Raw genomic sequence first — 115343 nt, 5'->3', positions numbered from 1 at the left:
GAACTTCGAGACGCGTAAGAACGTCCTGAAGTACGACGAGGTGCTCAACCGGCAGCGCGAGGTCATCTACGGCGAGCGCCGCCGCGTTCTGGAGGGCGAGGACCTCCAGGACCAGATCCGGCACTTCATGGACGACACGATCGACGACTACATCCGGCAGGAGACCGCCGAGGGCTTCGCCGAGGAGTGGGACCTGGACCGGCTGTGGGGCGCCTTCAAGCAGCTCTACCCGGTGAAGGTCACCGTCGAGGAGCTGGAGGAGGCGGCCGGGGACCTGGCGGGCGTCACCGCCGAGTTCATCGCCGAGTCGGTCAAGAACGACATCCACGAGCAGTACGAGGAGCGCGAGAACACGCTCGGCTCCGACATCATGCGTGAGCTGGAGCGGCGCGTCGTCCTCTCGGTGCTCGACCGCAAGTGGCGCGAGCACCTCTACGAGATGGACTACCTCCAGGAGGGCATCGGCCTGCGGGCGATGGCGCAGAAGGACCCGCTGGTCGAGTACCAGCGCGAGGGCTTCGACATGTTCAACGCCATGATGGAGGGCATCAAGGAGGAGTCCGTCGGCTACCTGTTCAACCTGGAGGTCCAGGTCGAGCAGCAGGTCGAGGAGGTTCCGGTGCAGGACGGCGCCGAGCGCACCTCGCTGGAGAAGGAGAGCGCCGCCGCTGCCCCGCAGATCCGCGCCAAGGGCCTGGAGGCCCCGCAGCGGCCGGACCGGCTCCACTTCTCCGCTCCCACGGTGGACGGCGAGGGCGGTGTCGTCGAGGGCGACTTCGCCAGCGACGAGGACGGCGCGCGGTCCGGTTCCTCGGACGGCATGACGCGTGCCGAGCGCCGCAAGGCCCAGAAGAGCGGCGGTGGCGGTCGCCGTCGCAAGAAGTAGCGGCACGGGCAGTACCCCGGCAGGGGCCGGACACCACGCGGTGTCCGGCCCCTGCCGCGTCCTACGGGTCACCGGGGGCCCGGGGCCCCGGCGGTGAGTCGTTCGCCGCCCAGCTCCACCGCGGCGCAGCGCCAGCGCTGGTCGGCGCCCTGTTCCAGGCGGAAGGCCATCGCCCGGACCCGGTCGCCCGCGGTGATGCTGGCGAACGCCTCGACCACGCCCGTGGCGGGCTGGGCCCCTCGGCAGTGCCGAAGGACGGGGCGGCTGCCCCGGACGGCCCCCAGCGGGGTGCTCGGGGCCAGCTCGGCGAGCTGGTCGTAGGCCTCGCCGATGGTGTGGCCGAGCATCCAGTGCACCGGGCGCTGGCCGCTGAGGACCGCGAGCAGGCGTTCGGCGAACCACTGGTGGGGCCGTTGCGGCCGGTGGGGCTGCAGCCTGCGGGACCGCTGCGGAGGTACCGACCGGGGACCGCTCCGGTCGCGTCGTCCTGCGGGCCTCGTCCTGTCCGTGCTCATGATCGTCGCCCCCGTTGACCGGGCCCGGTGTATACCGGGCGGTAACTTGTGTCGGGAATCTTCTACGGGTGCGGTCGTCAGCGACGCAAGGGGCCTCTCGGCGGTGAACGGGTGCGGCACGGTTCACCTATCAGTGGCTCGACCCTTGTGCGACAAGGGCTGCGGCGAGGGTGACGGGCCTTCGGCGGTGGACGGACGCCCCCGGTTGCCGAAACCCGAAAGGGGACGCTCCCACGTATCCTGAGGACGTTTCCCTCTACGAAAGCGACCTGCCATGCGCGTGTACGTCCCCCTGACCCTCTCCGGTCTCGCAGCGGCGCACGGTGCGGGCGAGGTCGGCCCCGGGCCGCTGACGGCCTACGCGGTGACGCCCGGGCTGCGCGAGTGGTACGTCTCCGACGACATCGAGGAGCTGGAGTACGCGGCGCTCAACCGGGCCGCCGCCGCCTCGCTCCGGATGATCGCCGGGAACCCGGACGAGGTGCGCCGCCGGGTCGTCCTCGCCGTCGACGTGCCGGACGGGTCCGCTGCCGCCGACCCCGATCACGGGCTGAGCGCGGCCTCGCTCGGCGAGGTGCGGATCGCCGCCGCGCTGCCGCTGGCCAAGGCGGCGGCGGTGCACGTGGACGCCGAGGACGCGGAGAAGGACGTGGCCGCCGCGGCGGCCGCCCTGGGGGCGGCGGACCTCGGCGACGACGACGCGCAGTTCACCGTGGACGGCGCCGAGGACCATGAGCTGCTCTGGTTCGGTGTCCAGGAGATTCCGCAGCTCATCGGCTGAGTCGGCGCTGATCCGGTGCTGAGGCGGCGGCCTTGTCGGACCCGGCGGGTATTTTTTTCTGTATGACTTCCGGGACGACACGCACACATCTGGTCTGGGACTGGAACGGCACGCTGCTCGACGACACCCATGCCGTCATCCAGGCGACGAACGCCGCGTTCGCGGAGGTCGAGCTGGAGCCGATCACGCTGGAGCAGTACCGGGAGATGTACACGATCCCCATACCCCGGTTCTACGAGCGATTCCTGGGCCGGCTGCCCACCGAGGCCGAGTGGGAGCGGATGGACGGCGTCTTCCACCGGTACTACGCGGAGCAGCGGGCCGCCTGCGGTCTCACCGACGGGGTGGAGGAACTGCTGCACCAGTGGCAGCGGGCCGGGCGCAGTCAGTCGTTGCTGAGCATGTACGGGCACGAGCAGCTGGTGCCGGTGGTGCGGGGGTACGGGATCGAGCCGCGGTTCGTCCGCGTCGAGGGGCGTACGGGGCCGTCCGGCGGGAGCAAGGCGCTCCACATGGAGCGGCACTTCGCCGCGCTGGCCGGGGCGGGTGGTGTCGACGGGTTCGCGCCGGAGAACGCGGTGGTCATCGGGGATGCGCTCGATGACGCGGTGGCGGCGGCGCATGTGGGGGCTCGGGCTGTGCTGTACACGGGTGGGTCGCACAGTCGGAGCAGTCTGGAGGGGGCGGGGGTGCCGGTGGTGGACAGCCTGGGGGAGGCGGTGGCGTTGGCGGAGACGTTCGTCGCGTAGCGGGAGCGGTGGGGGGTGCGGTGGTGCGGTGGTGCGGGTTTTCGGGGCGCTGCCCCGGGCCCCGGTCCTCAAACGCCGGACGGGCTGGAAAAGATGCCCTCAGTCGCCGGCGGGCCGGAGGGGTGCTCGGGCAGGCTTGAGGGTGCGGCGCTTCGCGGGGGAAAGATGTCCTCAATCGCCGGACGGGCTTGATCGGAGTACCTTCAGGAACTCTCGCATCCATGCCGCGTGGTCCGGCCAGGCTCTTGATGAGACCAAGGGGCCGTCCACCACCGCCTCCGTGTCCTGGAACGTCGCGCCCGCGCTCTGCATGTCCGGTTCCAGCGCCGGGTACGCCGTCACGCTGCGGCCGCTCAGGTTGCCGGTGGCCGCGGTGATCAGGGGGCCGTGGCAGATCTGGGCCACCGGGCGGTCCGCGGAGAAGAAGGCGCCGACGATCTTCCGCAGCTCGGCGTTGTTGCGGAGGTACTCGGGGGCCCGGCCGCCGGGGATCACCAGGGCGATGTAGGCGCCGGGGTCGACCTCGGAGAAGGACAGGTCGGCGGGCCAGGTGTAGCCGGGCTTCTCCGTGTACGTGTCGAAGCCGGGCTCGAAGTCGTGGACCACGAAGCGCAGCGTCTTGCGTTCGGGGGCCGCGATGTCGACCTCGTACCCCTCCTCCAGCAGCCGCTGGTACGGGTAGAGGACTTCGAGCGACTCGGCGGCGTCGCCGGTGACGATGAGGATCTTCTGCGGCATGGCGGGCTCCTCGGGGCCGGTGGCCCCGATGGCGTGCCCAGGGCCTGAATCCGTGCGGTGAGGACAGAATGCCCCGGTTCCGGGAGTTCGCCAAGGCGGCGCGGCGCACTGTCCAGAGTGTCAAAGTTCGGGGGGTTCTTTTGTACACAAGCAGCTCATGACGCGGTGGGGTGCGAGGGCGATAGCCTGGTGCCGTGATCAGCGCGATACGCCTCGGGGGCAGCGAAGCCCCCGGCCGCCGCCCGGAGTGCCACAGCACCCGGGCGATCCGCGATCTTCCGACTCCGGACCGGCTGCCGAAAATGGCCAATATGGTCCCGGGTATCTCTCGAAGCGGCATAGCGTCGACCCAGACCGGAAACCCCGCGTCGTGGCGGTACGCCGCTTTTCTCACCTACGTCACGCAACGGCGCGCGACAGGAGCCAGAGGACATGCAGACCAAGCTGGACGAAGCCAAGGCCGAGCTGCTCGCAGGGGCCGCCAAGGTAGCTGAAGACGGTCCGGGCGGTGGTGTCGGTGGCCCGGGAGGTGCCCCCCGGGCGCGGGTCGCCGCTGCCGGGGCCGACGCGAGCGACCGTCCCGGCCAGGACACGGTGCTCGCCTACCTCCAGCGCTACTACCTGCATACGGCTCCGGAGGACCTCAGCGGCCGTGACCCGGTGGACGTCTTCGGCGCCGCCGCCTCGCACTACCGGCTGGCCGAGAATCGTCCCCAGGGCACCGCGAACGTCCGGGTGCACACCCCGACCGTCGAGGAGAACGGCTGGACCTGCAGCCACTCCGTCGTCGAGGTCGTCACCGACGACATGCCCTTCCTGGTGGACTCCGTCACCAACGAGCTGTCCCGGCAGGGGCGCGGCATCCATCCCGACGAGGAGGTCGAGGAGGCCCGCGAGCTGCTGCGCTGGCTGGCCGCCGACCACTTCACCTTCCTCGGCTACCGCGAGTACGAGCTCAAGGACAGCGACGCGCTGGCCGCCGTACCCGGCACCGGGCTCGGCATCCTGCGCTCCGACCCGCAGCACAGCGAGGACGAGGCCCACCCGGTCAGCCCGTCCTTCGACCGGCTGCCCGCCGACGCCCGCGCCAAGGCCCGCGAGCACAAGCTCCTCGTCCTGACGAAGGCCAACAGCCGGGCCACCGTGCACCGCCCCAGCTACCTCGACTACGTCGGCGTCAAGAAGTTCGACGCCAAGGGCAACGTCGTCGGCGAGCGGCGCTTCCTCGGGCTCTTCTCCTCCGCCGCCTACACCGAGTCCGTGCGCCGGGTGCCCGTCATCCGCCGCAAGGTCGCCGAGGTCGTCGAGGGCGCGGGCTTCTCGTACAACAGCCACGACGGCCGCGACCTGCTGCAGATCCTGGAGACCTACCCGCGCGACGAGCTCTTCCAGACGCCCGTCGACCAGCTCCGCTCCGTCGCGACCTCCGTCCTCTACCTCCAGGAGCGCCGCCGGCTGCGGCTCTACCTGCGTCAGGACGAGTACGGGCGCTACTACTCCGCGATCGTCTACCTCCCGCGCGACCGCTACACCACCGGCGTGCGCCTGCGGCTGATCGACATCCTCAAGGAGGAGCTCGGCGGCAACAGCGTCGACTTCACCGCCTGGAACACCGAGTCGATCCTCTCCCGGCTGCACTTCGTCATCCGCGTCCCGGCCGGCACCGAGCTGCCGCATCTGACGGACGCCGACGCCGACCGGATCGAGGCCCGTCTCGTCGAGGCGGCCCGCTCCTGGGCCGACGGCTTCCAGGAGGCGCTCAACGCCGAACTGGGCGAGGAGCGCGGCGCGGAACTGCAGCGCCAGTACGGCCACTCGTTCCCCGAGGGCTACAAGGCCGACCACTCGCCGCGCGCCGCCGTGGCCGACCTGGTCCACCTGGAGACCCTCAAGCAGGGCGAGAAGGACTTCGCCCTCAGCCTGTACGAGCCGGTCGGCGCGGGCCCCGGCGAGCGCCGCTTCAAGATCTACCGGACCGGCGAGCAGGTCTCCCTCTCCGCCGTCCTCCCGGCGCTCCAGCAGCTCGGCGTCGAGGTCGTCGACGAGCGGCCGTACGAGCTGCGCTGCGCGGACCGCACGCACGCCTGGATCTACGACTTCGGGCTGCGGATGCCGCTGGCCAACGGCAACGGCGGCTACCTCGCCGACGACGCCCGCCTCCGCTTCCAGGAAGCCTTCGCCGCCGTCTGGAAGGATGAGGCGGAGAACGACGGCTTCAACGCGCTGGTCCTCGGCGCCGGGCTGAACTGGCGGCAGGCCATGGTGCTGCGCGCCTACGCGAAGTACCTGCGGCAGGCCGGATCCACCTTCAGCCAGGACTACATGGAGTCCACGCTCCGCAACAACGTCCACACCACCCGGCTGCTCGTCTCGCTCTTCGAGGCCCGGATGTCCCCGGGGCGCCAGAGCGCCGGCACCGAGCTGACCGACGGGCTCCTGGAGGAGCTGGACGGGGCCCTGGACCAGGTCGCCTCGCTCGACGAGGACCGGATCCTGAGGTCCTTCCTCACCGTCATCAAGGCCACCCTGCGCACCAACTTCTTCCAGAAGACGGACGACGGCACGCCGCACTCGTACGTCTCGATGAAGTTCGACCCGCAGGCCATCCCGGACCTGCCCGCGCCCCGGCCGGCGTTCGAGATCTGGGTCTACTCGCCGCGCGTGGAGGGCGTCCACCTGCGCTTCGGCAAGGTCGCCCGCGGCGGTCTTCGCTGGTCGGACCGGCGCGAGGACTTCCGTACGGAGGTGCTCGGCCTGGTCAAGGCGCAGATGGTGAAGAACACCGTCATCGTGCCCGTCGGCGCCAAGGGCGGTTTCGTGGCCAAGCAGCTCCCGGACCCGTCCGTGGACCGCGACGCCTGGTTCGCCGAGGGCATCGCCGCCTACCGCACGTTCATCTCGGCGCTGCTCGACATCACCGACAACATGGTGGCCGGCGAGGTCGTGCCGCCCGTCGACGTCGTCCGGCACGACGAGGACGACACCTACCTCGTCGTCGCCGCAGACAAGGGCACCGCGAGCTTCTCCGACATCGCCAACGAGGTCGCCGTCGCGTACGGCTTCTGGCTCGGTGACGCGTTCGCCTCCGGCGGCTCGGCCGGTTACGACCACAAGGGCATGGGCATCACCGCCCGCGGCGCCTGGGAGTCCGTCAAGCGGCACTTCCGGGAGCTGGGCCACGACACCCAGACCGAGGACTTCACCGTCGTCGGCGTCGGCGACATGTCCGGCGACGTGTTCGGCAACGGCATGCTGCTCTCCGAGCACATCCGCCTGGTCGCGGCCTTCGACCACCGGCACATCTTCATCGACCCGAACCCGGACGCCGCCACCTCGTACGCCGAGCGGCGCCGGCTCTTCGACCTGCCGCGCAGCTCCTGGGCGGACTACGACACCGGCCTGCTCTCGGCGGGCGGCGGCGTCCACCCGCGCAGCGCCAAGTCGATCCCGCTCAACGCGCACATCCGCGAGGCGCTCGGCATCGACGCGTCGGTGAGCAAGATGACGCCCGCCGACCTGATGCAGACCATCCTCAAGGCCCCGGTCGACCTGGTGTGGAACGGCGGCATCGGCACGTACATCAAGGCCGTCTCCGAGTCCAACGCCGACGTCGGCGACAAGGCCAACGACGCGATCCGCGTCAACGGCGAGGACCTGCGGGCCAAGGTCGTCGGCGAGGGCGGCAACCTCGGCGCCACCCAGCTCGGCCGGATCGAGTTCGCCCGCAACGGCGGCCGGATCAACACCGACGCGATCGACAACAGCGCCGGTGTGGACACCTCCGACCACGAGGTGAACATCAAGATCCTGCTCAACGGTCTGGTCCGGGACGGCGACATGACCGTCAAGCAGCGCAACAAGCTGCTCGCCGACATGACCGACGAGGTCGGCGCGCTCGTCCTGCGCAACAACTACGCGCAGAACGTGGCCCTCTCCAACGCCTCCGCGCAGGCGCCCTCGCTGCTCCACGCCCAGCAGCGCTTCATGCGCCGGCTGGAGCGGGACGGCGCGCTCGACCGGGCGCTGGAGTTCCTGCCCGCCGACCGGCACATCCGGGAGCTGCTGAGCAACGAGAAGGGGCTCAGCCAGCCCGAACTGGCCGTGCTGATCGCCTACACGAAGATCACGACGGCGGACGAGCTGATCTCCACCGTCCTGCCGGACGACCCGCATCTGCAGAAGCTGGTGCACGCCTACTTCCCGAGCGAGCTGCGCGAGCGGTTCCCCGAGGCGGTCGACGGGCATGCGCTGCGGCGCGAGATCATCACGACGGTGCTGGTCAACGACACGGTCAACACCGCTGGTTCGACCTTCCTGCACCGGCTGCGGGAGGAGACCGGGGCGTCGATCGAGGAGATCGTGCGGGCCCAGTACACGGCCCGCGAGATCTTCGGCCTGTCCTCGGTGTGGGACGCCGTCGAGGCGCTCGACAACCAGGTCGCCGCCGATGTCCAGACCCGGATCCGGCTGCACTCGCGGCGGCTGGTCGAGCGCGGTTCGCGCTGGCTGCTGGGCAACCGGCCGCAGCCCGTCGCCATCGCGGAGACCATCGACCTGTTCCGGGACGGCGTCGAGCAGGTCTGGAGCGAGCTGCCCAAGCTGGTCAAGGGCGCGGACCTGGACTGGTACCACTCGATCCTGGACGAGCTGACGGCCGCGGGTGTGCCGGACGAGCTGGCGGTGCGGGTGGCCGGGTTCTCCTCCGCCTTCCCGGCGCTGGACATCGTGGCCATCGCCGACCGTACGGGCAAGGAGCCGCTGGAGGTGGCCGAGGTCTACTACGACCTCGCGGACCGGCTGCGGATCACCCAGCTGATGGACCGGATCATCGAGCTGCCGCGGGCCGACCGCTGGCAGTCCATGGCCCGCGCGTCCATCCGCGAGGACCTGTACGCGGCGCATGCGGCGCTCACGTCGGACGTGCTGAGCGTGGGGAACGGGGCTTCGACGCCGGAGCAGCGGTTTGTGGCGTGGGAGTCGAAGAACGCGGCGATTCTTGCCCGGTCGCGGTCGACGCTGGAGGAGATCCAGGGGTCGGACGCGTTTGATCTGGCGAATCTGTCGGTGGCCATGCGGACGATGCGGACGTTGTTGCGTACGCACGCGTAGCTGCTGGCGTACGTCTGTGGGGGCCGGTGCCGTTGGTGGCGCCGGCCCCCTCGGCGTGGGTTTGTCCTCAAGCGCCGGACGGGCTGAAAGATGCCCTCAAACGCCGGGCGGGCTGGGGGTGGCTGGACGGGCTGGGAAAGGTGCCCTCAATCGCCGGGCGGGCTGGGGGTGGCTGGACGGGCTGGGAAAGGTGCCCTCAATCGCCGGGCGGGCTGGGGGTGGCTGGGCGGGCTGGGGTTGTGCGGGCGGGGAGGCTACTTGCGGTTGGTGAACGCCTCGTACGCTGCCACTACGTCCTTTGCCGGGCCGTCCATTCTCAGGGTGCCCGCCTCCAGCCACAGCGCGCGGTCGCAGGTGTCGGTGATGGACTTGTTGCTGTGGCTCACCAGGAACACCGTGCCCGCTTCGGCGCGCAGTTCCTTGATGCGGTCCTTGCTACGGCGCTGGAACTTGGCGTCGCCCGTGGACAGGGCCTCGTCGATCAGGAGTACGTCGTGGCTCTTGGCCGCCGCGATGGAGAAGCGGAGCCGTGCGCCCATGCCCGAGGAGTACGTGCGCATCGGCAGCGTGATGAAGTCGCCCTTCTCGTTGATGCCGGAGAAGTCGACGATCGCGTCGTAGCGTTCGCGGATCTGCTCGCGCGTCATGCCCATCGCGAGTCCGCCCAGCACCACGTTGCGCTCGCCGGTCAGGTCGCCCATCAGCGCCGCGTTCACGCCGAGCAGCGAGGGCTGGCCCTGGGTGTGGACCCGGCCCCGGGTCGGCGGGAGCAGGCCCGCGACGGCCTTGAGCAGCGTGGACTTGCCCGAGCCGTTGGAGCCGATCAGGCCGATCGCCTCGCCCTTGTACGCGGCGAAGCTGACGCCCTTCACGGCGTGCACCTTGCGGGCGCCGGGAGTCGCGCGGCGGGTGGTGAGCCGGCTGAGTGCCGAGGTGGCGCTGCCCCTGCCCGTCCGGGCGCCGTTGACGGTGTACGTGATGTGGACGTCGTCGACGACGACGGTCGGGACGCGCCGGTCCCCAGATACGTTTTCGGTGTCAGCCACGTCCGTACGTCTCCTCGGCCTTCCAGAAGTACACGAAGCCGGCGACTCCGCAGAGCAGGGCCCAGCCCAGTGCCGCCGCCCACACGTGCGCCGGCAGCCCGCTGTAGCTGTCGATGAGCGCGTACCGCATGAGGTTGATGTAGATCGCCGCCGGGTTGTACTCCAGCAGCACCAGCACCGCGTGCGGCACCCGGTCGCCGGCCAGCAGATGGTCCAGGCTCCACATCACGCCGGAGGAGTACATCCAGGTCCGCAGCACGAACGGCGTCAGCTGCGCGATGTCGGGGGTCCTGGCCGTCAGCCGGGCCATCACCATCGACAGGCCCGTGTTGAACAGTGCCTGGAGCGCCAGCGCCGGGATCGCCAGCAGCCAGGACGGCCGCGGGTACTGGCCGAACACCAGCAGGATGAGGGTCAGCGCGCCCAGCGAGAACAGCAGCTGCTGCAACTGCTGGAGCGCCAGCGCCACCGGCAGCGAGGCGCGCGGGAAGTGCAGGGCCCGCACCAGGCCGATGTTGCCGCTGATCGCCCGGGTGCCCGCGGTGATCGAACTGCTGGTGAAGGTCCAGATGAAGACCCCGGTGACCAGGAACGGAACGAAGTCCTCCACCCCGCGCCTGGTGTCCATCAGGACGCCGAAGATGAAGTAGTAGACGGTCGCGTTCAGCAGCGGCGTCATGATCTGCCAGATCTGGCCGAGCTTCGCCTGGCTGTACTGGGCCGTCAGCTTGGCCGTCGCGAACGCGGCGATGAAGTGCCGCCGGCCCCAGAGCTGCCGGATGTACGCGGGCAGCGAGGGCCGGGCACCGCTGACCGTCAGGCCGTGCCGGGCGGCCAGGGCCGCCAGCTCACCGGGTGCGTAGGTGGGAACGGCCTGGTCGGGAGTGCTCACCGGGGACGGCGGAGCTGCTGTCTGGCTCACCACGGACGATCGCTTTCGACGGAAGCGGAGGGGGGATGGGACGGTACGGTCCCGTGGGGACGCTTTCGTTGGGACGGGACCGTATCGTCGTAACGCTGAGAGTAGGACGCTTGTACGTCGCAACGCAACCGTTTCGTCGCGGCCGACTATGCTGCGGGCCATGACCACCGAACGGGGAACCCGCCGCCGCGCCCCCGCAGGCGCCGCCGTCCTGCGGGAGGACGTGACCGACGCCATCCGCGCCGCCGTCTTCGAGGAACTCGCCGCGGTGGGGTTCGCCCGGATGTCCATCGAGGGCATCGCCCGGCGCGCGGGCGTCGGCAAGACCGCCGTCTACCGCCGCTGGAAGTCCAAGCTGGCGCTCGTCCTCGACCTGGTCGCGGCCGTCGCCGCCCAGGGGATGCCCGCCCCGGCCACCGGCTCGCTGTACGGGGATGTGCGCGCCGTCCTCGAACTGGCCGCCTACGCCCTGCGCCACCCGGTCGCCTCACAGGTCATCCCGGACCTGCTCGTCGAGGCGGCCCGCAATCCGGAGATCTCCGAGGCGATCAAGGCCGCGCTCCTGGACCAGCAGCAGGGCGTCGCCGCCGTGGTGGTGCGGGAGGCGGTGGCCCGGGGGGAACTGCCGGAAGGGAGCGATCCGGACCGGGCGCTCGACCTCATCGTCGGGCCGCTGTACTGGCGGCTCGTCGTCGTCCGCGGCGAACTGCCCAAGGGCTACCTGGACGATCTGGCGGCCTCGGCGGTCGCCGCCCTCAAGCACGCCTGAGAGTCCTCGAACGCGCCTGTCCGCCTGAGGGCCCTTACCGCTCAGCACGCCCGAGGATCCTCACCCCGTCGCCGCCACCCGCGCCAGCACCTCGCCCGTGCGCGGGCTGAACGCCAGCACCGTCGCGTTCTCGGGCAGCCGCTGGAAGCGGGTCAGCAGCAGCCACCGCACCCCGTACCGGGCGGTGATCCCGTCCCGCCGGGCCTGCGGGGTCGACGTGTCGAGATAGGCGGCCACCGCCCGGCTCCGCTCCCGCCGCTCCGTGGTCGCGAGCCCCGCGTCCGGCAGCGCGTCGGCCAGGACGTACGCCCCGTGCCCGGCCAGCGCGTACATCGCCGGGCGGCTGTCCGTCAGGACCACCTCGCCCGGAGGCACGTACGCGGTCGCCCAGGCGTACGGCTCCCCGGCCGCCCGCACCCCTTCGGCCGCCGGAGGCCCGGTGGTCCGGCCTTCGGCGGGGGTGCGCTCGGCGGTGAGCCCGTTGTAGTACGGCCACAGCGCCGCCACGGTCACCGCGCAGACGACGGCGAACGCCCACCGCCACACGGTCGGCCGGATCCGGGTCCGCGTCCGGATCGCGATCAGGGCCAGGCACCCGATCGCCGCGCCGATCGCCGTCGGCGGGTGGACCAGCAGGACCAGCCCGAGCAGCACGCCGATCCCGGCCGCCTCCGCCCACCGGGGCGTCCGGCCGGGCCTCGGATCGCCGGGGCGGGCCATCCGGGCGGCCGCGCGACCGGTCCACGCCCACAGGTGCAGCGTGACCGCGACCGCGAACGTGCTCGGCGCGCTCCACCGGGCCGGGTCAGCCCAGTGGATCAGGGCCAGCGGTACGAGCAGGAGCACCGGAACCCAGCGGTTCGGGGTCAGCAGCCGGGTCAGCCGGCCGATCCCGGTGAGCAGGAGCAGCAGGTTCACCGACGCGGCCAGCGCGACGACGGACGGACCCGAGAACCCGGCGGCGCGGGCGGCCAGCCCCTGGACCAGCGCGTACGGGGAGTAGTGCGCGCTCGCCACGGCGGGCAGGTCGGTCATCGGGAACGCCGGGTGCAGCAGGTTCACCCGCAGCCGTTCGACGACCGCCGCCTGGAGCCCGGCCTCGCAGCACAGCGGAGCCTGCCAGGCCGCCGCCGACAGCACCGCCCACAGCAGCCCGCCCAGCACGAGGTACGGCGACGGCAGCCACAGGGGCGGCCGGACCGCCCGGTCGGCCCCGCCGCCTCCGGTCGCGGCGGGCGGGAGGCCGGTGGGCGGCAGGTCGGAGGACGGGGCGGAGGAGGCAGCGGAGAAGAGGGGCACGTCTCATGGGTTCCGTGCGGCGGCGTCCTTCTCCCCGCCGCCACTCGTCCGAGGGATGAGGGATGAGGGATGGAGCGCCCGACGCGGAGTACGTCCGGCCTACGGCGCGTCCGCCCTGCGGCCCGCCCGCCCTACGGCCCGTCCGCCAGCAGGCGGTCCGCGACCCGGGCCGCCGCGCCGCCGTCGTCCAGGTCGCAGTAGTCGCGGCGGAAGCTCTCGTACGCGTCGGCGTGCCGGGCCGCCAGCGACCCGGTGTCGCGCAGCGCCTGCGCCACCTCGTCCGTCGTGACCAGCAGCGGCCCCGGCGCCCGGGTCTCGAAGTCCAGGCAGAAGCCGCGCACGGTGTCGCGGTAGTGCTCCAGGTCGTACGTGTGGAACAGCATCGGCCGGCCCGTCAGCGCGAAGTCGAACATCAGCCCCGCGTAGTCCGTCACCAGGACGTCGGCCACCAGCAGCAGCCCGGCCGCCCCCGGGTGCCCGGACACGTCGAGCACACCGGGCCCGGCCGGCACGTCGCCGGTGACCCGGGGGTGGCGGCGCACCAGGACCGTGTGGCCGGGGCCGAGCGCCCGCGCCAGGGCGTACGGGTCGAGCGCCGGGTCCCAGCGGTACGGACCGGGGGCCGTGCGGTCGGCGGAGGCGGCCGGGGGATGGGCCAGGTGGTCGCGGTAGGTCGGCGCGTACAGCACGACGCGGTGGTCCTCCGGGATGCCGAGTCCGCGCCGCACCTCCTCGGCGGCCTTGTCCCGCACGGGCGGGAACAGCACGTCGTTGGCGGGCGATCCGGCCTCCAGCACCTCGCCCTCGTACGCCAGCGACCTGCGCAGCAGCGGGGTGGCGAAGCGGCTCGGGGAGACCAGTACCGACCACTGGGCCGATCGCTGCGGCAGGGTGGCGAGGTACTGGTGGTCGGCGTAGAGGGTGTCCGCCAGGCCGCCGCCGAACCGGCCGAGCGGGGTGCCGTGCCAGGTCTGGACGACGGTCTGCCCCGGCCGTCGCTCGAACCACCCGGGCAGCTGCTCGTCCGTGACGATCCGGCGGGAGCGGGCCAGCGCCTCGTACCAGGCGGGGCTGTGCACGGGGACGGCCCGCGCTCCGGGCGGGACGTGGGTGATGCGGCCGGGGGTGGTACCGGTGACCCACAGGTGTTCGGCCTCCGTGCCCCGGCGCACGAGCTCGGCGTGCACGGCGCGCGGGGAGTCGCCGCCCGCGTAGAGGACGGTGTCGCGGAGCGGGAGGGGCGTGCGCCGGTCGCCGTGGTGCGCGGCGCGCAGGAGCCGCCTTCCGTACGCGCTCCGCCCGATGCCCACCGCCGGCGACTCCGGCCCCGCGACCACGGACAGCCGGTCGCCGTGCCGCCGCTCCAGGCGCAGCGCGCCCTCGACGCCCCCGGCGCGGGGCAACCGCGCGGCGACGGAACCGAGGACGCGCACGGGGCGCCCGTCCAGGCGAAGCTCCCAGCGGCCTTCCGGAAGCGGCGGGACGACCAGCGCGGAGAACCGGCCCGGGGCGGTGGCGGCGAGCGGCCGGGGCGCGGAGCCGTCAGCGGCAGCAACCGCCGCGTCGGCCCCGGTGCCGGACGCCGCCTCCGTCTCTGTTCCCACAGGACGCTCGGCCTCAGCCCCGCTCGCGTCCACGACCGCCCCCGTGACCGGAACCGTCTCGTGCAGCGTCTCGTGGCGCAGGACGAGGCGGCCGCCGTACGCGGACGGGGGCGCGGTCGCCGTACCCGCGTACGCCCCCCGGATGCGTACGCCCCCCTCGGGCGTGCACTCCACCTCGTCCGCGTACGGCAGCCCCGCCAGGTCCAGCACCAGGTCGCCCGCCGGGTCCGCGTACGCGGGCGGCGGCAGGTCCGGGGCCGCGGGCAGCGGGGCGCGGCTGCCGTCGGCGAGCAGCAGGCGGACCCGCCACCGGGCCCCGCTCTCCGGCCCGTTCGCCGCCTCGACCTCGCGGGGGGCGCGATGTGGGGCGGGCGGGGCGGCGGCGAGTTCGGCGAGCGGCACCCGCACCCTGAACGCGCCCCCGCGCGCCCCGTCCTCCCCGCGCGCCCCGCCCTCCGCGTACTCCACCTCGTAGGACCGCTCCTCGCCCCCGTCGCGCGTCAGCACCAGCGCCGTGGGCCTGCTTCCGCCGATGTGCCGGCTCGTGATGTCCAGCGGGGAGCCCGCCGCCTCGACCGTCCGGTGGCCCTCGGCCAGGGCCCGCAGCCGTGACACCGTCAGCCGGAGTCGGCCGGCCCGGAAGTCCAGCACCGCCCGCCGCCCGTCGCCCAGGTCGTGCGTCAGCGGCTGGTCCGCGCCCGCGTCCGGGGCGCGCACCGCCACCCGGCGGACCGTCCCGGGCCCGGCTAGGACCAGGCCGACCAGCCAGCCGCCGCCCGCCGTCGCGGGCAGCCGGTCCGGGTCGAGGGTCATCTCGAAGCCCGCGTGGTCGTAATCGTGCAGCTCCTGACCGGAGTTCACCGTCGCCTCGGGAGCGGGCACGGAACGCACCGGCACCGGCCGCACCTGCCGGCCCCGCTCCGCCCGGACCATCCCCACCGTGAGCCGCTGCCGGGCGGAGGCAGCGGGAAGGTTGCGCAGATACGCGTACCCGCGCAACCGCAGCTTCCCGTCCGCGCCCCAGCGCGCCTCCGAAAGCCGCGCCACCGCCGGGATGTCCGGGCCCGCGAGCCGGGCGCTCGCGCCGTGCACGCCGGGGTACGCCGCCCGGCGTCGCCCCGGAAGACCCTCGACGGCGAACGTGCCCGCCCCGTTGGCCCGTTCGAAGGCGAGGACCTCCAGCAGCTCCGCGAGGCGCCGCTCCCGTACCAGCTGCCACTTGATGCGCAGCTCCACCGGCAGCCCCTCCAGCGCCCCGGGGCCCGCCCGGTCGACGAAGGCCCCGGCCCCCTCGAGGAACGCCGCCCGGTACGCCTCGCCGCCCATCGGCAGGCCGTCCAGGAAGTACCCGAAGTCGTCGCGCAGGCAGGACGCGTCGTATGCCCGCCGCTGTTCCGCGTCCCGGCCGCCCAGGAACGCGCTGACCTGCTCGCACGCCGCGATCCGGTCCCGTACACCCGTGACGTCCGTCCGTCGCCGGGTGATCGAACCCTCCCGCACCCGCCAGTAGTAGACGTGCTCGGCGAGGACGTCGACCGCGCCCGCGAGGTAGTGCGCGGGGATCATCACCGGGGTGTCCTCGTACAGCCGGCCCTCGGGGAACGCGAAGCCGTGCGCGTCCCAGAAGGAGCGCCGGAACACCTTGTTCCACGCCACCCGGTCGGCCAGCAGGCGCGGGTCACGGGTGATGTGCGTGCGCGACCGGGGGCCCGTCAGCCAGCGGTACTGCCAGGCCTGCTGCCGCCCCTGCCCGGTCAGCCGCCACACATTGCCGGTCGCCAGATCGGAACCGGTCGACTCCAGCGAGGCCGTCATCCGCTCGTACGCGTCGTGCACGACGATGTCGTCGCTGTCGGCGAACGCCAGGTAGGGGACGGTGGGGGTGGTGTGGCGGACACCGGTGTTGCGGGCGGCGCTCAGGCCGGCGTTCTGCTGCCGGACCAGCCGGAAGCGGCTGTCCCGCGCGGCGAACTCCGCCGCGATCCGGGCGCTGCCGTCCGTCGAACCGTCGTCGACCATGACCACCTCGATCGCCGCGAGGGTCTGTTCCGCCACCGACCGCAGGCAGTCCGCAAGGTAGGCCTCGACGTTGTGGACGGGGACGACGACGCTGAGGAGGGGTGACTTCATGTCCTGGTCAACAGAGGGCGGCTCCGGGGGTCACCGGCGCTGACCCGAACGGGTGAACAGCGACCGACCGTCGGCCGGGCCCGCCACTACGCTCGGCTGCCATGCCCCCCAGAGCCTCCGCCGCTTCCGTGAAGCGGTTCGTCCGCCGTCAGGCCATGCGGGCCGTCTACCGCGCCGACCTGCACCGCCCGCTCGACCCCGGCCTCGCCGTCTACGGGGCGTACTGGAACCGGGGCGTCGCCTGCAATCCGGCCGCGATCCACGCCAAGGCCCGCGAACTGGCCCCGCACATCCGGGGCGTGTGGGCCGTCTCCTCCCGGCACCGCGACCGGATGCCCGCCGGTGTGCCGTACGTCATCGAGGGCTCGCGCCCCTACTGGCGGGCCATCGCCACCGCCACCTATCTGGTCAACAACTCCAGCTTCCCCGGCGGGTTCACCAAACGGCCCGGTCAGCGCTATCTCCAGACCCACCACGGCACCCCGCTCAAGACCATGGGGCTCGACCAGCGCGGCTACCCCGCCCTCGCCCGGAAGACCGACTTCGACAAGATCCTCGCCCATGTCCGGCAGTGGGACTTCAGCCTCTCCGCCAACCCGCACTCCACCGAGGTGTGGGACCGCGTCTACCCGGGCGCGTACGAACGGATCGACCTCGGATACCCCCGTAACGACGTCTACTTCACCGCCACCGCCGACGACATCGCGAAGATCCGGGCCGAACTGGGCATCGCCGAGGGGCAGACCGCCCTGCTCTACGCCCCGACCCACCGCGACTACCGCACCGGCTTCGCACCCGACCTCGACCCGGAGCGGCTGGCACGCCAACTCGGTCCCGACTATGTCGTGTTGGTGCGCGCCCACTACTTCTACGGGCGGTCCGCCGGACTCGGCGACAGCGTGCCGACCGGGCGCGTCATCGACGTCACCGCGCACCCCCGGGTCGAGGAACTCTGCCTGGCCGCCGACGCGTTGATCGCCGACTACTCCTCCCTGACCTTCGACTACGCCTGCCTGGACCGTCCGATCGTCGTCCACGCCCCCGACTGGTCCGCCTACCGTGCCGCGCGCGGCACCTACTTCGACCTGCTCTCCGGGCGTCCCGGCGACACCCCGGGGCCCGTCACCACCACCCCCGGACAGCTGGCGGAGGTGTTCCGGACGGGGGAGTGGCGCTCGCCCGCTTCGGCCGCGCTGCGCACCGCGTTCCGGGAGCGGTTCTGTCCGTACGACGACGGGCACGCGGCGGAACGCGTCGTCCGGCGGCTCTTCGCCCCGGCCCTGTGACCCCCGGCCCGGTGACCCCGGTCCACCCGCCCGTCACCCGGATGGCCCACCGCGGCCGAGCCGTTCCGATTCCTCCGCCCCGCCCGGTCGTTGTGCCCAACAGCTCGCTCACCCCGCCATGTTGGGAGACGTCCATGCACCGGTCCGCCTACGAGCAGATGGAACTCTGCGTCAAGGAGTATCTGCCCGTCGAAGGGCCTGCCTCCGGCAACGGCACGTACCGGGTCGTGGACCTCGGGTCGCGCATCTCCGGCAAGCAGACCCGTACCCACCGGGCGCTCCTCGCCGGGCACCCCGTCGACTACTTCGGCGTCGACGTGCAGGACGGGCCCAACGTGGACGCCGTGATGAAGAAGCCGTACCGCATCCCCGCCCGCTCCAACAGCGCCGATGTCGTGCTGTCCGGGCAGGCGTTCGAGCACATTCCGTTCTTCTGGGCCTCCATGCTGGAGATCGCCCGGATCCTGAAGCCGGGCGGGCACGCCTTCGTCACCGCCCCCTCGCGCGGCCATGTCCACGACGCGCAGGACTGCTGGCGCTACTACCCCGACGGCTTCCGGGCGCTCGCCGCGCACTCCCGGCTCGAACTGCGCGAGGCCTACACCGACTTCCCGCCGCACAAGGGCATCTGGCACGACTACCGGGCCATCGACAGGAAGGCCGCCTACTGGGGCGACTCCGTCGGCGTCTTCCGCAAGCCGCGGCGTTATCCGCGCCTCACCATGTTCGTCGTGCGGGAGGTGGCCGTCCGGTGGGCGAACCGGGTCGGCGGCGTCGACTCCGTCCCGCTGCCCGCGCCGCTCGACGGCCGCGCGGAGTGCGGACGCCCGAAGACCGTGCCCGCGCCGGCGGCCTCGCTCGAACAGGAACCGCCCCGATCAATGGCAGGTTGACGAAAGGTGACATGAGCCACAAATCGCGCGTACTGTCCCGGGGCATGGCTTGGCGCAACGCCGTCAACGGCGTCCTTCAGCAGCTCACCGGGTATCAGCTCAGGCGCGTCACGGTGCCCGCCGCCCGCACCGCCCCCGCCGGTCCCGCGACGGCGGCGGCCGCCGCTCCGGCCGACGCTCCCGCCCCCGCCCATGTGCCCCCGGCGGCCGCGAAGCCCAAGGCGAGGAAGCCCGCCCCGGCGTTCCCGGAGGACTACGACGACGAGGCGAAGGAGATCATCCGCGCGGTCAAGCCGTACTCGATGACCTCGCCGGAGCGGCTCAACGCCTTCATCCTCGCCACCCGGCACATCGCCCGGCACAACATCCCCGGTGACATCGTCGAGTGCGGCGTCTGGCGCGGCGGTTCCATGCAGGCCTGCGCCCGGACCCTGCTCTCCGTCGGGGAGACCGAGCGCGATCTGTACCTCTTCGACACGTACGAGGGCATGACCCCGCCCACCGCCGAGGACCTGCGGCGCGACGGCCGGCCGGCCCAGGAGCTGCTGGACGCCCAGGGCAAGGACCGGCCGATCTGGGCGGTCGCCTCGCTGGAGGACGTCAAGGCGGGCTTCGAGAACATTCCGTACCCGAAGGAGCGTGTCCACTACGTACAGGGCCGGGTCGAGGACACCGTGCCCGCGCAGGCTCCCGAGCAGATCTCCATCCTGCGTCTGGACACCGACTGGTACGCCTCCACCAAGCACGAACTGGAGCACCTGTACGGGCGGTTGGTCAGTGGCGGTGTCCTCCTGATCGACGACTACGGCTACTGGCAGGGCTCGCGGCAGGCGGTCGACGAGTTCCTCGACAAGACCGGCGAACGGCTCCTCCTGCTGCGGATGGACGAGGGCCGCATCGCCGTCAAGCCCTGACCCGAGCCGTTCGTGGCCGCGCCGAGCCCCGTGCCCTTCCCGGTACGGGGCTCGAACGTGCTCCCGGCACGCCCCCGGGCGCCCCGACTCCGCCCTCCGCGTCACCCGAACGGACCCCCTCGGGTGACCCGTCCACCCGGCGCGGGTTGTACCCCATGGCCCCCGGCGGGCCCCTCCACGCCCCCGAAGCCCCCGTCCCCGGAAGGATCGTGCGCCGCGATGGCACCCCGTCTCACCGTCGTCGTCCCCCTCTACAACGTCGAGGAGTACCTCGGTGCCTGCCTTTCCTCGCTCGCCGAACAGACCATGCCGGACCTGGAGATCGTCCTCGTCGACGACGGCTCCACGGACAACGGCCCGGTCATCGCGCAGGAGTTCGTGGACCGCGACCCGCGCTTCCGGCTGCTCCGGCAGGAGAACGCCGGGCTCGGCGCGGCCCGCAACGCCGGGATCCGCGAGGCCCACCCCGAGGCGGAGTTCCTGACGTTCGTCGACAGCGACGACGTCGTGCCGCCCGGCGCGTACGCCCGGATGCTCGCCGAACTCGACCGCACCGGCTCCGACTTCGCCACCGGCAACGTGCTCCGGCTGCGGGCGGGCGGCGAGCTCGAACAGTCCCCGATGTTCCGCAAGCCGATGGAGAAGGCCCGCCCGGCCACCCATGTCACCCGGGACTGGATCCTGCTCGGCGACCGCATCGCCTGCAACAAGGTCTTCCGCCGCACCTTCTGGGACGAGCACGCCTTCGCCTTCCCGACGGGCGTGCTGTACGAGGACATCGCCGTCGTCCTGCCCGCCCACTTCCTGGCCCGCTCGGTCGACGTCGTCGAGGAGCCCGTCTACCACTGGCGCGACCGCGACGGCTCGATCACCACCCGGCGGGCCGTGCCCCGGGGCATCCGCGACCGGGTCGCCGCCGTCACCACCGTCAGCCGCTTCCTCGCCGGCCGGGCGCCGGCGGAGGGGGCCGCCGAGGCCAAGCGCCGCTACGACGCCCACGCGCTCTCCGGCGACCTGTGGCTGTTCATCGAGGCCCTGCCCGACGGCGACGCGGAGTTCCACGAAGCCTTCCTGGAGCACGCCGGGGCGTTCGCCGCCACCGTCGAACCCGGCGTCCTCGCCGAACTGCCCCTGCACCTCCGGGTCAAGTGGCAGCTCATCCGCGAGCGCCGGCTGCCCGAACTCCTCGCCCTCCTCGCCGACGAGAAGAAGGACCGCGACACCTTCCACGTACGCGGACCGCTTCGCCCGCGCGCCCACCACCCCGCCGTCCGCGACCCGCTGCCGCCCGCCGCCACCGCCCTGACCGCCGCCGATCTGCCCGTCCACGCCCACCTCACCGAGGCCGTCTGGCGGGACGGGCTGCTGCGGCTGACCGGGTACGCCTATGTGCGCAACGCCCCGGGCGGCACCCCGCGGCTCGGCTGGCTGCGGTCCGGGAAGCGGCTGATCCCGTTGCGGCTGCGGCCCGTCGGCGGCGATGAGGCGACCGCCCGGTCCGGCCGCTCCCTGCACCGCTACGACCGCGCCGGGTTCGAGGCCGTCGTCGACCCGCGCAGGCTCACCGCCAAGGGCGACCGTACGACCTGGAAGCCGGAAGCCGTCGTCGTCGGCGCGGGCCGGCCGCGCCGGGGCCCGATGCGGCTCGTCTCCACCCCGGCCCCGCCCGCCGTGACGTACACCGACGAGCGCACCCGGATCGTCCCCGTCCTGTCCGGCAACAAGCTGGAGCTGCGCATCGAACGCGTCGCCGCCGTCCTGACCGGGCAGTCGGCGGTCGAGGACGCCGTACGCCTGGAGGTTAAGGTCCTCGGCGACGCCGGGCCGGTCGCCCTCCGGCTCACCGAGTGGCGCACCAAGGAGACCCGGGAGTTCGCCCTGCGCGGCTCGCTCGGCTCCCGGGCGGCGGACATCCCGCTCAGCGCGTTCCGGGGACAGGACGACATCTGGGGCGTGCAACTCATCGGCGAGGGCAAGCCGTTGACCGTCGCCGCACGCCCCGACGGCCAGGACGGGCGCTACGCACTGCCCGGCGGCCGTGAGCTGTACGCGGCCCCCAACCCCTCCGGCGACCTCGTGCTCACCGACCGGGCGGTCCAGCCCGTCGTCACCTCCCTCGGCTGGGAGGAATCGGGCGAGCTGGTGCTCGAAGGAACCTTCCCCGAACTCACCGGCACCGCACGGGAACTCGTCCTGCGCCACAGCGGCCACCGGGAGGAAGCCGTCGTCGCGATGGAACGGGTCGGGGGCGACGACTTCCGGGCCGTCATCGCACCCGCCGCCGTCGAAGGGCCCGGCGGAGCGCTGCCGCTCGCCGAGGGGCGCTGGTACCTCTTTATGCGCGCACCGGGCGAGCGGGACCCGGAGGCGTACCGGCCGCTCCGGTCGGCCACCCCCCTGCACCGCACCCTGCCCCGGAAACACCACGCGGGCGGGCGGGACTTCACCCTCCAGCGGCGCCACCACGACCGGCTCGTCCTGGAGTCCGGCAGCGCCCTCCCGGCCGTCGACCGGGGTCCGTACGGGCAGCGCGTCCGGCGCGAGCGGTATGCCGTGCTGCGCTCCGTCGCCCCGGCCGCGACCCGCCCCGCCGTCCTCTACTCCAGCTTCGACGGCCGCCAGTTCTCCGACTCGCCCCGGGCCATCCACCGCGAACTCGCCGCCAGGGAACCGGACATCGAACACCTGTGGGTCGTCCGCGACCAGCAGGCGGCCGTGCCCGAAGGCGTCCGGCCCGTCGCCCTGCACAGCGCCGAGTGGTACCAGGCGCTGGCCCGCAGCCGGTGGATCGTCACCAACACCCATCTGCCGCAGTGGTTCGAGCGGGCCGACGGCCAGTGCGTCGTCCAGACCTGGCACGGCACCCCGCTCAAGCGCATCGGCCGCGACCTCGCGGGCACCCCGCACGCCGACGCCGCGTACATGGCGTCCATGGAACACCGGTCCGCCCAGTGGAGCGTGCTCGTCTCGCCGAACAGCTTCTCCACCCCCGTCCTGCGCCGCGCCTTCGGCTACTCCGGCGAGGTCCTGGAGTGCGGCTACCCGCGCAACGACCTGCTGTACGCCCCCGACCGCGACAAGGTCGCCGCCGCCGTACGCGAACAGCTCGCGATCCCCGAAGGGCGGCGCGTGGTCCTGTACGCCCCCACCTGGCGCGACGACCAGCCCCGGCAGGGCGGACGCTACGGGCTCGATCTCCGACTCGACCTGGAACAGGCGAGGCAGGCCCTCGGCGAGAACCAGGTGCTGCTGGTCCGCCGCCACTACCTCGTCGGCGGCAGCGTCCCGGACACCGACTTCGTGCGGGATGTCTCGCGCCACCCGGACGTCGCCGAACTACTTCTGATCAGCGACGCGTTGGTCACCGACTACTCCTCGATCATGTTCGACTTCGCGCAGACCGGCCGCCCGATGCTCTTCCACACCCACGACCTCGCTCACTACCGCGACACCCTGCGCGGCTTCTGCTTCGACTTCGAGCACCGCGCCCCCGGCCCCCTGATCCCCGACTCCGCCGGGATCGTGGCCGCCCTGCGCGACCCGGAGGCCGCCACCGCCGGGCACCGCGATGCGTACGCGCGGTTCCGGGAGGCGTTCTGCGACCTCGACGACGGGAGCGCCGCCGCCGGGGTCGTCGACCGGATGCTCAAGGGAGAGCAGGCATGAGCGACTTCAGCTGTGTGATCACCGGCGGCGGGGACCACGACGGACCGGGCGGGGCCGACGCCCTGCGCGCCTCCGTGGAGTCCGTGCTCGGCCAGTCGCTGCGCGGGGCCGAGGCCGTCGTGGTCCTCGCCTCCGCCGCCGACCCGGCCGTCCGCACCGCCGCCCGCACCCTCGCCGACCGCGCCCCCGGGCGGATCCGCCTCGTCCACGCCGACCCGGCCGTCCGCACCACCGGCGCCCTGCGCAACGCGGGCCTGGACGCGGCGAACGGCCGGTACGTCCTGGTCCTCGCCACCGGCGAACGCCTCCAACTGCACGCCTGCCGCAACCTCTGGCAGGCGGGCGAGACCAGCCGCGCCGACCTGATCGCCGGCCGCTGGAGCCGGACCGCCGACGAGAGCGGCAAGGAGCGTGAACCGTCCTGGCAGGGCGGGCTGTTCGCCCGCTCCCGCACCCTCGCCCGCTTCACCGAGGCCCCCGAACTCGTCGTCAGGGACGCCCTGGTGACCGGATTCTGTCTGCGTCGCGAGGCCGTCCGGCGGCACGGGCTGCGGTACGAGGAGGACCTGGCGCACGGCGAGATCCTGTTCGGCCCGCTCGCCGCCGCGTCGGTCGGCCGGATCGCCCTGGTCCGCCGGCTGATCGTGACCGGCCGGGCCGTCCCCGACCGGGCCCGCGACCTCACCGCCCTGGTCGAGGCGCACCGCCGGGTCGCCAACACCCTCCTTACGCGCGGGCTGCCCGGACTGCGCGAGGAGCGGGAGCGGGCGTTCGCCCGCGACCACCTGGTGCCGCTGGTCCGCTCCTTCCCCGGGCTGCCCGCCGCCCGCCGCGCCCGGGTCGCCGCGGCGGCCGCCCGCGCGCTGACCGGGCCCGTCCCGCCGGAGCTGCCGCCGCTGGAGCGGGTCGCCGTGACCCTGCTGGCCCGGGGCGACACGGAAGGGGTCCTCGCGGCGGCGTACGCGCTGAGCCGGCCCGCCACGGTGTGCGCGCCGCTGACGACGGACGCGGACGGCCGGGTTACCTGGGGCGGCGACGGCAGCGGCGACGGCAAGGGCGGTGACGGCGAGGGCGACACCCAGGACCCGGCCCTCGACGTCACCGAACTCGGCTACCAGCACCGCTCGTTCGGCGAGCTCCGGCTGATGAACCGGCTCACCCGCTGCGCCACCGCCGAGGACGGCCGGCTGCTGCTCGAAGGGCGCCTCGTGCTGCCCGGCCACAGCGGTCCCGCCCCCGGCGCCCCCCTCACCGCCACCCTGGAGTTCCGGGCCCGGGGCGGGGCGCGCGCCGTCGCGTTCCCGGTCGAGGAGGTCCGGCACGACGGCAACGGGATCATCTGGCGCGCGCGGGCCGACGTCTCGCGCCGGCTGCGCCCCGTCGGCGTCCGCGACACGGCGTGGGACGCGCGGCTGACCGTACAGGCGGAGGGCCCCGACGGGCCCCGGTCCGTCAGCGATCTGTTCGCCCCGCAGGACCAGGTGGCCGGAGCGGTACGGTTCGCCGCCCGGCCCCGGCTCGGGCGGCTCGCCGGGGACACCTGGGAGCCCTACATCACGCTCAAGGACCACTTCGCGCTCCGGCTGACCGCCCGCCGCCGCCCGGCCCGCACCGCCCACCGCCTCGTCCGCTACGCCACGCACTTCCGGCCCGCCCGCAAGGCCAAGCTCCTCGTCCGCGCCCTGCGCAAGCGCCTGGACCGCTACCGCTCCCGCGGCTTCAAGGCCCCCGCCTACAACAGCTGGCTCACCCGGCTCCCCGTGCGCCGGGGCTCCGTCGTCTTCGAGAGCCACATGGGCACCTGCTACGGCGACAGCCCGCGCGCCCTGTACGAGGAGATCCGCCGCCAGGGCCTGAAACTGCACGCCACCTGGTCCTACGACCCCGCCCCGGCCGGCTTCCCGGACGACGCCCGCCTCGTACGCCGCTGGTCCTGGCGCTATCTGTGGGCGCTGGCCCGCGCGGAGTACTGGGTCGACAACCAGGGCTTCCCGCAGCATCTGCGCAAGCCCCGGCACACCACGTACCTCCAGACCTGGCACGGCTCCGCGTACAAACGGATGGGCTTCGACGAGACCCGCGTACGGCTCCAGAACGCCCCGCAGCGCGAACGGCTCCAGCGGGCCGTGGACCGCTTCGACCACTTCCTCGTCCGTTCCGAGCACGACGTGAACACCCTCGCCCGCGCCTACCGGCTGCCCGACGAACGGCTCCTGCGCACCGGCTACCCGCGCAACGACGCCCTGATCGCCGAGCGGAACCGGTCCGAGACCGAAGGGCGGCTGCCGCGACCGCCGCTCGCCGAGGCGCTCGCTCTGGCCGACCACAAGAAGACCGTGCTGTACGCGCCGACGTTCCGGGGCGGCCCCGGCAAACAGCGCAGGAGCCGACTCCTGCTGGACGTACGGGAGTTCGCGGCGCGGTTCGGCGACACCCACACCCTGCTGGTGCGGTCCCACTACCTGGAGTCCGCCCGGCTGCCGGTCTGCCCGCCCGGCACCGTCGTCGACGTCTCACGCCACCACGACGTGAGTGAACTCCTGGCCCTCACCGATGTGCTGATCACCGACTACTCCTCCATCATGTTCGACTTCGTCCTGCTCGACCGGCCCGTCGTGCTGTTCGCCCCGGACCTCGACGCCTACGCGGACGAGCGGGGCAGCTACTTCGACCTGCGGGAGAACGCCCCCGGGCCGGTGACCGCCACCCAGGACGAGCTGTTCACCGCCCTCGCGGAACTCAAGAAGTCCGACAGCCGGTTCGCCGATCAACGCCGGGCGTTCGCGGAGCGGTTCGGCTCCTACGACCGGGGCGACGCGGCCCGCAGGACCGTCGAGGCCGTCTTCGGCCCCGCGGCCCGCCGGTCCTCCCGCCACACCACCGACCACGACCGGGGGGCTGGCCGATGAGCCGCGACATCTTCATCGTCTCCAACAGCACCGACGAACTCGGCGGCGTCACCGGCTGGATGCACCAGACCGCGCGCCTGCTGGCCGGTCAGGGCCACCGGGTGCACGCCATCGGCATCCACGCCTCCGACCTCACGATGGTGCTGCCCGAACAGCCCGCCCACCCCGTCACCGCCCTCTACCCCGCCCACCCGCCGACCCCCTGGACGCCCCACGGCATCCGCGACCGCTTCCGGATCCCCGCGCGGCGCAAGGAGGCGGCCCGCGTCGCCGCCAAGAAGCGGGCGGTCGGCCGGCTCTCGGAGATCTTCGCTACCGCCCGCCCCGGCGCGGTCGTCATCGTCACCCAGGTCTGGGCGATGGAGTGGGTCGGGGAGGCCGACACCACCGGGCTGCGGGTCATCGGCATGAGCCACGAGTCCTACGGCTACTCCCGCGCGAGCCACCGCTACCGCTGGATCAAGAACCACTACAAGGACCTCGACCACTGGCTGGTCCTCACCGAGGAGGACGCCGACCGGTGGGCCGGGGACGGCATGAACAACGTCGGCTTCCTGCCCAACGCCCTCTCCCGCCTCCCCGCCGTGCCCTCCCCGCGCACCGAGCGGACCGTCGCCAGCATCGGCCGGCTCAGCGACCAGAAGGGCATCGACCTGCTCCTGGACACCTGGGCCCTGGTCGCGCCGTTCCGCCCGGACTGGCGGCTGCGGGTGTACGGGGCGGGCGAGGACGAGGCCGCGCTGAAGGCCCAGTGCACCGGACTCGGCCTCGACGGGTCCGTGGAGTGGATGGGCCGCACCGACGACGTCGAGCGGGCCCTCGCGGAGGCCTCCGTCTTCGTCCAGTCCTCCCGGGGCGAGGGCTTCCCGCTCGCGCTCCTGGAGGCGATGGCCAGCGGTGTACCCTGCGCCGCCTTCGACTGCGCGCCCGGGGTGCGGGAGATCGTCCGGGACGGCGAGGACGGGCTCCTGGCCCCCGCCGGGGACGTCGCCGCCCTCGCCGACCGGCTGCTGCGGCTCACCGGCAACCCCCGGCTGCGCGACTCCATGGGCGCTCGGGCCCGGTCCGGCGTCCAGCGGTTCTCCGAGCCGGAGACCCTGCGCCGCTGGGAGGAGCTGTTCGCGTTCCTGGAACGCTGACCGGACCCGGGTACGGGCCCGGGGGCCTGGGGTACGGGCCCGGGTCAGCCCCCGACGGTCGCCCCGGCCCCGTCCTGCGTGGGCAGGGCGGCAGGCGTCCGGCGGGCGGCGGGCGGCACCGGCAGCGGCAGCCCGTCCGTCTCCCCGAGGAACACCCGCCGCACCACCCGCTCGGCGGCGTACCCGTCGTCGTACGGGCAGAACCGGTCCCGGAACGCGGCCCGCAGCTGCGCCGAGCGGGAGCCCCGCCAGTGGTCCGTGGCGAAGATGTCGAACAGCTCGTCCTGGCTCCGGGCCACGATGCCGGGCGGGAACGCCGTGATGTCGAAGTACGTGCCCCGGGCCGCCTCGTACGCCTCGATGTCGTCCAGGTGCAGCACCACCGGGCGGTCCAGGTTCACGTAGTCGAACATCAGTGACGCGTAGTCCGTGATCAGGGCGTCCGAGGCGAGCGCCAGCGTCTCCACCGACCGGTGCGCGCTGACATCGATGATCCGCGGATGCGGCGCACGGCGGACGCCGCCGGGCCCCGGCGGGCGGGGCGCACGGGCCAGGATCACGAACTGCGGGCCCAGGATCCGGACCAGCCGCTCCAGGTCCAGGGCGGGCCGCTGGACCCGCCGGTAGTCGCGGTGCGTCGGGGCGTACAACAGGGCCGTACTGCCCGCCGGAATGCCCAGCGTCTCGCGCAGTCGCGCCACCTCGGCCGGGCCGGTGCGGTGGTACACGTCGTTGCGCGGCGAGCCGTATTCCAGCGTCGTGTACGCGGACGGATAGGCCCGCTCCCGTACGAGGGTGGAGTGCGGGTTGGCCGAGAGCGAGAAGTCCCAGGTGTCGACCGAGCGCAGCAGCTGTTCGAAGTCCGTGCCCCGGGCGGCGGCGGGCCGGTCCAGCAGATCGGTGCCCACCGACCGCAGCGGCGTGCCCTCGTGCGTCTGCACCAGCACCTGGCCGCGCCGCTTCACCAGCCCCCGGTCGAAGGAGGAGTCGTTCACCAGATACGCGGAACGGGCCAGCGCCGTTCCGTGGGCGAAGGTGCCGGGCGCTAGGTGCCGGCTGCCGGTCGGCACGGTGTGGGCGTCGACGGCCCGGCAGATCCAGGACGTCCGCGCCCCCGGGACCAGCTCGCGGACCTTCGCCTCGATCGCCGCCGGGCTGCCCCCGTACCCCCGGCCGCCCCGGGCGGTGAACACCGCGTCCCGGGGGCGCAGCGGCAGCAGCAGCTGGATCCGGTAGTGCGCCCGCAGCGCCGCGCCCCGCACCGCCCGGCGCACGGCCTCCGCCGCCCTGCGCAGCCGGCCGCCGAGGCGCTGGGCCACCGAGAGGGCCCGGTAGGTGCGGCGCGCCCCGAGATGCATCAGGCCGTGCCGCAGCAGCGCCCGGCGCGGGACCGGGGCGCCGGGGGTGTGATAGCGGCGGCAGGACGCGGTCGCCCGGCGGAAGAACGCGGTGCGGCTGTGCGGTGGCAGCCGGTCCCGGGAGGCGAACAGCGCCGAGAAGTGGTCCAGCATCCGGCGGAACATCACCGGCCGCCACAGGGCGAGTTCGGGGCGGGAGTCGATGAACGCGAAGACCCGGTCGTACTGGTCGAAGACGTCGAAGTGCTTCTCGCTGGTGGTGGAGAGGATGTTGCCGCGCCGCCGCTGCCGGTAGGAGACGCAGACCGCGTCCAGCACCGCGATCGAATCGGCCGCCATCAGCACCGGGTAGGTCCAGGGAGTGTCCTCGTAGTAGCCCGGCGGGAACGCGAACCCCTCGGCCTCGACGAACGCCCGGCGGTACGCCTTGTTCCAGACGACCATGAGGAGTTGCAGCAGCTCGGGGCGGTCGGTGAGCCGGAAACGGGCCGGGCCGCCCTCGTCGAGATGGGCGGCCAGGACATTGCGGACGCTGCGGCCCGTCCAGTACGTACGGGCGTAGTCGTACATCAGGACATCGGGCTCGCCGGTCGCGTCGATCCGGTCGGCGATGGTCCGGAGCGCGTCCGGCAGCAGGGTGTCGTCGCCGTCGAGGAAGACCAGGTAGTCGCCGCCCGCCCGGGCCATCCCGGCGTTACGGGCCGGGCCCAGGCCGATGTTGCGGGGCAGGTGCAGCGCGGTGACGCGGGGGTCCCGGCGGGCGTACTCGTCGGCGATCGGACCGCAGGCGTCGGGGGAGCAGTCGTCGACCACGATGATCTCGTAGTCCTTGAAGGACTGACTCAGCACGGAATCCAGACACGCGTGCAGATACGCCTGGACCCGGAATGCGGGCACGATGACAGTGAACCGGGGCACTACACATCCATGGGTCGTTCGCGGGAACCAGGTGGCCCGCAAACGTCGGATGGAATGACAGGGTTACGCCGGACGTGGCATTCGGGGGACGCGCACGGCGAAGCGGCCCGGTTCCGGGGAGCCGGGCCGCTCCGTGTTGACGTACGTGTGTGCAGGTGTACAGCCGTACGGCCTTGCGGCAGGGGCTACTTGACCGCGCCCGCCATCACGCCGGAGACGAACTGCCGCTGGAAGGCGAAGAACACCGCCAGCGGGATCACCATCGACACGAACGCGCCGGGCGCGAGCACATCGATGTTGTTGCCGAACTGGCGTACCTGCTGCTGGAGCGCCACGGTGATCGGCGGCGACTCGGAGTCCGCGAAGATCAGCGCGACCAGCATGTCGTTCCACACCCACAGGAACTGGAAGATGCCGAGCGAGGCGATCGCCGGACCGCCCAGCGGCATCACGACCCGGGTGAACAGCCGGATCTCGCCCGCCCCGTCGAGCCGGGCGGCCTCCAGCAGCTCACGGGGGATCTCCGCGAAGAAGTTCCGCAGCAGGAAGATCGCGAACGGCAGGCCGAACGCCGTGTGGAACAGCACCACCCCGAGCGTCGTCTCGAAGATCCCGATGGTGCCGAAGAGTTCGGAGACCGGGATCAGCGCGACCTGCACCGGAACCACCAGCAACCCGACGACCAGCAGGAACCACCAGTCCCGGCCCGGGAAGTCCATCCACGCGAAGGCGTATCCGGCGAGCGAGCCGATCACCACCACCAGCACCGTGGAGGGCACGGTGATCATGATCGTGCTGACGAGCGAGCCGGTGATCGTCGAATTGTCCAGCAGCCGCTGGTAGTTCTCGAAGGTCAGCTCGGACGGGGCGGTGAAGATCTTCCACCAGCCGGTCGCCGCGATGTCCTGCGGACCGCGCAGCGAGGACAGCAGCAGGCCGATCGTGGGCATCAGCCAGAACAGGGCGACCAGGATCAGGAAGACCCGCATCGCGCCGCCGCCGGCCCGGGCGGCGATCCGCGCGCCGAGCGACGGTCTGGCCCTGGGCGCCTCGGGAGCGCCCGGCTGCCGGGTGACCGCCTTCTGGCGGCCGATGCGCGCGGTGTTCACGTCCGGTGCGCTGCTCATCGGCGTCCCTCCTTCCGGATCCGGCGGATGTTGATCAGCATCACCGGGATCACCAGCAGCAGCAGAAGCACCGCGATGGCGCTGCCGATGCCGAGGTCCGCGTCCGTGCCGAACGAGGACCGGTACAGCTGGAGCGCCAGCACGTTCGCGTCGTCCTGCGAGGAGCCCGGCGCGATGATGAACACCAGGTCGAACACCTTCAGTACGTTGATCATCAGCGTCACCAGGACCACCGCCAGCACCGGTGCCAGCATCGGCACCGTGATCCGGCGGAACACCTGCCACTCGTTGGCCCCGTCCACCCGGGCCGCCTCCAGCAGCTCGCGCGGCAGGCCGGCCAGGCCCGCCGCGATCAGCACCATCGCGAACCCGGCCCACATCCACACGTAACTGCCGATGATCCCGGGCGTCACCAGGGACGGACCGAGCCAGTCGACGCCGTTGTACGGCTCGCGGAAGTTGTCGGCGGGCAGGCGCAGTTGGGCCCCGTCCGCCGATGCGGGCAGGGTGAACACGCCGTCCGCCCCCGCTGTGGCGGTGGCGACGACCTTGCCGTCCTTCACCGCCTCGACCTTCAGACCCTTCAGCCCCAGCTCCTTCGGGTCGACGACATTCGGCTTGCCGCCGCCGCCCCGGGTGAAGTCCAGCCAGGCGGTTCCGGAGATCGTGTCCCCGGAGGCCGTCGGAGCGCCCTCCGCGGGTTTCGCGTCGCCCGGCATCTTCGCCGGAGCCACCCCGACCAGCGGCACCCGCAGCGGCTGCCCCGCCCGGATCGGCTCCTTGGACACGAACGTCCCGCCGTCACCCTTCTCCAGCGGGTGCACGGGCAGCGGGCGGGCCTTCGGGAAGCCGGCGGACTCGTTGAACGTGTCGTGCACGCTCACCGCCACCGCGTTGGCGACCCCGCGCTCCGGAGCCTGGTCGTACACCAGCCGGAAGATGATGCCCGCCGCCAGCATCGAGATCGCCATCGGCATGAAGACGATCAGCTTGAACGCGGTGCCCCAGCGGATCCGTTCGGTCAGCACCGCGAAGATCAGCCCGAGCGCGGTGGCGACCGTCGGGGCGAAGACCACCCAGATCGCGTTGTTCTTCACCGCCGTGAGGATGGTGGCGTCGGTGAACAGCGCCTTGTAGTTGTCGAACCCGGCGAAGCCCGTACCGGCCTGGTCGAAGAACGACCGGTAGACCGAGTACCCGATCGGATACAGCACCAGCGCACCCAGCAGCACCAGCGCGGGCAGCAGGAACGCCGCCGCGATGACCTTGCGGGTGCCGGTCACGCTCCGGCCGGACTTCTTCGGATCCGGCGGCGGGGCCGGGCGCGGACTCGTCTCGTCGGCGGGGGGCGCCGCACCGGCGCCCCCCGCGGTCGCTGTCGTCACGGCGTCAGCTCTTGTACGCCTTGACCGCTTCGGACTCCAGCTGTTTCTGGGTCCCCGCGATGTCCTTCGGGTTCTTCAGGAAGTCCTGGAGGATCTTCCACTCGCCCTTCCCGGGCGTCCCGCCGAACGACTGCGGGGCCTGGTCGGACATGTCGAACCGGACGTCGTCACCGGCGTCGATCAGCGCCTGGGCCATCGTGCGCTGCACGTCGTTCGGGTACGCCTTCAGGTCCAGGCCCTTGTTCGGGGAGATGAACCCGCCCGCCTCGGCCCAGATCTTCGCCGCGTCCGACGATGCCAGCCAGGTCAGCAGCGCCTGCGCGCCCTTGGTGTCCTTCAGCGCCACCGCCGCGTCGCCGCCGGTCACCACGGGGGAGTCCGCGCCGACCGCCGGGAACGGGAAGACCTTGGCGTCCGTACCGATCTTCGCCTCGGTCTGCGCGATGTTGACCGAGACGAAGTCGCCCTCGAAGACCATCGCGCCCTTGGGCTGGTCGCCCCCGGTGAAGGTCTGTGTCACCGAGGCCGGGAACTCCGTCTGGAGCGCCCCGTCCGCGCCGCCCGCGATCAGCTCCGGCTTCCCGAACAGCTCGGCCAGCGTGGTCAGCGCGTCCTTCACGGACGGGTCGGTCCACGGGATCTCGTGCTTCGCCAGCTGGTCGTACTTCTCCGGACCCGCCTGGGAGAGGTAGACGTTCTCGAACCAGTCGGTCAGGGTCCAGCCGTCCGCGCCGCCCACCGAGACCGGCGTGACGCCGGAGGCGGAGATGGTCTCCGCGGTCGTCAGGAAGTCCTTCCAGGTCTTCGGCTCACTGGCCCCCGCGTTGTCGAACGCGGCGGCGTTGTACCAGATCAGCGACTTGTTGGCGGCCTTGAAGTACACGCCGTACTGGGTGCCGTCCACCGCGCCGAGGTCCTGCCAGACCTTCGCGTAGTTCTTGTCGAGCTGGGCCTTCGCCTCGGGGCCGACCGGCTTGGCCCACTTCTTCGCGGCCGCCTGCTGGATCGCGCCGACCTGCGGGATCATCGCCACGTCCGGCGGCTGCTTGCCCGCGATCTTCGTGCCCAGGAAGTTGATGATCGGGTCCTGCGCCGGGACGAACGTGACGCTCGCGCCCGTACGCTTCTCGAACTCGTCCAGCACCTTGGTGAAGTTGGCCTGCTCGGGTCCGGTCCAGACCGCGGCGACGGAGACGTTCTCCCCGTCCAGCTTCGGCAGGTCGACCGTGGACGCGCTGTCCGTGCCCTTGCCGGAGTCGTCGCCCGACTTCTTCTTGCCGTCGCCGTCGCCCCCGCAGCCGGTCAGCGCGAGAGCGCCGACCGCCGCGAACACGAGTGCGGCCCTGCGTATCGAGAAGGTTGTGCGCATTCCTGCCCCGTCTCTTCTTTACGCGCCCGGCCACGTCGCATGCCCGGACCACGTCGTCCGTGCGCACAGTCCTACGCCCGGCGCTCGGGCCCCGCAATACCGCCGTAGGGCCCAACATGGCGATCGTGATCGCCTCGTGACGTCGTGTCAGGGCATGACGGACACGGCCCCGGGCAGGGGCAGGGAGGGGCGGCAGGCGTACGCCGGGGCGGTGGCCGGGTGCGAGCGCCGGAGGCGGGTCGTGCCGGTGTCGGTGTCCTGCGCCGGTGGTCGCCTCAGGCCGTGAACGGGACCAGGGCGGGCAGCCGTTCGGCGTTCACCGAACGGGCCGCGCGCTCCAGAGCGCTGGCGAGCAGCGCCAGGTCGGTCGGCCCGTTGCCCAGCTCCCGGACCGGGCGGCGGGTCGGCGGATCGCCCATCCGCTCCCACTCCAGCGGGACCACGGTGGGGCGCAGTGTCGCCGTCCGCGGGATGCGGCCGGTGACCCGGCCCCCCTGGAAGGGCGTCACCCGGCCGTCCGGATGCCCCAACCGGCCCCGGCCGGGGGCCGGTTCGTCCGGGGACGGCGGCAGCACCGGGGCGTCCAGCACGATGCGCAGCCGGGCGCCGCGGGCCAGTTCGGTGTCCTCGGTACGGTCGGGGCGCGCGGAGGTGGCGACCAGATGCACGCCGAGCCGTCCGCCGTCCCGGGCCACGGCCTCCAGCGCCCGCACCACCGAACCGGCGGCGGGCCGGCCCGGGCTGCCGAGGGCCGGGGCGACCAGGGCGTCGAAGTCGTCGGCGAGGACGACGAGCCGGGGCAGCGGGGACGGGCCCGGGTCCGCGGACCGGGCGGCGGCGGGGCGCAGCCGCAGGGTGCCGCTGGCCGGGGAGTCCAGATCGCCCCGCCGCTCGGCACCGCTCGGCGGCCGCTGGCCCACGACGCGGGGCGAGGCCTCCTGCTGAGCCTCCTGCTGGGCGTACCGCTCGTGCCAGGCGGCGAAGTCCAGGTCGCCGAGCAGCTCGGCGCGCCGCTTCAGCTCGCCGCCCAGGGCCTGCGCGAACTCCCGCATCCGGACCGGGTCGCACGCCACGAGGTGCGTGAAGACATGCGGCAGCTCCGTACAGGGCAGCAGGCCCTCGCCGCGCTCGCCCTGCTCGCCGCCGGCGCCGTCGACCAGCAGGATGCCGAGCCGGTCGGGCCGGGCCGCGGAGGCGAGCGAGGCGGCGACGGCCCGGAGCAGTTCCGTACGGCCGCTGCCCGACGGCCCCTCGATCAGCAGATGCGGTCCCTCGTCGGCGAGATCGACGCTGAGGGGGCCGCGGGGGCCCGCCCCGAGCACGAGGACCGGCCGGCCGGAGTGCACGGTGGGCCGGTCCGCGACCGCGTCGCCCTGTTCACCGGCCCCGGAACCCTGGCCCGGCCCGGAGCGCTGGGCACCGAGGTAGGGCGTGCGCTCGGAGTCACGGGTGTCGCGGGCGTCGAGGGGTGGGTAGGGGGTGCGGCCGGAGTCGCGGGCGTCGAGCGGTGGGTAAGGGGTGCGGCCGGAGTCGCGGGCGTCCAGGGGTGGGTACGGGGTGCGGTCCGGGTCGGGGGTGCCCGCCGCCGGGTACGGGGTGCGGCCGGAGTCGCGCTCCGATGAGGCCGCCGTGCGCTGCGGGCCGACGCGCGGGCCCGCGCTGAGGGTGCGGCCGGAGTTGGGGCTGTCCAGCTCCTGGCGGGGCGCGGAGACAGCCGAGGCCCTGGGCGCCGAGGCGCCGGGCTGGGACTCCGCCGTGGACGCCCAGCGGGCCATCAGCGAGGCCGGAGTGGCGCGGGCCAGGCCCAGCTCGTCCAGCAGCCGGGCGGACGGCGGCAGGGCCGCGGTGGTCGGGCGGCCCGCCAGCGCGGCCGAGCCCTCCTCGCGCAGCGGCGCGAGCGCCCGCCCGAACCGCTCGGCCCAGGCCGACGACACCGCGTCCACGGCGGCCACCGTGCCGTGCCCCGCCGCCTGCCCGCCCGCCGTGCGCAGCAGCCGCAACGCCGTGGCGACATCGCCGCTCAGCATCGCGACCGCCCCGCACTCGCGGAAGGCGATGGAGGCCCGGCAGGCGGCCTCGTACGTCGCGGCCACCGGGGAGGTGGGGGAGGCGGCCGGGGTCTCGGCCAGGCAGATCAGATGGATCCCGGCCGCCGCGCCCGCACCGGCCAGCCGTGCCGTGGTCTCGCGCAGCATCGCCGTACCGGGGTCGCCGTCCAGGACGACCACCGTGTGCGGCCCCTTGTGGGCACGGGCGGCCTCGGCCACCGCCGCCCGGTCCAGATGCGGCCAGCCGGGACCGAGCGGGCCCTCGTCGAGGCGGCGCACCAGCTCGGCCGTACGGGCGGCCGCCTGCTCACGGTCGTACGCGAGGAGCAGCCGGCAGTCCTGCCCGTGCGTCGGGCGCAGATGCGGCAGCCACCCCAGCCAGGACCACTCGCGCCGCCGTTCCTCCAGCGGGCGGGCGCGGTCCGTGCTGATGAGGACGATCTCCAGGTCGAACGGGGAGTGCAGCGCGGCGAGCTGCGCGACCGTCGCGCGGGCCAGCCCCGCCAGCCGGGCGCGCGGACCGGCGAGCCCCAGCGAACCGGCCTCCCGCAGCCCCACGGTCACCGGCACGGCGGGCACCTCGGCCCGGTCGGTCGTGCCGAGCCGCACCACCAGCGCCTCCGGGTGCTCCGGGTGGCGCTCCCACAGCCGGGGCCCGGGTCCGAGCGCGGTCAGCAGCACGGCGGCCGGGTCGGGCCAGGTGCCCTCGGGGGCGGAGGCCAGCGCGGAGAAGGGCGAACCGGGGGAGACGGGCGAGGCGAGGTGCCCGGCCCCGGACGCCGGATCGCCGGAGGGGTCGGCGGACCCGTCCGGGAAACGCCGGGAGCCGTACGTTCCGGAGGTGTCGGAGGCGTACGCGGCCGACGACCCGCGCGCCCCGGAGCCGTACGCCGACGATCCGTACGCCGACGCGGCGCCCGGGCCGTCCGGGGTGCGGGCGGCGCCGTACGCGTCCGGGCCGCCGGAGGGCCGGGGCCGGCCGCCCCCGGTCTCCGGGCCCGCCGTCTGCTCACCCTTCGCACCGCCCTTGAGCCGCCTCGCCCAGGCCCCTATGCCGCGCCGGGGCGCCGGGGCGTCGGTGAACTCCTCGTCGCGGCCGCGGTCGCCGTGTCCGGCCTCGGCGCGATCCGGCCAGGAGCCCTCGTCGGGGACGGAGGGAGCGGAGGGAGCGGCGGAAACGGAGGGGGCGGCGGTGGAGAACGGGGAGGCCGGTGCGGACGCGCCGGGGCCGGTGGTCCGGGGCGGGGCGCCGTACGCCTGGCCGGGGCCCGGGCCGCCGTGGTCGGGGGTGTGCGCGGCGAACGGCGCACCGGTGCCCTGGCCCGGGGCGGCGGACCCCGTCTCGGCGCGGGTCACCCGCAGGTGCCCCTCGCCGTCCGGGGCGGTCGGCAGCGTCGCCGGACGGGAGCCCGCGGTGAGGCGGAGGGCGGACTCGCCGAGCCGCAGCAGGGCGCCGGGGACGAGACGGACCGGCCGTTCGCGCACCTCGACGCCGTCCAGCGAGGTGCCGTTCGTCGAGCCGAGGTCCGCGACCGAGACCCGGCCGTCGTCGGAGACCGTCACCGTGCAGTGCAGCCGGGAGACGTCCGGGTCGTCGAGCGGGACGTCCGCGTCGGCGGAGCGGCCGATCCGGATCTGCCCGCCGTGCAGCAGGTGGACCCCGCCCGCGTCCGGCCCCGCCACCACGTGCAGCTGGGCCGGAACGGCGTCGTCCGTCGCCTCGTCGTCGCCGGGCACCTGGAGCGAGAGGACCGCGCCGTCCACCAGGGGCGGCTCACCCAGCGCGACGCGGTGCCCGTCCAGCCGCTCCCGGCCGGCGAAGAGCACGACCGCCCCGCCGCCCTGGGAGCTCTCGGGCCCCGAAACGGCGGCGGCCAGCTGGGAGGCGACGGCGGCCAGCGCCGTCCCGGCGGGGGCGGTGACGAGCACGTCGCAGGTGCGCGCCGGGGTCTGGCCGCTGCGCGGCGCGAGGACGGTCAGCCGGATCTGCATCGCCGTCAGCGGTCCCTTCTGCGCGGGGGTGCCCGGCAGGGGAAACGCCCTGTGATTCCCCCCACCCGGCACGGACACGTCGTCCGTACAGGTCGTCACGCACCGCGAGACTCCGAGCCCGCAGATCCGTGCTGGAGGCATCCTCGCACCTGCCACTGACAACACGCCCGGCGGTCACCTTTAAATGATCTTGAATGGTCGGCTGTGGGCGCAAAAGTGCCTGCTTGCGTCCGGAACCTGCCGCTCGGACGGCTTCCCTGGCAGCTACCTGCCCACCGCCGGACCGGAACCCGTACGTGCGTCCGAACGTTCGTGCGTCCCTGGGGCGGCCGTACGGCAACCTTCCGCCCGGTCCGCGCGTCTTCCCCCGAAACGCGAGCCCCCACATGCCCCGTTCGGCGGCACTACAGTGGGCCGGAACATTCGGGCACCCTCTCGGGGGACCGCAAGCACCACGATCAGCAGGGAGCGCATGACGTGCGGCCGGTAGGCAGCAAGTACCTGCTCGAGGAGCCGCTCGGGCGCGGCGCCACGGGCACCGTCTGGCGAGCCCGCCAGCGGGAGACCGCGGGCGCCGAGGCGGCCGTCGCGGGTCAGCCCGGCGAGACCGTGGCCATCAAGGTCCTCAAGGAGGAGCTGGCCAACGACGCCGATGTCGTGATGCGGTTCCTGCGGGAGCGCTCCGTCCTGCTGCGGCTCACGCACCCGAACATCGTGCGCACCCGCGACCTCGTCGTCGAGGGCGATCTCCTCGCCCTGGTGATGGACCTGATCGACGGCCCCGACCTGCACCGCTACCTCCGCGAGAACGGCCCGCTCACCCCGGTCGCCGCAGCGCTGCTCACCGCGCAGATCGCGGACGCGCTCGCCGCCAGCCACGCCGACGGCGTCGTCCACCGCGACCTCAAGCCCGCCAACGTGCTGCTCGACGAGCGCGACGGCGGCATGACCCCGATGCTCACCGACTTCGGCATCGCCCGCCTCGCCGACTCCCCGGGCCTGACCCGGACCCACGAGTTCGTCGGCACGCCCGCCTACGTGGCGCCGGAGTCCGCCGAGGGCCGCCCGCAGACCTCCGCCGTCGACATCTACGGCGCGGGCATCCTGCTGTACGAACTGGTCACCGGCCGCCCGCCGTTCGCCGGGGGCACCGCCCTCGAAGTCCTGCACCGGCACCTCAGCGAGGAGCCCCGCCGGCCCTCCACCGTGCCCGCCCCGCTGTGGACGGTCATAGAGCGCTGCCTGAGCAAGGACCCGGAGCGCCGGCCCAGCGCCGAGAACCTGGCCCGTGGTCTGCGTACGGTCGCCGCGGGCATCGGCGTCCACGCGAACTCCGCCCAGATCGCCGCCGCCGACGGAGTGGGCGCCCTGCTCGCCCCCGACCCGGCGCCCACGGCCGTCCCGGAGACCCCGGGCGCGGCCGACCCCACGCAGGTGCTGCCGAGCAACGCGGGCTCCTACGACCCGGCCGCCGCCACCAGCGTGCTCCCGCAGACCGGACCCGGCGGCCAGGGCGGACCCGGCGGCCACGCCGACCCGACCGCCGTCCTGCCGCCCGTGCCGCAGCGCCCCGACGGGCCGCCGCAGCCGGACGGCCCGCACCCCTGGCAGTCGCAGCTCCAGGCGGCCCGCGACCGCAACGAGCAGACCCAGGTCCAGTACCTCGACCCGAGCCAGGACCCGCTGCGCCGACGCCCCCAGCGCCAGCAGCCGCCGCAGCAGCAGTACCAGCAGCCGCAGCAGCCCCAGCGCCGCCAGCCGCCTCCGCAGCACCAGCAGTACCCGCCGCAGCGCCAGCAGCCGCAACAGCACCAGCCACAGCGCTACCAGCAGCCGCAGCAGCCCCAGCGGCAGCAGTACGCCCCTCCGCAGCCGCAGCAGCCCCAGCAGCCGGCCGCGCGCCCGCCGCGCGAGCCGCGTCCGCCGAGGCAGCGCGGCGCCAACCCGATGCGCATCCCCGGACTCGGCTGCCTCAAGGGCTGCCTGTTCACCGTGGTGCTCCTGATCATCGCCGGCTGGCTCATCTGGGAGCTGACCCCGCTCCAGGACTGGGTCGCCCAGGGCAAGGGCTACTGGGAAGCGATCGGCGACGCCATCGGCAAGGTCACCGACTGGTTCTCCCAGCTCGGCGACAGCGCCGGAGGATCGGGCGGGGCCTGACCCGTCGGGGCCGGCCTGTTCATGGCCCGGCCCGTCACCCTGTCCCTTTGTCGACTTCTCCGGGCCTATTTCGCCCGGAGAAGTGAAGGTCGGCGCCATCCAGGGCACGTGACACCCCGAACGCCGCGTAACTTTGTCGACCGGGGGTCCACCGCCAGCCGCTGAGGGAGCAGTCTTGGCACGGAATATCGGCAGCCGGTACACGGCCCACCAGATCCTGGGGCGCGGCAGCGCCGGCACGGTATGGCTCGGCGAAGGGCCCGAAGGCCCGGTCGCCATCAAGCTGCTCCGTGAGGACCTCGCGTCCGACCAGGAGCTCGTGGGCCGCTTCGTACAGGAGCGCACCGCCCTGCTCGGACTCGACCACCCGCACGTGGTCGCCGTCCGGGACCTCGTCGTGGACGGCAACGACCTCGCCCTGGTCATGACGCTCGTACGCGGCACCGACCTGCGCACCCGACTGGACCGCGAGCGCCGCCTCGCCCCCGAGGCCGCCGTCGCGATCATCGCGGACGTCGCCGACGGGCTGGCCGCCGCGCACAAGGCCCAGATCGTCCACCGGGACGTCAAGCCGGAGAACATCCTGCTCGACATGGAGGGCCCGCTCGGCCCCGGCGGCTCGCACCCGGCCCTGCTCACCGACTTCGGCGTCGCCAAGCTGATCGACACCCCGCGCCGCACCAAGGCCACGAAGATCATCGGTACGCCGGACTACCTGGCCCCCGAGATCGTCGAGGGCCTGCCGCCGCGCGCCGCCGTCGACATCTACGCGCTCGCGACCGTGCTGTACGAGCTGCTCGCCGGGTTCACGCCCTTCGGCGGAGGCCACCCCGGCGCGGTCCTGCGCCGCCATGTCACCGAGACCGTCGTCCCGCTCCCCGGCATCCCCGAGGAGCTCTGGCAGCTCCTCGTCCAGTGCCTGGCCAAGGCCCCCGCCTCCCGGCTGCGCGCCTCGGAGCTCGCCGTACGGCTGCGCGACCTGCTGCCCCTGCTGGCGGGGATACCCCCGCTGGAGGTGGACGAGCCGGGCCCCGAGGAGAGCGACCAGCAGCCCGCCGGCTACGACGAGCAGCAGTACACCCCGGCCGCCGAGGAGCCCCGCCGCCGCGGCGCGGTCCCGCTGGTGCCCGGCTCCGCGCCCGACTCCAACCGGGACACCCACACGAGCATGCGCGTCCCGGCCCCGGACGAGCTGGCGGGCGGCCCGCTCGGGACGGCCCGCGCCCCCCGCGCCCCGGGCAGGCCCCGGCCCGGATCCGCCCGCAACAAGGCGGCCGCCGTCCGCAAGCGCCGCCTCACTCTCGCTCTCGCCGCCCTCGCCCTCTGCGCCGCCGTCGCGGTCGGCGGCTGGCTGGCCACCGGCGGCGGAGACGGGGACGGGGCGCCCCGGGACAGCGAGAACTCGGCCCCGGCGACCCCCTGAGCGCACCCCTTCCCCGGGTGGTATTCCGGGCCGGTTCCCGGGGGAGGGCAAGCTTCATCCGGTCAGCCGTTACGCTGGACCCGTGGCAGTCGTCGATATTTCCGAAGAGCTGAAGTCCCTCTCCTCGACCATGGGGTCGATCGAGGCCGTCCTGGACCTGGATGCGCTGAGGGCGGACATCGCCGCGCTCGAGGAGCAGGCTGCGGCGCCGTCCCTGTGGGACGACCCGGAGGCGGCCCAGAAGATCACCAGCAAGCTTTCGCACCTCCAGGCCGAGGTCCGCAAGGCCGAGACCCTGCGCGGCCGCATCGACGACCTCGAAGTCCTCTTCGAGCTCGCGGCGGACGAGGGCGACGCCGACGCCCAGGCGGAGGCCGAGTCCGAGCTGGAGTCGGTGAAGAAGGCGCTGGACGAGATGGAGGTCCGCACGCTCCTCTCCGGCGAGTACGACGCGCGCGAGGCCCTGGTGACCATCCGGGCCGAGGCCGGCGGCGTCGACGCCGCGGACTTCGCGGAGAAGCTCCAGCGCATGTATCTCCGCTGGGCCGAGCAGCACAGCTACAAGACCGAGGTCTACGAGACCGCCTACGCCGAAGAGGCCGGCATCAAGTCGACCACCTTCGCCGTGCAGGTCCCGTACGCCTACGGCACGCTCTCCGTCGAGCAGGGCACCCACCGCCTGGTCCGCATCTCGCCCTTCGACAACCAGGGCCGCCGTCAGACGTCCTTCGCGGGCGTCGAGGTGCTCCCGGTCGTCGAGCAGACCGACCACATCGAGATCGACGAGTCCGAGCTGCGCGTCGACGTGTACCGCTCCTCGGGCCCCGGCGGACAGGGCGTCAACACCACGGACTCCGCGGTCCGTCTGACCCACCTGCCCACCGGCATCGTCGTCTCCTGCCAGAACGAGCGCTCGCAGATCCAGAACAAGGCGTCCGCGATGAACGTCCTCCAGGCCAAGCTCCTCGAGCGCCGCCGCCAGGAGGAGCAGGCCAAGATGAACGCGCTCAAGGGCGACGGCGGCAACTCCTGGGGCAACCAGATGCGTTCGTACGTCCTCCACCCGTACCAGATGGTCAAGGACCTGCGTACGGAGTTCGAGATGGGCAACCCCGAAGCGGTCTTCAACGGCGAGATCGACGGTTTCGTCGAAGCGGGCATCCGCTGGCGCAAGCAGCGCGAGAAGTAGCCTCGGCGGTACGGAGGTTGGGCCCGGACAGGCGACTGTCCGGGCCCTCTCGCGTTGGGGAGAAGCTGTGCCCGATGCGTCACAGTCGTGCTTCCGAATAGCCGTCAAGAACCCCCATACCGGTGTGTAGTGCACGGAACGGCCTTGACGTAATCCTTAACTCTGGCCAGGGTGCTAGAGCAGCATGCGTATGTCTGGGACGGGTGTGAACCGGGGGGCGGGCGGGGTGACCACGACACGACGTGGCCTTGCCGAGAGCGATTCCCCGCAGGGCCACGGCCCGCATATGGCTGCTCCAATGACGAGATCGGCTACTGGGGGTAGCAACACATGACGAAGAAGACGCGTGTTCGCGTCGCGCGGATAGCCGCTGGTGCGGTGATCGCCGCGGGTGCCTCGCTGACCGCTGCCGGTGCGGCGCAGGCGCTGGACTTCAACGACTCCACGATCACCACCCAGGACGAGACCGAGGACGGTCTCATCGGTGGCCTCATCCAGGGCACCACCGAGGGTGGCGACCCGGGCGGCGTCGACGCGGGCGCTGACGGCGGTACCGCTGACGGCGGTGCCGATGGTGGCGTTGACGGCGGTGCTGACGGTGGCGTTGACGGCGGTGTCGATGGCGGTGCTGACGGCGGTGTCGATGGCGGTGCCGATGGTGGCGTCGATGGCGGTGCTGACGGTGGCGTCGATGGCGGTGCCGATGGTGGCGTTGACGGCGGTGCTGACGGTGGCGTCGATGGCGGTGCCGATGGTGGCGTTGACGGCGGTGCTGACGGTGGCGTCGATGGCGGTGCTGACGGTGGCGTTGACGGCGGTGCCGATGGTGGCGTCGATGGCGGTGCCGATGGCGGCGTTGACGGCGGCTCCGGCAACAACGGCGGCTCGGGCAACAACGGCGGCTCGGGCAACAACGGCGGTTCCGGTAACAACGGTGGCTCCGGCAACAACGGCGGCGGCGACCAGGGCGGCTCCACCGGCACCACCGGCTCCACCGGCGGCGACCAGGGTGGCACCACCGGCGGCTCCGCGACCGGCGGCTCCACCACCGGTGGCGACGACGCCGGCACCTGCACCGTCGACCTCGACGGCGCTGAGTGCACCGACGGCACCGACACCGACAGTGTCGGCAACAAGCCGGTCGAGCAGAGCAAGGGCAAGGAAGAGCTCGCCGAGACCGGCGCGGCCGAGACGACCTTCCTGGTCATCGGCGCCGCGACGATGATCGCGGGCGGCATCGGCTTCCGCATCCTGCCGCGCCTCGTCGGCGGCGGTCGCACGGTCGCCTAGTCCGCGGCGGACCGTAAAGGGCCCGGGAGGGCGTACGACGCCTCCCGGGCCCTTCTGCGCGCCCGAACCGCTCAGGCGGCCGTACGCATACGTCTGTCAGCCCCCGACGGGGCGATGAGGGGCGGCCCCGGAGGGCCGTGCGCGTGCGCGGGCCGGATCAGGCCGCTTGGTGCGCCAGCAGCGCGAGGGCGGTCAGCAGCACCACCATCAGGGCGATCAGCATCGCCGGGCTCATCCCGGCCAGCGGGCCCTGGCCCTGCTCCTCCAGCATCTGCTGCCGTACCGCACGGCAGACACGGCAGCGGCCCTCGCTCACGGGCGCCGCGCAGTTCGCGCACACCAGTCGGTCATAGGTCATGCGCATTCCTCCTCCCGCGCGGCGGAGCCGCTTGCCTGCTTTCTCTCCGCACAACGCTCACGGAAACGCAACCGTTCCCCCCACCACTGTGCCAGCTCGCGGCGATTTCGGCGCGGCCCGCCGGACAAGGTCCGGCACGACCCGTTTCGTTCCGGCGGTCGATCCGCCATAAATCACCCATTGCCGGACGCCGCCTGCACGCGTGAGCCCGGTTCGCGTATGGTCACGCTCACCTACTCCCGGCCGACCGTGGTGCATCCGTGATCCGATTCGACAACGTCTCCAAGACCTACCCGAAGCAGACCCGACCGGCTCTGCGCGATGTCTCGCTGGACATCGAGAAGGGTGAGTTCGTCTTCCTGGTGGGGTCCTCCGGCTCCGGCAAGTCGACCTTCATGCGACTGATCCTGCGCGAGGAGCGCGCCAGCACGGGCATGGTCCATGTGCTCGGCAAGGACCTCGCGCGGCTGTCCAACTGGAAGGTGCCGCAGATGCGCCGCCAGCTGGGGACGGTCTTCCAGGACTTCCGCCTGCTGCCCAACAAGACGGTCGCGGAGAACGTGGCCTTCGCGCAGGAGGTCATCGGCAAGCCCCGCGGCGAGATCCGCAAGGCGGTGCCCCAGGTGCTCGACCTCGTCGGCCTCGGCGGCAAGGAGGAGCGGATGCCCGGTGAGCTCTCCGGTGGTGAGCAGCAGCGCGTGGCCATCGCCCGCGCCTTCGTCAACCGCCCGATGCTGCTGATCGCGGACGAGCCGACCGGCAACCTCGACCCGCAGACCTCGGTCGGCATCATGAAGCTGCTGGACCGGATCAACCGGACCGGCACCACCGTGATCATGGCGACCCACGACCAGAACATCGTCGACCAGATGCGCAAGCGCGTCATCGAGCTCGAGCAGGGCCGTCTCGTACGCGACCAGGCACGCGGCGTCTACGGCTACCAGCACTGACCGAGGGGCTCCGGCCCCTCGTGCATTTCGAGCATCGAGTACTGAAAGGACGCCATGCGCGCCCAGTTCGTCCTGTCGGAGATCGGCGTCGGTCTCCGCCGCAACCTCACGATGACCTTCGCGGTCGTGGTCTCCGTCGCCCTCTCGCTCGCCCTGTTCGGCGGTGCGCTGCTGATGCGCGAGCAGGTCAGCACGATGAAGGACTACTGGTACGACAAGGTCAACGTCTCGATCTTCCTCTGCAACAAGAACGACGCCAAGGACATGCCCAAGTGCGCCAAGGGGGCTGTCACCAAGGAGCAGAAGGCGGAGATCAAGGCCGATCTGGAGAAGATGGACGCCGTCCAGACGGTCCACTTCGAGACGGTCGACGAGGCGTACAAGCACTACCAGGAGCAGTTCGGCGACTCCCCGATGGCGGGCAACATCACGCCCGACCAGATGCAGGAGTCCTTCCGGGTCAAGCTGGACGACCCGCAGAAGTACAAGGTCGTCGCGACGGCCTTCGCCGGACGCGACGGGGTGCAGTCCGTCCAGGACCAACGGTCCATCCTGGACAACCTCTTCGAGCTGATGAACGGCATGAACGTCGTAGCGATCTACGTGATGATCCTCATGCTCGTCATCGCGCTGATCCTGATCGTCAACACCGTGCGCGTCTCCGCGTTCAGCCGGAGACGTGAAACGGGCATCATGCGCCTCGTGGGAGCCTCCGGCTTCTACATCCAGGCCCCCTTCATCATGGAGGCGGCCGTCGCCGGCCTGATCGGCGGCGTCCTGGCCTGCGGCATGCTGCTCGGCGGCCGGTACTTCCTGATCGACGGCGGTCTCGCGCTCCAGGAGAAGCTGAACCTGATCAACTTCATCGGCTGGGACGCGGTCCTCACCAAGCTCCCGCTGGTGCTCGCGATCGGCCTGCTGATGCCCGCCGTCGCCGCTCTCTTCGCGCTGCGCAAGTACCTGAAGGTGTGACATGTGCCCCCTGGGGCGCACGGGCGATCGCCCGTGCGCCCCAGGGGGTTTGTCCTAGACTCGTCGCCATGTCGGGCTCCGCTCAACGCTTCGGGCCCCGCGGTCTCCGCCGCGGGGCGGCCCTGACATGGGTCTTCGGGTGCGCTCTCGCCACCGCCGCTGCGACCGGTTCGCTGCCGCAGGACCCCGAGCCCGGGGCCGCGCCGCAGACCCGTGCCGTCTCCTCCACCGTCGCCCCGGTCGACCGCGAGGAGATCGAGGACGCCGCCGCCGAGGCCGAGGCCGACGGGAAGTCCGTGAAGGACGCCGCCGAGGAGGTCGTCAGCCGCAGCGGGGACCGCTGGGGGGCGGTCTACGACGAGCGGGAGTACGAGGAGTTCGAGCAGGCGCTGGACGGTACGTACACCGGCGTCGGGCTCTCCGCCCGGCGCACCGCCCACGGCGGCGTCACCGTGTCCCGGGTCCAGCCCGGCGGTCCCGCCGACCGGGCCGGCATCCGCGCCGGCGACCTGCTGCGCACCCTGGACGGCCGCGCGATCGGCAAGCGCCCCGTCGCGGAGATCGTCGCGTTACTGCGCGGAGACGGTACGGGAGCGGCCGAGGGCAGCCGGGTGGAGCTCGGTCTGGTCCGGGAGGGCCGGAGCTGGACCGAGACCCTGGAGCGGGCCCGGCTGACCACCGAGGCGGTCACCGTGCGGCGGCTGGGCGACGAGCCCTCGTCGGCGGTCCTGGTCAAGGTCGCCGCGTTCACCAAGGGCGCGGGGACCGACGTCCGGGACGCGGTCCGGGACGCCCCCGCCGGGGCGGGGATACTCCTCGATCTGCGCGCCAACTCCGGCGGACTCGTCGCCGAGGCCGTCGTCGCCGCCTCCGCCTTCCTGGACGGCGGCCTGGTCGCCACGTACGACGTGCGCGGGGATCAGCACGCGCTGTACGCCGATCCGGGCGGTGACACGGACCGGCCGGTCGTCGTCCTGGTCGACGGCGGCACGATGAGCGCCGCCGAGCTGCTGACCGGCGCGCTCCAGGACCGGGGCCGCGCGGTCACCGTTGGTTCGCCCACCTTCGGCAAGGGCTCCGTACAGATGCCCAGCGAGCTTCCGGGCGGTTCGGTGGCCGAGCTGACCGTCGGCCACTACCGCACTCCGGGCGGCCGCACGGTCGACGGCAAGGGCATCACCCCCGACCTCGTGGTGGGGGAGCGGGCCCAGCAGCGGGCCGAGACGGTATTGAGTGGCCTCGGGGGTGGGTCGTAGTGCGAAAATGACCGCACTATGGCGAAGGAAAAAGACACCGGGCGCAAGATGATCGCGCAGAACAAGAAGGCGCGGCACGACTACACGATCCTCGACACCTACGAGTGCGGCCTCGTCCTCATGGGTACGGAGGTCAAGTCCCTGCGCATGGGGCGGGCCTCCCTGGTCGACGGCTTCGTGCAGATCGACGACCACGAGGCGTGGCTCCACAACATCCACGTACCCGAGTACGTCCAGGGCACCTGGACCAACCACGCGGCCAAGCGGAAGCGCAAGCTGCTGCTGCACCGGGCCGAGATCGACAAGCTGGAGTCGAAGTCGCAGGAGACGGGCCACACCATCGTGCCGCTCGCGCTGTACTTCAAGGACGGCCGGGTCAAGGTCGAGATCGCGCTGGCGAAGGGCAAGAAGGAGTACGACAAGCGACAGACGCTCCGCGAGAAGCAGGACACGCGGGAGACGAACCGCGCCATCGCGGCGGCCCGCCGGCGGCAGCGCAGCGCCTGAGCGCGCCCCCGCGGGGAATACGCTGGCATCGTCCGGCGTTGGTCACGTACGATGGGCCGTGCACCTCAGCGAAGGTGCGCGTTTTGAAAAATCAACATGGGGATGATCGGTTTCGACAGCGGATGTCGAAGCAGGGGAAGCGAGTCGAGGAAGCGGCAATGATCTCGTAAACCATATGTCGCAAACAATAATCGCCAATTCCAAGCGCGATTCCTCCGCCTTCGCCCTCGCTGCCTAATTAGCAGCTAGCGAAGACTCTGCGGAGTGTCAGCCCGGGGGTGATCCCGACCCGGATCCTGGCATCAACTAGGGATCTAAACTTCTAAGCCCGGCCACGGGGCCTAGAAGGAAATCAAACAGTGGCTGGGCCTGTCGGAGGCTTGTTCGCGTGACCTCCGGGGCCGAGAAAAGCGTAGCGAACTGCACTCGGAGAAGCCCTGGTTCCGCACCGTTGGACGCGGGTTCGATTCCCGCCATCTCCACAGTTCCCATGTAGGCCGCTGCCCCGCGAGTTCGCTCGCGGGGCAGCGGCTTTTTCACGTCCGCCGCCAGGCGCCCTTTTTACGCCCGCCGCCACCGGCCGTACCCGCCGCCCGCGGCCGCGACGGCCAGCGCGAGGGCCGCCGCCGACATCGGGGCCGTATAACCGGGGACCGTGCCCGCGTGTTCGACCAGCCAGCCGCCCGCCGCCGCCCCGGCCGCGACCCCGCCCAGCAGTGCGGTCACCGAGAGCGTCATGCCCTCGTTCAGCTGCTCCGGGCGCGTGGCCCGCTGGACCAGCGTCATGCCCGTGACCATGGTCGGCGCGGTCGCCGCCCCCGCCAGCAGCAGGCAGAGCGCCAGGACCGGCAGGGCGGCCGACGCGGCGACGGCCAGCAGGGGCAGGGACATCAGGGCCGTCATCGCGGCCAGGCACAGCAGCAGCCGGAGGCGGATGTTCCGGGCGGGCCGCAGCGAACCGTAGAGCAGGCCCGCCGCGCACGAGCCGGCCGCCTGGAGCGCCAGGATCGCACCCCCGGCATGCGCGATGGAGACCACCTCCAGCGCCCCGAACACCGCCCCCGTGGCCAGGAACACCGCCAGCAGCGCGGGCATCCCGGACGTCCGCAGCGGCGAGGCCACCGTCTTCGTGCGCGGGGTGACGGGCGGCTCCGTGGAGCGCTGGGCGCTGAAGATCAGGACGCCGGTCAACAGGAGCACCGCGCCCACCAAGGTGCCCGCCTCGGGGAACAGCGCCCCGCAGAGCGTCGCGGCCAGCACCGGGCCCAGCATGAAGCACAGCTCGTCGGCGGCCTGCTCGAAGGAGTTCGCGGTGTGCAGGGCCGCCGGATCGCCCCGGTGCAGATACGCCCAGCGGGCCCGCGACATCCCGCCGGTGTTCGGGGTCGTCGCGGTCGCGGCGTACGCGGCGAACAGCGTCCAGGCCGGGGCGTCGTGGTGGACGCACAGCACCAGGGCCAGCGACCCCAGCACGGCGAGCGCGGTGGCGGGCACGGCGACGCGCGCCTGTCCGAAGCGGTCCACCAGCCGGGCGGTGAAGGGCGCGACGACCGCTGTCGCCGCCAGGCCGGTCGCGGTGACGGCCCCGGCGAGGGCGTACGAGCCCCGGGACCCGGCGATCATGATGACCGCGCTGACGCTGAGCATGCCCATCGGCAGCCGGGCGATCAGATTGCCCGCCGTGAAGGCGCGGGCCCCGGGCGTCGCCAGCAGCCGGAGGTACGGATTCGACGACGGCCGTGCCCGCCGAGGCGCGGCGATCGCCGGCGCGGAGCGCGGGGCCGCGACCAACTGGCCGCCGGAGACGGTGAGAAGGGGAGCGGAGGCCCGTTCGGGCCGGGACGCGGTCTCCGGGCGGGCGGCAGGGGATATCGGCATACGGACCAGGCTCGCCGCGCCCCGCCACCCGGGTCCAACACCTTCTGCGGAGCGATTCACGCGTATGTGTTGTGAATGCGCCCCGCGCGGTAGATTCGCCGCGTGCCTCCCGCCGACACCGACCCCCGACTCCTGCGCGCCTTTCTCGCCGTCGCCGACGAACTGCACTTCACCCGGGCCGCGGCCCGGCTCTTCGTCGCGCAGCAGGCGCTGAGCCGGGACATCCGGCGGCTGGAGCGCGAACTGGGCGCCGAACTGTTCGTCCGGACCACCCGGCAGGTCGCGCTCACCCCGGACGGCGAACGTCTGCTGCCGTACGCCCGCCGGGTGCTCGACGCGCACGCCGAGCTCGCCGGGGCCTTCAGCGGCGCGCCCGCCCGGGCGCTGCTCGTGGACCTGAACAGCGACGGGGCCACCGCCGCCCGAGTGCTGGGACGCGCTCGCGAGCTGGTGCCCGAGTGCGAGCTGATGGCCCGCTTCGAGTCCGGGCTCACCTGGGCCGCCGCCGAGATCCTGGCCGGCCGGCTCGACGCCTCCTTCGGCCGGGCCGCGGGACTGGCCCCTGCGGTGCGCGCGGGTCTGGCCGTGCATCCCGTGCGGTACGAGCCGATGGCCCTGATGCTGCCCGTCTCTCATCCTCTCGCCGCGCAGGAGGTCGTCGCCCTGGCCGAGCTGTCCGGAGAGACCGTCTACGCGGGGGCCGGCAATGAGCGGACACGGGAGTGGACCGACCTCGCCGCGTTGCTGTTCGCCGAGTGGGGGATCGTCATGGCCCCACCCGTCCCCCTGGCCGTGGGGATGGCTGAATTTCAGCGGGTCATGTCGAAGGGAGGCCACCCCGTGCTCGCCGTCGTCGACTTCCCGCCGCTGCCGGGAACGGTGCTGCGTCCGCTCGTCGATCCCATTCCGCTTTCGCCGCTCGCGCTGGTCTGGCGCACAGGCCTGAACCATCCGGGCGTAGACGCGCTGCGCAACGCTACTGACCAGTTGGCCCTTGCCGAGGGGTGGCTGGTCCGGCCGTCCGGATCCTGGCTGCCCGCGTCCGATCTATCACTGATGCGCAACCGTTCCTGATCAACTCCGTTCAGGGGCACTTGGGCGTCAATGTCGTGCGCTACATTCATCGTCCGGGTGCATGTACGCCAGGTTCTCGGACGGGGTGGGGACCCAGTCCGACAGTAAAGAACCGGTCAAATTCGGTGTGCCCGATTCTTTGAGTGGGGGATGGGCTGCACCTGTGGACAATTGGCGCGAAGGCAAGAGAACCGGGCACACGCATGAGCCCAACGACGCGACGATCCAGCTCGACGGACTGGGCCGCCAACTCGCCGAACTGCCCGGCGAGCCCGCCCCGCCGGACGGCTCCGACGGCCCCGTCTTCGTCGACGAGAGCGGCCGCCGCGGCAAGACCTTCCGGCGCCTCGGCTGGGTCCTGGCCGCCGTCTGTGCCGCCTACGCCGTGACGCTGGTCTTCGCCGTCCTCGGCGGCAACTCCAGCGCCCCCTGGCTGCCCCTGTCCGGACCCGAGGAGAAGGCGAAGGCGGAGCAGGTCGAGGAGCTCCCCGAGCCCAGCGCCGACACCGTGGACGACGGCCTCGCCGACGACGCCCCGGAGCCCGGGCCCAGCGCGTCGGGCGCCCCGGCGGACGGCGCGTCCGGCGCCCCCGCGGGCGCCACCCCGTCGGCCACCTCCGTGGTCGTGCCCGCCGGTTCGGCGGACCGCCCCTCCGCGTCCGCCTCCGCGGACCCGTCCCGGCCCGCCACGGGCGGTGGCGGCGGTGGCGGCGCCACGAAACCGGCCCCCACGACCTCGACCGCCAAGCCGCCGGTCGACCCCACGCCGCCGACCACCGAGCCGGAGCCGAGCGAACCGACGGCCCCGCCCGTCGATGACCCCGAACAGCCGGTGCAAGAAGAGAGCGCCCCGTAAATGAACTCCCCCGCCACGCGGGGCAGGAACGGCAAGGACGGCAGGAGGAGGAAGGCGTCACGTGGCCGGAGCCGACTCCGGCTCCCCATGCGCTACCTCCTGCCGACGACACTTCTCGTCGCCCTGCTCGCGATGCTGATGCTGCGCGGATACGTGCACAGCGAGATCCTCGCCGACCACCGGGTCCGCGACGCCGCCCCCACCCACCGGGTGCCGAAGGACGTCCTGACCGGCGGGCCCGTCATCGACGCCCGCTCCGGTGACGCGAAGACCCTGCGCATACCCGACCGCCGGATCGTCCTGACCTTCGACGACGGGCCCGACCCGGTGTGGACGCCGAAGGTGCTCGACAAGCTGAAGGAGTACGACGCCCACGGCGTGTTCTTCGTCACCGGCAACATGGCCGCCCGCCACCCGGACCTGGTCCGGCGGATGGTGGAGGAGGGCCACGAGCTCGGACTGCACACCTTCAACCACCCCGACCTCTCCTACCAGTCCTCCGCGCGCATCGACTGGGAGCTGTCGCAGAACCAGCTGGCGCTGGCGGGCGCGGCGGGCATCCGCACCTCGATCTTCCGGCCGCCGTACTCCTCCTTCTCGGACGCCATGGACAACAAGTCCTGGCCGGTCACGGAGTACATCGGCAGCCGCGGCTACCTCACCGTCGTCAACGACACCGACAGCGAGGACTGGAAGCGCCCCGGCGTCCGCGCCATCGTCGAACGGGCCACGCCGAAGAACGGCAAGGGCGCGATCATCCTGATGCACGACTCCGGCGGTGACCGCTCGCAGACCGTGGCCGCGCTGGACACCCTGCTGCCCGACCTCAAGGAGAAGGGCTACACCTTCACCCGGCTCACCACCGCCCTGGACGCCCCCAGCGCCCACACCCCGGTCACCGGGTTCGCGCTGTGGAAGGGCAAGGCGTTCGTCTCCGCCGTCGCCGTCTCCGAGCGGATCACCGGCGTCCTCGTCGTCGGGCTCGCGGCCATCGGCGTGCTGGTGCTGGCCCGCTTCGGGCTGATGCTGCTGCTCTCCTTCCTGCACGCCCGCAAGGTCCGCCGCAGGAACTTCAGCTGGGGCACGCCCGTCACCCGCCCGGTCTCCGTCCTGGTCCCCGCGTACAACGAACGCGAGTGCATCGAGGCGACCGTGCGCTCCCTCGTCGCGAGCGAGCACCCGATCGAGATCATCGTCATCGACGACGGCTCCACCGACGGCACCGCCGACCTCGTCGAGGCCATGCGGCTGCCCCGCGTACGGGTCGTGCGCCAGCAGAACGCGGGCAAACCCGCCGCCCTCAACAACGGCATCCGGCACGCCCGCTACGACATCGTCGTGATGATGGACGGCGACACCGTCTTCGAGCCGGCCACGGTCCGCGAGCTGGTCCAGCCCTTCGGCGACCCCCGGGTCGGAGCCGTCGCGGGCAACGCCAAGGTCGGCAACCGCGACTCCCTCATCGGCGCCTGGCAGCACATCGAGTACGTGATGGGCTTCAACCTGGACCGCCGGATGTACGACGTGCTCGGCTGCATGCCCACCATCCCCGGCGCGGTCGGGGCGTTCCGCCGCGAGGCCCTGGAGCGGGTCGGAGGGATGAGCGAGGACACCCTCGCCGAGGACACCGACGTCACCATGGCCCTGCACCGGGACGGCTGGCGCGTGGTCTACGCCGAGAACGCCCGCGCCTGGACCGAGGCCCCGGAGTCCGTGCAGCAGCTCTGGTCGCAGCGCTACCGGTGGTCGTACGGCACCATGCAGGCGATCTGGAAGCACCGCCGGGCCGTCATCGAACGCGGGCCGTCGGGCCGCTTCGGACGGGTCGGACTGCCCTTCGTCTCCCTCTTCATGGTCGTCGCCCCGCTGCTCGCCCCGCTGATCGACGTGTTCCTGCTGTACGGGCTGATCTTCGGCCCGACCGGCAAGACGGTGGCCGCATGGTTCGGCGTCCTGGTGGTCCAGGCGGTCTGCGCCGCGTACGCGTTCCGGCTGGACCGGGAACGCATGACGCACCTGGTCTCGCTGCCGCTCCAGCAGATCCTCTACCGCCAGCTCATGTACGTCGTGCTGCTCCAGTCCTGGATCACCGCACTCACCGGCGGCCGGCTGCGCTGGCAGAAGCTGCGCCGCACCGGCGCGGTGGAGGCCCCCGGAGGCGTGTCCGCCCAGCGGCGCGGCACCGGGTCCGTCCCCGAGAGGAAGCCTGTCGGATGACCGCCCCCACCGTGCCCGTCGGGTCCTCCGTGGCGCCCCCCGCCGCGGCGAAGAAGCCCGGCCGGGACCGCTATCTCGACCTGCTCCGGACGATCGCCCTGGTCCGCGTGGTGATCTACCACATCTTCGGCTGGGCCTGGCTGACCGTCCTGTTCCCCTCCATGGGCGTGATGTTCGCGCTGGCCGGTTCGCTGATGGCCCGCTCGCTGTCCCGCCCGGCCCTCGGCGTCATCCGGGGCCGTGTCCGCCGCCTGCTGCCGCCCATGTGGGTGTTCTCGCTCGTCGTCGTACCGATGATGTTCGCGCTGAGCTGGCAGCCGGTGAAGTCCGAGGGCCTGTGGTGGTTCGTCAAACTGGCCTGGTACGTCTTCCCGGTCGGCGCACCCCCCTTCCCCTGGGCCAGCGGTGACCGGGCCGGACTGCTGGAGGACACCTGGGCGGTCCAGGCGGCGGGTCCGCTCTGGTACATCCGCGCCTACCTCTGGTTCGTCCTCGCCTCGCCCCTGCTGCTCCGGGCGTTCCGGAAACTGCCCTGGGCGACGCTGCTCGCCCCGCTCGGCCTGACCGCCGTGATCGGCACCGGACTGGTGACGATCCCCGGCGAGACCGGCAACGCGCTGAGCGACTTCGCGGTGTTCGGCTCCTGCTGGGTCCTGGGCTTCGCCCACCACGACGGCCTGTTCAAGGACGTGCCGCGCTACCTCACGATCTCGCTGGCGTCGATCGTCATGGGCTTCGGGCTGTGGTGGGCCTCCGGGCACCTGACCGCGGACGGCTGGGACCTCAACGACATCCCGCTCGCCCAGGCGGCCTGGTCGCTCGGCTTCTGCGTGATCCTGCTCCAGTACGCCCCGTCCTGGCAGGAGCTGCCCGGCCGGCTGGCCCGCTTCGACCGTCTGGTCACGCTCGCCAACAACCGGGCCGTGACGATCTACCTCTGGCACAACCTGCTGATCCTGGCGACGGTCCCGCTGATAGACCTCCTCTGGAAGATCCCGTACGTGGACGCGCACCTGGGATCGACGGTCGAGGCCGGGTACACCCTGCTGATGACCCTGCTGATCTGGCCGCTGCTCGCGCTCATGATCGTCGCCGTGGGCTGGGTGGAGGACGTCGCCGCCCGACGCCGGCCCCGGCTCTGGCCGGACGGCAGACGGTAGAGCTCCGTCTCACCGGGCCGTCCCACCGGGCCGTCCCACCGGGCCATCTCACCGGGCCGGAAACGGCCCGGTGAGAGCAAGGTTGCGCACCGGTCACCTCGCGGCACCACGCCGAAACGCGGGCTCCCTAGCGTCGGGAACAACACCCCGACCCCCTGTGGAGGCGCGTGATGGCAGGCCGTTGGATCGAGACCTGGGAGCCGGAGGACGAGACGTTCTGGCGGGAGAAGGGAGAACGCGTCGCCCGCCGCAACCTGTGGTTCTCCGTGCTCTCCGAGCACATCGGATTCTCCATCTGGACCCTGTGGTCGGTGATGGTCCTGTTCATGGGACCGGAGTACGGCATCGACCCGGCCGGAAAGTTCTTCCTCATCTCGACCGCCACCCTGGTCGGCGCGCTGGTGCGGGTGCCGTACACCTTCGCCGTCGCCCGCTTCGGCGGCCGCAACTGGACGGTCTTCAGCGCGGTGAGCCTGCTCGTCCCGACGCTGGCCGCGTTCTGGGTGATGGAACCGGGCACCTCGTACGCCACCTTCGTCGCGGTCGCGGCGCTCACCGGGATCGGCGGCGGCAACTTCGCCTCCTCGATGACCAACATCAACGCCTTCTTCCCGCTCCGCAAGAAGGGCTGGGCGCTCGGCCTCAACGCGGGCGGCGGCAACGTCGGCGTCCCCGTGGTCCAGCTCATCGGCCTGCTCGTCATCGGCACCCTGGGCGCCTCGCACCCCCGGATCGTCCTCGGCGTGTACATCCCGCTGATCGTCCTGTCCGCCGTCTGCGCCGCCCTGTACATGGACAACCTGCGGCCCGTGAAGAACGACACCGGGGCCGCGCTGGAGGCCGTCCGCGATCCGCACACCTGGCTGATGTCGGTCCTCTACATCGGCACCTTCGGCTCGTTCATCGGCTACAGCTTCGCCTTCGGCCTGGTGCTCCAGACGCAGTTCGGCCGCACCCCGCTCCAGGCCGCGTCGCTCACCTTCATCGGCCCGCTGCTGGGCTCGCTGATCCGGCCGGTCGGAGGCCGGCTCGCCGACCGGTACGGCGGCGCGCGGATCACCCTGGCCACCTTCGCCGCGATGGCCGCCGCCACCGGCGTCGTCATCCAGGCCTCGGGAACCGCCTCGCTGCCCGTCTTCCTCACCGGCTTCACCGCCCTGTTCGTCCTGACGGGCCTCGGCAACGGATCGACGTACAAGATGATCCCCGGCATCTTCCACGCCAAGGCGCTGGCCCGGGGGCTCGACGGCGAGGCGGCCGCCGCCCACGGCCGGCGGCTCTCCGGCGCGGCCATGGGCCTCATCGGGGCCGTCGGCGCGCTCGGCGGGCTGGCCATCAACCTCGCCTTCCGCCAGTCCTTCCAGGCCTCCGGCACCGGAACCGCGGCCTTCTGGTCCTTCCTCGCCTTCTACGGGGTGTGTTTCACCCTCACCTGGGCGGTATACCTTCGCCGCCCCGCACCCGTGACCGCACGGGCCCAGCTCGGTTACGCGGAGGTGTGAGGGGGCCCGGAGGACGACATCCCGGAGTCGTACGACGTAACGGCCGGGAAATACGGAGGAACCGAGCCTGTCACGCACCGTTGGCAGTCTCGGGCCTCCGCACATCGCCCGACCGCGGGAACATCGCGTACCAGCGGGAACACCCCGTACCAGCGGGACCACAGGAGCCGGGGAACACGCCATGCAGGACGACGACACAACGCACGGCCCCCTCGCGGGCTTCACCGTCGGGGTGACCGCCGCCCGCCGGGCCGAGGAGCTGGGCACGCTCCTCAAGCGCCGCGGGGCCGCCGTCCTGCACGCCCCCGCCCTGCGGATCGTGCAGCTCGCCGACGACAGCGAACTCCTCGCCGCCACCAAGGAACTCATCGGCCACGCGCCGGACATCGCGGTCGCCACCACCGCGATCGGCTTCCGCGGCTGGATCGAGGCGGCCGACGGCTGGGGCATCGGCGACGCGCTCCTCCAGACCCTGCGCGGGGTCGAACTCCTCGCCCGCGGCCCCAAGGTCAAGGGCGCCATCCGGGCCGCCGGGCTGACCGAGGCCTGGTCGCCCGGGTCCGAATCGATGGCCGAGGTCCTCGACCGGCTGCTGGCCGAAGGCGTCGCCGGACGCCGGGTCGCGCTCCAGCTGCACGGCGAACCGCTGCCCGGCTTCGTCGAGTCGCTGACGGCCGCGGGCGCCGAGGTCGTCGTCGTACCCGTCTACCGCTGGATGCCGCCGCAGGACCTCGCCCCGCTCGACCGGATGCTCGACGTCACGGCCGCCCGGGGCCTGGACGCGATCACCTTCACCAGCGCCCCCGCCGCCGCCTCCTTCCTCGGCCGCGCCGAGACCCGCGGACTGCTGCCCGAGGTCCTCGGCGCGCTGCGCGACGACGTCCTGGTCGCCTGCGTCGGACCGGTCACCGCCCTGCCGCTCCAGGCCCGGGGCGTCGACACCCTCCAGCCGGAACGCTTCCGGCTCGGCCCCCTCGTCCAGCTGATGTGCGCCCACCTCCCGGCGGCCGCCCGGATCCTGCCCGTCGCCGGCCACCGCGTCGAGATCCGCGGCCACGCGGTCCTCGTCGACGACGAACTGCGCGCGGTGCCGCCCGCGGGCATGGCCCTCCTGCACGCGCTGGCCCGCCGCCCCGGCTGGGTGGTGGCCCGCGCCGACCTGCTGCGGGCGCTGCCCGGCAGTGGCACCGACGAGCACGCGGTGGAGACCGCGATGGCCCGGCTGCGCACGGCGCTGGGCGTGCCCCGGCTGATCCAGACGGTCGTCAAACGCGGCTACCGGCTGGCGCTGGACCCGTCGGCGGACACGAAGTACGGGCGCTGAGAGCCCGGGGGCCCTGGCGCAGGGGGCACACATCCAGGTCGGCGAGGCCCACGGTCCGGCGCCCGGCCGCCCCGGCTGGCGTGACAGGTGCCCGGCGTCCCGGCCTGTGTGACCGGTGCCCGGCGTCCCGGCTAGCGTGACCGGATGACCGACCGCACCCACCTCCTCGCCCCCGACGTGGCCTTCCGGCCCGTCGAGCTCACCGACGCGCCCTCCTTCGCCACGGCCCTCACCCGCAACCGCGCGTACATGCGGCGCTGGGAACCCGTACGCCCCGAGACCTTCTACACCGTCGAGGGCCAGGCCGCCCGGCTGACCGCGCTGCTGGCCGACCGGGACGCCGGGCGCTCCATGCCCTGGGTGCTCGCGGACGCCGACGACCGGGTGGTCGGCGGCTTCACGCTCTCCGGCATCGAGCGCGGCCCCTTCCGCAACGGCCGCCTCGGCTACTGGGTCGACGAGGGCCACACCGGACGGGGACTGGCCACCGCCGCCGTCCACGCGGTCTGCGAGGCGGCCCGCGACCGGCTGGGCCTGCACCGCGTCGAGGCGGCCACCGTCACCGACAACGCCCCGTCCCAACAGGTGCTCGCCAAAGCCGGGTTCGAGCGGATCGGCACCGCGCCCGGCTATCTGCACATCAACGCCCGCTGGCGCGACCACCATCTGTTCCAGCGGCTTCTCCACGACGACCCGCCGGCCGGCTGAGCGCCGCCGCCGGAGCCTCCCGCGCGTGCACATGGCCGTCCAGCGGATAGTCGGGCGGCAGCGCCGGGATCACCCGCGCCAACGGGTATCCGCCCTTCTCCGCCACCCGGCAGGAGGCTTCGTTGTCCACCTGGTGCAGCAACTCCAGCCGGGTCAGGCCCTGTTCGGCGAAGGTCGTGAACGCCCAGTCGGTGAGTGCCGCCAGCGCCCGCGGGGCCACGCCCCGGCCGCGCGCGGAGGCTGTCGTCCAATAGCCCACCTCCGCCCGGCCGCTCACCGGATCCGGCCGCTTCAGCACGGCGTTGCCGAGCGGTTCGTCATCCTGCCCGCCCTCCGTCACGGCGAAGGCGAAGCGGGTGCCCGAGGCCCACCCCGTACGCTGCGCCTCCAGCCAGTCGGCCGCCCCGTCCGGCCCGGAGACCTGGGTGGCCAGCCAGCGGTGCATCGCCGGATCCTCGTACGCCCGCAGCAGCGCGGGCAGATCCTCCTCGCGCCACCGGCGCAGCCGCAGCCCCCCGGAGCCGATCACATCGCTCCCGTCGTACCGGTCCGTGCGGTCCATGCGCGGCTCCCCCTCGTACTCCATGACCGTCACGGTACGGGGGCGGCGGCGGCGGGGGTTCCGGCCGGGCCCCGACAGGAGCACTCTGGGAAGGGTCGTTCCACCGGGTGATCCAGGGCGGTGAGCGTGAGCAGGACAGCGGGCAGGAGTGCGCGGACATGGCGGTTCGACGCGGGCCGGATCTGCCTCGATCTGGTGGCCACGGAACGCGCGGACGGAGTGCCCGGCACCTGTGAACAGCTCGACGGGCCCGCCCACTTGGCCCAGTGGCTGACCGCTGCCGGGCTCGTGCCGCCGGGCACCGTGCTGACCGGGCTGGACGACACCTGGGTGGTCCGTTTCCACGAACTGCGTTCCGCAGTCAGCCGCCTGATGGCCGCTCAGCTCGGCGGGCCGGAGACCGGCGGCGCACTGGAACTGCTCAACTCCCTTGCCTCCGGGGCGCCTCCGGGGCCGCGCGCGGTGCGCGGCGCTGACGGCGGCCTGGTGCGGGTCCTGAGCGCCGCGCCCGACTGCGCGGGGCTCCTCGCCGTCGTGGCCCGGGACGCGGTCGACCTGCTCACCGACCCGGTCGCGCGGGCGGCCCTGCGCCGCTGCCAGGGCGAGTCCTGCCACCGGCTCTACCTGGACACCTCGCGCGGCGGGCGGCGGCGCTGGTGCTCCGGCGAGGTCTGCGGCAACCGCGAACGGGTCGCCCGGCACCGGCGCAGGACCTCGGGAACGACCGACGCGTACGGCCGGGGGACACCGGGTGCGTACGGCCCGGAGAAAGAAATTCCGCCCGGCGTTGAATGAACCGGCCCCCGCCCCCGTATCGATGGTCCAAGAGCTCGTTTCAGAGGTCTCGACCGGGAGGTTCGGGTGCGCAAGGATGCGGCCGTGGCCGATGACCGTCCGCACAGGGCTCGACATCGCAGTGAGCCGCCCCCGTCCTCCTCCGGGATACCGGACGAGGAGCTGATGCGGGCGCTCTACCGCGAACATGCCGGGCCGCTGCTCGCGTACGTCCTCCGGCTCGTGGCGGGCGACCGCCAGCGGGCCGAGGACGTGGTGCAGGAGACGCTCATCCGTGCCTGGAAGAACGCCGGCCGGCTCAACCGGGCCACCGGCTCCGTCCGACCCTGGCTGGTGACGGTCGCCCGGCGCATCGTCATCGACAACCACCGCAGCCGGCAGGCCCGGCCGCGCGAGGTCGATCCGTCGCCGCTGGAGGTCATTCCCGCGGAGGACGAGATCGACAAGGCGCTGTGGCTGATGACGCTCTCCGACGCGCTCGAAGATTTGACCCCCGCGCACCGGGAAGCATTGGTCGAGACCTACTTCAAGGGACGTACGGTCAACGAGGCCGCCGAAGTGCTCGGCGTTCCCAGCGGGACCGTGCGGTCCCGGGTGTTCTACGCACTGCGTTCGATGAAGCTCGCACTCGAAGAGAGGGGGATCACGGCATGAGCGACCAGCAGTGGCAGCCGTTCGGGCCCCGGCCTCCCGGCCCCCGTACGCCGTCCGGTCCCTCACGTCCCCCGTATACCGCGGGTCCTGCACACCCCTCAGGGCCCGCGCACCTCCCCGGCCCCGGCGGCACGAATGGCCCCGGCGGCCCCACCGGCCCCGGCGGCCCGTTCGGCGTGGAGCCCGAAGGGTCCGAGCACGACGCGGCCGCCGCGTACGTCCTCGGCATCCTCGACGACGCGCAGGCGAGCGCCTTCGAGGCGCACCTCGCGGGCTGTGCCCGGTGCGCCGCGCATCTCGACGAGTTCGCCTCGATGGAGCCCATGCTCGCGATGCTCTCCGAGGCGCCCTCCGCCGTGCCCGGCGCCCGCCCCGTTCCGCACGTACCCGAGAAGCCCGCGCCCCGGGTGCTCGGCGGGCTGATGGACGAGGTCGCGCGCAAGCGGCACCGCCGTACCCGGCGCAGCCGCTATCTGGTCGCCGCGGCCGCCGCCCTGATCATCGGCGGCCCGGTCGCCGCGTTCGCGGTCACGGCGGGCGACGACCGCGGCGGCGGATCGGTGGCCGTGGGCGAGCCGCACCCCACCAGCCCGGCCGAGGACGCCTTCTTCGAGCACATGACGGAGAAGGTCTCCGCGACCGACCCCACCACCCGGGTCGGCGCGACCGTCGGCATGGAGGAGAAGGCCTGGGGCACCCACACGGTCCTGGAGCTGAAGAACGTCAAGGGACCGCAGAAGTGCAACCTGATCGCCGTCTCCAGGACCGGTGAGGAGGAGGTCGTCACCTCTTGGTCCGTCCCGCAGTGGGGGTACGGCATCGAGGGCGCCACGAACCCGACGGCCAAGGCCCCGCTGTATGTGCACGGCGGAGCGGCGATGGACCGGAAGGACATCGCCCGTTTCGAGGTGCGGACCTTCGACGGGGAGCGGCTGGTGGAGATCGGGGCCTGAACCGCGCCCGCCGCGCTTCCGCGCGCCCCCACCCGGTACGACGCGCGATCGGGATGCGGTCGGCAGATGCGCTCGGGCCCCCCTTCGCATAGGGTTGACGGCTGCCCAGTGCCGTTAAGAAGGGGGCCTCGGTGGCCGCGCAGGATGCCGCTGTCGAATCGCTGCGGGACCGGGAAATCGGTGTCGAGCAGGAGCATCTCGACCGTGTTTATCACCGCCTCGAAGAGAAGATCCACGAGGCGGAATTTCTTATGGACGACGCCGTGAAGCGGGGCCAGGTCGGTACGCCCGGCGCGCTCGCGGAGCGGGACGCCCAGGTGTTCCGGGCGGGGATCCACCTCAACCGGCTGAACAGCGAGTTCGAGGACTTCCTGTTCGGCAGGATCGACCTGCTGCTCGGCAAGGACGGGGAGCGCGGCCCGGACGGCGCGTACACCTCCGTCGAGCCGGCCGAGGACTCCGTACGGGACGACGCCACCGCCGACATCGCGGAGACGCTCCACATCGGCCGCATCGGGGTGCTGGACTCCGACTACGCCCCGCTGGTGATCGACTGGCGGGCTCCGGCCGCCGCCCCGTTCTACCGCTCCACCCCGAAGGAGCCCGGCCGCGTCGTACGCCGCCGGGTCATCCGCTCCAAGGGCCGCAAGGTCCTCGGGGTCGAGGACGACCTGATGCGCCCGGAGCTGACGGCGTATCTGGACGGCGAGCGGCTGCCGGTGATCGGGGACGGCGCGCTGATGGCGGCGCTCGGCCAGGCCCGCAGCCACACCATGCGGGACATCGTCTCCTCCATCCAGGCCGAACAGGACCTGGTCATCCGGGCCCCCGCCGCCTCCGTCACCGAGGTCACCGGCGGCCCCGGCACCGGCAAGACCGCCGTGGCCCTGCACCGGGCGGCGTATCTGCTCTACCAGGACCGGCGGCGGTACGCGGGCGGCATCCTGATCGTCTCGCCCACCCCGCTCCTGGTCGCGTACACCGAAGGCGTGCTGCCCTCGCTCGGTGAGGAGGGCCAGGTCGCGATCCGCGCGATCGGCTCGCTCTCCGACGACGCGGCGGGCCTCGAAGGCGCCACCGCCTACGACGAACCGGCCGTGGCCCGGATCAAGGGCTCCTCCCGGATGCTCCCTGTGCTGCGCAAGGCCGCCCGGGGCGCCCTGGAACAGGGCCGGCCAGCCGCGCCCCGCGAGGAGGCGGGCCAGCTCGCCTTCGGCGACGAGCCCGAACAGCGGGGGGCGACGACGCCTCCGAACCGGCTGCGCGTGGTCGCCTTCGGGGCCCGGGTCGAGCTGGAGGCCGACGAGCTCCAGCGCATCCGGCACAACGCCCTGGGCGGCACCGCCCCGGTCAACCTGCTGCGCCCGCGCGCCCGCAAGCTGCTGCTGGACGCCCTGTGGAGCAAGTCCTCCGGGCGCGGCCGGTACACCGACCCCCAGCTGGTCGCGGAGCTGCGCTCCTCGTTCGACGAGGACGTCTCCACCGAGACCCCGTTCCTGGAGTTCCTCGACGCCTGGTGGCCCGAGTTGACGCCGCGCCGGGTGCTGGCCGCGATGGCCGACGAACGGCGGCTCGCCTGCTGGTCCCGGCGCATCCTCAACCAGGGCGAGACGCGCCGCCTGGCCCGCTCCCTCAAGCGCCTGGACGCGGACGGCAACGGTCCGCTCTCCGTCCACGACGTGGCGCTGCTGGACGAGCTCCAGGCGCTGCTGGGCACCCCGAACCGGCCCCGGCGCAAGCGCGAGGCCGATCCGCTGGACCAGCTCACCGGTCTGGAGGAGCTGATGCCGCAGCGCGAGGAGACCCAGTGGGAGCGGGCCGAGCGGCTCGCGGCGGAGCGCACCGAGTACGCCCACGTCATCGTCGACGAGGCGCAGGACCTCACCCCGATGCAGTGGCGCATGGTCGGCCGCCGGGGCCGGCACGCCACCTGGACGGTCGTCGGCGACCCGGCCCAGTCCTCCTGGTCCGACCCGGACGAGGCGGCCGCCGCCCGCGACGAGGCGCTCGGCTCCCGGCCGCGCCGCCGCTTCACCCTCACCGTCAACTACCGCAACCCGGCGGAGATCGCGGAGCTGGCCGCGAAGGTGCTGGCGCTGGCGATGCCCGGCATGGAGTCCCCGGCGGCGGTCCGCTCGACCGGGGTGGTGCCCCGCTTCGAGCCGGTACGCGACGGGGAGCTGGCCGCCACGGTCCGCGAGGAGGCCGCCCGGCTGCTCGCGGAGGTGGACGGCACGGTCGGCGTGGTCGTCGCGATGAACCGCCGCGCCCAGGCCCGCGCATGGCTGGCGGAGCTGGGGGAGCGGGTGGTGGCGCTGGGCAGCCTGGAGGCCAAGGGCCTGGAGTACGACGCCACGGTGGTCGTCTCGCCCGCGGAGATCGCGGACGAGTCCCCGGCCGGTCTGCGGGTGCTGTACGTGGCGCTGACCCGGGCGACGCAGCAGCTCACGGTGGTCTCGGGGGAGCGGGACCTGCCGGACGAGGACGGGGTGCCGGACCTGCTGAGGGACTGACACGACAGGGTTCCGCGAGTCAACCCGGCGCACGGGAATCACTTTTCCGGGGTCTTTGTTACCGTGGTACTGGCACCGGCTCGATCCAAGCCCCCGGGCCCAACCTTCGTCGCTTCGAGCGACCACTTGCCGCGAGGCGAGCATGGCGGGTCGGTGCCACTTAGACGTAGAAGACAGACCCGCGTCACCTTCTGGTGGCGCGGGTCTGTTCTCGTTGTGGCGGTCCCGCCGACCGCTTTCCGCCGGTTGGGGGTTCCGCCGAACGGGTGATCTCTCGTATGGTGGAAACTACTTTCCGAAAGACGGCAGTCATTACCGGCTACCAGTCGGTAGGTGCGACGATCGGGAAGCGTGTCCGGAACGAGGGTTCCGGATGCGCGGCAATGAAGCTAAGGAAAGCGAAGGACTCGGCCATGGCAACGGCGCCCAGCGTCTCGTACTCGATGACGGTCAGGCTGGAGGTGCCCGCGAGCGGCACCGCGGTCTCCCAGCTCACCACGGCCGTGGAGTCCTCCGGTGGCTCGGTCACCGGTCTCGACGTCACCGCTTCCGGCCACGAGAAGCTGCGGATCGACGTCACCATCGCCGCCACGTCCACCTCGCACGCGGACGAGATCGTCGAAGGTCTGCGCGGCATCGAGGGTGTCGTGCTGGGCAAGGTCTCCGACCGTACGTTCCTCATGCACCTCGGCGGCAAGATCGAGATGGCGTCCAAGCACCCCATCCGCAACCGTGACGACCTGTCGATGATCTACACCCCCGGCGTCGCCCGCGTCTGCATGGCCATCGCCGAGAACCCCGAGGACGCGCGCCGCCTCACCATCAAGCGCAACTCCGTCGCAGTTGTGACGGACGGCTCCGCGGTGCTCGGCCTCGGCAACATCGGCCCGATGGCCTCGCTGCCCGTCATGGAGGGCAAGGCGGCCCTCTTCAAGCGCTTCGCCGGCATCGACGCCTGGCCGATCTGCCTGGACACCCAGGACACCGACGCCATCGTCGAGATCGTCAAGGCCATCGCCCCCGGCTTCGCGGGCATCAACCTGGAGGACATCTCCGCGCCGCGCTGCTTCGAGATCGAGGCCCGGCTGCGCGAGGCCCTCGACATCCCGGTCTTCCACGACGACCAGCACGGCACCGCGATCGTCGTGCTGGCCGCCCTCACCAACGCGCTGCGCGTGGTGGGCAAGGGCATCGGGGACGTACGGGTCGTCATGTCCGGTGCCGGAGCGGCCGGTACGGCCATCCTGAAGCTGCTCATCGCCGCGGGCGTCAAGCACGCCGTCGTCGCCGACATCCACGGCGTGGTGCACGCCGGACGCGAGGACCTGGTCGCCGCCGACCCGGACTCGCCGCTGCGCTGGATCGCCGACAACACCAACCCCGAGGGCGTCACCGGCACCCTCAAGCAGGCCGTCGTCGGCGCCGACGTCTTCATCGGCGTCTCCGCCCCGAACGTCCTGAACGGCGACGACGTCGCCGCGATGGCCGACGGTGCGATCGTGTTCGCGCTCGCGAACCCGGACCCCGAGGTCGACCCGGCGGTCGCCCGTCAGACGGCCGCCGTCGTCGCCACCGGCCGCTCCGACTTCCCCAACCAGATCAACAACGTGCTGGTCTTCCCGGGCGTCTTCCGCGGTCTGCTGGACGCCCAGTCCCGCACCGTCAACACGGAGATGATGCTCGCCGCGGCCGGCGCGCTGGCCGACGTGGTCGCCGAGGACGAGGTCAACGCGAACTACATCATCCCCTCGGTCTTCAACGACAAGGTCGCGGGCGCGGTCGCCGGCGCCGTCCGGGCCGCCGCGAAGGCCGCCGGAGCCACCGCGACCACCCCCTCCACGACCGTCTGACCCAGGGCCTCTCGTTTGGATCATGTCGGGCTCGCGGGGTCCGACCTGATCCAAACGAAAGGCCCTGGCCGTTTCGGGGTCCTTTCGGGGGGTACGCGCGAAGTACCCCGGGCCGCACCCGCCCGTGCCGTACGGCGCGTCGCGGGTCGCGGCGCCCCAAACGCCCCTTTAGGGTGGGCGGGCAGTGGGCCCTGCGGGGCCCGGCATCCGCTGCGGACCGCTCGGCCAAGTCGACGGAGCGTCACCACGAGCCAACCGTGGCGCTTTTCATTGACCCCGAAGGGTTCCGGATTGGCTTTCCCGCCGCTGGTGGGGGCAGGATGCGTAATCGGGCGAGAGGGTCTGACATCAGACCCGGGTCCGGGGACTGTCAGAGGGCCCTGGCAGCATCGGCTTCGATCTCACGCCTCACAGGCAAGAAGAACACGGGAGTAACAACATGAACCGCAGTGAGCTGGTGGCCGCCCTGGCCGACCGCGCCGAGGTGACTCGCAAGGACGCCGACGCCGTGCTGGCCGCGCTCGCCGAGACCGTCGGTGAGATCGTCGCCAAGGGCGACGAGAAGGTCACCATCCCCGGCTTCCTGACCTTCGAGCGCACCCACCGTGCCGCTCGCACCGCTCGCAACCCGCAGACCGGCGACCCGATCAACATCCCCGCCGGCTACAGCGTGAAGGTCTCCGCGGGCTCGAAGCTCAAGGAAGCCGCCAAGGGCAAGTAACCCTCAAAGGCGCAACAGAGGGCGGCCACTCCCGACCAGGAGTGGCCGCCCTCACGCATGCCAGGGGCACATGCGCCCCGCACAGCCCCTGCGGGCGGGCCGGTGGCCCCGGACCTCACGGGTGCATGCGCGCGCCCTTGAGGACCTTGTCCACGGCGTTGCGCGGCCCGTACACCGCGAGCCCCACCAGATCGAGCGCGTCGCGCCCCACCGCCCGTACGGCCGCCCGGTTGTCCCGGTCGTTCCCCGTGCCGAACAGGTCCGAGGTGAACACGGCCACCTTCAGCGACCGGGCGAGCGCCTTCGTGTGCGCGGCGGTCAGCGTCTCCTTCGCCCCCTCGAAGACCAGCACCGGCTGCCGCAGCATCGGCAGGTACACGGTCGCGTCGGCATCCTCGTAGGGCTCGCCGACCACCTCGGGCGCGGCCGTTCCCAGGCCGCTCACCAGGAAGGCGGTCACGTTCAGCCGCTGCCAGGTCTCCAGGTCGTCGCGGAGCAGCACCGCGATCTTCGTGTCGAAGCGGACGGGCGCGACCGCGCCGCCGCCGGTGTTCTCGTGCGTGTTTCCCATGCTCCGAGACTGACCGCCGCCCCACCGGAGCGTCTTGTACGTTCTTGGCGTGACCCGCGTGAGCCGCCCGCAGGAGATCTCGGCCTGGCGACCCTCCGTCGCCGGTGTCGTGGAGGTCTTCCACGCCCGCTTCACCGAGCACGCCTACCCCATGCACGTCCACGAGGCCTGGACGCTCCTGATCGTCGACGACGGGGCCGTCCGCTACGACCTGGACCGTCACCGGCACGGCACCCCGGACGGCACGGTCAGCCTGCTGCCGCCGCACGTTCCGCACAACGGTTCGCCCGCCACCCCGGACGGCTTCCGCAAACGGGTGCTCTATCTGGACCTGAGCCGGCTCGACGCGAGCCTCATCGGCCCCGCCGTCGACACCCCCGACCTGGCCGACCCGCTGCTGCGCGCCCGCGTCGCCCGGCTGCACACCGCCCTCGCCGACCCGGGCGACGCGCTGGAGGCGGAGAGCCGCCTGGCGTTCGTCGAGGAGCGGCTGCGCGGCCATCTGCGGCCCGCCGGGGCCCCGGAGCACCCCCGGCCGGGCCCGGGCGTCGCCCGGGACCTGCGCGAGCTGCTGGACGAGCGGCTGCGGGAGGGCATCACGCTCGCCGAGGCCGCCCGGCTGGTCCACGCGCACCCGACCCACCTCGTACGGGCCTTCAGCGCGGCCTACGCCATCGCGCCGCACCAGTACGTGACGGCCCGCCGGGTCGACCTCGCCCGCCGCCTGCTGCTGGAGGGCGTACCGCCGGGGGAGGCGGCCACCGAGGTCGGCTTCCACGACCAGTCCCACCTCACCCGGCACTTCAAGCGGATCGCCGGCACCACCCCGGGCCGCTTCGCCGGAACAGCACGGCGCCCCGGCCCTCCGTGAGAGGACCGGGGCGCCGGGTGCGCAGCGCTGTGTGCGGCAGCACTGTGCGGGGTCAGACGAGCGAACCGCCCGGCAGCTCCACCTTCGCGCCGAGTTTCTCCAGCTTCTCCATGAAGTTCTCGTAACCGCGGTTGATCAGGTCGATGCCGTGCACCCGGGAGGTGCCCTGCGCCGCCAGCGCCGCGATCAGGTACGAGAAGCCGCCCCGGAGGTCCGGGATGACCAGGTCCGCGCCCTGCAGCTTGGTCGGTCCGGAGACGACCGCCGAGTGCAGGAAGTTGCGCTGGCCGAAGCGGCAGTCGGAGCCGCCCAGGCACTCGCGGTACAGCTGGATGTGCGCACCCATCTGGTTGAGCGCCGAGGTGAAGCCGAGCCGCGACTCGTACACCGTCTCGTGGACGATCGACAGGCCGGCGGCCTGCGTCAGCGCCACCACCAGCGGCTGCTGCCAGTCGGTCTGGAAGCCGGGGTGCACGTCCGTCTCCAGCGCGATGGCGTTGAGCGCGCCGCCCGGGTGCCAGAAGCGGATGCCCTCGTCGTCGATCTCGAAGGCGCCGCCGACCTTGCGGTAGGTGTTCAGGAAGGTCATCATCGAGCGCTGCTGGGCGCCGCGCACATAGATGTTGCCCTCGGTCGCCAGCGCCGCAGACGCCCAGGAGGCCGCCTCCAGACGGTCCGGGATCGCCCGGTGGGTGTAACCGTCGAGCTTGTCGACACCGGTGATCCGGATGGTCCGGTCGGTGTCCATGGAGATGATCGCGCCCATCTTCTGCAGTACGCAGATGAGGTCCTCGATCTCCGGCTCGACGGCCGCGTTGGACAGCTCGGTGACGCCCTCGGCGAGCACCGCGGTGAGCAGCACCTGCTCGGTGGAGCCCACCGAGGGGTACGGCAGCCGGATCTTGGTGCCGCGCAGCCGCTGCGGGGCCTCCAGGTACTGGCCGTCGGCCCGCTTCTCGATGGTCGCGCCGAACTGGCGCAGCACCTCGAAGTGGAAGTCGATCGGCCGGCCGCCGATGTCGCAGCCGCCCAGGCCCGGGATGAAGGCGTGGCCGAGGCGGTGCAGCAGCGGGCCGCAGAAGAGGATCGGGATGCGTGACGAACCCGCGTGGGCATCGATGTCGGCGACGTTGGCCGACTCGACGTGCGAGGGGTCGAGGATCAGTTCGCCCGGCTCGTCGCCGGGGCGGACGGTGACGCCGTGCAGCTGCAGCAGTCCCCGGACGACCCGTACGTCACGGATGTCGGGAACGTTGCGGAGACGGCTGGGCCCGCTGCCGAGCAGCGCGGCGACCATTGCCTTCGGCACCAGGTTCTTGGCGCCTCGGACGCGGATCTCGCCCTCCAGCGGGGTGCCGCCGTGGACAAGCAGGACATCGTCTGTGCCGGTCATGTATCTCGCGTTCCGGAGTGGTCGGGCAGGGGGCCAACGAAAAGGGTAATGGCCTCCTACCCCCCTTCCGTAAGGCGAAGGGGGGTGTACGAACGTCATGAATCCGCCACAACACCCTCCGCGCATCCGATCTTGCGGAGGGTTACCGTCCGGATGGCCCACCGCACCCCCGCCGGACCGTGCGCTCCCCGTGCCTCCGTGCGCCCTGAGCTGCGCTCGGTCTGCTGAGGGCGGCATCACGGTCACTCGGCCCCCGCGGAGGGCGAAGATGCGGGATCATTCCTGCCATGACCGAGGTGTCCTCGCTCACAGGGCGACTGCTCGTGGCCGCACCCGCCCTCACGGACCCGAATTTCGACCGCGCGGTGGTGCTGCTCCTCGACCACGACGAGGAGGGCTCCCTCGGCGTGGTCCTCAACCGCCCGACCCCGGTCGGCGTCGGTGACATCCTCGCGTCCTGGGCCGGCCTCACCGGCGAGCCGGACGTCGTCTTCCAGGGCGGCCCGGTCTCGCTCGACTCCGCGCTCGGCGTGGCGGTGATCCCCGGCGACGAGGGTCCGCTCGGCTGGCGCCGGGTGCACGGGGCGATCGGCCTGGTCGATCTGGAGACCCCGCCGGAGCTGCTCGGCCCCGCCCTCGGCTCGCTGCGGATCTTCGCCGGATACGCGGGCTGGGGCCCCGGTCAACTGGAGGGCGAGCTGAACGAGGGCGCGTGGTACGTGGTCGAGTCGGAGCCCGGCGACGTCTCGTCGCCGCGCCCGGAGCGGCTCTGGCGTGCGGTGCTCCGCCGTCAGCGCAGCGAGCTCGCGATGATCGCCACGTATCCGGACGACCCTTCGCTCAACTGAGGGCCGCTGAAGGCCGCGGCTTTCAGTACCCTTGGCGGTTATGAGCACTCTTGAGCCCGATCGCGGGGCAGGTACGGGGACCCTCGTCGAACCGACGCCGCAGGTGTCGAGGGGCGACGGCGACCACGAGCGCTACGCCCATTACGTCCAGAAGGACAAGATCATGGCGAGCGCCCTGGAGGGCACTCCCGTGGTCGCGCTGTGCGGCAAGGTCTGGGTGCCGGGGCGCGACCCCAAGAAGTATCCGGTCTGTCCCATGTGCAAGGAGATCTACGAGTCCATGGGCGCCGGCGGCGACAAGGACAAGGGCAAGGGCGGCGGCAAGGACAAGAAGTAGGTCCGGCTCCCACCGCTTCGCCGACAGGCCCCCGGGGCGCGCGTCACCGCGCGCCCCGGGGGCCTTCTCCATGCCTGCTCACGGAAGGTGACCGGACCGTCGCGTTGCACGGGCTGCATTCGCTGGTCACAGAGTGGTCGAGACCACTTGTCGTCTCCGGGGCGCGGATCTACTCTCCTGCCAGTTGTGCAGAACGAAACGCACGTTGCACATGGTGCAACGCATGACCGGTAGGGGTTCCGGATGAAGCTTTCTGCCCGAATTGCCGCCCCGGCTGCGGCGCTTGTGCTGGCCGGCCTCACCGCCACCGCCTGCGCGCCGCAGACCTCCGACACCAGTGCGAAGGGTGACGAGAAGAGCGGCACGCTCCGTGTCTGGCTCTTCCAGGAGGTCGGCAACAAGCCCAAGGAGAAGGTCGTCGACGCGGCCGTCGCCGACTTCGAGAAGGCCCACAAGGGCGCGAAGGTCGAGGTCGAGTACATACCCGTCGACACCCGCGCGCAGCGCATCAAGGCCGCTTTCAACGACCCCAAGAGCGCCCCGGACCTCATCGAGTACGGCAACAGCGACACCGCCGGATACGTCAAGGACGGCGGACTCGCCGACGTCACCGAGGAGTTCGGCGCCTGGGACGAGGCCAAGGACACCGACCCGATCGCCAAGCAGTCCGTCACCGTCGGCGACAAGGTCTACGGCGCGCCCTTCTTCGTCGGCGTCCGGGCCCTCTACTACCGCACCGACGTCTTCAAGGACCTCGGCATCGAACCCCCCAAGTCCCAGGCCGAGCTGATCTCCACCGCCAAGAAGATCCACAAGGCGAAGCCCGACCTCTACGGCCTCGCGGTCGGCGGCGCGTACACCTACGGCGCGATGCCCTTCATCTGGGCCAACGGCGGCGAACTCGCGGGCGAGAGCGGCGGCGCCTACAAGTCCGGCATCAACAGCGAGAAGGCCCGCAAGGGCATCGAGGCCTACACCTCGCTCTTCGGCGACGACAACTGCCCGGCCGCCAAGTGCGCCTCCATGGGCGGCAACGCCACCGTGACCGCCTTCGCCTCCGGCAAGGCCGCCATGGCCATCGGCGGCGACTTCAGCCACGCCGCCGTCGAGGCGGGCGCGGTCAAGGGCAAGTACGCCGTCGTCCCGCTGCCCGGCGTCGCCCCGAACTCCATCGCCCCCGCCTTCGCCGGCGGCAACAACCTCGGCGTCCTCAAGAGCAGTTCGCACCGCACCCTCGCCGTCGACCTGATGAAGTCGCTCTCCGGCAAGAAGACCCAGGCCGAGATGTTCGACGCGATGGGCTTCCTGCCCACCTACACCGACGTCCTGGACAACGCCGCGAAGAAGGAGCCCTTCGTCGCCCCGTTCGTCCAGACTCTCGGTGCGGGCGCCAAGTTCGTCCCCGCCTCGCCCGCCTGGGGCCAGATCGACGCCTCGCTGATCCTGCCGACGATGTTCCAGGAGATCGTCTCCGGCCGTAAGGACGTGGCGAAGGCCTCGGACGACGCGGCGAAGAAGATGGACGCGGCCTTCACCGAAGCCGGCTGACGATGACCACGCACACCTCCGCGCTCAAGGCGCCGCCCGCGGGCGCCGCCGGGGCGGGCGACGGCTCCCGGGCCGCCCGCCCGCCCCGGCGCGGCCGGTCCGTGTCCCCCAGGGGGCACTCCGGCTGGACCCCCTGGCTCTACCTCCTGCCGGCCCTCGTCCTGCTCGCCGGACTGCTGGTCTACCCGATCTACCAGCTCGGCCTGATCTCGTTCCTGGAGTACACCCAGGCCCAGGTCAGCGGCGGCGAACCCACCACCTTCCAGGGGTTCGGCAACTACGCCACGCTCTTCAACGACAGCCAGTTCTGGCAGGTCCTCCTCGCCACCGTGCTGTTCGCCGCGGCCTGTGTGGTCTCCACCCTGGCCGTCGGCTGCGCGCTCGCCGTCCTGCTCACCCGCATCCGCGCCCTGCCCCGGCTCGCCCTGATGATGGCCGCGCTCGGCGCCTGGGCCACCCCCGCGATCACCGGCTCCACCGTCTGGGTCTTCCTCTTCGACCCCGACTTCGGACCGGTCAACAAGGTGCTCGGACTGGGCGACTTCTCCTGGACGTACGGCCGCTACAGCGCCTTCGCGCTCGTGCTCCTCGAAGTCCTGTGGTGCTCGTTCCCGTTCGTGATGGTCACCGTGTACGCGGGCATCCGCGCCATCCCCACCGAAGTCCTGGAGGCCGCCTCGCTGGACGGCGCGTCCCAGTGGCGGATCTGGCGCACCATCATGGCGCCGATGCTCAAGCCCATCCTGATCGTCGTCACCATCCAGTCGATCATCTGGGACTTCAAGGTCTTCACCCAGATCTACGTCATGACCAACGGCGGCGGCATCGCCGGCCAGAACCTGGTGCTCAACGTGTACGCCTACCAGAAGGCGTTCGCGTCCTCGCAGTACAGCCTCGGATCGGCGATCGGCGTCGTGATGCTGGTGATCCTGCTCGCCGTCACGCTCGTCTATCTGCGTCTCGTACGCCGCCAGGGGGAGGAACTGTGAGCGCGACGACCGACCGCTCCGCACGCGGCGGCACACGCGGCGGAGGTATTGCGGGGCTCCTGCGCGTCAAGCGGCCCGGCAGGCTGATGGCCGAGGCCGCCGCCCTGCTCATCGCCGTCGCGGTCGCCTTCCCGCTGTACTGGATGGTGCTCTCCGCCTTCAAGCCGGCCGGGGAGATCCAGTCCACCGACGCCCGCCCCTGGACGCTGGCCCCCTCGCTCGACTCGTTCCGCCGGGTCTTCGAACAGCAGGACTTCGGCCGCTACTTCCTCAACAGCCTGCTGGTGGCGGGCACGGTCGTCATCCTCTCCGCGCTGGTCGCCTTCCTGGCCGCCACCGCCGTGACCCGCTTCCGCTTCAAGTTCCGCACCACGCTGCTGATCATGTTCCTGGTGGCGCAGATGGTGCCGGTGGAGGCGCTGACCATCCCGCTGTTCTTCCTGATGCGCGACTTCGGCCAGCTGAACACCCTCGGCTCGCTGATCCTGCCGCACCTCGCCTTCTCGCTGCCGTTCGCCATCTGGATGCTGCGCGGCTTCGTCAAGGCCGTCCCCGAGGCCCTGGAGGAGGCCGCCTACATCGACGGGGCCAGCCGCACCCGCTTCCTGTGGCAGATCCTCTTCCCCCTGGTCTTCCCGGGCCTGGTCGCGACGAGCGTCTTCTCCTTCATCACCACCTGGAACGACTTCCTGTTCGCGAAGTCGTTCATCATCAGCGACACCTCCCAGTCGACGCTGCCGATGGCGCTGCTGGTCTTCTTCAAACCGGACGAGAACGACTGGGGAGGGATCATGGCAGCCTCGACGGTGATGACCATCCCCGTACTGGTCTTCTTCGTACTCGTACAGCGACGCCTCGTCTCCGGACTGGGCGGAGCGGTTAAGGACTGATGTCATGACACCCGAGGACAGGACGGCGACGGACACCGCGGACCCCGCGGCACTCGGTCTGATCCCGGCCCCGCGCACCCTGACCGCTGCTCCCTGCGGACCGTACGCACTGGACCGCGGGACCCCGTTGAGCGCCGCACCGGGCACGGAGGGCGTCGCCCACTGGCTGCGCACCACGCTCGGCGCGGCCACCGGACTGCCCCTGCCGGAGGCCGGCGGCACGGGCGCCGCTACGGACACGGGTGCTGCTGCCGACACGGGCGCGGGCGACGGCTCCGGCTCGGCCGGGCAGGGCATCGTGCTGGCCCTCGACGCCGCGCTCGCCCCCGAGGCCTACCGCCTGGCCGTCGAGACGGACGCCGTACGCCTCACGGGCGGCAGCGCGGCGGGCGTCTTCCGGGGCGCGCAGACCCTCCGTCAGCTCCTCGGCCCGGACGCCTTCCGCCGCGCACCGCTCGCCCCGGGACGCTCCTGGCAGGTCCCGCCGGTCCGCATCGAGGACGAACCCCGCTTCGGCTGGCGCGGTCTGATGCTCGACGTCTCCCGGCACTTCCTGCCCAAGGACGACATCCTGCGCTACCTGGACCTGCTCGCCGCCCACAAGCTGAACGTCTTCCACTTCCACCTCACCGACGACCAGGGCTGGCGCATCGAGATCAAGCGCCACCCGCGCCTGACCGAGGTCGGCTCCTGGCGTGCGCGCACCAAATACGGCCACCGCGCCTCCGAACTCTGGGACGAGACCCCTCACGGCGGCTTCTACACCCAGGACGACATCCGTGAGATCGTCGCCTATGCCGCCGAGCGGCATATCCGGGTCGTCCCCGAGATCGACATCCCGGGCCACTCGCAGGCCGCGATCAGCGCGTACCCCGAACTGGGCAACACCGACGTCATCGACACCACCACCCTCTCCGTCTGGGACACCTGGGGCGTCAATCCGAACGTACTCGCCCCCACTGACACCACCCTGCGCTTCTTCGAGGGCGTCCTGGAGGAAGTGCTCGAACTCTTCCCCGCCGAGACCTCGCCCTTCGTCCACATGGGCGGCGACGAGTGCCCCAAGGACCAGTGGAAGGAGTCCCCGCTCGCCCAGGCCCGGATCGCCGAACTCGGCGTGAAGGACGAGGACGGGCTCCAGTCCTGGTTCATCCGGCACTTCGACGCCTGGCTCACCGCGCGCGGCCGCCGCCTCATCGGCTGGGACGAGATCCTCGAAGGCGGCCTCGCCGAGGGGGCCGCGGTCTCCTCCTGGCGCGGTTACGCCGGAGGCATCGCGGCCGCCGAGGCCGGGCACGACGTGGTCATGTGCCCGGAGCAGCAGGTGTATCTGGACCACCGTCAGGACGGCGGCCCCGACGAGCCGATGCCCATCGGGTACGTCAGGACCCTGGAGAACGTCTACCGCTTCGAGCCCGTACCGCCGGGCCTGAGCGAGGAGGCGGCCCGTCACATCCTGGGCACTCAGGCCAACGTGTGGACCGAGGTCATGCAGAACCGGGCCCGCGTCGATTACCAGGTCTTCCCGCGCCTCGCCGCCTTCGCCGAGGTCGCCTGGTCCGCCCTGCCCGCCCCGGCCGACCGGGACTTCGCCGCCTTCGACGCCCGGATGACCGCCCACTACGCCCGGCTCGACGCCCTCGGCGTCGACTACCGCCCGCCGGCCGGCCCGTACCCCCGCCAGCAGCGCCCCGGCATCCTCGGCCGCCCGCTGGAGGGAGAGCCTCCGGTGGTCTGACCCGCGCACCGGCCCGTCGGCCGCGGCCGTCCTCCGGGAGCCCTTCGGGGCGCCCTCCGGGACCGCCGCGGCCGACGCGCGTCCGGGCCCGGCCGCCTGCCGACGTACCCCCCACGCGAGAGCGCGAACGGAATAAGTCGTACAAGCCTCGCTGAAGAGTGGCAATTCACCCTCTGCGCCGAAGACATGCGAAACCGGAACATCCCGCAGGTCAGGGACGGATCCACCCTTCGCGGACCCTCGCGCCGGTCCGATCGGAAGATGTGCCAGAGTTGCCACGTCCGGGCTGTGAACACGTACCGTACGGCGGAACAGGCGGGACAGCCGGGAGACCGGGAAGGGGCAGCTGGGTTGACCACGCACGCACCGCAGGCGACGCAGTCGGTGACACTGCCGGCCTCGTTGGACGAGGCCGTGGCGGCACTCGGCGCCATGCCCGCAGCCGTACCGGTTGCCGGGGGCACGGACCTGATGGCAGCCGTCAACAAGGGGCTCCTGCGCCCCTCGGGGCTGGTCGGCCTGGGCCGGATCAGCGAGCTGCGCGGCTGGCACTACCAGGACGGCCACGCGCTGCTCGGCGCCGGACTCACCCACGCCCGCATGGGCCGCCCCGACTTCGCCGCCCTCATCCCCGCCCTCGCCGCCTCCGCCCGCGCCGCCGGCCCGCCCCAGATCCGTAACGCCGGAACGCTCGGCGGCAACATCGTCACCTCCGCGCCCACCGGCGACGCCCTGCCGGTGCTGGCCGCGCTGGAGGCCGAACTCGTCATCGCCGGCCCCGGCGGCGCCCGCCGCGAGATCCCCGTCTCCCACCTGCTGGCCGGCCGCGAACTGCTGGAGCCCGCGGAGCTGATCGGCTTCGTCCGCGTACCGCTGCTGCACGCCCCGCAGGTGTTCCTGAAGGCCACCGGCCGCACCGGACCCGGCCGCGCCACCGCCTCGGTCGCCATCGTCCTGGACCCGGCCCGGCGCGGCGTGCGCTGCGCGGTCGGCGCCATCGCCCCGATGCCGCTGCGCCCGCTGGAGGCGGAGCGCTGGATCGCCTCGCTGATCGACTGGGACGGCGAGCGGGGCCTGGCCCCCGACGCGCTGGCGGCCTTCGGCGAGTACGTCGCCGCGGCCTGCATCCCGGACCACGCACCACCGGCCGACGGCACAGAGGCCCCGCCGCTGTCCCCGGCCGTCCTGCACCTGCGGCGCACCGTCGCCGCGCTCGCCCGACGCGCGCTGGGGAGGGCACTGTCGTGAGCAATGAGGAAAACCCCCACCAGCAGCAGGGGCAGGGGCACTCCGAGGGCCCGGACCCGCGCTACGGCGGCTGGGAGCCGACCCCGCAGGGCGACGGCTTCGACGCCGACGCCACCGCGTTCGTCCACCTGCCGCCGGAGGACCTGGCGAACATCCCGCTGGCCGCGCCCGGCCACGGGTACGTCCCGCCGATGATCGTTCCGTTGACCCCGGCCGCCGGTCTGGACCCGGCGGCGACGGGCAGCTGGGTGATCCAGACGCAGACCCAGCAGGCACAGGCCGAGCAGCGCGCCCAGGAGGCCGCCGCCGCGCACGAGGCCGCCGCCCGGGAGACCGGCGCGGTCCACTGGCCGGATCCGAACCAGCAGGGCGGCGTGCCCGGCGGCTACCAGGGCCCGTACCAGGACACCTCGCACGCCACGGCCCAGTGGAACTTCACCGAGGCCCTCGGCGAGACACCGGCAGCCCCGCAGCAGGGCGTCCCGGAAGCACCCGGTGCCTCCGGGGGCACCGGCGTCTCCGACCACACGGACCACACCGACCACACCGACCGGACGAGCCACACCGGCCAGGCGAGCCACACCAGCCACACGGGCCAGGCGAGCCACACCGGACACACCGGCCAGTGGACGATCCCGGTCGCGGACGGGGATCTCCCGGACGAATCGGGCGAGTTCCTGGCCTCGGCGCACACCCCGCAGTGGTACGCGGACAGCGCCCGCCCCGCCACGCTGCCCGGCGGCGCCCCCGCCCCCTGGGCCACGCCGGAACCGGAGGCCGCCCCCGTACCCATGACGGAGGAAGCCCCGGAACCGGCGACGGAGGAACCGGCAGCGGTGCAGGAAGCCGCGGACACCCTGCCCGGCACGGAGGAACCCGACCCGGCGGCGGGCACGGAGCCCGAGCTCGCCACCGGGCCCGGTGCGGAAGCAACTCCGGAAACGGAATCGGAAACGGCACCGGAAGCGGACCCGGAAACGGAGCCGCTCCCCGGCCCGGAAGCGGAACCGGACCGGACGGCACCCCCGACCCAGGACACCGACCTCACCGCCGCCTCGGATCCGGCCCCCGACCCTGCCCCCGCCCCCGCCCTGCTCGACGCCCCGAGCGAGCACCCCTCCGCGTCCTACCTGCTCCATGTGAACGGCGTGGACCGCCCGGTCAGCGACGCCTGGATCGGCGAGTCCCTGCTCTACGTGCTCCGCGAGCGCCTCGGCCTGGCCGGAGCCAAGGACGGCTGCTCGCAGGGCGAGTGCGGCGCCTGCAACGTCCAGGTCGACGGCCGGCTGGTCGCCTCCTGCCTGGTCCCCGCGGCCACGGCGGCGGGCAGCGAGGTGCGTACGGTCGAGGGCCTCGCCGTCGACGGCGAACCGTCCGACGTCCAGCGCGCCCTGTCGGCCTGCGGAGCCGTCCAGTGCGGCTTCTGCATCCCCGGCATGGCGATGACCGTCCACGACCTGCTGGAGGGCAACCACGCCCCCAGCGAGCTGGAGACCCGCCAGGCCCTCTGCGGCAACCTCTGCCGCTGTTCCGGCTACCGGGGCGTGCTCGACGCGGTCGCGGACGTCGTCGCGGCCCGCGAGGCGAACGCCGAGGCGGCCACGGCGGTCCAGGACGAGGCGCGCATCCCGCACCAGGCCGAGCCGGGCGCCGGCGGCGTGCAGCAGGTGCCCCACCCGCACGAGGGAGAGGCGCTGTGAGGCACGCCCGCGGCCCCGCCGTACAACAGCAGCACCAGGCGAACGACAAGGAGGCGGCGTGAGCGGCGACGCGGCCACCGCGGCCAACGCGACCAGCACCGGCCTGCCCAGGATCGACGCGCTGAGCGGCGGATCCGGCGGCGGCCCGGACCAGGGCCAGGAGCAGCCCCGGATGGGCCTCGGGGCGTCGCTCCCCGCCGCCGACGCCCGCGCGAAGACCGAGGGCACCTTCCCGTACGCCGCCGACCTCTGGGCCGAGGGCCTGCTGTGGGCGGCCGTGCTGCGCTCCCCGCACCCGCACGCGCGGATCGTGTCCATCGACACCTCGGCGGCCGAGGAGATGCCCGGGGTGCGGGCGGTCGTCACGCACGAGGACGTGCCGGGGGACAGCAACTACGGCCGCCATGTGGTGGACCGCCCGGTGTTCGCCTCCGACCTGGTCCGCCACCACGGCGAGCCGATCGCCGCGGTCGCCGCCGACCACCCGGACACCGCACGGCTGGCCGCCGCCGCCATCGCCGTACGGTACGAGGTGCTGGAGCCGGTCACGGACCCGGAGAAGGCGTTCGCGGCCGAGCCCCTGCACCCCGACGGCAACCTGATCCGCCACATCCCGCTGCGCTACGGCGACGCGGAGGCGACGGGCGAGGTCGTCGTCGAGGGCCTCTACCGCATCGGCCGCCAGGACCCGGCCCCGATCGGCGCGGAGGCCGGCCTCGCCGTGCCGAGGCCCGACGGCGGCGTCGAGATCTACACCGCCTCCACCGACCCGCACACCGACCGCGACCTCATCGCCGCCTGCTTCGGCCTGGAGCCGGACCGGGTCAAGGTCGTCGTGACCGGGGTGCCGGGCGCGACCGGCGACCGAGAGGACCCGGGATTCCAGATCCCGCTGGGCCTGCTGGCGCTGCGCACCGGCTGCCCGGTGAAGCTGGCCGCGAGCCGCGAGGAGTCCTTCCTCGGCCACACCCACCGCCACCCCACCCTCCTGCGCTACCGCCACCACGCGGACACGGAGGGCCGGCTGGTCAAGGTGGAGGCCCAGATCCTGCTGGACGCGGGCGCGTACGCCGACGCCTCGTCGGAGTCCCTGGCGGCGGCCGTGGCCTTCGCCTGCGGCCCGTACGTCGTCCCGCACGCCTTCATCGAGGGCTGGGCGGTCCGGACGAACAACCCGCCGTCGGGCCATGTGCGCGGCGAGGGCGCGATGCAGGTCTGCGCGGCGTACGAGGGCCAGATGGACAAGCTGGCCGCCAAGCTGGGCATCGACCCGGCCGAACTGCGCCTGCGCAACACGCTCTCCACGGGCGACATCCTCCCCACGGGCCAGACGGTGACCTGCCCGGCCCCGGTGGCCGAACTGCTCCAGGCGGTCCGCGACTACCCCCTCCCCGCCCTCCCGAAGGACGCCCCCGAGGACGACTGGCTGCTGCCGGGCGGGCCCGAGGGCGCGGGGGAGCCGGGGGCGGTGCGCCGGGGCGTGGGCTACGGCCTCGGCATGGTCCACATGCTCGGCGCCGAGGGCACGGACGAGGTCTCCACGGCCACGGTCCGGGTCCACGACGGTGTGGCCACCGTCATCTGCGCGGCGGTCGAAACAGGCCAGGGCTTCACGACCCTCGCCCGCCAGATCGTCCAGGAGACCCTGGGCGTCGAGGAGGTCCACGTAGCGGCGGTGGACACCGACCAGCCCCCGGCGGGCCCGGCGACGCACGGCCGCCACACCTGGGTGTCGGGCGGGGCGGTGGAACGGGCGGCGAAGATGGTCCGCACCCAGCTCCTCCAGCCGCTGGCGCACAAGTTCGGCATGTCCACGGAGCTGCTCCAGATCGCCGACGGCAAGATCACCTCGTACGACGGCGTGCTCTCCACCACCGTCACGGAAGCACTGGACGGCAAGGAACTCTGGGCCACCGCCCAGTGCCGCCCGCACCCCACGGAACCACTGGACGAGTCGGGCCAGGGCGACGCGTTCGTCGGCCTCGCGTTCTGCGCGGTACGGGCGGTGGTGGACGTCGACATCGAGCTCGGCTCGGTCCGCGTGGTCGAAATGGCGGTGGCCCAGGACGTGGGCCGTGTCCTCAACCCCGCCCAGCTGGCGATCCGCATCGAGGCGGGCATCACCCAGGGCATCGGCGCGGCCCTCACGGAGAACCTGCGCACCGCGAGAGGCCTGATCCGCCACCCCGACCTGACCGGCTACGCACTCCCGACCTCGCTGGACGCCCCCGACATCCGCATCGTGAAACTGGTCGAGGAACGCGACGTGGTGGCCCCGTTCGGCGCGAAACCGGCCTCGGCGGTCCCGGTCGTCACGGCCCCCGCGGCGGTCGCCTCGGCGGTCCGCTCCGCAACGGGCCGCCCGGTGAACCGACTCCCCATCAGGCCCCAGGCGGCGGTGGCAACACCCAAGCCCTGACTGGCTCGTTACAGCCGTCGGACCGGTGTGACGCGCATTGCACGTGCAATCAAAGGGTGCGAGCTGTCACCGATGCTGGCTACAGTGATCCTCGAAGCTGTACCAGCAGGACAACGGGGAGGGTGTTGTGGCGACGGGAGAGGGCTCCGAAGGGGCCGGCTCCTCCGGGGGGCTCTTCGGGGGATTCATTGGGGGCGCCGTCGCTGCGGCGCAAAGTGCGGTCGCAGAGCTTTACACCGAGCTGGAGTCCTTCACCAAGTTCCGGGACCGCATCGACGAGATCCTCGTCGACCTGAAGGCATCACCGGCGGACGCCAAGAAGCTGGGCGAGATCTCCATCAAGGACAGCCAGTTCGGCGACGTGTCCTGGCCGGAGGCGAAGGGCATGTTCGCCTCGTACGAGAAGGTCGTCGGCGAGCTGGAGACCCTGTCGAAGCTCCTCTCGGACTCCATCGAGGGCATGAGCATCGCGGTCCTGGCCTCGCACAAGGGCTACGACAACATGGACCAGGACATCCGCGAACGCATGCTCGCCATCAAGTCTGGTGTGGAGGAGCACTATCCGAAGCCGGACAAGGCGGAAGCGCCTGTGACCAAGCAGAGCGGTGACCGGCCGGCGGAGGTTCCGTCGTCCAGCGGTGACACCTCGGGCACAGACGGTCTTTCATGGGAATAGTGATCACGGGTACGGCACCGGACCGGATGGGGGAGCGGGATGGCTAGCAAGTTCGAAGGCATGACCCACGAAGAAATGCTGAAGTGGCTGGACCAGGCCAACAGCGGTGCGGTGCGTGGGGCCGCGGATCGGCTGAAGTCTGCGGCCGAGGAGATCCACAAGATCGCCGAGGAGCTGAAGGTCCGTCCTCAGATCGTGCAGTGGAAGGGCGACGGCAGCGACGCGTTCCGCACCTGGACGGCGAACCTGGCAAACGAGACTCTGCGCCTCGGCGAATACAGCGCGGGCGCGGCCAAGTGGCTCACACAGGCGTCCCACGCGATCACCCATGCCAAGACCACCATCCCCCGCACCATCCACAAGGGCGCCGAGGCGAACCTCGAAGCGGCGCTGGAGGCTAGGAACGACCCGGACGCCGCAGCCATCGCGAAGAAGGCGGAGGCCCAGATCGCGGCCAACGACTCCGCCCGCCACGAGGCTGCGCAGCGCATGAAGGCTCTGTCGGAGGCGTACAACCAGTCCACGATGGAGATGGACCGGTTGGAAAAGCCCACGTTCCCGCCTCCGCCGATGGCGATCGTGCCGAGGGACGAGACCAACTTCGGCGGTACGAAAGGCATCGGTCCAGTCACATCGGGCGGTAGCAGCTCCTCATCAAGTGGCGAGACACCGAGCCCAGTATCTGGTGTTGACGGGAGTGTGTCCCGTGGCGGTCCAGACGTAGGTGCGATCAGGTCCCCAGTGCCGACGTCGCCGGCGGTTCCGCCGGTCGAAATGGGTATCGACAGCGTCGCGACACTTCCCGACGCGCCTGCACTGCCGTCAGTGACTCCGGTTCAAGGACAGCCTGGTGGGGGAAGGCCCGACGTCGGTCTTCCGCCTGTTGTGGGTGGAGTTCCGCCCGTTCTGAACAAGGGTGTTGTTCCGCTGCCGTCGACGAACGGCTCAGGCCGGCCGGTAAGTGCCGTGCGGCCTTCTCTGGCCATGCCAGGTCCCAACGGTCCTGGTAGTGGACAAGTCGGACGCCCCTCTCCGGCCAACGGTATCGTCGGCGGCAGGCCTGCTCCGCAGACCACGGGGCGGCCGGTGGGCGGCCTGCCGCGCGGACTGGTGGTCGGCGGCGAAGGCGCTCACGGGGGTCGTGCACCGATGATGCACGCGCCGGGCGGTGCCGTTGGAAGCGGGCAGAGCGGCATCGTCGGCGGGCGTCGACTCGCTGGCGAAGCAGGCGGAATGGTAGGCGGCCGCCCACCGCAGCCCGGCCAAACCGGCGCACGGCCATTCACGCCTGGAGGCACGGGACTTGTGCGAGGAGCGTCGTCAGGCGAAGGCGCACGCGGCACGGGTGCGATGGGGCGAGGTGCCGCAGGCTCGCAACGCGCTGGTGGCCCACGTCGGGATGAGGGCAGCGAGAGGCCTGACTATCTGACGGAGGACGAAGAGACGTGGCAGCAGGGATCCCGCCGCGTAGTGCCACCAGTTATCGACTGACCAACTTCTGGCAAGGGAAACGCATGCCCATCGGCAGTCAGCGAAAAGTGCACACCCACGCCGTTCTCGTATCGGTGATCGGACTGCTGGTGGGTATCGCCACACCGGCTCATGCGGATTCCATGAGGTCGATGCAGTGGCACCTCGATGCCATGAAGGCAGAAGAGATGTGGGCCATGAGTACCGGGGCGGGTGTCACGGTCGCGGTGATCGATACCGGTGTCGATGACTCCGTCCCTGACCTTCAAGGCCGTGTCCTCAAGGGCAAGGACCTGGCTTTGAATGCCTCCGGTGACGAGCACACCGATCCGGACGGTCACGGTACGGGGATGGCGGCACTGATCGCTGGAACAGGCAGAGGGAATGGGGGAGCTGGGGCTTTCGGGCTGGCGCCGGGCGCGAAGATCCTACCGATTCGAATGACCCCTGGAGAGAAGTTGAATACCCAGGCGGAGGGGTTGAGGGATTTCAATAGATCTGTGCCAGAGGGAATTCGGTACGCTGCTGATTCCGGCGCGAAGGTCATCAATCTCAGTCAGGGGGCCGAGGCGGGTTCGCGGAACCTCGACGAGGCTGTGAAGTACGCCCTAAATAAGGGGTCTCTGATCTTCGCCGGCGTCGGAAACGATGCAGAAAAGGGAAACAAGGTCATGTACCCGGCGTCCACTCCTGGAGTGGTGGGCGTCGGTGCGATCGGCAGAGATCTGAAGAAGGCCGACTTCTCTCATTACGGACCTCAGGTGGATCTATCCGCCCCGGGTGAGGATATGGTTCACGCCTGTACCGGCAAGACGGACTTCTGTAAGTCTTATGGCACGAGCGCGGCCACCGCCATCGCCTCCGCCTCCGCCGCCCTGATCTGGTCCAAGTACCCGGACTGGACGAACAACCAGGTCCTCCGGGTCATGCTTGATACGGCTGGTGGCCCGACCAGCGGCGCCAAGCGCAACGACTACGTCGGCTACGGAGCAGTGCGTCCGGGGGCGGCGTTGACGAAGCCCGGCGACCCCGGTCCGGCCGATGAGTATCCTCTTCCGGACCTGGCCGAGGCGGAGGCCGCAGCGAAGGAGAAGCCCTCCGCAGAGTCGTCCAAGGCTGCTGATGGCTCGGCGAGGCCTCTAGACCCTGCAACGTCCGCCTCGGGTGACGGTGATGGTGGTGACACAGGCCTCTGGGTCGGCCTTGGTGTCGGGGCAGTGGCCCTGGCGGGTGTCGTGGGTGCCGTGTTGGTCACCCGCCGCCGACGCGCTGTGGCCGCTGCTGCAACCATTCCGCAGGCCTATCAGCAGCCGTATCCACACCCGCAGCACCCCCAACCGCCGCATTCTGCCTACGGCTCACCGCCGAACAGCCCGTACTCCGATGCGTCCTACGGGCCTCCACCCGGCCAAGGGCCGGGCCCCGTCGGCTGAAAGGGCCTCACCGGTTCTCGCGCAGGGGGACGGTAGGCGGCTATGGGCGAGAAGGTATGGGGTCTGCGACGCGCTTGTGACTCACGCAAGGGCGAAAGGCAAGATTGCTGATTCCGTCCAGAGGAGGACGGACAGATTCTGCAGCAGAGCACCTGAGCCGTCGGGCCGCTGGTGATCGACTGAATCCAGAAAAGGGGAATGGAATGGGTGCCACCAGTGCAGCCGTTGCCCGGCGTGGGGCCGCCCTGTCCTCTGTAGTGGCACTGCTCTTGGTCGGGGCTACCCCTGCACATGCTGAATCTGTTCGTTCCCGCCAGTGGCATCTGGATGTGATGCGTGCCGAGCAGATGTGGAAGACCAGCACCGGTAAGAACGTGACTGTTGCGGTGATCGATTCAGGTGTGGATGCCTCAGTCCCTGATCTTCAGGGGCGTGTCCTCAAAGGGAAGGATTTGGCGACGGATTCTCCGGGGGACGAGCGCACTGATTACAAGAATCATGGAACCGGGATTGCGGGAATCATTGCTGGAACCGGCAATGCCGGTGGTAGGGATGGCGCCTTCGGCTTGGCCCCGGGGTCCAAAATTCTTCCGATCCGCGTAAAGGACAGCGTAGGTAAAGTTAACGGTGCGACAGGGGATAGAAATTTCAACGATGACGTGTCGGCGGCAATTCGCTTTGCTGTCGATCAGGGTGCCAAGGTCATCAATATCTCTCTCGGTAATAACGTCGGATCGCAACGGTTGACGGATTCTGTGAGATACGCCCTGGATGAAGGGGTGCTGATCTTCGCGGCCGCAGGGAACAGCGGAGATAAGGAAAACGCGATCGAGTATCCGTCCGGGACGCCAGGTGTTGTCGGCGTGGGATCCGTCGGAAGAGATCTTCGAAGGGCTAAATCCTCTCAGTACGGACCGCAGGTTGATCTCGCAGCGCCGGGCGTGGACACCGTTCACGCGTGTTCCGGAGGAACCCAGTTGTGTGAGAGCAGCGGTACCAGCTACGCAACAGCTGTCGCCTCTGCCTCGGCGGCCCTGATCTGGTCCAAGCATCCAGACTGGACCAACAACCAGGTCCTGCGGGTCATGCTGAACACCGCAGGCGGCCCCGTCAGCGGCAAGAAGCGGTCCGACGGGATCGGCTACGGAATCGTTCGACCTCGTATCGCGCTCAAGACTCCCGGGGACCCCGGGCCCGCCGATGTGTACCCGCTTCCGGATCTCGCCGCAGCGGCGTCCGAGGCTGGGGGCGGTGCCGATCAGAGCGAGGCGCCTGCCGCCGCGGCTGCGGACGGAGGCGGCAGTAGCGCTCTCTGGATTGGCCTGGGGGTTGCCGCGGCAGCCCTGGTCGGCGGCGGCGTGACAGCAGCGGTGCTCCGCTCCCGTCGGCGAAAGGCCGTTGCCGCACAGCCTCCGACGGCGTATCAGCCTCCGTACGGCTATGGGCAGCCGCAGTTCCAGCCGCCGTATCCGCCAACAGCTCCCCCTCCCGGTGCGCCAGAGAACACCTCGCACTAGGTAGTCGGTCTCACGGTCGCGCCAGCCATGGCGTGAAATGGTTGCCCGGCGCCCCAAAAGGCTAGCTAGTCGCGTTCGTGCGCTACTTTTCGGTGTTCCGCGGCAGGGGTGCAGAGATGTCTTGTTTTGATGCCACTCCGTGAATTCCGGCGGCTAGTGTTGGTGCCTTGAGTCAGTGTATCTGTCCAAGGCCTCGGCCGCTTGAGTAGATCATCACGGGGAATCTATGACGTTTGATGCGGAATGGGCGGGACTTCGTACGGAGTCGACCCAGAGGGTTGATATGCGCCTCAATGGCGTACCTGCCGAACCAGGAACTCCGAAAGGCCCGTCACAGGCTGACCTTGCCGTCAACGATGACGACCTGGGTGCGATCGGGCATGACGCGTACGAACTGCGCACGCGGCTGTCGAAGGACGGCGATCACGCCAGGCCCACGACCTTCGACGCGGCCATCGCGCTCACCAATGGCAACTTCGTGAGCGGATCCGGGCTGTTGAAGGTTAACGACCGCTGGCAGACGCACCTCAAGACGCTCCTCGATGCCTGCGCACAGATCTCGAACCACCTCGACTACTCCAAGGCCGCCCATCACAAGGACGACGTTCAGATCGTCGGCGACCTGCTCAGCGTGTCGAAGCTCAACGAGTATCTGAAGTAAGCCACGGGGGGAATTGGCGTGTTGAAGTACGAGGACATCATCGACGCACCACTCGGCAAGCTGAAGGAGGCTGCCGACGACTGGTCGGAGATGGTCACCAAGCTGCAGCGCCTGGCCGAGGTGGCCAATGACGGCATGAAGGTCAAGGCGGACAAGGCCGAGTGGGACGGCGTGAACGCCGGCGTCACCAAAGGGTTCATCGGCAAGACCGCCAAGGAGTTCAAGGACGCGGTCGCCGAGGCCAGAGGCGTGAAGCTCGTTCTGGAGGACGCGCACACCGCCTTCAAGAAGGCCAAGGACGACCTGGTGAACATCCGCGACGTCGAAGGGCGCGCGGCGGGTATCCATGTGGATGCCAAGGGCAAGGTCACGCCGCGGAGGCCGCTGGAGGAAGACGTGACTGCGCGGCACGATCCCGACTATCCCGGAGCGCTGCGCAAGCAGAAGGAGGCCGTCGACAGCTGGCAGAAGAAGATCGACCTGATCGTCGACAACTGCAACGACACCGACGTCGCCTTTAAGAACGTGCTCGAGGCCAACGTCAGCGAGGGCAAGGATTTCAGCAGCCCGAAGTACAAGAACCTGGACCAGGAAGAAGCTGCCCGCGCCGCCGACCTCGCACGCAAGGGACGCGACCTGACACATGCCCAGCTACAGGCGCTCAACGAGCTGCTGCGTGACAACGCCAATTCGACTGAGTTCGCCACTGGCTTCTACGAGAAGCTCGGTCCGGAGAAGTCGCTCGCGTTCTTCGGTCAGCTCGCCACGGATACGCACGAGGGCACGAAGGTTGATGAGGAGCGGCTCAAGGACGTCCAGGCGCTCCAGAAGAATATGGGCCTCAGCCTGGCCGCCGCCTCGCACGACAAGGCGTTCACCGCGGAGTGGGGCCCGGAGCTCCGCAAGATGGGCACCCAGCAGATCCCATTGTCCAAGTACGACAACGGCGGCGGCCCGTACGGCTATCAACTGCTCGGCGGCATCATGCGCTACGGGCACTACGACGCGAAGTTCCTCAACCCGATCGCCGAGCACGTGGCGCAGCTGCATCAGAAGGATCCCTACCGGTTCGCCGGCAACAAGCAGGTGAACGGCTTCCAGGACAACCCGTTCAACCCCTCGGGGAAGAACGGGTCCGGCTATGACCCGACCACCGCCATGCTGGAGGCGCTGGGGAACAGTCCCGACGCGGCAAAGAAGTTCTTCACCGATGAACCGACGGCCTACAACGAGGACGGCACGGTCAACCGAGGTGCCACGGCAGACCTCGGAAAAATGGATGTCGAGACCAGCGAAAAGGGCATCGACAAGAAGGAAGAGGTGGCCATCGATAACTACCTCGACTTCTTCGGAAACGGGAAGTGGGAGTCTTTCCCGGACTCCAACTCCACCGATCCGGAAAAATTGGCACCCACCGTCCAGTACATGCCGGACGCGCTGGGTCATGCCCTGGAGGCGGCGACTCTGGGCTACCCGGCAGGCGAGCCGGATCCGCGTGCGCAACGGGACGCCGACAACGCCGCGATCATGCGGAAGGTCATGGAGAAGTACGGGGCGGACGCCGGCTTGCTCAAGCACCAGGAGGGCTTGGCGGACAGCATGGGTGTCATGGGTGCGGGATATATCGACGACATCAACTGGGCTTTGGACAAAGGCGACGTGAATGGCGTCTTTGCCCCCACCAAGAATATCCAAGGGCATATCCCCTTCGGTGATGACGGGGACAAGGCCCGTTCGAACGCTCGCCAATTCCTCAGTGCTCTCGGCCAGCACCCGGACGCCTACGCCACCCTTTCCGCGGCGGAGCAGGCATACACAAGAAGCGTGCTGGAAACGCACGTGGGCCCCGATGGAACCATTGACTCTGATGCCGCACGCTCGACCGTCCGGGTCGGTGCAGTGGTGCAGGGCATGCTCGACCAGTCCAGGGCCGACCAGGTCCAGGCGGACAACATGAAGAAGCACGAGGACTACGAGAAGGCGGTGGCCGAACGTGCGGGCTGGGTGGAGTTCGGCGCAGGGGTGGGAATCGCCGCCGGCGTCGCGTTCCTGCCGGCGACGGCTGCGGTGGGTGCGGCCGCCGTGCTGATCCCTCTAGCGACCGACACGGCCAGTGGTGCCGCGGAGCAGGTCATCGGCCAGGTCGTCGGAGATATCTCGGACAACTCGGTCGACAAGAGCAAGGAGAAGGCGGAGCAACTTACCAGAGAGGAATGGAACAGCATCTATCGCTCTGGTGAGTCGATGGCGGAGGCTCCGATGGAGGATTTCCTCGCCCTTCACGCGGCCAAGGAAGATGCAGAGCTCCGAGAGGATCTGAAGGAATCGATGCTCCTGGGCTATGGGGTCGGTAACGAACGAGAGAATCAGCAGGGTGTGGATCCGGAGGCGGGCTGAGGCTACCCCGGTCTGCAAGGAAAGGTATGGGTGTGAACCGAATCAGAAATAATCTGATCGTCGGCCTGCTCTTGGCCGTCTGTGTTACCGCATGCTCATCGGACCCAGAGCCTCAGTCGCCGTACGTCAATGCGGCGGAAGTGTGCGAGGGGGTGTTCGCGGGTGGCCTGGAGAAGACGGTGGAGACTGTGACGGGCGCGACGTCCTTCGAGCGGCGAGCGGGTGGTGGCATGAATCGGCTCATCGAAAAGATCGAGAAGGGGTATGCCTCCGGCCGTAGCTGGTCGCCAAGAGAGGATCTTTGCGAGATGGCTACGAAGTGGAGCCGCAATGGTGAAGAGACGGTCTTGGCTTTCCATATATATGCTCCACAGGACGTCAACTACCCAGGGAACCCTGAGGGGGCGAAGCGGTTCTCGTTGGGCAAGGAAGCGGTAGCCAACGTCCGATCGGCCGGCATCTATTTTGAATGCGTCAGCCCGCAACTCGATGGCTCGAAGAACCACCCGGCACGGATCTACGGAGGACTGAGCGAAGCCCGCGACCGAGGTGATGCTCTGGAGAACTTGATGGACAACCTTGAAATTGTCCACTCCGCGTCTTTGGCGGTAGCCGAGAAGCTGGAGTGCGAGGACGACGCCGGTCTCCCCAAGAAGCTGGACCGGGGGCTGCGGCAGCTTCCACCGGTCAGCCGCCCGGCAGAGATCGACTCCTGATGACGATGTCGCACAGGGCGGACCGGTTGACGGCCGTCGAAGCAAACAGCCCGGAGATCGGCCGGACGTGGCGCCAGGTGAACGATTCGGTTTACGTGGAACCGGAACCTGGCCCGGCCCACATGCGGTTGATCGCGGGATGCGCCGTACGCGGCACGATCGCCTCCCAACCCACCGATCTGCCGGTTCAGTTCGACGTGAGAGGACTGAGTCCAGGAGCGGAGCTCCGGTGGGAGCTGCTCAGTGCGTTCGCTCGGTCGGTCGTCGCAGAGATGGATTGTACGAAGCCCCCTGTTGTTCCTTCCGCACAGCCGGCATCCGTGTGAGCGGAACTTTCAGTCCTAGCCGCCTCGGTTTCGCGTGCGCGTTCATCCTGTTGCCTTTAGCAGCAGCAGCAGCAGCAGCAGCAGCAGCAGCAGCGACGGCGGCTGTACGTACGTTGGGCGCGCCGACGCGACGCATGAGCGGTCCGCAGAGCCGATGGAATTCTGCGGTGGCGCCGCCAACTCCGTCGAGGCGGCCGAATTGCTAAAGGTGATCACGGGGACGTCAATGTTTGAGAGCTCGGACGAGAGGTCCACCGTCGCATACGCCGCAAGGTCATTGAGCGAGGCGTACGCTTCCCCCGCCGCCGATGACGGGGACATCTGCCACGTGTACGCGGTGAACTCCGTCCCGAGCGATCGGCTGGAGGTCACCTGGGATCTGGTATGGGGCACGCCGGAGGGTGAACCTGCTCCGGAGTTCAGGGTGCTTCCGATGGGGGAGCAGGCCCTGGCCGCTCCGGACGCCGGTGTTGTCCGGTTCGCCTGCCGGAGCGAGAAATTGCCTGGCTCCACACCGGCTCGCATCAGACTCGGTGTGGAGCGCTGGTCGCCCGAGGACCCCGAAGGTGATCCGGAGAAGTTGAAGGACGCCTACGCGACCGTCGCCCATTCCTTCGCCCTTGCCATGGCGAAGGAGTTGGGCTGCGAGAACGACGGTGGGCTGGCGGCCCGGCCGGTACTCGATCCCGCGTGACGAGGCGTTTGGCGGCGAGGTGGTGGCCGGTACCGTAACCGTTGACCAGGGGGAGGTGCCGGGGTGATTTCCGAGCCGGAGTTGGTGGGGGAGGGCGGGCCGGGCGCGCCCCCGGACGTGGTGAGCGGGTTCGATCGGGAGCCCGAGACCGGGCGGCGGCGGGGGTCGGGGCTGCTCTGGGGTGTGGGCGGCGCGCTGGTGGCTTCCGTGGTGTGGGCGGCGGTGGTGTTCGCGTACGGGATCGGTGGCGACCGGAAGCCGGACCTGCACGGGTACCGCGTGGAGTCCGACTCCTGCGCCGCGATCGAGCTGAACGCGCTCGCCGAGGTGGTGGGAGCGACGGAGTCCGAGCCGGCGGCGACCGAACTGGACGGGATCGAGCACCCGGCCCTCCACCGCATCAGGTGCACCGTCATCCTCACCCCGGCGGACGCCGCTGCGCAGGGCGGCGAGGACGGGGCGAAGTGGTCCACGACCTACCAGGCGTCCGTCACGGCCGAACTGCACAAGGAGACCGACCCGCGACCCGAATTCGAGGCGAGCAGCACGCTGACGGAGATCGACGGCATTGCGGTGGCGCAGGTGGAGCGGGTGCCGGACCTCGGGGACCTGGCCCATCTGCTGGTCATGGAGGACAACGTGATGCAGCTGAAGGTGGTGGAGGGCGGGGCGGTCGTGACGCTCGCCCTGACCGCCTGGACGAACTTCGACGCGGACGACGGCGAGGAGATGCCGGATGGGTCGCCGGAACCCGAGCTGCTCGCGTACCGGGCCGACCTGATCACCGATATGCGTGATGTGATGAAGGCGTTGAAGAAGACGGGCTGAGTGTGGGGCCGGGGGCGGCGCTGTACGTGCGTGCGGAAGTGGCCGCCCCCGGCGTACAAGATGTACAAGGGGGCGGCCACTTCCGTGTGGTGGAGACCGTGACCGGAATCGAACCGGTGTAACTCGAGTTGCAGTCGAGCCCCTGAGCCTCTCGGGCACACGGTCGGGTGTGGGTGTTCTTTTGTTTTCGTTGTTCTTTTGCTGACTACGACGCTACGGGGCGCCCGTCCTCGCCTCAAGGAATCCGGCCCGGCCGCAACGCGACTGCCATACGCCGTTCATACCCGGGGCCCGAGGCCTACGACCAAGGGCCGAGCCCGGGACCGTACATCGACAGGGTTCAAACCGGCCCATGCCCCTTACGCTGAGGCCATGACCGCCCTCGAACCGCGCGACGGCACCGATGCCGCCCGCCTCACGCCGCCCGCGACCGACGATCACTCCCCGGACCCGTTGTCCGACGTGCCCCTGGCGGCCGTCGAAGGAGTTCTCGGGCGCACCTACCGGGCGCTGAGCATCGGCATCGTCTCCGTGGTGTTCCTCATCGCGTTCGAGGCCACGGCGGTCGGCACGGCCATGCCGGTGGCGGCCCGTGAGCTGAACGGCATCCCGCTGTACGCGTTCGCCTTCTCCGCGTACTTCACCACCAGCCTCTTCGCCATGGTCCTCTCCGGGCAGTGGGCCGACCGGCGCGGGCCGCTCCAGCCGCTCGCCACCGGGATCACCGCGTTCGGCGCCGGTCTGCTGCTCTCCGGGGCGGCCTCCAGCATGTGGATCTTCATCGCCGGGCGGGCGGTCCAGGGCCTCGGCGGCGGACTGGTGATCGTCGCCCTGTACGTCGTCATCGGGCGTGCCTACCCCGAGCGCATCCGGCCCGCGATCCTGGCCGCCTTCGCCGCGAGCTGGGTGATCCCCTCCGTCGTCGGGCCGCTCGCCTCCGGGACGGTGACCGAGCACCTCGGCTGGCGCTGGGTCTTCGTCGGCATTCCTGTGCTGATCGTGATCCCGCTCGCCCTGGCCCTCCCGGCGATCCGGCGCACCGCTTCCGGGCCCGCGGATCCGGCCGCCGCCTCCGAGCCGTACGACCGCCGCAGGATCCGGCTGGCCCTCGGGATCTCGGCCGGGGCGGGGCTGCTCCAGTACGCGGGGCAGGAGCTGAACTGGCTCGCCCTCCTGCCGGCCGCCCTCGGCGTCGCCCTGCTGGTGCCCGCCGTCCGCGGACTGCTGCCCGCCGGGACCGTACGGGCGGGGCGCGGGCTGCCCTCGGTGGTCCTGCTGCGCGGGGTCGCCGCCGGGTCGTTCATCGCCGCCGAGTCCTTCGTGCCGCTGATGCTGGTCACCCAGCGCGGGCTGTCGCCGACGATGGCCGGGCTCTCGCTGGCCGTGGGCGGGGCGACCTGGGCGCTCGGCTCGTACGTACAGTCCCGGCCGCGTATGGAAGCGCACCGCGAGCGGCTGATGGTCAGCGGCATGGTGCTCGTCGCCGCCTCGATCGCCGTCGCGCCCTCCGTGCTGATCGACGGGGTCCCGGTCTGGACCGTCGCCGTCGCCTGGGCCTTCGGCTGCTTCGGGATGGGCATGGTGATCGCCTCCACCAGCGTGCTGCTGCTGAAGCTCTCGGCGCCGGAGGAGGCGGGCTCCAACTCCGCCGCGCTCCAGATCTCCGACGGGCTCTCCAACGTGCTGCTGCTGGCCATGGGCGGTGCCGCCTTCGCGGCCCTCGGCGGCAAGGCCCTGGGCGCGGCCGCGCACGGGGCGGTGGAGGCGGGGGCCTCCGGCTCGCACCCGGGCGCGTTCGCCGCCGTGTTCCTGCCGATGGCGGGGGTGGCGGCGGTGGGGGCCTGGGTGGCGACGAGGGTCGTCGTCGGGACCCGGGGGAAGTGATCTTCCCCGGCACTCCGGGCCTGGTCGTCGACGCGATGTGAGCGCCGTCTCGTCGGACCTCGGCGCGGCTCGTTCGTACCGGGTTTCCACCGGGCCCCCGGTAAGGTGGCCCGGTTGTCGTATCGCGGGCCGGGGCCTACGGGACCGGTCCGGGGTCGGCAGCGACCCACGTACCCGAGAGCCCCGAACCGGAGACCGTGACTACTACCACCGCCTCCCACCACCTCTCACCCGCCTTTCCCGGCCGCGCCCCCTGGGGCACCGCCGGCAAGCTGCGAGCCTGGCAGCAGGGCGCCATGGAGAGGTACGTCCAGGAGCAGCCGCGCGACTTCCTCGCCGTCGCGACGCCCGGCGCCGGCAAGACCACGTTCGCGCTGACGCTCGCGTCGTGGCTGCTGCACCACCATGTCGTCCAGCAGATCACCGTCGTCGCCCCGACCGAGCACCTCAAGAAGCAGTGGGCGGAGGCGGCCGCTCGGATAGGGATCAAGCTCGACCCCGACTACAGCGCCGGCCCGCTCAGCAAGGAGTACCACGGGGTCGCCGTCACCTACGCGGGTGTCGGCGTCCGCCCGATGCTGCACCGCAACCGCTGCGAGCAGCGCAAGACGCTCGTGATCCTCGACGAGATCCACCACGCCGGTGACTCGAAGTCCTGGGGCGAGGCCTGCCAGGAGGCGTTCGACCCGGCGACCCGGCGGCTCGCGCTGACCGGTACGCCGTTCCGGTCGGACACCAACCCGATCCCGTTCGTCGCGTACGAGGAGGGCAACGACGGCATCCGCCGTTCCTCCGCCGACTACACCTACGGCTACGGCAACGCGCTCGCCGACGGCGTCGTCCGCCCGGTCATCTTCCTCAGCTACAGCGGCAACATGCGCTGGCGGACCAAGGCCGGCGACGAGATCGCCGCCCGGCTCGGCGAGCCGATGACCAAGGACGCCATCGGGCAGGCATGGCGCACCGCGCTCGCGCCCACCGGCGAGTGGATCCCCAATGTGCTCTCCGCCGCCGACAAGCGGCTCACCGAAGTGCGCAAGGGCATCCCCGACGCGGGCGGGCTCGTCATCGCGACCGACCAGGACTCGGCACGCGCGTACGCCAAGATCCTCAAGAAGGTCACCGGAGAGACGCCGACCGTCGTCCTCTCCGACGAGAAGGCCGCCTCCAAGAAGATCGACAAGTTCAGCGCGGACGAGTCGCGCTGGATGGTCGCGGTCAGGATGGTGTCCGAAGGCGTCGATGTGCCGCGGCTCGCCGTCGGCGTGTACGCGACCACCATCTCCACGCCGCTCTTCTTCGCCCAGGCCGTCGGCCGCTTCGTGCGCTCCCGCAGGCGCGGCGAGACGGCGTCCGTCTTCGTACCGACGATCCCGATGCTCCTCGACTTCGCCAACGAGATGGAGGTCGAGCGCGACCACGTGCTCGACAAGCCGAAGAAGGGCAGCGACGAGGAGAACCCGTTCTCGGAGGAGGACAAGCTCCTCGCCGACGCGGAGAAGCTGGAGGACGAGGAGACCGAGGAGCAGCTGCCGTTCGAGGCGCTGGAGTCCGACGCCGTCTTCGACCGGGTGCTGTACGACGGCGCCGAGTTCGGCATGCAGGCCCACCCCGGTTCCGAGGAGGAGCAGGACTACCTCGGCATCCCGGGGCTCCTGGAGCCGGACCAGGTCCAGCTGCTCCTCCAGAAGCGGCAGAGCCGGCAGATCGCGCACAGCCGCCAGAAGCCGGCCGATGAGGCCGATCTCCTGGAGAAGCCCGCCGAGGCGCGGCCCGTCGTCACCCACAAGCAGTTGCTCAGCCTGCGCAAGCAGCTCAACACGATGGTCTCCGCCTACACCCACCAGAGCGGCAAGCCGCACGGCGTGATCCACAACGAGCTGCGCCGCGTCTGCGGCGGCCCGCCGAGCGCGGAGGCCACGGCCCACCAGATCCAGACGCGGATCGCGAAGGTCCAGGAGTGGGCCACCCGGATGACGTGATCCCGGATGACGTGATCCCGGTGTCCGGTGCCCGGTGGCCCGGTGGCCCGGTGGCCCGGTGGCCCGGTGGCCGGGTGGCGTTCCGGTTCTAGTCGGCCCGTGCGGAGGTTCTCTCCTCCGTACGGGCCGACGGCTTTTCCGGGCGGTCCGCCGGGCGGTCTCCGGGCCGGCCTCCGGGGCGGACTTTCGGGCGGCGCCGCGACGTTTCCGGTCGGCGGCGCCGGGAAATTTCTCCGGTGGCCGTTCACACACTGTTAACGATGGTTCACATCCGTGGACGCGTTGCCCCGACCGTGTCGTGACACGTGAACGCGCGTAGATGTTCGCTTACCGGACGTCGTCCCGCTGACCGGCCCTTATGCGAGGGCCGCATCGGGGCTCCGCGCCCGGAGACCGGATTCTGGACGAGGACTTCCGCTGAGCGGACCGGCTCGCTACTGTCCCCGCCATATGAACGCCCCGTGGCAACGCCGCCGCGGAGCGCAGCCGGTGCCTTGCCAGGCCGGCGGCCTCTCCGTGCGTCGCCGCTGGGACCGGCGTCGCAACCCCGCCGGAGCAGGACCGTCGTCGCTCACCCCGAAGAGGAGAGGGCGTCGTGACAGCGGAGACTTCCCAGACGCTCGACCGAGGACTGCGCGTCCTCAAACTGCTCGCCGACACCGATCACGGACTGACCGTCACCGAGTTGTCCAACAAACTCGGTGTCAACCGGACCGTCGTCTACCGACTGCTCGCCACCCTGGAGCAGCACGCCCTGGTCCGCCGTGACCTGGGCGGCCGCGCCCGGGTCGGCCTGGGTGTGCTGCGGCTCGGCCGACAGGTGCACCCGCTCGTCCGGGAAGCCGCGCTGCCCGCGCTGCGCTCCCTGGCCGAGGACATCGGGGCCACCGCCCATCTCACCCTCGTCGACGGCAGCGACGCCCTCGCGGTCGCCGTCGTCGAGCCCACCTGGACCGACTACCACGTCGCCTACCGGGCCGGCTTCCGCCATCCGCTGGACCGGGGCGCGGCGGGCCGGGCCATCCTGTCCGCCCGCCAGACCACGGAGAACGGCCACCCCGGCTACACCCTCACCCACGGCGAACTCGAAGCCGGCGCCAGCGGGGCGGCCGCGCCGCTGGTCGGGGTCTCGGGCGTGGAGGGCAGCGTCGGCGTCGTCATGCTCGCCGACGCCGTACCGGAACGGGTCGGGCCCCGGGTGCTCGACGCCGCCCGGGAAGTGGCCGACGCGCTGCGGTAGGCGGGTGTCCGTACGCGCATGGGGCGTGCGTGGTCCGGAGCGTTCCGGGCGGCGTACGCCTGGCGCGTTTCCCGTCGGGTGCGCCGGTTAGATTGGGTGCGTGCTCACTCGTCTCACGCGCCCCCGCGTCCTCGCCCTCTGCGTGCTGCCCGTCCTCGCCCTGTTCGGTACGGTCGCCCTCGCGCCGCTGCCGTTCACCCTGGCGCGGCCCGGCATGACCGCGGACGTGCTCGGCAAGGACGACGGGCGGCCGGTGATCACCATCACCGGCGCCGAGACCCGGGCCACCGACGGGCAGCTGCGGATGACGACGATCCTCGCCACCGGGCCCAAGGCGGACGTCCGTATCGGCGAGGTGATCGACGGCTGGTTCCGCACCGACCGGGCGGTCATGCCGCGCGACTCCGTCTACCCCACCGGCGGCTCCGAGAAGGAGATCGAGAAGCACAACCTCGACGACATGAAGGAGTCGCAGAACGTCGCCGTCGACGCCGCCCTGAACTACCTGGACCGCGAACCCGGTTCGCTGCGGGTCGAGGTCGACCTCGGCGACATCGGCGGCCCGAGCGCCGGGCTCTTCCTCTCCCTCGGCATCATCGACAAGCTCGACGGCAACGGCTCCGGCGGCGATCTCACCGGCGGCCGCACCATCGCCGGTACGGGAACGATCAGCGCGGACGGCAAGGTCGGCGCGGTCGGCGGGGTGTCGATGAAGACCCAGGCCGCCCACCGCGACGGCGCGACCGTCTTCCTCGTCCCGAAGGCCGAGTGCCGTCAGGCGGAGGCCGAGCGGCCCGACGGGTTGCGGATCGTGCCCGTCTCCACGCTGAAGGACGCGGTCGGCTCGCTCAAGGCCCTGGAGTCGGGCGGGAAGGTGCCGAGCTGCTGACCCGCGGCGGCACGGACGGATCCCCGGGCTTCCCGGCCTCTCCGGACTCCTTGGCCTCCTCCGCCTCCGGCGTGCCTGGTACGGGCCCGGACTCCTCCACCACCTGGTCGTCCAGAGTTCGCCAGGACGGGAACACCAGTGGGCTCAGGGTGGCCAGGAAGTAGATCCCGCCCATCGCCACCAGCGCCCCCGTCGCCCCCGCGCCCTCCACCAGCAGCCCGGCCGCGAGCCCGCCCAGCGGCATCGCGAACTCGCAGCCCGCCGTCAGCGCCCCCGAGACCCGGCTGCGCAGCCGGTCCGGTACGCGCTCGTAGATCACCGTCGTCAGGATCGGGTTCAGCACGCCGCCCGCGATCCCGCCGAGCAGCATCGTCACCGCGAGCGGCAGCGTCGTCCCGGTCACCGCGGCGACCAGGTAGCGCGGCGCACCGCACAGGATCACGCAGGCCGTGAACACCGCCCGGCGCGGGAAGCGGTGCCCCACCGCCCCGTACAGCAGGGCCCCCGTCAGCCCGCCCGCCCCGAACAGCGCGGTGAGCAGCCCGATGTCGGCCGCGCCGCCCAGCTCGGCCTCGGCGTGCACGGGCAGCAGTACGGCGTACCAGCCCTGATCGAGGCCGTTCATGAACATCACCATGACCACGACCGACAGCAGCAGCCGGTTGCTGAACAAGTGGGCGTAGCCCTCGCGGAGTTCGGTGCCGTAGGCGCGTACGGAGACCGGGGTCTCCGCCTTCCGCGGCTCGGCCGCGCGGATGCCCCGTACCCCTGCGGCGACCAGCAGGGCGGACAGCCCGAACGTCGCCGCGTCCAGCAGCAGGACCGACTCCGCGCCGACGAAGGCGATGAGGACCCCGGCGAGCGCCGCACCGACCATCCGGGCGCCGCGCGAGACCGCGTCGAAGAGGCTGGCGGCCCGGGCGAGCGTGGTGCCGGCGTGCTCGGCCAGGTCCGGGATCAGGACGTAGCGCGCGGTGTTGCCCGGGGTGTGGGCGAAGCCGTTCAGCGCCATCAGCGCGCACAGCATCCAGAAGTCGAGGACGCCGGCGAAGTGCAGCAGCGGGATCGCGGCGATGGCCAGGGCGCACACGGCGTCCGAGACGACGGCGACCCGGCGGCGGCCGATCCGGTCGATGACCGGTCCGCCGATCAGCGCGGCGACGACGATCGGCAGGGTCGCGCAGAAGGCGACGACGCCGGCCCGGCCCGCACTGCCGGTGGTCTCCAGGACGAACCAGGGGACACCGATCAGGGTCAGTGAAGTGCCTGCGGTGGAGATGGAGTTGGCGGCGAGCGTGGCGGCGAGCGGGGTGCGGTGCCCCATGGTTCTGTCCCCCCGGATCGATGGTTACGCCGGATGGAGGGCGGCGGCGCGCGGCGCGTTCACGGTCGCGGTCGCTTCCCGGCTCTGGGTCGTCAGCCGCAGGCCCACCTCGACCAGGGTCCAGCCGACCCGGGTGCGCAGGCTGGTGCGGGGGAGACGGAACTCGGCTGCTCTGGAGTGGAGTTCGGCGGATGCGACCGTGTGCAGGAGGTGGTGGACGTCGGCGTGCATAACGGGCTTCCCTTCGGGTGGTGGGGAGTTCGGGGAGTGTGGGGAGCTACGGTGTGCGGCCCGGTCATTCGGAGGGGCGCGGGAACGTGTGCAGATGGGTGCGGACGACGGCCGAGCCCTCGGTGTCCTCGGGGACGACGTCGCGGTAGCTCTCCACCAGTTCGTGGATCTTCGTGGACAGCTCCAGCGCGAGTTCCGGGGTGAGGCGGATCTTGAAGTCGCTCAGGTCCCAGCTCCGCTGCCACTCCTCCGACCAGTCGCCCACCGTGCCCAGCCAGGTGTTCAGCTCCTGGGCGTGGACGGTGGCCGTCTCGTGCAGGACGAAGTCGATGGCCCCGCGCACCTCCGGGTCGGCGTGCGCCTTGAAGTCCGCGGCGTTGAACAGCGAGCCGTCGTGCACCGACCGCCACCAGCGCTCACGGCCCTTGCCCAGCTCCGGGGCGTCCTCGACCATGCCGCTCTCCGCCAGCTGGCGCAGGTGGTAGCTGGTCGCTCCGCTGGACTCGCCCAGCCGCTCGCCGAGCTTGGATGCGGTGGCCGGGCCGAACTCCCGCAGTGTGTTCAGTAGTCGGAGCCGTAGAGGGTGCGCGACCGCGCGCAGGGTGCGGGCGTCGACGTTGTGGATCCTCCGGTCGGTGCCGTCGTGGCGGTAGGGGCGAGGGGCGTTCCCGCCCTGGGAGGCGTTCTCGTTCTCCGTCATGCTTCGACGGTAGAGATGCAAAGAGTCCTTTGCAAGACTTTTTTGCAACGAGATCTTTGCAACGAACCTTTGTCACTCAGCCCTCCTCGATGAACCCCTCCGCCACCAGCCAGTCCTTCGCCACCTCGTGCGGGTCCTCGCCGTCCACGTCCACCTTGGCGTTCAGCGTCTGTGCGACCTCGGTCGTCAGCTTCTTCGCGAGCGGGTCCAGCAGCTCCGCGATCACCGGGTACTTCTCGAAGGTGGCCTCGTGGACGACGGGGGAGGCGTTGTAGTTGGGGAAGAAGTTCTTGTCGTCCTCCAGGACGTCCAGGTTCATCGCCTTGATGCGTCCGTCGGTGGTGAACACCTCGCCCAGCAGGCAGGAGTTTGACTCGGAGACCTGGGTGTAGATGATTCCGGCGTCCATCTTCCGGATGTTGCCCGCCGGGATCTTCATCCCGTACTTCTTCTCCATCCCGGGCAGTCCGTCGTCGCGCGAGGCGAACTCGTTCTCCACACAGATCGTCACCGCGCCCGGGTCCTTCTTCGCGAGGGCCGCCACGTCCGAGAGGGTCTTCAGCTTGTATTTGGCGTTGTTCTTCTTGCTGATGGCCAGCGCGTACGTGTTGTCGAGCGGGGCCGGCGGCAGCCAGATCACCCCGTTGCCCTTGTCCTCGTCCCGTACCGCCTCGTACTGCTTCTTCGGGTCGACGATCGGGTCCGCGTGGCCCAGGAAGGTGATCCAGCCGGTGCCGGTGTAGTCCCACTGCGCGTCGGCGTCGCCGTTGATGATGGCCTCGCGGGCGCTGATCGAACCCGGCAGGTTCGTCCGGTCCAGGACCTCCGCCCCGGCCGCCTTGAACACCAGGCCGGTCATCTGGCCCAGGATGATGTTCTCGCTGAAGTTCTTCGAGGTCACCGTCAGCGTGGCGCCCTTGAGCGGCTCGCCCTGCCCGACCGAGCCCGGCGACACGTCGTCCACCATCGGTGAACCGCTCTTCAGCCCGCAGCCGCCCACCAGCAGCAGCAAGGACGCGGCCGCCAGGACCCGGATTCCGTACGTCGTCGTCCTCACCGCTCCTCCAGCCCGCGCGGCGTCAGCGCCAGTTCGGCCAGCGAGGCCAGCCAGTCCACCAGCAGCGCCAGCACCACCGTCAGCACCGAGCCGATGATCAGCACCGGCATCCGCTGCGTCTGGATCCCCGAGGTGATCAGGTCGCCCAGCCCGCCGCCGCCGCCGAACGTCGCCAGCGTCGCCGTACCGACGTTCAGGACCAGGGCCGTCCGGACGCCGGCCAGGATCAGCGGCACCGCGAGCGGCAGCTCCACCTTCAGCAGGACGCCCCGCCCGGACATCCCCATGCCGCGCGCGGCCTCGATCATGTTCGGCTCGATCGCGTGCAGCCCCGCCACCGTGTTGGAGAGCACCGGCAGCACCGCGTAGATCACGATGCCGATGATCGCGGTCCGCGGGCCGATGCCCAGCCAGATCACCAGCAGCGCCAGCAGACCGATCGCCGGGGTCGCCTGCCCGATGTTGGCCAGCGCCGTGAACGCCGGGGCCGCCTTGCGCAGCCGCCGCCGGGTCAGCGCGATGCCGAGCGGGATCGCGATGATCAGCACCCAGAACGTGGAGATCGCCGTCAGCCGTACGTGCTGCCACCAGCGCAGCTGGACGTTGCCGCCGGTCAGCGAGTTCTCCGCGATCGAGTCCAGGTGGATGTTGGTGATCCACACGTAGGTGATGACCAGGACGACCACCAGCACCGCCGGCAGGAGCACCAGCTTCCGCCAGGTGATCCGGCGCGCCGGGGCGGCCGGAGCGGGGGAGGGGTCGCTCTCCTCGTCGTGGAACGCGTGGCCCTTGACGTCGTGCTCGCCCGGCGGCCGGGTCGGGGTGGCCGGTTCCCTGCCGGAGCCGGACTGGTGGCTGGGGCTCATGCTCCGCCGCCACCCCCCTCCAGCTCCTGCTCCGTCTGGTGGACGCGCTGCTCCTCCAGCTCGTGCTGGTGCTCCATCGCGGTCAGCCGGTCGGCCTCCAGCAGCTCCTGCACGTTGTCCATCAGCGTCTTCATGTCGACGACCCCGATGAACTCGCCGCGCCGCCCGGTCACCGCGACCCGGCCCCCGCTGTCGGTGAGCACCGCCTCCAGCGCATCGTGCAGCGTGGCGTCCCGGGTCACCGTGTCGTGCACCAGCTGCCCCGCCCGCGCCAGCGAACCGCGCGCCCGCATCAGGTCGCCGCGCCGCAGCCACTTGTACGGGCGGTTCTGCCGGTCCAGCATCAGCAGCTCGTTGTGCGGGCCGTTGCGCAGCTTGTTGAAGATCGTCTGGAGCGGGTCCTCGACCGTCACCGTCGGGAAGTCCGCGATGCCCACATCCCGTACGCGGGTGAGGTTGAGGCGTTTGAGGGCCGCGCCCGCGCCGACGAAACCGGAGACGAAGTCGTCCGTCGGATTGGTGAGGATCGCCTCGGGGGTGTCGAACTGGGCGATGTGCGACCGCTCCCGCAGTACGGCGATCCGGTCGCCGAGCTTGATCGCCTCGTCGAAATCGTGGGTGACGAACACGATCGTCTTGTGCAGCTCGTGCTGGAGCCGGATCAGCTCGTCCTGGAGGTGGTCGCGGGTGATCGGGTCGACCGCCCCGAACGGCTCGTCCATGAGGAGGACGGGCGGGTCCGCCGCCAGCGCCCGCGCCACGCCCACCCGCTGCTGCTGGCCCCCGGAGAGCTGACGTGGATAGCGGCCGTGGAACTCGCGCGGGTCCAGCCCCACCAGGTCGAGCATCTCCTCGACCCGGTCCTTCACCCGGGACTTGGACCAGCCGACCATCTTGGGGACCAGCGCGATGTTGTCCGCGACCGTCATGTGCGGGAAGAGGCCGGAGGACTGAATCGCGTACCCGATCTTGCGGCGCAGCTTCACCGGGTCGATGTCGGTGACGTCCTCGTCGCCGATCCGGATCCGGCCCGAGGTCGGCTCGATCAGCCGGTTGATCATCTTGAGGGTGGTGGACTTCCCGCAGCCGGACGGGCCGACGAAGATCACCGTCTCGCCGGCCTTGATCTCCATGGAGACGTTGTCGACGGCCGGGTTCGGGTTTCCCGGGTACTTCTTGGTGAGGTTCTCCAGCTGGATGGTGGCCCCGGAGGTGGCCTCGGCCCCTTCCTCCACAGCGATAGCGCCGGTCTCGGTCTCAGGCACGGATCCCCCTCGGGATGGTCAGCCGTCCCAGCAGGACGTACGCGGCGTCGAAGAGCAGGGCGAGGACCACGATGCCGAGCGTGCCCGCGAGGACCTGGTTGATCGCGTTGGCGCTGCCCAGCGACGCGATGCCGCGGAAGATCTCGTTGCCGAGGCCGGGCCCGGAGGCGTACGCGGCGATTGCGGCGATGCCCATCAGCATCTGGGTGGAGACCCGGATCCCGGTCAGGATCGGCGGCCAGGCGAGCGGCAGCTCCACCCGGCACAGCCGCGCCAGCCGCGACATCCCGATGCCCGTCGCCGCGTCGACCAGCGACGGATCGACGCCCCGCAGTCCGACGATGGAGTTCCGGACGATCGGCAGCAGCCCGTACAGGGTCAGGGTGATCACGGTCGGTGCGACGCCCAGGCCGACCAGCGGGATCAGCAGACCGATCGCGGCGAGCGACGGAATGGTCAGGATCGTCGCCGTGGAGGTGATGGCCAGCGAGCCGCCCCAGCCGCTGCGATAGCTCACCACCCCGATGACCACGCCCAGCACGGTGGCGATGACCATGCACTGGAAGACCGCGCTGACGTGCTGGAACGCGTCCGTGAGGAGCTGCTGGTGGCGGGTGTTCAGATACTCCCAGAAGCTCACACGCACTCCTTCGGCTCGGCCGGCCTCCCGGGCCCTTCGCTCAGTCGGTGTCCTCGGCCGCCTGTTCCACCAGCGGGATGATCCGCAGCGGAACCGGGTTCTCCATGACGATCGCCGTGGAGGCCCGGACAATGCCATCAAATCCGACAACCCGGTCGATCACCCGCTGAAGATCGGCGTTGGAACGGGCGACGAGCCGGCAGAACATGTCGCCGTGCCCGGTGGTGGTGTGCAGCTCCAGCACTTCCGGTACGCCGCCCAAATGGGCCCGTACGTCGGCCCCTTGGCCCTGCTTGATCTCCAGCGTGGCGAACGCGGTGACCGGATAGCCGAGCGCCGCCGGGTCCACGTCGGGGCCGAACCCCCGGATGACGCCATTCGACTGAAGGCGGTCCAGCCGCGCCTGCACGGTCCCGCGCGCCACCCCGAGCCGCCGGGATGCTTCGAGGACGCCTATGCGCGGCTCACGCGCGAGCAGCACGATGAGCCGGCCGTCCAGATGATCGATCGCCACGGGCCTGCCTCCGATGGTCAGCCTGTACAGATAGTCCGGCCATCATGGCGTTCGACTGGGCATATTGCCCAGTGAATACGCGAACTATTGCGCACCTTGCGATGTGGGGAGAGCCTTCGAACATGACTGAGACTCTGCACACCAGCCCCGAAACCGCAGCGCAGGCCGACCGCTTCCCGGTCAAGGGAATGGACGCGGTCGTCTTCGCCGTGGGCAACGCCAAGCAGGCCGCGCACTACTACTCGACCGCCTTCGGCATGAAACTCGTGGCCTACTCCGGACCGGAGAACGGCAGCCGCGAGACGGCGAGTTACGTCCTCACCAACGGCTCGGCCCGCTTCGTCTTCACCTCCGTGATCAAGGCGTCCACCGAGTGGGGCACCTTCCTCTCCGACCACGTCGCCGCGCACGGCGACGGCGTCGTCGACCTTGCCATCGAGGTCCCGGACGCCCGGGCCGCGTACGCGTACGCGGTCGAGCACGGCGCACGCGGCATCACCGAGCCGCACGAGGTCAAGGACGAGCACGGCACCGTCGTCCTCGCGGCCATCGCCACGTACGGCAAGACCCGCCACACGCTGGTCGAGCGCTCCGGCTACGACGGCCCCTACCTCCCCGGCTTCGCCGCGGCGAACCCGATCGTCGAGCCGCCCGCCAAGCGCACCTTCCAGGCGATCGACCACTGCGTCGGCAACGTCGAGCTCGGCCGGATGAACGAGTGGGTCGGCTTCTACAACCAGGTCATGGGCTTCACCAACATGAAGGAGTTCGTGGGCGACGACATCGCCACCGAGTACTCCGCCCTGATGTCGAAGGTTGTCGCCGACGGCACGCTCAAGGTCAAGTTCCCGATCAACGAGCCGGCCATCGCGAAGAAGAAGTCGCAGATCGACGAGTACCTGGAGTTCTACGGCGGCGCCGGCGTCCAGCACATCGCGCTCGCCACCAACGACATCGTCTCCACGGTCCGTTCGATGCGCGCCGCCGGTGTGCAGTTCCTGGACACCCCCGACTCGTACTACGACACCCTCGGCGAGTGGGCCGGCGAGACCCGGGTGCCGGTCGAGACCCTGCGCGAGCTGAAGATCCTCGTCGACCGTGACGAGGACGGCTACCTGCTGCAGATCTTCACCAAGCCGGTCCAGGACCGGCCGACCGTCTTCTTCGAGATGATCGAGCGCCACGGCTCCATGGGCTTCGGCAAGGGCAACTTCAAGGCCCTGTTCGAGGCGATCGAGCGCGAGCAGGAGAAGCGCGGCAACCTCTGACCTGCGCCTTCGGGTGCGGAAACGCCGCCGTGGTCCGAGGCAGTACCTCGGACCACGGCGGCGTTCGCCGTTCACGGCCTGCGCTTGACGCCCTGTGCTTCACGTCCTCCGGTTCACGGGCTCTTCGCCGCGGCGGGCGAGGGGGAGGGCGACGCGGTGGGCGACGGGGACTCCGAAGGGGCGGTTGCCGTCTTCGAGGCAGCCGGGGCCGGGGCCTCGGGCTTCTTCTCCTGCTCCCGCTTCGGCTCCGGCGTGGGCTCGGGGGCCGGCGGCGGGGGCGGAGGCGGCTGCATGTCGCCCGGCCCGCCCGGCGGCGGCTCGCCCAGCGCGTCCAGCGCCTCCCGGGCCAGCGGCGCGGCGAGCGGCGAGAAGGCCGGGTTGGTGCGCACGGCCTGCTCCAGATTCCGGCGGGCCGGACCGTAGTCCGCCAGCTCCCGCTGGATCACGCCCAGGTGGTACGCGTACGAGGCGTTCCGTACGCCCGTGTCGACGGCCCGCTCCGCGTACTCCAGGCCCTCCTCGGACTTCCCCGCCCGATGCAGCGCCCAGCCCAGCGCGTCCGCCACCGCCGCGCTGCGGTGCTGCCCCCGCCACTGGGCCCGCAGCAGCTCCACCGCCGCCTCCGGCTCCCCGTGGTCGGCCTCGAAGCGGGCCAGCACCAGGGACTCGTCGGCCCCGGCCTTCTTCGCCTCCGCCACCATCTCCCGCAGCTTCGTGTACTGGGTGCGGGCGTCACCGTCCAGCCCCAGCGACTCGTACAGCTCGCCCAGTTCCAGCGCGTACTCCGGGCGCGGCAGCTGCTCCAGCGCGCTCTGGTACGCGGCCAGCGCCTCGTCGGTGCGGTCCAGCGCCACCAGGGCCCGGGCCCGGCCCGCCAGCGCGGGGTGGTGACCGGCGTCCGTGCGCAGCGCCGCGTCGAACTGCGCCACCGCCTCCTCCGGTTCGCCCCGCTCCCAGGCCAGCTCGCCCAGCCGGTGCAGCGCCTCGGCCTTCTCGGCGGGCTGCGTCGCCCGGTCGGCCGCCTCCCGGGCGGTGGCCAGCGCGTCCTCCCGCCAGCCCTGGCCCCGGTACAGATCGGCGGTGCGGGCCAGCGCCGGAACGCCCTTGCGCAGCTCGCCGAACTTCTCCGTCGCCGCGGTCGCCGCCTTCTGGTCGCCGAGCCCGGTGTACGCGTCGATGAGGACCGGGTACACGCTCCAGCTCTTCGGCTGCTGCTTCCGTACCGTCTCGCCCCACCGCTTCGCCGCGAGGAAGTCGTGCCGGGCGTTGGCCAGGGCCGCCAGGCCCACCCACGCCTCCCCGTTGCCCCGCTCGCCCGGCCGCGCCTCCAGCGAACGCTTCAGGGCCTGTTCGGCGCGGGCGTAGTACGCGGTGTCCGCCGAACGCCTCGCCCACTCCACGTACGCCGTGCCGAGCGTCGCCAGGGACGGGGCGTCCTCCGGATGGGACTCCACCCACTTCTGCCGGTCCCCGATCAGCGCGGTGAGGTCCGAGAGCGAGGCGGGGGAGCCCGCGGTCGTCGCCGCCTCGGCCCGCTCGACCGGACCCGGCTCCTTCGGCCCGTCGCCCTCCCCGTCGTCCACCGCCACCAGCGCCCCGGCCAGCAGCACCCCGGCCGCCACCGCGCCGACCGCGGCCCGTCGCAGCGTCGTCCGCAGGGTGGGCGGCGGCGGGGGCACGGCGGTGGCGCCTTCGGCGGGCATCGCGTAGGGGTCCTGCGAGGACTGCTCGGGCGGTCGGCGGGACCCGGGATCCTGCTGGGGCATGACATCCATGGCCATCACTGTGCGTCAGTCATACGAGCACACCGCGCCTTGGGATCGTTGCCGCCCACGGGTTCACACCTTTGGCCCCGGGTGTCACGCTTGGATCATGAGCGATCTCCTCGAACGGCTGCGCGCGGGACTGCCTCCCGAGGCGCTGATCACCGATCCGGACGTCACCGCGTCCTACGCCCACGACATGGCGAGCTTCTGCGAGGCCGGCACCCCGGCCGTCGTGGTGCTCCCGCGCACGGTCGAGCAGGTCCAGCACGTCATGCGCACCGCCACCGCGCTGCGCGTCCCGGTCGTCCCGCAGGGCGCCCGTACCGGCCTGTCCGGCGCGGCCAACGCCTCGGACGGCTGCATCGTGCTCTCGCTGGTGAAGATGGACCGGATCCTGGAGATCAGCCCGGTCGACCGGATCGCCGTCGTCGAACCGGGCGTCGTCAACGCGGTGCTCTCACGCGCTGTGAACGAACACGGTCTGTACTACCCGCCGGACCCCTCCAGCTGGGAGACGTGCACCATCGGCGGCAACATCGGCACCGCGTCCGGCGGTCTGTGCTGCGTGAAGTACGGGGTCACCGCCGAGTACGTGCTGGGCCTGGAGGTCGTCCTCGCCGACGGGCGACTCCTGACCACCGGCCGCCGCACCGCCAAGGGCGTCGCCGGATACGACCTGACCCGGCTCTTCGTGGGCTCGGAGGGCAGCCTCGGAATCGTCGTCAAGGCCGTCCTCGCGCTCAAACCGCAGCCGCCCCAGCAGCTCGTCCTCGCCGCCGAGTTCCCCTCCGCGGCCGCCGCCTGTGACGCTGTGTGCCGGATCATGGAGCGCGGTCACACCCCGTCACTCCTCGAACTGATGGACCGTACGACCGTGCGTGCCGTCAACGCGATGGCCTCCATGGGCCTGCCCGAGACCACCGAGGCACTCCTCCTCTGCGCCTTCGACACCCCGGACCCGCTCGCCGACCTCGCCGCCGTCGGAGAGCTCTGCACCGCCGCCGGGGCCACCGAAGTGGTCCCCGCCGATAACCCGGCCGAGTCCGAACTCCTCCTCCAGGCCCGCCGGATGTCGCTCACCGCGCTGGAGACCGTCAAGTCCGCCACGATGATCGACGACGTCTGCGTACCGCGCTCGCAGCTCGGCGCGATGCTCGCGGGCACGGCCGCCATCGCCGAGGAGTACGACCTCACCATCGGCGTCTGCGCCCACGCGGGCGACGGCAACACCCACCCCGTCGTCTGCTTCGACCACCACGACCCCGACGAGTCCCGCCGGGCCCGCGAGTCCTTCGACGCCATCATGGCGCTCGGTCTCGAACTCGGCGGAACCATCACCGGCGAACACGGCGTCGGCGTCCTCAAGAAGGAGTGGCTCGCCCGCGAACTGGGCGAGACCGGCGTCGAACTGCAGCGCTCCGTCAAGGCCGCCTTCGATCCGCTCGGTCTCCTCAACCCCGGCAAGCTCTTCTGAACACCGCCTCTCGCGGCGGCCCTCACACCTCACCGTCCTGGGTCGGCGACTCGTCCGCCGACCACGGGTCGCTCAGCCACAGGTCGTCGGCCGGCAGCGGGGCCAACAGCTCCGCCAGCGCATCGTCGAGGCCGAGCCGGTCGCCCTCGGTGCCCGGCGGCACGATGCGCAGGGTCCGCTCCACCCAGGCGGCCACGGCGGCCGAGCCCACCTCCAGCAGGGCGTTGCCGTCGGGGGAAGTGAGGGCCACGCAGATCACGCTGCGGCCCGCGACCTTCGTCGGCCAGATCCGTACGTCCCCGTGCCCGCACGGCCGGAACACACCCTCCACCAGCAGCTCCCGGGCGAACGTCCAGTGCACGGGGGACTCGGAGCCGATGTGGAAGGCGATGTGCACGGCGTACGGGTCGTCGGTGCGATACGTCAGCCGGGCGGGTACCGGGATGGACCGCTCGGGGGACAGGACGAGGCGCAGCTCCAGCTCACGTTCCACGATGCTCATCATCAGAATGCACGACCTTCCGGTGCTCATGGGCCGGTCCCGTGACCGTCCCGCACAAGGAGAGAGCGCCCTCCCCGCCACCTATTACGCGACTTCTCAAAAAAACTTCGGGCCGTCCCGAAAGTGGTCCCAAACAGGTGGACCGGCCCGGGGGCGGGCGGCTGTCTGATAGATGTGGACCCTTGTATTGAGGCCGTCCGCCCGCCCGGCGGGGACGGCCTGAGGCCTCGAAGAGATACGGGACCCGCTGATGAGCGCGCCAACTCCGGCACCCGGTGACGAAAGCCCCCGCGAGGGCTACTACCCCGACCCCTCCATCCCCGGCTACGTCCGGTACTGGAACGGCGCGTCCTGGGTCCCGGGTACGAGCCGCCCCGCGCCCCGGCAGACCGGACCGGCCGCGACCGCCCCCGCCCCGGCGGCCGGTGGGCGGACCGCGCCGGTGGAGGAGACCGGGCCGATCTTCTTCGACGAGGAGGACGGCCTCCGGTCCGGTCAGGGCGCCCCGGCCGGGCCCGGCACGCCCGGTGCCGCCCCCGCGGACCGGCCGGCCGGCGGTGACGCCGCGTCTGTCTGGCAGGCGGACGCCGCACGCCAGAGCGGTTTCGGCGGCGAACGGGACCGCCGGGTGGAGTGGGGCGGAGCGGCCCAGGAGCCCGCGGGCCCCGGCCGCCCGGCGCAGTCCGCCGACCCGAGGGCGCCGCTGGCCCAGGACCCGACCGGCGGCGCGCTGCCGGGGATGCGCGAGAGCGGCGGCCGGCCCGCCGAGGAGGCCGGGCCCCGTCCGCCGGCCGACGGGACGGTCACGATCCGCGCGGTGGGGCCGCAGTCGAAGGCGGTACGGGGGAGCGCCCCGGCGCCCCGGGCCGTACCGCCGAACTCCGGTACGCCGCAGGGCCCGCAGAACGTGGGCGCGCCGCAGAACAGCATCGCCCCGGCCCCGGAGCCCCGCGCGCTTCCGGCCCGGGCTCAGTCGCCGCACGTACCGCAGTCCCCGGCGCAGCAGGCACAGCAGGCACCGCAGGCGCGGCAAGCACAGCAGTCCCAGCCGCAGCAGGTCGCGCAGGCCCAGGCCCAGGCCCAGGCCCAGGCTCCCGCCCCCGTCCCGGCTCCCGCGCCCGCCCCGCAGGAAGTGCGGCAGGGGCCGGTCCAGGCCCCCGCCGCCACGCCCGTGACGCCGTCCCCGGCGGCTCCCGCGCCCGAGCCCCCGGCGGCCCTGCACACGCCCCTGACGCCCGGCCCCGGCGGCGGCTCGGCCTCCTGGGCGCAGCAGGTCCACCAACTGGCCCAGCCCGAACCGCGGCAGCAGTCCCAGCCGCCCCAGCAGCACCAACTGCCGCACCAGAACCAGGGGCTCGGCGCGGACCAGCCCGTCGTGCCCTGGAAGCCGCCGGTCGACGACCCCTTCCAGCAACTCGCCCGCAACCAGGCCTCGGCCCGGCCCGCCGGTCTCGGCAAGCGGTTCGCCGCCCGGCTGGTCGACAACCTCGTGCTCGGCGCGGTCGTCGGCGCGGTGGCCGTGCCGCTGACCACCCGGGCGCTCGACCACATCGACCGGAAGATCACCGCGGCGAAGGAGACGGGGGAGACCGTCACCGTCTGGCTGCTGGACTCCACCACCGGGGCGCTGCTGGGTGCGCTGCTCGCCGCGTTCCTGCTGCTCGGCTTCCTCCTGGAGGCGCTGCCGACGGCCAAGTGGGGCCGGACGCTGGGCAAGAAGCTCTTCGGGCTCGACGTACGGGACATCGAGTCCCATGACGCCCCGTCCCTGGGCGCGGCCCTGCGCCGCTGGCTCGTCTACGGCGTGCTGGGGCTGCTCGTCATCGGTGTGGTCAACGTTCTCTGGTGCCTGATCGACCGCCCCTGGCGGCAGTGCTGGCACGACAAGGCCGCCCGGACGTTCGTCGCCGGCTGAGCGGGTCACCCGACTGCCGGACCGACTGCCGGAAGCGTGGCCGGAGGCGTGGCCGGGCGCGTGGCCGGGCGCGTGGCGACATGCCCGTTTAGACTCGTATGCCGCCCCGCGTCCCCCGAACGCACCTGAGCCGTTGCGGGCCCCGGTGGTGCGGGATGCACTGCCCCCATGAGCAACGACCAGCCGACGCCCGGCCAGCCGCCCGAGGACGACGATCCGTTCCTCAAGAAGCCGCAGGAGCCCTCGCCGCCGTCCGAGGGTCAGCCGTACGGCAGTGCGCCGCCCCCGCCGCCGCCTCCGCCCCCGCCGAACGACCCGTACGGCAGCGGCGGTGGTTTCGGGGCGCCCGATCCGCTGGCCGGGATGCCGCCGCTCGCCGAGCCCGGCAAGCGGATCCTGGCGCGGCTCATCGACTTCCTCATCATCTCGATCCCGCTGTATCTGATCTCACTGCCCTGGGGCGGCGCGGTCGACGTCAACGGGGACGGCGACGACGGGTTCGGCGACGCGGTCGCCAGCGGGTACAGCGGGCACCAGTTGCTGTGGTCGATCATCGGCCTGGTGGTCTACGTCGCCTACGACACGTACTTCACCCACAAGGACGGCCGCACGGTGGGCAAGCGGCTGCTGAAGCTGCGCGTGGCGATGCTCAACGACGGGCGGGTGCCCGACACCGGGGCCGCGCTGATGCGGGCCGTCGTGCTGTGGGCCCCGGCGCTGCTGTGCTGCCCGTGCCTGTGGTGGCTCATCAACATCGTGCTGATGTTCACCGACAAGCCCTACCGGCAGGGGCTCCAGGACAAGGCGGCGAAGACGGTCGTGGTGGTCGCCCGCTAGCGGACCGCTAGCGGCGCACCGAGTGCTCGTCCACCCGCGCGGACGAACCGCCCGCCGGGACGCGCTCCCGGACCCCGATGCTCTCCAGGGCGTGGTGGGTCCGGGCGGCGTGGGCGCTCGCCGGCCGCGCGGTCCCCTCCGCCGTGCGGTGGCGGGGGAGCGGCAGGCGTACGGCCACCAGCAGGCCGAGGGCCAGCGCGGTCGCGCCGACGGCGGCCACGCCGATGCCGGACTCCGTGCGGAACAGCAGCAGCAGGGCGAGCGTCGTGACGACGACGGTGGCCGAACCGTAGGCGAACTGTGCGGCAGTCGGACGCGGCATGACGGTTTCCGTCCTCGGGACGTCGGATGGGCGGGCGGTCGACACGGTGGAACGCGCCGAACGACCCTACGACGGTGGATGCCCGACACGGACCGGTAGTAAGCGTGACCTAACCCACGGTACCGGTGCACAGGGGGCGCACGGAGTCACGTCTCTCACCAACCGGACAGGGGAGCGCGCCTGTTGGAAGCCGCGGACGGCCTGGTCCGGGCGGGCGGTGGTTCTTTTACCGTTCCCATGCCCTTCTCATACCGTCCGCATACCGGATGAGTGCTCCGCATAGTGCACTTGGTCTGTTCAAGTCAAGGTCTGTCTTTTCTCTCATAACTCCGATCGAATGTCGTCACTTGTGACGCGTTTACGCGCGCGGCCCGCTCCATACCCCCCTGGCCGCTGCGCGGACGCCCGGGGAGGACTGCATCAAGTGACCAATCAGAGACGGGCGCTTCGTACCGCCGCCGTTGTCGTGGCCATGGCTGCGACCGCTGCGACGGCGTCGACCTTCGCCACCGCCCAGGCGCATGACAGCTCATCAGGTTCCGGTGTCGCCACCGTCGACCGCCATGACCCGGCCCCGGCCAAGGGGCATGTGGAGCACAACCTGGAAGGCCCCTTCAGCGAGCAGCAGGCCGCCCAGCGCGAGGCCGCGCTGGAGCAGGTGCTGTCCGGGGACAAGAAGGTCGCGAACCGGAGCGGCTCCAAGGTCGTCAAGCTCGGCGACAAGAAGTACGTGGAGCTCGGCCGGGAGAAGACCGACAAGATCTTCACCATCCTGCTGGAGTTCGGCGACGAGGTCGACGACACCACGATGTTCGACCCCGACGGCGACGGCCCCAAGCCGCCCGTCAAGAAGTACGGCGGCACCCCGGGTCCGGCGCACAACGAGATCGCCAAGCCGGACCCGAAGAAGGACAACAGCACCGCCTGGAAGGACGACTACAACCAGGAGCACTTCCAGGAGCTCTACTTCGGTGAGGGCAAGGGCGTCAACTCGCTCAAGACCTACTACGAGAAGACCTCCTCGGGCCGCTACTCGGTCGAGGGAGAGGTCTCCGACTGGGTGAAGGTCCCCTACAACGAGGCCCGTTACGGCTCCAACTACTGCGGCCAGTCCAACTGCGCCAACGTGTGGGACGCGGTCCGCGACGGCGTGAACGCCTGGGTCGCCGACCAGAAGGCGAAGGGCCGCACCGACGCCGAGATCAAGGCGAACCTGGCCGAGTACGACCAGTGGGACCGCTACGACTTCGACGGCGACGGCAACTTCAACGAGCCCGACGGCTACATCGACCACTTCCAGCTGGTCCACGCCGGCGAGGACGAGTCGGCCGGCGGCGGCGCCGAGGGCGAGAACGCCATCTGGGCGCACCGCTGGTACGCGTACGGCACCAACGCCGGTGCGACCGGCCCCGAGGACAACAAGGCCGGCGGCGCCCAGATCGGCGACACGGGCATCTGGGTCGGCGACTACACCGTCCAGCCCGAGAACGGCGGACTGGGCGTCTTCGCCCACGAGTACGCCCACGACCTCGGTCTGCCGGACCTGTACGACACCTCCGGCGGCGGCGAGAACTCGGTCGGCTTCTGGTCCCTGATGTCGGCGGGCTCCTGGCTCGGCACCGGCCAGGGCGAGATCGGCAACCTGCCGGGCGACATGACCTCGTGGGACAAGCTCCAGCTCGGCTGGCTCGACTACGACAAGGCCAAGGCCGGCAAGACCTCGCTGCACAAGCTGGGCGTCTCGGAGTACAACACCAAGAACCCGCAGGCGCTCGTCGTCGAACTGCCGGAGAAGGCCGTCACCACCACCGTCGTCAAGCCCGCCGAGGGCGAGAAGCAGTGGTGGAGCGACATGGGCGACGACCTGTCGAACACCCTGACCCGCTCGGTCGACCTGACCGGCAAGTCCAAGGCCACGCTGGACCTTTCGGGCTGGTACGACATCGAGGCCGACTACGACTACCTCTACACCGAGGTGTCCGACAACGGCGGCACCAGCTGGACCGCGCTCGACGGCACCGCCGACGGCAAGGCCATCCCGCGCGACGCCAGTGACAAGCCGGCCCTGACCGACGTCTCGGGCGACTACAAGAAGCTCTCCTTCCCGCTGGACGCCTACGCGGGCAAGAAGGTCGACCTCCGCTTCCGCTACCAGACGGACGGCGGCGCGGGCGGCAAGGGCTTCGCGGCCGACGCCATCACCATCACGGCCGACGGCTCCGAGCTCTTCGCGGACAACGCCGAGGGCGACGACAACGGCTGGACGGCCAAGGGCTTCTCGCGGGTCGGCGAGTCCTTCACCCAGGACTACCCGCAGTACTACATCGCGGAGAACCGCCAGTACGTCTCGTACGACGAGACCCTGAAGGTCGGCCCGTACAACTTCGGCTTCTCCACCACCCGTCCGGACTGGGTCGAGCACTACTCGTACCAGACCGGTCTGCTGGTCTGGCTCTGGGACACCTCCCAGAAGGACAACAACACCTCGGTCCACCCGGGCCAGGGTCTGATCCTGCCGATCGACGCGCACGCCAAGCCGCTCACGTGGAAGGACGGCTCGCTCCTGCGCAACAAGATCCAGCCGTTCGACGCGCCGTTCAGCTGGTACCCGAACAAGGGCTTCACGCTCCACAACGCGGACGTTCCGCTGAAGATCAAGCCCGCGCTGGGCAACCCGGTCTTCGACGACCGCAAGGGCACCTACTGGTACAAGGAGAACCCCACGGGCAGTGTCAAGGTTTCTGACACGAACACCCGCATCTCCATCGTGCACGAGCCGCTCAATGGTCAGACGATGACCGTCCTGGTCAGCCCCTCGGGTCGCTGATCAAGTAAAACCGCAGGTCAAAGCATGATCGGCCGTCGCCCTCTAGCGGGCGGCGGCCGATCGTGTTTAGGTGCGTCTTGTTCACATCCTTATTGACACGACGTCTCACGGGGGAGCGCGGAGCATGGCAGGCGGAGGTTTCTGCA

89 protein-coding genes, 1 tRNA gene and 1 other RNA gene (2 of these 91 only partly in view) are annotated in these 115343 nt (G+C 71.4%); 62 read left to right on the top strand and 29 right to left on the bottom strand.

The window, feature by feature from the left end:
* A protein-coding gene (gene secA / locus KV381_RS13150; RefSeq protein ID WP_030089152.1) for a preprotein translocase subunit SecA crosses the window boundary here: on the top strand, window positions 1–886 show its final stretch. It extends 1931 nt beyond the left edge of the window; 886 of the gene's 2817 nt are visible here — the last part of the coding sequence; its start codon lies off the left edge, out of view; its stop codon occupies window positions 884–886.
* Between the two features lie 68 nt (window positions 887–954).
* Here secA and KV381_RS13145 read toward each other — a convergent pair whose 3' ends face one another.
* Window positions 955–1401: an Rv3235 family protein gene (locus KV381_RS13145; protein ID WP_086777913.1), complete on the bottom strand. Its 447-nt coding sequence runs from the start codon at window positions 1399–1401 to the stop codon at window positions 955–957.
* A gap of 274 nt (window positions 1402–1675) precedes the next feature.
* Between KV381_RS13145 and KV381_RS13140 the strand changes: the two genes are divergently transcribed.
* Both KV381_RS13140 and KV381_RS13135 read left to right on the top strand, forming a co-directional pair.
* Window positions 1676–2182, top strand: coding sequence for a hypothetical protein (locus tag KV381_RS13140; protein WP_030089147.1), 507 nt, complete (start codon window positions 1676–1678; stop codon window positions 2180–2182).
* A gap of 62 nt (window positions 2183–2244) precedes the next feature.
* Window positions 2245–2931 carry an HAD family hydrolase gene (locus tag KV381_RS13135; protein ID WP_030089145.1) on the top strand — a complete coding sequence of 229 codons (687 nt, stop codon included), beginning with the start codon at window positions 2245–2247 and terminating at the stop codon, window positions 2929–2931.
* A gap of 171 nt (window positions 2932–3102) precedes the next feature.
* Here KV381_RS13135 and KV381_RS13130 read toward each other — a convergent pair whose 3' ends face one another.
* Window positions 3103–3669, bottom strand: coding sequence for a DJ-1/PfpI family protein (locus tag KV381_RS13130; protein ID WP_030628868.1), 567 nt, complete (start codon window positions 3667–3669; stop codon window positions 3103–3105).
* Window positions 3670–4101: 432 nt separating this feature from the next.
* Here KV381_RS13130 and KV381_RS13125 point away from each other — a divergent pair, with 432 nt between their 5' ends.
* The gene (locus KV381_RS13125; RefSeq protein WP_218785261.1) at window positions 4102–8778 is read left to right on the top strand and encodes an NAD-glutamate dehydrogenase; all 4677 of its coding nucleotides are present in this window, start codon (window positions 4102–4104) and stop codon (window positions 8776–8778) included.
* 254 nt (window positions 8779–9032) lie between these two features.
* On the opposite strand, the gene KV381_RS13120 is transcribed toward KV381_RS13125, so the two are convergent.
* Both KV381_RS13120 and KV381_RS13115 read right to left on the bottom strand, forming a co-directional pair.
* A complete protein-coding gene (locus KV381_RS13120) occupies window positions 9033–9824 on the bottom strand; it encodes an ABC transporter ATP-binding protein (protein ID WP_218785260.1) in 792 nt (263 codons plus the stop codon).
* A complete protein-coding gene (locus tag KV381_RS13115) occupies window positions 9817–10716 on the bottom strand; it encodes an ABC transporter permease (RefSeq protein ID WP_181007869.1) in 900 nt (299 codons plus the stop codon). Before KV381_RS13115 ends, KV381_RS13120 begins: the two co-directional genes overlap by 8 nt.
* A 178-nt stretch (window positions 10717–10894) precedes the next feature.
* Here KV381_RS13115 and KV381_RS13110 point away from each other — a divergent pair, with 178 nt between their 5' ends.
* Complete coding sequence (locus KV381_RS13110) at window positions 10895–11515, top strand: TetR/AcrR family transcriptional regulator (RefSeq protein WP_030628871.1); 621 nt, start codon at window positions 10895–10897, stop codon at window positions 11513–11515.
* Window positions 11516–11575: 60 nt separating this feature from the next.
* On the opposite strand, the gene KV381_RS13105 is transcribed toward KV381_RS13110, so the two are convergent.
* Both KV381_RS13105 and KV381_RS13100 read right to left on the bottom strand, forming a co-directional pair.
* Window positions 11576–12814, bottom strand: a complete 1239-nt coding sequence (locus KV381_RS13105; protein ID WP_218785259.1) for a hypothetical protein — start codon at window positions 12812–12814, stop codon at window positions 11576–11578.
* Between the two features lie 131 nt (window positions 12815–12945).
* On the bottom strand, window positions 12946–16548 hold the full coding sequence (locus KV381_RS13100) for a CDP-glycerol glycerophosphotransferase family protein (protein ID WP_218785258.1): 3603 nt from the start codon (window positions 16546–16548) through the stop codon (window positions 12946–12948).
* A gap of 101 nt (window positions 16549–16649) precedes the next feature.
* Between KV381_RS13100 and KV381_RS13095 the strand changes: the two genes are divergently transcribed.
* From KV381_RS13095 to KV381_RS13070, 6 genes are all read left to right on the top strand, one after another.
* Window positions 16650–17834 (top strand): CDP-glycerol glycerophosphotransferase family protein, encoded by a 1185-nt coding sequence (locus tag KV381_RS13095; protein ID WP_218785257.1) that lies wholly within the window; start codon window positions 16650–16652, stop codon window positions 17832–17834.
* A gap of 134 nt (window positions 17835–17968) precedes the next feature.
* Entirely contained in the window at window positions 17969–18727 is a 759-nt protein-coding gene (locus KV381_RS13090; RefSeq protein ID WP_030628875.1) for a methyltransferase domain-containing protein, read from the top strand.
* A gap of 11 nt (window positions 18728–18738) precedes the next feature.
* On the top strand, window positions 18739–19641 hold the full coding sequence (locus tag KV381_RS13085) for a TylF/MycF/NovP-related O-methyltransferase (RefSeq protein ID WP_218785256.1): 903 nt from the start codon (window positions 18739–18741) through the stop codon (window positions 19639–19641).
* 219 nt (window positions 19642–19860) lie between these two features.
* Complete coding sequence (locus KV381_RS13080; protein ID WP_218785255.1) at window positions 19861–23307, top strand: bifunctional glycosyltransferase/CDP-glycerol:glycerophosphate glycerophosphotransferase; 3447 nt, start codon at window positions 19861–19863, stop codon at window positions 23305–23307.
* On the top strand, window positions 23304–26216 hold the full coding sequence (locus tag KV381_RS13075) for a CDP-glycerol:glycerophosphate glycerophosphotransferase (protein ID WP_218785254.1): 2913 nt from the start codon (window positions 23304–23306) through the stop codon (window positions 26214–26216). The genes KV381_RS13080 and KV381_RS13075 overlap by 4 nt, the downstream gene beginning before the upstream one ends.
* Entirely contained in the window at window positions 26213–27355 is a 1143-nt protein-coding gene (locus KV381_RS13070; protein WP_218785253.1) for a glycosyltransferase, read from the top strand. The genes KV381_RS13075 and KV381_RS13070 overlap by 4 nt, the downstream gene beginning before the upstream one ends.
* Window positions 27356–27399: 44 nt before the next feature.
* On the opposite strand, the gene KV381_RS13065 is transcribed toward KV381_RS13070, so the two are convergent.
* The 5 genes from KV381_RS13065 to KV381_RS13045 all read right to left on the bottom strand — a co-directional run bounded on the left by KV381_RS13065 (window position 27400) and on the right by KV381_RS13045 (window position 37552).
* Window positions 27400–29631 (bottom strand): bifunctional glycosyltransferase family 2 protein/CDP-glycerol:glycerophosphate glycerophosphotransferase, encoded by a 2232-nt coding sequence (locus tag KV381_RS13065; protein WP_218785252.1) that lies wholly within the window; start codon window positions 29629–29631, stop codon window positions 27400–27402.
* Between the two features lie 185 nt (window positions 29632–29816).
* Complete coding sequence (locus KV381_RS13060; protein WP_030075748.1) at window positions 29817–30758, bottom strand: carbohydrate ABC transporter permease; 942 nt, start codon at window positions 30756–30758, stop codon at window positions 29817–29819.
* Window positions 30755–32041, bottom strand: coding sequence for a carbohydrate ABC transporter permease (locus KV381_RS13055; protein ID WP_218787210.1), 1287 nt, complete (start codon window positions 32039–32041; stop codon window positions 30755–30757). Before KV381_RS13055 ends, KV381_RS13060 begins: the two co-directional genes overlap by 4 nt.
* Before the next feature lie 106 nt (window positions 32042–32147).
* On the bottom strand, window positions 32148–33512 hold the full coding sequence (locus KV381_RS13050; protein ID WP_098027199.1) for an ABC transporter substrate-binding protein: 1365 nt from the start codon (window positions 33510–33512) through the stop codon (window positions 32148–32150).
* Window positions 33513–33787: 275 nt separating this feature from the next.
* On the bottom strand, window positions 33788–37552 hold the full coding sequence (locus KV381_RS13045) for an FHA domain-containing protein (protein ID WP_218785251.1): 3765 nt from the start codon (window positions 37550–37552) through the stop codon (window positions 33788–33790).
* A gap of 477 nt (window positions 37553–38029) precedes the next feature.
* Between KV381_RS13045 and KV381_RS13040 the strand changes: the two genes are divergently transcribed.
* From KV381_RS13040 to KV381_RS13025, 4 genes are all read left to right on the top strand, one after another.
* Entirely contained in the window at window positions 38030–39712 is a 1683-nt protein-coding gene (locus tag KV381_RS13040) for a serine/threonine-protein kinase (protein ID WP_030075757.1), read from the top strand.
* A 175-nt stretch (window positions 39713–39887) separates the two neighbouring features.
* Window positions 39888–41135: a serine/threonine-protein kinase gene (locus KV381_RS13035; protein WP_218785250.1), complete on the top strand. Its 1248-nt coding sequence runs from the start codon at window positions 39888–39890 to the stop codon at window positions 41133–41135.
* An 82-nt stretch (window positions 41136–41217) separates the two neighbouring features.
* Window positions 41218–42324 carry a peptide chain release factor 2 gene (prfB, locus tag KV381_RS13030; protein ID WP_030075761.1) on the top strand — a complete coding sequence of 369 codons (1107 nt, stop codon included), beginning with the start codon at window positions 41218–41220 and terminating at the stop codon, window positions 42322–42324.
* A 330-nt stretch (window positions 42325–42654) separates the two neighbouring features.
* On the top strand, window positions 42655–43614 hold the full coding sequence (locus tag KV381_RS13025) for an LPXTG cell wall anchor domain-containing protein (protein ID WP_218785249.1): 960 nt from the start codon (window positions 42655–42657) through the stop codon (window positions 43612–43614).
* A gap of 157 nt (window positions 43615–43771) precedes the next feature.
* Here the strand turns inward: KV381_RS13025 and KV381_RS13020 are convergent, their stop codons facing one another.
* Window positions 43772–43972: a hypothetical protein gene (locus KV381_RS13020; RefSeq protein WP_030087514.1), complete on the bottom strand. Its 201-nt coding sequence runs from the start codon at window positions 43970–43972 to the stop codon at window positions 43772–43774.
* Window positions 43973–44232: 260 nt separating this feature from the next.
* Here KV381_RS13020 and ftsE point away from each other — a divergent pair, with 260 nt between their 5' ends.
* The 5 genes from ftsE (at window position 44233) to ssrA (ending at window position 48142) form a co-directional block, all read left to right on the top strand.
* Window positions 44233–44922, top strand: a complete 690-nt coding sequence (ftsE, locus tag KV381_RS13015) for a cell division ATP-binding protein FtsE (protein WP_003968787.1) — start codon at window positions 44233–44235, stop codon at window positions 44920–44922.
* A gap of 54 nt (window positions 44923–44976) precedes the next feature.
* Window positions 44977–45894, top strand: a complete 918-nt coding sequence (ftsX, locus tag KV381_RS13010; protein ID WP_030087517.1) for a permease-like cell division protein FtsX — start codon at window positions 44977–44979, stop codon at window positions 45892–45894.
* 68 nt (window positions 45895–45962) lie between these two features.
* Window positions 45963–47150: a S41 family peptidase gene (locus tag KV381_RS13005; protein WP_086779158.1), complete on the top strand. Its 1188-nt coding sequence runs from the start codon at window positions 45963–45965 to the stop codon at window positions 47148–47150.
* An 18-nt stretch (window positions 47151–47168) separates the two neighbouring features.
* Window positions 47169–47657: an SsrA-binding protein SmpB gene (gene smpB, locus KV381_RS13000; protein WP_003968790.1), complete on the top strand. Its 489-nt coding sequence runs from the start codon at window positions 47169–47171 to the stop codon at window positions 47655–47657.
* A gap of 98 nt (window positions 47658–47755) precedes the next feature.
* Window positions 47756–48142: a transfer-messenger RNA gene (gene ssrA / locus KV381_RS12995) on the top strand.
* A 76-nt stretch (window positions 48143–48218) separates the two neighbouring features.
* On the opposite strand, the gene KV381_RS12990 is transcribed toward ssrA, so the two are convergent.
* The gene (locus tag KV381_RS12990; RefSeq protein ID WP_218785248.1) at window positions 48219–49535 is read right to left on the bottom strand and encodes an MFS transporter; all 1317 of its coding nucleotides are present in this window, start codon (window positions 49533–49535) and stop codon (window positions 48219–48221) included.
* A gap of 102 nt (window positions 49536–49637) precedes the next feature.
* On the opposite strand from KV381_RS12990, the gene KV381_RS12985 reads away from it, so the two are divergent.
* The 7 genes from KV381_RS12985 (at window position 49638) to KV381_RS12955 (ending at window position 58376) form a co-directional block, all read left to right on the top strand.
* On the top strand, window positions 49638–50609 hold the full coding sequence (locus KV381_RS12985) for a LysR family transcriptional regulator (protein WP_030087523.1): 972 nt from the start codon (window positions 49638–49640) through the stop codon (window positions 50607–50609).
* A 163-nt stretch (window positions 50610–50772) separates the two neighbouring features.
* The gene (locus KV381_RS12980; RefSeq protein WP_218785247.1) at window positions 50773–51465 is read left to right on the top strand and encodes a hypothetical protein; all 693 of its coding nucleotides are present in this window, start codon (window positions 50773–50775) and stop codon (window positions 51463–51465) included.
* Between the two features lie 87 nt (window positions 51466–51552).
* Window positions 51553–53682 (top strand): glycosyltransferase, encoded by a 2130-nt coding sequence (locus KV381_RS12975; RefSeq protein ID WP_030087527.1) that lies wholly within the window; start codon window positions 51553–51555, stop codon window positions 53680–53682.
* Window positions 53679–54842, top strand: coding sequence for an acyltransferase (locus KV381_RS12970; RefSeq protein WP_218785246.1), 1164 nt, complete (start codon window positions 53679–53681; stop codon window positions 54840–54842). Before KV381_RS12975 ends, KV381_RS12970 begins: the two co-directional genes overlap by 4 nt.
* Before the next feature lie 170 nt (window positions 54843–55012).
* A complete protein-coding gene (locus tag KV381_RS12965) occupies window positions 55013–56344 on the top strand; it encodes a NarK/NasA family nitrate transporter (RefSeq protein ID WP_086779162.1) in 1332 nt (443 codons plus the stop codon).
* Window positions 56345–56525: 181 nt separating this feature from the next.
* A complete protein-coding gene (locus KV381_RS12960; protein WP_030087534.1) occupies window positions 56526–57668 on the top strand; it encodes a uroporphyrinogen-III synthase in 1143 nt (380 codons plus the stop codon).
* A gap of 144 nt (window positions 57669–57812) precedes the next feature.
* Window positions 57813–58376 (top strand): GNAT family N-acetyltransferase, encoded by a 564-nt coding sequence (locus KV381_RS12955; protein ID WP_086779163.1) that lies wholly within the window; start codon window positions 57813–57815, stop codon window positions 58374–58376.
* Here KV381_RS12955 and KV381_RS12950 read toward each other — a convergent pair.
* Window positions 58309–58962 carry a GNAT family N-acetyltransferase gene (locus tag KV381_RS12950; protein ID WP_230543675.1) on the bottom strand — a complete coding sequence of 218 codons (654 nt, stop codon included), beginning with the start codon at window positions 58960–58962 and terminating at the stop codon, window positions 58309–58311. The two genes, KV381_RS12955 and KV381_RS12950, sit on opposite strands and share 68 nt — an antisense overlap.
* 102 nt (window positions 58963–59064) lie before the next feature.
* Between KV381_RS12950 and KV381_RS12945 the strand changes: the two genes are divergently transcribed.
* The 6 genes from KV381_RS12945 to KV381_RS12920 all read left to right on the top strand — a co-directional run bounded on the left by KV381_RS12945 (window position 59065) and on the right by KV381_RS12920 (window position 66424).
* Window positions 59065–59733 carry an ABATE domain-containing protein gene (locus KV381_RS12945; RefSeq protein ID WP_032791065.1) on the top strand — a complete coding sequence of 223 codons (669 nt, stop codon included), beginning with the start codon at window positions 59065–59067 and terminating at the stop codon, window positions 59731–59733.
* A 66-nt stretch (window positions 59734–59799) separates the two neighbouring features.
* Window positions 59800–60387, top strand: coding sequence for a sigma-70 family RNA polymerase sigma factor (locus KV381_RS12940; protein WP_063751866.1), 588 nt, complete (start codon window positions 59800–59802; stop codon window positions 60385–60387).
* On the top strand, window positions 60384–61340 hold the full coding sequence (locus KV381_RS12935; protein WP_256995060.1) for an anti-sigma factor: 957 nt from the start codon (window positions 60384–60386) through the stop codon (window positions 61338–61340). Before KV381_RS12940 ends, KV381_RS12935 begins: the two co-directional genes overlap by 4 nt.
* 131 nt (window positions 61341–61471) lie before the next feature.
* A complete protein-coding gene (locus tag KV381_RS12930; protein ID WP_218785244.1) occupies window positions 61472–63853 on the top strand; it encodes a UvrD-helicase domain-containing protein in 2382 nt (793 codons plus the stop codon).
* Between the two features lie 413 nt (window positions 63854–64266).
* Window positions 64267–65703 carry an NAD-dependent malic enzyme gene (locus KV381_RS12925; protein ID WP_030087547.1) on the top strand — a complete coding sequence of 479 codons (1437 nt, stop codon included), beginning with the start codon at window positions 64267–64269 and terminating at the stop codon, window positions 65701–65703.
* 439 nt (window positions 65704–66142) lie between these two features.
* Window positions 66143–66424, top strand: coding sequence for an HU family DNA-binding protein (locus KV381_RS12920; protein ID WP_003968811.1), 282 nt, complete (start codon window positions 66143–66145; stop codon window positions 66422–66424).
* 115 nt (window positions 66425–66539) lie between these two features.
* Here the strand turns inward: KV381_RS12920 and KV381_RS12915 are convergent, their stop codons facing one another.
* Window positions 66540–66995 (bottom strand): DUF2000 domain-containing protein, encoded by a 456-nt coding sequence (locus tag KV381_RS12915; protein ID WP_218785243.1) that lies wholly within the window; start codon window positions 66993–66995, stop codon window positions 66540–66542.
* A 49-nt stretch (window positions 66996–67044) separates the two neighbouring features.
* Here KV381_RS12915 and KV381_RS12910 point away from each other — a divergent pair, with 49 nt between their 5' ends.
* Window positions 67045–67866: an AraC family transcriptional regulator gene (locus KV381_RS12910; RefSeq protein WP_032786986.1), complete on the top strand. Its 822-nt coding sequence runs from the start codon at window positions 67045–67047 to the stop codon at window positions 67864–67866.
* Between the two features lie 52 nt (window positions 67867–67918).
* Here KV381_RS12910 and murA read toward each other — a convergent pair whose 3' ends face one another.
* Window positions 67919–69259 (bottom strand): UDP-N-acetylglucosamine 1-carboxyvinyltransferase, encoded by a 1341-nt coding sequence (murA, locus tag KV381_RS12905; protein WP_006124927.1) that lies wholly within the window; start codon window positions 69257–69259, stop codon window positions 67919–67921.
* A 287-nt stretch (window positions 69260–69546) separates the two neighbouring features.
* Between murA and KV381_RS12900 the strand changes: the two genes are divergently transcribed.
* The 16 genes from KV381_RS12900 to KV381_RS12825 all read left to right on the top strand — a co-directional run bounded on the left by KV381_RS12900 (window position 69547) and on the right by KV381_RS12825 (window position 89846).
* Window positions 69547–70107 carry a YqgE/AlgH family protein gene (locus tag KV381_RS12900; protein WP_030087559.1) on the top strand — a complete coding sequence of 187 codons (561 nt, stop codon included), beginning with the start codon at window positions 69547–69549 and terminating at the stop codon, window positions 70105–70107.
* 40 nt (window positions 70108–70147) lie between these two features.
* Window positions 70148–70444 carry a DUF3039 domain-containing protein gene (locus tag KV381_RS12895; RefSeq protein WP_006124925.1) on the top strand — a complete coding sequence of 99 codons (297 nt, stop codon included), beginning with the start codon at window positions 70148–70150 and terminating at the stop codon, window positions 70442–70444.
* A gap of 243 nt (window positions 70445–70687) precedes the next feature.
* The gene (locus tag KV381_RS12890; RefSeq protein WP_098024298.1) at window positions 70688–71992 is read left to right on the top strand and encodes an extracellular solute-binding protein; all 1305 of its coding nucleotides are present in this window, start codon (window positions 70688–70690) and stop codon (window positions 71990–71992) included.
* A 2-nt stretch (window positions 71993–71994) separates the two neighbouring features.
* Window positions 71995–72981 (top strand): carbohydrate ABC transporter permease, encoded by a 987-nt coding sequence (locus tag KV381_RS12885; RefSeq protein WP_030628935.1) that lies wholly within the window; start codon window positions 71995–71997, stop codon window positions 72979–72981.
* The gene (locus KV381_RS12880) at window positions 72978–73871 is read left to right on the top strand and encodes a carbohydrate ABC transporter permease (RefSeq protein WP_030628938.1); all 894 of its coding nucleotides are present in this window, start codon (window positions 72978–72980) and stop codon (window positions 73869–73871) included. The genes KV381_RS12885 and KV381_RS12880 overlap by 4 nt, the downstream gene beginning before the upstream one ends.
* 4 nt (window positions 73872–73875) lie before the next feature.
* The gene (locus KV381_RS12875; protein WP_218785242.1) at window positions 73876–75609 is read left to right on the top strand and encodes a beta-N-acetylhexosaminidase; all 1734 of its coding nucleotides are present in this window, start codon (window positions 73876–73878) and stop codon (window positions 75607–75609) included.
* A 351-nt stretch (window positions 75610–75960) separates the two neighbouring features.
* A complete protein-coding gene (locus KV381_RS12870) occupies window positions 75961–76857 on the top strand; it encodes a xanthine dehydrogenase family protein subunit M (RefSeq protein ID WP_030087564.1) in 897 nt (298 codons plus the stop codon).
* Window positions 76854–78557, top strand: a complete 1704-nt coding sequence (locus KV381_RS12865; protein ID WP_218785241.1) for a 2Fe-2S iron-sulfur cluster-binding protein — start codon at window positions 76854–76856, stop codon at window positions 78555–78557. The genes KV381_RS12870 and KV381_RS12865 overlap by 4 nt, the downstream gene beginning before the upstream one ends.
* A gap of 58 nt (window positions 78558–78615) precedes the next feature.
* Window positions 78616–80976, top strand: a complete 2361-nt coding sequence (locus KV381_RS12860; RefSeq protein ID WP_181008055.1) for a xanthine dehydrogenase family protein molybdopterin-binding subunit — start codon at window positions 78616–78618, stop codon at window positions 80974–80976.
* Between the two features lie 127 nt (window positions 80977–81103).
* A complete protein-coding gene (locus KV381_RS12855; RefSeq protein WP_256995059.1) occupies window positions 81104–81652 on the top strand; it encodes a hypothetical protein in 549 nt (182 codons plus the stop codon).
* A 60-nt stretch (window positions 81653–81712) separates the two neighbouring features.
* Entirely contained in the window at window positions 81713–83143 is a 1431-nt protein-coding gene (locus KV381_RS12850; protein WP_218785240.1) for a hypothetical protein, read from the top strand.
* Window positions 83144–83166: 23 nt separating this feature from the next.
* A complete protein-coding gene (gene mycP / locus KV381_RS12845; RefSeq protein ID WP_078611286.1) occupies window positions 83167–84555 on the top strand; it encodes a type VII secretion-associated serine protease mycosin in 1389 nt (462 codons plus the stop codon).
* Window positions 84556–84758: 203 nt separating this feature from the next.
* The gene (mycP, locus tag KV381_RS12840) at window positions 84759–86072 is read left to right on the top strand and encodes a type VII secretion-associated serine protease mycosin (protein ID WP_078611287.1); all 1314 of its coding nucleotides are present in this window, start codon (window positions 84759–84761) and stop codon (window positions 86070–86072) included.
* Between the two features lie 226 nt (window positions 86073–86298).
* A complete protein-coding gene (locus KV381_RS12835) occupies window positions 86299–86733 on the top strand; it encodes a hypothetical protein (RefSeq protein ID WP_030087573.1) in 435 nt (144 codons plus the stop codon).
* A gap of 18 nt (window positions 86734–86751) precedes the next feature.
* Window positions 86752–89130 carry a hypothetical protein gene (locus KV381_RS12830; RefSeq protein WP_218785239.1) on the top strand — a complete coding sequence of 793 codons (2379 nt, stop codon included), beginning with the start codon at window positions 86752–86754 and terminating at the stop codon, window positions 89128–89130.
* Window positions 89131–89156: 26 nt separating this feature from the next.
* Window positions 89157–89846 carry a hypothetical protein gene (locus tag KV381_RS12825; protein ID WP_146065417.1) on the top strand — a complete coding sequence of 230 codons (690 nt, stop codon included), beginning with the start codon at window positions 89157–89159 and terminating at the stop codon, window positions 89844–89846.
* 368 nt (window positions 89847–90214) lie between these two features.
* Here the strand turns inward: KV381_RS12825 and KV381_RS12820 are convergent, their stop codons facing one another.
* Window positions 90215–90544 carry a hypothetical protein gene (locus KV381_RS12820; RefSeq protein ID WP_218787361.1) on the bottom strand — a complete coding sequence of 110 codons (330 nt, stop codon included), beginning with the start codon at window positions 90542–90544 and terminating at the stop codon, window positions 90215–90217.
* 61 nt (window positions 90545–90605) lie between these two features.
* Between KV381_RS12820 and KV381_RS12815 the strand changes: the two genes are divergently transcribed.
* Together KV381_RS12815 and KV381_RS12810 are read left to right on the top strand one after the other, a co-directional pair.
* Window positions 90606–90866 carry a hypothetical protein gene (locus KV381_RS12815; RefSeq protein ID WP_256995058.1) on the top strand — a complete coding sequence of 87 codons (261 nt, stop codon included), beginning with the start codon at window positions 90606–90608 and terminating at the stop codon, window positions 90864–90866.
* 63 nt (window positions 90867–90929) lie between these two features.
* On the top strand, window positions 90930–91694 hold the full coding sequence (locus KV381_RS12810) for a hypothetical protein (RefSeq protein ID WP_103538083.1): 765 nt from the start codon (window positions 90930–90932) through the stop codon (window positions 91692–91694).
* A gap of 90 nt (window positions 91695–91784) precedes the next feature.
* Here KV381_RS12810 and KV381_RS12805 read toward each other — a convergent pair.
* Window positions 91785–91859 (bottom strand) — tRNA-Cys (locus tag KV381_RS12805).
* A 207-nt stretch (window positions 91860–92066) separates the two neighbouring features.
* Here KV381_RS12805 and KV381_RS12800 point away from each other — a divergent pair.
* The 4 genes from KV381_RS12800 (at window position 92067) to KV381_RS12785 (ending at window position 97689) form a co-directional block, all read left to right on the top strand.
* Window positions 92067–93578, top strand: coding sequence for an MFS transporter (locus KV381_RS12800; RefSeq protein WP_030628964.1), 1512 nt, complete (start codon window positions 92067–92069; stop codon window positions 93576–93578).
* Between the two features lie 197 nt (window positions 93579–93775).
* On the top strand, window positions 93776–95560 hold the full coding sequence (locus KV381_RS12795; protein ID WP_193463315.1) for a DEAD/DEAH box helicase: 1785 nt from the start codon (window positions 93776–93778) through the stop codon (window positions 95558–95560).
* A 595-nt stretch (window positions 95561–96155) separates the two neighbouring features.
* Complete coding sequence (locus tag KV381_RS12790) at window positions 96156–96800, top strand: IclR family transcriptional regulator (protein ID WP_030087587.1); 645 nt, start codon at window positions 96156–96158, stop codon at window positions 96798–96800.
* Between the two features lie 100 nt (window positions 96801–96900).
* Complete coding sequence (locus tag KV381_RS12785) at window positions 96901–97689, top strand: S16 family serine protease (RefSeq protein ID WP_218785238.1); 789 nt, start codon at window positions 96901–96903, stop codon at window positions 97687–97689.
* On the opposite strand, the gene KV381_RS12780 is transcribed toward KV381_RS12785, so the two are convergent.
* The 8 genes from KV381_RS12780 to KV381_RS12745 form a co-directional block, all read right to left on the bottom strand.
* Window positions 97649–99013 carry an MFS transporter gene (locus KV381_RS12780; protein WP_218785237.1) on the bottom strand — a complete coding sequence of 455 codons (1365 nt, stop codon included), beginning with the start codon at window positions 99011–99013 and terminating at the stop codon, window positions 97649–97651. The genes KV381_RS12785 and KV381_RS12780 overlap by 41 nt on opposite strands.
* 24 nt (window positions 99014–99037) lie before the next feature.
* A complete protein-coding gene (locus KV381_RS12775) occupies window positions 99038–99244 on the bottom strand; it encodes a hypothetical protein (protein WP_218785236.1) in 207 nt (68 codons plus the stop codon).
* 64 nt (window positions 99245–99308) lie between these two features.
* Entirely contained in the window at window positions 99309–99944 is a 636-nt protein-coding gene (locus tag KV381_RS12770) for a winged helix-turn-helix domain-containing protein (protein WP_218785235.1), read from the bottom strand.
* Window positions 99945–100020: 76 nt separating this feature from the next.
* Entirely contained in the window at window positions 100021–100911 is an 891-nt protein-coding gene (locus KV381_RS12765) for a glycine betaine ABC transporter substrate-binding protein (protein ID WP_249627173.1), read from the bottom strand.
* 86 nt (window positions 100912–100997) lie between these two features.
* Window positions 100998–101867 carry an ABC transporter permease gene (locus tag KV381_RS12760; RefSeq protein WP_218785234.1) on the bottom strand — a complete coding sequence of 290 codons (870 nt, stop codon included), beginning with the start codon at window positions 101865–101867 and terminating at the stop codon, window positions 100998–101000.
* Complete coding sequence (locus tag KV381_RS12755) at window positions 101864–103132, bottom strand: betaine/proline/choline family ABC transporter ATP-binding protein (protein WP_218785233.1); 1269 nt, start codon at window positions 103130–103132, stop codon at window positions 101864–101866. Before KV381_RS12755 ends, KV381_RS12760 begins: the two co-directional genes overlap by 4 nt.
* On the bottom strand, window positions 103125–103772 hold the full coding sequence (locus tag KV381_RS12750; protein ID WP_030087600.1) for an ABC transporter permease: 648 nt from the start codon (window positions 103770–103772) through the stop codon (window positions 103125–103127). Before KV381_RS12750 ends, KV381_RS12755 begins: the two co-directional genes overlap by 8 nt.
* Window positions 103773–103812: 40 nt before the next feature.
* A complete protein-coding gene (locus KV381_RS12745) occupies window positions 103813–104286 on the bottom strand; it encodes an Lrp/AsnC family transcriptional regulator (protein ID WP_003968841.1) in 474 nt (157 codons plus the stop codon).
* A gap of 122 nt (window positions 104287–104408) precedes the next feature.
* Here KV381_RS12745 and hppD point away from each other — a divergent pair, with 122 nt between their 5' ends.
* On the top strand, window positions 104409–105554 hold the full coding sequence (hppD, locus tag KV381_RS12740) for a 4-hydroxyphenylpyruvate dioxygenase (protein WP_030087601.1): 1146 nt from the start codon (window positions 104409–104411) through the stop codon (window positions 105552–105554).
* A 113-nt stretch (window positions 105555–105667) separates the two neighbouring features.
* On the opposite strand, the gene KV381_RS12735 is transcribed toward hppD, so the two are convergent.
* The gene (locus KV381_RS12735; protein WP_373307623.1) at window positions 105668–107335 is read right to left on the bottom strand and encodes a tetratricopeptide repeat protein; all 1668 of its coding nucleotides are present in this window, start codon (window positions 107333–107335) and stop codon (window positions 105668–105670) included.
* A gap of 91 nt (window positions 107336–107426) precedes the next feature.
* Between KV381_RS12735 and KV381_RS12730 the strand changes: the two genes are divergently transcribed.
* Window positions 107427–108794: an FAD-binding oxidoreductase gene (locus tag KV381_RS12730; RefSeq protein WP_030628981.1), complete on the top strand. Its 1368-nt coding sequence runs from the start codon at window positions 107427–107429 to the stop codon at window positions 108792–108794.
* 22 nt (window positions 108795–108816) lie between these two features.
* Here KV381_RS12730 and KV381_RS12725 read toward each other — a convergent pair whose 3' ends face one another.
* Window positions 108817–109299, bottom strand: a complete 483-nt coding sequence (locus KV381_RS12725) for an SsgA family sporulation/cell division regulator (RefSeq protein WP_030087605.1) — start codon at window positions 109297–109299, stop codon at window positions 108817–108819.
* A 247-nt stretch (window positions 109300–109546) separates the two neighbouring features.
* On the opposite strand from KV381_RS12725, the gene KV381_RS12720 reads away from it, so the two are divergent.
* Both KV381_RS12720 and KV381_RS12715 read left to right on the top strand, forming a co-directional pair.
* Window positions 109547–111211, top strand: coding sequence for an RDD family protein (locus KV381_RS12720; protein WP_218785232.1), 1665 nt, complete (start codon window positions 109547–109549; stop codon window positions 111209–111211).
* 168 nt (window positions 111212–111379) lie between these two features.
* The gene (locus KV381_RS12715; protein WP_030087610.1) at window positions 111380–112048 is read left to right on the top strand and encodes an RDD family protein; all 669 of its coding nucleotides are present in this window, start codon (window positions 111380–111382) and stop codon (window positions 112046–112048) included.
* Between the two features lie 7 nt (window positions 112049–112055).
* Here KV381_RS12715 and KV381_RS12710 read toward each other — a convergent pair whose 3' ends face one another.
* The gene (locus KV381_RS12710; RefSeq protein WP_030087612.1) at window positions 112056–112370 is read right to left on the bottom strand and encodes a hypothetical protein; all 315 of its coding nucleotides are present in this window, start codon (window positions 112368–112370) and stop codon (window positions 112056–112058) included.
* Window positions 112371–112794: 424 nt separating this feature from the next.
* Between KV381_RS12710 and KV381_RS12705 the strand changes: the two genes are divergently transcribed.
* Window positions 112795–115197, top strand: a complete 2403-nt coding sequence (locus tag KV381_RS12705; protein ID WP_030087614.1) for an immune inhibitor A domain-containing protein — start codon at window positions 112795–112797, stop codon at window positions 115195–115197.
* A gap of 124 nt (window positions 115198–115321) precedes the next feature.
* Window positions 115322–115343: the 5' end (the start) of a hypothetical protein gene (locus tag KV381_RS12700; protein ID WP_030087616.1), read on the top strand. It continues 404 nt past the right edge of the window; 22 of the gene's 426 nt are visible here — the first part of the coding sequence; the start codon lies at window positions 115322–115324; the stop codon falls past the right edge of the window.

Source organism: Streptomyces sp. WY228 (assembly GCF_019287315.1).
GTDB classification, from domain to species: Bacteria; Actinomycetota; Actinomycetes; order Streptomycetales; family Streptomycetaceae; genus Streptomyces; species Streptomyces caviscabies.
The sequence above is the reverse complement of the archived record's forward strand: the minus strand, read 5'-3'. Positions and strand labels throughout refer to the sequence as shown.

Excerpts from the sequence above, each read along its gene's own strand:
- KV381_RS13025 (WP_218785249.1), top strand. The coding sequence starts at position 42,655 with ATGACGAAGAAGACGCGTGTTCGCGTCGCGCGGATAGCCGCTGGTGCG.
- KV381_RS12720 (WP_218785232.1), top strand. The coding sequence starts at position 109,547 with ATGAGCGCGCCAACTCCGGCACCCGGTGACGAAAGCCCCCGCGAGGGC.
- KV381_RS12915 (WP_218785243.1), bottom strand. The coding sequence starts at position 66,995 with ATGGGAAACACGCACGAGAACACCGGCGGCGGCGCGGTCGCGCCCGTC.
- KV381_RS13070 (WP_218785253.1), top strand. The coding sequence starts at position 26,213 with ATGAGCCGCGACATCTTCATCGTCTCCAACAGCACCGACGAACTCGGC.
- KV381_RS12920 (WP_003968811.1), top strand. The coding sequence starts at position 66,143 with ATGAACCGCAGTGAGCTGGTGGCCGCCCTGGCCGACCGCGCCGAGGTG.
- KV381_RS13135 (WP_030089145.1), top strand. The coding sequence starts at position 2,245 with ATGACTTCCGGGACGACACGCACACATCTGGTCTGGGACTGGAACGGC.
- KV381_RS12850 (WP_218785240.1), top strand. The coding sequence starts at position 81,713 with ATGACCCACGAAGAAATGCTGAAGTGGCTGGACCAGGCCAACAGCGGT.
- KV381_RS12885 (WP_030628935.1), top strand. The coding sequence starts at position 71,995 with ATGACCACGCACACCTCCGCGCTCAAGGCGCCGCCCGCGGGCGCCGCC.
- KV381_RS12770 (WP_218785235.1), bottom strand. The coding sequence starts at position 99,944 with ATGACGGAGAACGAGAACGCCTCCCAGGGCGGGAACGCCCCTCGCCCC.
- KV381_RS12815 (WP_256995058.1), top strand. The coding sequence starts at position 90,606 with ATGGGGGAGCAGGCCCTGGCCGCTCCGGACGCCGGTGTTGTCCGGTTC.
- KV381_RS12760 (WP_218785234.1), bottom strand. The coding sequence starts at position 101,867 with ATGAGCCCCAGCCACCAGTCCGGCTCCGGCAGGGAACCGGCCACCCCG.
- KV381_RS12765 (WP_249627173.1), bottom strand. The coding sequence starts at position 100,911 with ATGGTGGACGACGTGTCGCCGGGCTCGGTCGGGCAGGGCGAGCCGCTC.
- mycP (WP_078611286.1), top strand. The coding sequence starts at position 83,167 with ATGCCCATCGGCAGTCAGCGAAAAGTGCACACCCACGCCGTTCTCGTA.
- KV381_RS13090 (WP_030628875.1), top strand. The coding sequence starts at position 17,969 with ATGCACCGGTCCGCCTACGAGCAGATGGAACTCTGCGTCAAGGAGTAT.
- KV381_RS13130 (WP_030628868.1), bottom strand. The coding sequence starts at position 3,669 with ATGCCGCAGAAGATCCTCATCGTCACCGGCGACGCCGCCGAGTCGCTC.
- ftsX (WP_030087517.1), top strand. The coding sequence starts at position 44,977 with ATGCGCGCCCAGTTCGTCCTGTCGGAGATCGGCGTCGGTCTCCGCCGC.
- KV381_RS12800 (WP_030628964.1), top strand. The coding sequence starts at position 92,067 with ATGACCGCCCTCGAACCGCGCGACGGCACCGATGCCGCCCGCCTCACG.
- KV381_RS13075 (WP_218785254.1), top strand. The coding sequence starts at position 23,304 with ATGAGCGACTTCAGCTGTGTGATCACCGGCGGCGGGGACCACGACGGA.
- KV381_RS13020 (WP_030087514.1), bottom strand. The coding sequence starts at position 43,972 with ATGACCTATGACCGACTGGTGTGCGCGAACTGCGCGGCGCCCGTGAGC.
- hppD (WP_030087601.1), top strand. The coding sequence starts at position 104,409 with ATGACTGAGACTCTGCACACCAGCCCCGAAACCGCAGCGCAGGCCGAC.
- KV381_RS12895 (WP_006124925.1), top strand. The coding sequence starts at position 70,148 with ATGAGCACTCTTGAGCCCGATCGCGGGGCAGGTACGGGGACCCTCGTC.
- KV381_RS12835 (WP_030087573.1), top strand. The coding sequence starts at position 86,299 with ATGACGTTTGATGCGGAATGGGCGGGACTTCGTACGGAGTCGACCCAG.
- KV381_RS12935 (WP_256995060.1), top strand. The coding sequence starts at position 60,384 with ATGAGCGACCAGCAGTGGCAGCCGTTCGGGCCCCGGCCTCCCGGCCCC.
- KV381_RS12775 (WP_218785236.1), bottom strand. The coding sequence starts at position 99,244 with ATGCACGCCGACGTCCACCACCTCCTGCACACGGTCGCATCCGCCGAA.
- KV381_RS13080 (WP_218785255.1), top strand. The coding sequence starts at position 19,861 with ATGGCACCCCGTCTCACCGTCGTCGTCCCCCTCTACAACGTCGAGGAG.
- KV381_RS13060 (WP_030075748.1), bottom strand. The coding sequence starts at position 30,758 with ATGAGCAGCGCACCGGACGTGAACACCGCGCGCATCGGCCGCCAGAAG.
- KV381_RS12900 (WP_030087559.1), top strand. The coding sequence starts at position 69,547 with ATGACCGAGGTGTCCTCGCTCACAGGGCGACTGCTCGTGGCCGCACCC.
- KV381_RS12730 (WP_030628981.1), top strand. The coding sequence starts at position 107,427 with ATGAGCGATCTCCTCGAACGGCTGCGCGCGGGACTGCCTCCCGAGGCG.
- KV381_RS12960 (WP_030087534.1), top strand. The coding sequence starts at position 56,526 with ATGCAGGACGACGACACAACGCACGGCCCCCTCGCGGGCTTCACCGTC.
- KV381_RS12875 (WP_218785242.1), top strand. The coding sequence starts at position 73,876 with ATGACACCCGAGGACAGGACGGCGACGGACACCGCGGACCCCGCGGCA.
- KV381_RS12955 (WP_086779163.1), top strand. The coding sequence starts at position 57,813 with ATGACCGACCGCACCCACCTCCTCGCCCCCGACGTGGCCTTCCGGCCC.
- KV381_RS13140 (WP_030089147.1), top strand. The coding sequence starts at position 1,676 with ATGCGCGTGTACGTCCCCCTGACCCTCTCCGGTCTCGCAGCGGCGCAC.
- KV381_RS12950 (WP_230543675.1), bottom strand. The coding sequence starts at position 58,962 with ATGGAGTACGAGGGGGAGCCGCGCATGGACCGCACGGACCGGTACGAC.
- KV381_RS12710 (WP_030087612.1), bottom strand. The coding sequence starts at position 112,370 with ATGCCGCGTCCGACTGCCGCACAGTTCGCCTACGGTTCGGCCACCGTC.
- KV381_RS12825 (WP_146065417.1), top strand. The coding sequence starts at position 89,157 with ATGGGTGTGAACCGAATCAGAAATAATCTGATCGTCGGCCTGCTCTTG.
- KV381_RS12970 (WP_218785246.1), top strand. The coding sequence starts at position 53,679 with ATGACCGCCCCCACCGTGCCCGTCGGGTCCTCCGTGGCGCCCCCCGCC.
- KV381_RS12990 (WP_218785248.1), bottom strand. The coding sequence starts at position 49,535 with ATGCCGATATCCCCTGCCGCCCGCCCGGAGACCGCGTCCCGGCCCGAA.
- KV381_RS13045 (WP_218785251.1), bottom strand. The coding sequence starts at position 37,552 with ATGCAGATCCGGCTGACCGTCCTCGCGCCGCGCAGCGGCCAGACCCCG.
- KV381_RS12975 (WP_030087527.1), top strand. The coding sequence starts at position 51,553 with ATGCGCTACCTCCTGCCGACGACACTTCTCGTCGCCCTGCTCGCGATG.
- KV381_RS13005 (WP_086779158.1), top strand. The coding sequence starts at position 45,963 with ATGTCGGGCTCCGCTCAACGCTTCGGGCCCCGCGGTCTCCGCCGCGGG.
- mycP (WP_078611287.1), top strand. The coding sequence starts at position 84,759 with ATGGGTGCCACCAGTGCAGCCGTTGCCCGGCGTGGGGCCGCCCTGTCC.
- KV381_RS12890 (WP_098024298.1), top strand. The coding sequence starts at position 70,688 with ATGAAGCTTTCTGCCCGAATTGCCGCCCCGGCTGCGGCGCTTGTGCTG.
- KV381_RS12715 (WP_030087610.1), top strand. The coding sequence starts at position 111,380 with ATGAGCAACGACCAGCCGACGCCCGGCCAGCCGCCCGAGGACGACGAT.
- KV381_RS12735 (WP_373307623.1), bottom strand. The coding sequence starts at position 107,335 with ATGGCCATGGATGTCATGCCCCAGCAGGATCCCGGGTCCCGCCGACCG.
- KV381_RS13085 (WP_218785256.1), top strand. The coding sequence starts at position 18,739 with ATGAGCCACAAATCGCGCGTACTGTCCCGGGGCATGGCTTGGCGCAAC.
- KV381_RS13100 (WP_218785258.1), bottom strand. The coding sequence starts at position 16,548 with ATGAAGTCACCCCTCCTCAGCGTCGTCGTCCCCGTCCACAACGTCGAG.
- KV381_RS13050 (WP_098027199.1), bottom strand. The coding sequence starts at position 33,512 with ATGCGCACAACCTTCTCGATACGCAGGGCCGCACTCGTGTTCGCGGCG.
- KV381_RS12965 (WP_086779162.1), top strand. The coding sequence starts at position 55,013 with ATGGCAGGCCGTTGGATCGAGACCTGGGAGCCGGAGGACGAGACGTTC.
- KV381_RS12780 (WP_218785237.1), bottom strand. The coding sequence starts at position 99,013 with ATGGGGCACCGCACCCCGCTCGCCGCCACGCTCGCCGCCAACTCCATC.
- KV381_RS13145 (WP_086777913.1), bottom strand. The coding sequence starts at position 1,401 with ATGAGCACGGACAGGACGAGGCCCGCAGGACGACGCGACCGGAGCGGT.
- KV381_RS13125 (WP_218785261.1), top strand. The coding sequence starts at position 4,102 with ATGCAGACCAAGCTGGACGAAGCCAAGGCCGAGCTGCTCGCAGGGGCC.
- KV381_RS12925 (WP_030087547.1), top strand. The coding sequence starts at position 64,267 with ATGGCAACGGCGCCCAGCGTCTCGTACTCGATGACGGTCAGGCTGGAG.
- KV381_RS12725 (WP_030087605.1), bottom strand. The coding sequence starts at position 109,299 with ATGATGAGCATCGTGGAACGTGAGCTGGAGCTGCGCCTCGTCCTGTCC.
- smpB (WP_003968790.1), top strand. The coding sequence starts at position 47,169 with ATGGCGAAGGAAAAAGACACCGGGCGCAAGATGATCGCGCAGAACAAG.
- KV381_RS13095 (WP_218785257.1), top strand. The coding sequence starts at position 16,650 with ATGCCCCCCAGAGCCTCCGCCGCTTCCGTGAAGCGGTTCGTCCGCCGT.
- murA (WP_006124927.1), bottom strand. The coding sequence starts at position 69,259 with ATGACCGGCACAGACGATGTCCTGCTTGTCCACGGCGGCACCCCGCTG.
- KV381_RS13110 (WP_030628871.1), top strand. The coding sequence starts at position 10,895 with ATGCTGCGGGCCATGACCACCGAACGGGGAACCCGCCGCCGCGCCCCC.